Genomic DNA, 112,931 nt, shown 5'->3' with positions numbered 1-112,931 from the left:
GCGGGCGGCGCCGGCGCTCGACCCGTGGGCGTTGCTCGCGCCGTAGAGTTGACCGCGTGACGATGGTGGACAGCGGACCCGAACCACGCCTGGCCAGGCTGTGGCGCGGCGTCAGCGGCGCGCTCGCCGTCGGCTTGGTGCTGCTGGCGCTGGCGATGATCGGCGTGCAGGTCTACGCGGGAGCGCACGACCTGCCCGGACCGGGGCTCGACGTGGTGATCGGGCACGTCCTGGCGGCCACCGCCGCGGTGGTGGCACAGGTCGTCGCCGACCGCCGCCGGGGCTGGGCGGTGGCGGTGTGCGGCCTGGTGGTCGTGCTGCTGGCGGTGGCGACCCTGTGGTTCTTCTGGTGGGCGTGACCGGGCTCAGGCCAGCCAGGCGCGCCAGGTCGGCAACAAGGTGGCCAGCAGCGCCTCCGGCGCCTCGGTGTTCGGGTTGTGCATGACGCCGGACAGCACGGCGAAGTCGGCGTCGAGCCGTTCGGCCATGTCCCGCTGGCTCGCGGCCGACCACGCGTCGTCCAGGTCGCCGCACACCACCAGGCACGGTATGCCGGCCGACCGCATGACCCGGGCCAGCTTGGCGACCAGGTCCGGCTCGGTGCGCAGCGCCTCGCCCATGCCGAGCAGCCCGGCGGGTGACGAGCGCACGAACCGCTCCCGGTAGAAGTCCTTGAGCTCCTGCGGGACGTGGCGCCAGTTCGGGTTGAGCGCCAAGCGGGTCTCGTTGACCTCCTGCGACGCCTCCACGCCCTGCTCGCGCAGCACGATCTCGCCGTAGTCCAGGGCGGTGCGGCGCGCACCCGGCGGCAGCTCGGACGGGCCGGACGCCATCAGCGTCAACCCCGAGACGGGAGCGCCCGCGAGCACCGCGCCACGCGCCACCAGTCCGCCGAACGAGTGACCGAGCAGCAGCACGCGCCGGCCCTCGGCGGCGAGCTTCGCGACCAGTTCGGCTACCACCGAGCCCAGCACCTCGGGCCGGTAGTCGGCTTCGAGCAGCGGGCCGGGTGACTCGTACTGGCCGGGCAGGTCGATCGCGACGGCCTCGACGCCCGCGTCGGCGATCGGGTCGAGCAGCGGCGCGAAGTCCTCCTTGGACCCCGTGTAGCCGGGCACGAGCAGCGCGGTGGCGCCGAGGTCGCGTCCGACGGCCGGGGCGTGCAGGGCCGCGATCGGGCCGTGCCTGCCGGGCAGGTCCACGCGTTGCGCCCGGTGCGGGCTGAACTGCGAGTGCACGTCTCGCAGTCTGCCGCACCGGCCGCGCGTGCGCGTGGCGCGTTACCGCAGTGCGACGAGCGTGCCGCCGCGCTGCTCCAGCACCACGGGCCCCTCGGTGGCCATCTCGACCGGGCCGGTGTGGTCGCCGCGGTCGACCGGGACCGACGCGACCTCCTCGCCGGTGACCTGGTCGAGCACCTTCAGGCCGTCGTCGACCGGCAGCAGCAGCCGGCCCGCGAGCGTGGTGCCCGCGCCGAGCGTGCCGTTCGCGGTCCACAGGGGGTTCAGGTCGGCCAGGGACAGCGCGACCGTCTTCGAACCGGTGAACCAGTAGATGTTCGCGGTGCTGGTGAACGTCGACGCCACCCGGCCGGGCGGGTCGCCCGCGAGCTCGTCGGCGGAGACGTCGACCGGGTAGGTGCCGACCGAGGAACCGGTCTCGGAGTCGAACACCACGATCCGGCCCGGCGCGGCCAGCGCGACCCGGTTCGCGGTCACGGCGATCACCCGCGCGCCGGTCTCGCCGGTCACGGTGCTGCTGATGACCTGCGGCTCGTCGGACTTCTCCGGGTTGGGCTTGAGGATGGTGAGGCGGTCGGACGGGTCCAGCGAGGGGCAGCGCTCGATCATCGCGATCTTGCCGCCGGTGACCGCGAACGAGTGGTAGGTGCAGCCGGTGCGGGGCTGCTTGCCCGGGTTGACGATGGCGCGCAGGGTGCCGTACTCCAGCGAGCGGACCAGGTCGTCGCGGCGGTAGACCTCGACGTACGTGCCGCCGGTGGTGAGCACGTGGGAGCCCTCGTTCAGCAGGCGGGTGCCGAGCTCGGCGTCGCCGTTGCGCTGCGGGCCGCGCTTGCCGGAGGCCGTTTCGAGGGTGGTGACCTCGGAGCAGTTGGTGTCCTTGCGGTGGACGGCGAACACGCGGCCCCAGGCCGTGGAGACGGTGCACAGGGGCAGGTCGCGGGCGTAGCGCCAGCGGACGTCGCCGGTGAACGCGTCCCGGCCGACGACCTCGCCGCCGTCGCCGGTGACGATGACCGAGTCGAGGTTCACCGGAACGGGGGTCGCCCCACTGGGTGCCCGCCAGATCTCGGACAGCGTCGGCGGCATCGCGGTGACCGGCTGCAACGGCGTGATCTCGGACGGGCCGGTCTGGCTGACGGTGTTGCGGGCGTCGCTGGTGAGCCACAGCACCAGGCTCGCCACCAGCACCGCGACCACGACCAGCGCGACGCCGATGAAGTCACCCCTGGTGCGCCACGACCGTGACGGCACCGGCTCGGCGATCACGTCGTCCCGCGGCGCGCCGGACTCGGCCAGGACGTCTTCCTCGTCCACCACGACCTGCCCGTTCGACTCCGCCTGCTCCGGCTGGCCCACTGCCCGGCTCCCGATGGTCGGTGATCTATCGCGTTCGGTCTGGCGTCATGCTGCCACCACCGGGAAGAGGTCGGTGTGAGGCGGCACCACCTTCGACCGCCCACCGCCTCCCACGCCCCCGCATCGTGCTCGTTTTGGGTGATTTGACGCTCTTCGGCCAACCCGGACGGCCGCTGGTGTGCCGCTCCCGCCGCGTGCCCCAGCGGCCTGCTCCGGCAGCGCTCACGCGGCTTGCCCGCGCGGCCCGCCCCGGCGGCGCTCACGCGGCCTGCCTCAGCGGCGTATTTCTGCGGTCCGCTCCGAGGGCGGCGCTGCGGCGGCGTGTTCCTGCGGCCTGCGCCTGCCCCTGCGGCCCGCGCCCGGGGCGGTGCTCCGGCGGCTTGCCCCAGCGGCTTTCGGCGCGGCCGGCTCCGGTCACCTGCCCGCTGCCCGCGGCCTGCTCCGGCGTGTCGCTCGGCGGGGTGCCGGGGGTGGTTCGGGGCGCCTCGTTCTAACCGAGGTGCGGTAACAGTGTTTCCGTACATTTTCGGGCCATGATCACCCGATCGTGTTCGGTGGTCGGGCCGGGCAGCGCACGTGGTCGCGCTGCCCACCACGATTGTTCCCTAGTCGGCCTGGGCCGGCTCGGACGACTCGCCGCCGCCCGTGCGACGACGCCGACGCCTGCGCGGGCGCTCGCCCTCGCCGGTGGCCGGTTCGGTCGGTGCGCCGGCGGTGACCTCGGACGACGCCTCGGACGCGGTGCCGTTCTCGCCCGCTGCCACGCCACCGCGGCTGCGACGGCGCTTGCGCGGCCGGGTGCCGCCCTCCTCGCCCGAGCCCGAACCGGTGGAACCGGTGCCGGTGGCGTTGCCCGAACCCGACTCGGCGGTCTCGGCCGCGTCACCCGAGCCCGAACGGCCGCTGCGACGGCGCTTGCGCGTCTTCTTCTCGCCCTTCAGGTTCTCCTCCGGCTCGGCACCGAGGCCGGCGCGCGTGCGCAGCCCCAGCGGCAGCCGGCCGGTCGACCCGGCGGGGATGTCCAGGTCCTTGAACAGGTGGTCGGACGTCGAGTACGTCTCCACCGGCTCCGGCTTGCCCAGGTTGAGCGCGTCGCTGATCATCTTCCACCGGGGCATCTCGTCCCAGTCGACCAGCGTCACGGCCACACCCGTGCGCCCCGCCCGACCCGTGCGGCCGATGCGGTGCACGTAGGTCTTCTCGTCCTCGGGGCACTGGTAGTTGATCACGTGCGTGACGCCCTCGACGTCGATGCCGCGCGCGGCCACGTCGGTGGCCACCAGCACGTCGATCTTGCCCGAGCGGAACGCCCGCAGCGCCTGCTCGCGCGCGCCCTGCCCCAGGTCGCCGTGCACGGCCGCGGCGGCGAAGCCGCGTTCGACCAGCTCGTCGGCGACCTTCTGGGCGGTGCGCTTGGTCCGGGTGAACACCATCGACAGGCCGCGCTCACGCGCCTGCAACGCCCGAGCCAGGAGCTCCGACTTGTCCAGGGCGTGCGCCCGGTAGACGAACTGCTCGGTGCGCTCGTGGATCGCGCCCGCGTCGTTCTCCTCGGCCCGCACGTGCGTGGGCTGGTTGAGGAACGTGCGGGCCAGCGTGATGATCGGGCCGGGCATGGTCGCCGAGAACAGCATGGTCTGCCGCTCGTCGGGCACCATGCGCAGGATGCGCTCGATGTCGGGCAGGAAGCCCAGGTCGAGCATCTCGTCGGCCTCGTCCAGCACCAGGCCGCGCACCTTGCCGAGCACCAGGTGGCGCTGCTCGGCCAGGTCGAGCAACCGGCCCGGCGTGCCGACGACCACGTCGACGCCCTTGCGCAGCGCCGCGATCTGCGGCTCGTACGGCCGGCCGCCGTAGATGGCCAGCACGCGCACGTTGAGGTGCTTCGCCGCGTCGGTCAGGTCGTGGGTGACCTGGAGGCACAGCTCGCGCGTCGGCACGACGACGAGCGCCTGAGGCGTGCCGTCGCCGGGCGTGACGATGCGCTGGAGCAGCGGGATGCCGAAGCCCAGCGTCTTGCCGGTGCCGGTGCGGGCCTGCCCGATGACGTCGTCACCGGCCAGCGCCAGCGGCAGGGTCAGCTCCTGGATGGCGAAGGTGCGGTGGATGCCCGCCTCGGCCAGGGAGCGCACGATCTCCTCGCGCACGCCGAGCTCGCCGAAGGTGGGCGAATCGGGTTTGACCGGGGCGTCGGCCACGAGCGGGTGCGAGGTGTCGTCCTCGGGGACACCCGCCTCGCTGTGCTCCAAGGCCACCGGGTCGACATGGGTCTCTTCGTTCGTCGCGGTCAGGGTGATCGCCTCTCTCGTACCAGCGCGCCACGGCCTGTACGGGCCGCTCGACCGCGTCACCGCCACTGGGGCCACCGCAAGGGGCCGGGCGGGTCGCGGGAGGGCCAGCGAGGTGTGTGCGCGCACCCTCTCCTGACGGCACGGTGCCGCCGCAGTTCAGCCGACGGCACCGCTGCGAGCCCCCACTGGGCCGCGCCGCGCCGGGCGTCATCTGTCGAGTCTACCCGCCGACTAGGCCGATCGGGCTGGTTCGCGGGGTCGAGTGCGGTTTCGCGTGCCCGAGGTGTTGCCGACGACACCCGACTAGGCTCCGTTCCATGAGCGACCCGGGAGTGGATGCAGCGGTGGGTCAGGCGGTTGCGGTGGGTGATGGTGACCAGGTGGCGGAGGGTGTCGTGGACCTCCTCGGCGCCCTCGCGTACGGCGAGCTGTCGGCGTTCGACCGGCTCGCCGAGGACGCCCGGACCGCGCCCACGCTGGCCGGGCGCGCCGCCCTGTCGCAGATGGCGGCGGCCGAGATCGGCCACTACGCGCTGCTGGAGCGGTACCTGGCCGAGCGCGGCCACTCGCTGGAGGAGGCCATGCGCCCCTTCGTCGCGGGCTTCGACGGCTTCCACGCCTCCACCGCGCCGCGCACGTGGTTGGAGTCGCTGGTGAAGGCTTACGTCGGGGACGCGCTGGCGGCCGACTTCTACCGCGAGGTCGCCGAGTGGCTGGACGAGCCGACCAAGGAGCTGGTGCTCGCGGTGCTGGCCGACACGGGCCACTCGGCGTTCGCCGAGCGCGAAGTCCGGGCCGCCTGCGACGACGACCCGACGTTGCGAGACCGGCTCACGTTGTGGGGGCGCCGGCTGCTCGGCGAAGCATTGACGCAGGCCCAGTACGTGGTGGCGGAGCGGGACGGGCTCGCGGAGCTGATCGTGCGCGGCTCGGGCGACCTGGCGGGCATCGCGGCGCTGTTCCGGCGGCTCCAGCAGAGCCACACGCGACGCATGACGGCGCTCGGGCTCGGCTAGGGTTGGTGGTCGAAAGCCATCAACGCCGCACGGAGGTCAGCGTGGAGGTCAGGGTCGGGATCGCGGACAGCCCGCGGGAGCTCGTGGTGTCCAGCGGGCTCACCCCCGAAGAGGTCGAGGCGCAGGTCGCGGACGCGCTGAAGGCGGGCACCGGGCAGCTCGTGCTGGTCGACCAGAAGGGCGCCCGCTACGTGGTGCCGGCGGCGCGCATCGCGTACGTGGAGATCGGTCCGAGCGACTCCCGCCGGGTCGGGTTCGTCGCCGGCGACTGAGCGTCCACGTCGCGTTCCGCCCGGGCGGCACGAGAGCGACTTCGGGTCCGGGGTGACCGGACACGAGAAGGGGCACCCGATCGGGTGCCCCTTCCGCGTTTCCCACCCCGGTCAGCCCACTGCGAACGGCGGTGTGGAGACGCCCGCCACGCGGTAGCGCCGCCAGGGGTCGGGGTCGGTCAGCGACCCGGTCGCCGAGCCGTCCGGCGTGCGCAGCAGCGCGGTCCGCGCACCGCCCTCGACCAGCTCGGTGACCTGCTCGTTCGCGCCGACCCGGCCGTACCAGTGGTACCGGCCGTCGATGGGCTGGAAGTAGCCGCGCAGCTCGACGCGCACGGGCACCTCCCGCTCGTCGAACACCAGCACGGCCTCGCCGGTGTAGCCCTCTTCGTCGTGCTCGTGCTCCTCGCTCATCACGCCTCCTCGACGTCGACGACCCGCAACCGGGGTCCTTCGTGCAGGTCCTCCACCACGGGCAGGTCGGTGCTCAGCGGCGCGTCCGGGTCGAGCTCGACGCCCGCGGAGCGCAGCAGGCCGTCGATGGCGTGCCAGATGATCGTGGTCAGGTAGTCGCTCAGGCTCGACCGCGTCATGGACTGCCGGTCCAGCCACCAGTCGCCCGCGTTCTGGACCATGCCGACCAGGGCGTGCGCCCACGGCTCGGCGCCGCCGGAGTCCATGTCGAACGCGCGCAGGTAGTCGCCGAGCAGCCGGGCCAGGGCCGCCGCGATCAGCTCCTTGTCCTCGGTGACCACGTCCTGCTCGACCGGGCGGTCGGTGAACGACTTGCGCACCACGAACCGGTACAGGTTGGGGTGCTCCTCGATCACCGACAGGTAGGCGTCGACGATGCCCTTGATGCGACGGCGGACCGGGCCGTCGTGCTCGATGGCGGGGCCCATCTTGTCCATCAGCATCTCGGTGCCGCGCCGGCCGACGGCCAGGTACAGGTCGGACTTGTCGGCGAAGTGCCGGTAGAGCACCGGCTTGCTGACACCCGCCTCGGCGGCGATCTCGTCCATGCCCACTTCCGGGCCGTGCTTGGCCACGGCGCGGATGGTGGCCTCCACGAATTCGGCGCGCCGCGCCTCGCGGTGCCCCTTCCACCGTTCCCGGCGGGCGTCCGTTCCGCCCTTGACAGTTCGAGCCATGTGACGCACGCTACCAGAAGTAACCGTTACCTCAAGTAACAGATAACCCCACCGGGGAGGGACGACCGATGACGAAGACCTTGAAGGTCGCGGATCGCGAGAAGACCGCCGAACGTCTGCTCAACTCCTCGGCCGACAAGTTCTACGACCCCGAGGTCGACATCGACTGGTCCGCGCCCCTCGTCGACGGCCTGCGGTTCACGCCGGAGCACCGCTGCTCGCTGTACGGCACCGAGCTGTGGGAGCGGATGAGCCCGGAGCAGCGCATCGACCTGTCCCGGCACGAGGTGGCGAGCGTGGCCAGCGTCGGGCTGTGGTTCGAGATCCTGCTGATGCAGATGCTGCTCAAGGAGGTCTACCGCTCGGACCCGACGACCAAGCACGCGCAGTACGCGCTGACCGAGGTCGCCGACGAGTGCCGGCACTCCACCATGTTCGCCCGCATGGTCGAGACGATCGGCTGCCCGCCCTACGGCCCCCGCCAGTACACCTACCAGCTGGGCAAGCTGCTGCCGGTGATCGGCTACGGGCCCGCGCTGTACGGGTCGATCCTGGTCGCCGAGGAGATCCTCGACCGGTTGCAGCGCGAGACGATGGCCGACGAGACGGTGCAGCCGCTGGTGCGCATGGTCAACCGGATCCACGTGCTCGAAGAGGCCCGGCACGTCCGGTTCGCGCGCGAGGAGGTCGTGCGCGGGATGGAGAAGCTGACCAAGAAGGAGCTGCCCTACCAGCGGTGGCTGATCGCGACCACGTCCATGTTCATCACCCGGTCGCTGATCAACCCGGACGTGTACGCGGCCGTGGGGCTGGACAAGGAGCAGGCCCACAAGGCGGCGCTGGCCAACCCGCACTGGCAGGAGAGCATCCGCTGGTCGGGCGAGCGGATCATGAAGTTCCTGGACGAGGTCGGCCTGGTCGGCAAGCCCGGCATGCGTGCCTGGCGCCGGTCGTTCCTGCTCGGATGAGGGCCCGGACGGCGGCGCCGTGGGAGGCCGACCAGCGGTTCGTGACCGCCGACGGCACCGCGCTGCACGTCGTGGACACCGGGCCGCGCGACGCCGACGTCACCACCGTGCTGCTGCACGGGTGGACGTTGGACCACACGTCGTGGGACGCGGTGGCGGCCGGGCTGCCGGGGCGCGTGCTGCGGTACGACCACCGCGGTCACGGCGGCTCGGCGCCCGCGCCGGCCGGGACGGCCACCATCGCGCGGTGCGCGGACGACCTGGCCGAGCTGCTGGCGGCGCGCGTGCCGACCGGGCGGCTCGTGCTGGCCGGGCACTCGATGGGCGGCATGACGATCATGGCGTTGGCCGAGCAGCACCCCTCGCTGCTCGACCGCGTCGCCGGCGTCGTCCTGGTCGCCACCTCTTCGGGTGAGCTGGCCGGGTCGACCCTGGGGCTGCCGGGGCCGGTCGGCCGGGCGTTCGTGGCGGGGGAGAAGGCGGTCAACCGGCGGATCGCCCGGCTGCGGCGGGCCGAGCTGCTCAAGCGCACCGAGGTGGCCCGGCCGGGGCTGCGGTGGCTGCTGTTCGGCAAGCGGCCGTCGTGGCGGCACGTCGCCCTGACCGCCGCGATGGTCGGCCGGTGCCACCCGGTGAGCATGGTCGGGTTCCGCGACTCGCTGGACGAGCACGACCGGCGCAAGGCGCTGGCCGGGCTGGCGACCATCCCGACGGTCGTGCTGGCGGGCGCGGAGGACCGGCTGACACCGCTGCGCCACGCCCGCGTGCTGGCCGACGAGCTGCCGCACGCCGAGCTGGTGATCCACCTGGGTGCCGGCCACATGCTGCCCCTGGAGCGGGCGGACGAGGTCACAGCACACATCACCGCGTTGCTGTGACCACGGGTTGAGGGCCGTCGTCGGGGACGGCCCTCAACCCGGGTCCTCAGTGCTGGAGCGGGAAGCCGCCGCCGATGCCGCGCCAGGCCAGGTTCGAGATCAGGGCGATCGCGTCCTCCTTGGCGAGCTTGCGGTCGTCCGCCAGCCACGAACGGGCCGTGACCTGGGACAACCCCACCAGGCCCACGGCCAGCAGCCGGGCCCGGTGCTCGTCGAGGCCCGCGTCGGCGGTGATCGTGTCGGTGATGGCCTCCACGCTGTCGGTCGTCGCCCGCTCCACGGCGCGCGCCACCGCGGGCTCGCCGCGCAGGTCCGACTCGAACACCATCCGGAACGCCTGGCCCTCGCCGTCCACGAAGTCGTAGAACGCGGCCACCGCGGCCTTCACCCGCTGCTTGTTGTCCGTCGTGGACGCCAGCGCGCCGCGCACGCGGTTCACCAGCTCGTCCACGTGGGACTCCAGCAGGGCCAGGTACAGCTCGAGCTTGCCGGGGAAGTGCTGGTAGAGGACCGGTTTGCTGACTCCCGCGCGCTCGGCGATCTCGTCCATCGCGGCGGCGTGGTAGCCGTTGGTCACGAACACGTCCTGCGCCGCGGCCAGCAACTGGGCACGCCGAGCGGTCCGCGGGAGCCGTACACCCCGCCCCGCCGCGCCGCCGTGGTGCCCGACCGCAGTCTGGGCCGTCTCCGTCATGGTGCCTCCAGCCAACCAATCACTTCGCGGAACCGGGAAAGGGGTTGCCCTTCCGGCTCGCCGGCAACCTTACTCGCTGGTAGCAGCGTTCCGGGAAAGCTTCTCGTTTCGTAGGACGCCAGGCCAGGCATCCTGGGGTGGTGACCGAGACGCTGGAGGCGCGCCGAACCGCCATCACGCACGTGCCCCTGTCCACCGCGCCGCTACCTCCGCTGGACACAACGATCGAGCCGTGGCCTGGTGACTACGTCGAGGTCGGCGGGCACCGCGTGCACGTCCGCCGCACCCCCGGACCGGCCGCCGAGAAGGCCGTCTACGTGCACGGACTGGGCGGCTCCTCGACCAACTGGACCGACCTGGCCGCCCAGCTGCGCGAGCGCGTCGAGGGCCACGCGCTGGACCTGCCCGGGTTCGGCCGCTCCGAGCCGATCGACGGCTACGACTTCCGGATGGCCACCCACGCGCGGGTCGTCACCGAGTACGTCGAATCGCTCGGCGCGGGCCCCGTGCACCTGTTCGGCAACTCCATGGGCGGCGCGATCACGTTGATGGTCGCCTCGACCCGGCCCGACCTGGTGCGCACGCTGACCCTGGTCTCGCCTGCCGTGCCGGACCTGCGGCTGAGCCTGCGCCGGGTGTCGGACCGGCGGCTGCCGCTGGCGTTCCTGCCGGTCGTCGGCCCGCGGGTCCGCGACCAGCTGGCGCTGGTGACGCCGCGTGAGCGCACCCACCAGATGCTGCGGCTGTGCTTCGCCGACCCGGGCACGGTGCCGGCGAACCGGATCGAGCAGAGCGAGCACGAGTACACCGAGCGGTCGGCGCAGGCGTGGGCGGGCAACGCGCTCAGCGCCAGCACCATCGACCTGATCCGGTCGTGGCTGGTGCCGCGGAAGAAGTCGATGTGGCTGCTGCCGCCGAAGATCAGCGCGCCGACGCTGGTCGTGTGGGGCACGGAGGACCGGCTGGTCAGCGTGCGCAAGGCGCCGCGGGTGGCCCGGCTGATCCCGCGCGGCCGGCTGCTCGCGCTGCCGCGCACCGGGCACGTCGCGCAGATGGAACGACCCGCGTCGGTGGCCCGTGCGGTGGTGGGCATGTGGGAGGCGGTCGAGCGACACGAGTGGTGACGCGCTCGTCACCTGGAATCCGCCATCCGGGTGCGGTTGTGGCACCCTGGTTGCCGTGAACCGGACGTCGCAGGGCGCGCGTGACACGCCGCCGTCCGCCGATGACCGGCCGTCGCTGTCCGAAGACCGCTACCGCCGCGGCGCGCGCCGCACCGGCGCCGAGCCGCTGGCCGCGTCCTGGGAACCGGCCGGTCGGCGGCGCCGCAAGCGCCGCGGGGGCGTGCAGGGGCTGGTCAAGGGCTACGGCTGGCGGATCTACGCCATTCCCGTGCTGCTCGTGCTCACGGCCCTGGTCGTGCTGGACACCGCCGCGCCGTCGACCGGTTCGGGCGGCGACGCGAACACCGCCCAGCCGGGTGGCGCGACGTCCGCGCCGGCGACGTCCGCCGGCCCGCCCGAGGCGACCGAGAAGCCGCCGGCCGACATCGACCTGAAGAACTTCCCGACCGCGCAGCTGCCGGACGGGCCGAAGTTCTCCGAGCAGGGCGCGGGCACGTTCGCCGTGATCCCGGGCACGACGCCGCAGGTCGGCAGCGGCGGGACGCTCTACCGGTACCAGATCGCCATCGAGGACGGCGTGGAGCCGGCGGACTACAACGGCGACCGGGAGGCGTTCGCCCGCACGGTGGACGGCATCCTCGCCGACCCGCGCAGCTGGATCGGCACCGGCCAGGCGTCCATGCAGCGCGTCGACGGCGAGCCGGTCGACTTCGTCGTGAGCTTGACCACCACCGGGACCACGCACGCGCTGTGCGGGTTCCAGATCCAGTTCGAGTCGTCGTGCTGGCACTCGGGCACCAAGCGGGTCGTCATCAACGCCGCCCGGTGGGTGCGCGGCGCGAAGGTCTACGGCAACGACATCAGCGCCTACCGGACCTACGCGATCAACCACGAGGTCGGCCACGTGCTGCGCAACCCGCACGAGGGCTGCAAGGCCGACGGCAAGGCGGCGCCGGTGATGATGCAGCAGTCGTTCGGCGTGGCCAACGACTACGTCGCCCAGCTGAACTCGGTCGACTCGTCCAACCGGTACGCGGTGGAGGCGAACGGCCTGGTGTGCACGGCCAACCCGTTCCCGGTGGCCCCGCAGTAACCGTCGTCCCGCGCCTTGGGACGACTTCCCATCGGGGAAGACGGACGGGCAGGCTGGTGTTGTCCGTCGGTACAGGACATGTTTCGTCGAGGAGGACTCAGATGGCGCTTCCGCCGCTCGTGGAGCCCGCAGCGGAGCTGACCAAGGAAGAAGTAGCGCGCTACAGCCGCCACCTGATCATCCCGGACGTCGGGGTCGACGGGCAGAAGCGGCTGAAGAACGCGAAGGTCCTGGTCGTCGGAGCCGGCGGGCTGGGCAGCCCGGCCCTGCTCTACCTGGCGGCGGCGGGCGTCGGCACGCTGGGCGTGATCGACTTCGACATCGTCGACGAGTCGAACCTCCAGCGGCAGGTCATCCACGGCCAGTCCGACATCGGCAAGCCGAAGGCGGAGTCGGCGCGGGACTCGGTGGCCGAGATCAACCCGTTCGTGAAGGTGGTGCTGCACCAGACCCACCTGAACTCGGAGAACGCGCTCGACATCTTCCGCGACTACGACCTGATCCTGGACGGCACGGACAACTTCGCCACCCGGTACCTGGTCAACGACGCGGCCGTGCTGCTGGGCAAGCCGTACGTGTGGGGCTCGATCTTCCGGTTCGAGGGCCAGGTCAGCGTCTTCTGGGAGGACGCGCCGAACGGCCAGGGCCTCAACTACCGCGACCTCTACCCCGAGCCGCCGCCGCCCGGCATGGTGCCGTCGTGCGCCGAGGGCGGGGTGCTGGGCGTGCTGTGCGCGTCGATCGGCTCGATCATGGTGACCGAGGCGATCAAGCTGCTGACCGGCATCGGCGACCCGCTGCTCGGCCGGCTCATGGTCTACGACGCCCTGGAGATGTCCTACCGGACCATCAAGATCCGCAAGGACCCGGAGAGCCCGAAGATCACGGAGCTGATCGACTACGAGGCGTTCTGCGGCGTGGTGTCCGACGACGCCCAGCAGGCCGCGGCGGGCAACACGATCACGCCGCTGGAGCTGAAGCAGAAGCAGGACAGCGGCGAGGACTTCCTGCTGGTGGACGTCCGCGAGTCGCACGAGTACGAGATCGTGAAGATCCCGGGCTCGGTGCTGATCCCGAAGGACCGGATCCTGTCGGGCGAGGCGTTCGCCGAGCTGCCGCAGGACAAGCAGGTCGTGCTGCACTGCAAGTCGGGCGCCCGGTCCGCCGAGGCGCTGGCCGTGCTGCACCAGGCCGGGTTCAAGGACGCCGTGCACGTGGGCGGCGGCGTGCTCGCCTGGGCCCGCGAGGTCGACCCGTCGCTGCCGACCTACTGACCCGCACCTGATCGACAACGCCACGCAGGGGTCCCCGCCCAGGGGACCCCTGTTTTTTGCACCTCACACGCCCTGTTCCAGCACGTCCGCGGACGCCCCGCCCGCGAGCAGCGCCGCCGGCGGCGTGGCGAGGTCGCGCGGCGAGGACAGGTCCGGCCCGCGGTAGCGGGCGATCTCCGGCAGCGACCACCACCGCCGGCCGCTGACGTTCTCGGCCGCCAGGTCCCGGTCGGTCATCGCCCCGCGCGGCGGCGCGAACGACCGGACGCGCACCAGGAAGTAGTCGTTCACCACGCCGTCGCAGCCCGCCGCGTACCCGGCCCGACCGCCTCCTGCCGCCACACCGGCCGCGGCTCGACGTCGAAGTCGACCGCGCGGACCGAGTGGCGCAGGTTCACCGACCGCACCCGGCCGACTCTATCGAGTGAACGTGGCGTCGGGTGATCATCGACGACCGCGCCCACCGGCGTGTTCCGCGTCACGTCCAGCGCGTTCCCGCTGAGACCGCAATAATGCGGTTAGGCCGAATGCGTGGACACCACGTGTTCGAACCCCTCACGTCCACCAACCGAAGGCCCGGTGCAGGTAGCGTGCCGGCCGTGACCACTCCGGAGCCGCCACCGTCGCACGTGCGCGCCGCGTTCGGCGCGCGCGACGCCGAGCCGGAGCTGATCGACGGTGGCCCGGTCTGGCGGTGCGGTGACGCGGCCATCCGGCCCGCGGGCAAGCCGGCCGAGGCCACCTGGGTCGCCAAGACCCTCGACGCGCTCGACGTCGAGCACCTGCGCGTCGCCCGGCCGCTGCGCTCCACCGACGGCCGGTACGTCGTCGGTGGGTGGGCGGCGACCAAGTACCTGTCCGGGCGGGCCGAGCCGCGGCACGACGAGGTCGTGGACGTCGCCGTCAAGCTTCACCGGGCGACCGCCGACCTGCCCCGGCCCCGCTTCCTGGACGCCCGCACCGACCTGTTCGCCACCGCCGACCGCTGCGCGTGGGACGAGGAGAAGGCCGACCTCGACCCCGACCTGGGCGGCCGGTTGTTCGAGCAGGCCGCGGCCTACCGCAAGCCCGTCCCGCTCAAGCCCCAGGTCGTGCACGGCGACCTGTTCGGCACCGTGCTGTTCGCGGGCGACGCGGCCCCGGCGATCATCGACTTCGTCGCCTACTGGCGGCCGGCGCCGTACGGCGCGGCGGTCGTCGTGGTGGACGCGCTGTCCTGGGGTGGCGCGGATCACGGCCTGCTCCAGCGCTGGGCGCACCTGGACGAGTGGCCGCAAATCCTCCTGCGAGCGACCCTGTTCCGGCTCGCGGTCCACGCCCTGCACCCCCGTTCGAGCAGACAATCTCTCGCCGGGCTGGAGCGGACGGCGGCGCTCGTCGCCGACCTGCTGTGAACTCACCCTCACCGCGCGATCCCTGAGCTGTGAAGTTCGCGTGGACGAAACATTCCACGTGCTGCCGTTAACAGCCGCTTCCTACCGTCGGGCTCGTGACCGCCTCCGCGAGCATCGACACGCACTGCCCGTACTGCGCGTTGCAGTGCGCGATGTCCATCGACAACGGCAAGGTGTCGCCGCGCGAGTTCCCCACCAACCGCGGCGGCCTGTGCCAGAAGGGCTGGACGTCGGCCGAGCTGCTGACCTCGCCCGCCCGGCTCACCACGCCGCTGGTCCGCCGCGACGGCGAGCTGCGCGAGGCCACCTGGGACGAGGCGCTCGACCTGGTCGCCGCCAAGCTGGCGGCCCTGCGGGAGGAGCACGGCCCCGACTCGGTCGGCGTGTTCGGCGGCGGCGGGCTGACCAACGAGAAGTCCTACCTGCTCGGCAAGTTCGCCCGGGTCGCCCTGGGCACCTCGCAGATCGACTACAACGGCCGGTTCTGCATGTCCAGCGCCGCCGCCGCGGGCCTGAAGGCGTTCGGGCTGGACCGGGGCATGCCGTTCCCGGTGACCGACCTCGACCGCGCGGACGCGATCCTGCTGGTCGGCGGCAACCCGGCGGAGACCATGCCGCCGTTCGTGCAGCACCTGAAGAACGCCGAGCTGATCGTCATCGACCCCCGGCGCACGCCCACCGCCGAGCTGGCCACCCTGCACCTGCAACCCGCGCCCGGCACGGACCTCGCGCTCGCCCTGGGCCTGCTGCACACCGCCGTGGCCGACGGCTACCTGGACGAGGAGTACCTGGACCGGCGCACCACCGGCTTCGACGACGCCTGGCGGATCGCCGCGACGTGGTGGCCGGAACGGGTGGAGCGGGTCACCGGCGTGCCGGTCGCCGACCAGCGGGCCGCGGTGCGCATCCTGGCCGAGGCGCACAACGCCTACGTGCTGACCGGGCGCGGCACCGAGCAGCACGCCAGCGGCGCGGACACCGTGTCGGCGTGGATCAACCTGGCGCTGGCGCTGGGCCTGCCCGGCACCAAGTACTCCGGCTACGGCTGCCTCACCGGCCAGGGCAACGGCCAGGGCGGGCGCGAGCACGGCCAGAAGGCCGACCAGCTCCCCGGCTACCGCAAGATCGACGACCCGGCGGCCCGCGCGCACATCATGGACGTCTGGGGCGTGGACGACCTGCCCGGACCCGGCCGCTCGGCCTACGAGCTGCTCGACGCGCTGGGGCAGCCCGGCGGCCCGAAGGCGCTGCTGGTGTTCGGCAGCAACGTCATCGTCTCCGCGCCGCGCTCGCAGCACGTCGCCGACCGGCTGGGGGCGCTGGACCTGCTGGTCGTGGCCGACCTGGTGCTGTCGGAGACGGCCGCGGTCGCCGACGTCGTGCTGCCGGTCACGCAGTGGGCCGAGGAGAGCGGCACGATGACCAACCTCGAAGGCCGCATCCTGCTGCGCCAGGTGGCCGTGACGCCGCCGGAGGGCGTGCGCAGCGACTTGGACGTGCTGCGCGGCCTCGCCACCCGGTTGGGCCAACCGGCCGAGCGCTTCCCAAGTGAACCCGAAGTGGTGTTCGAAGAGCTCCGAGTCGCCTCCAAGGGAGGTGCCGCAGACTACTCGGGCGTGACGTACGAGCGCCTCCGCCGAGGGGAAGCCCTGCACTGGCCCGTCGTGGAGGACAGCACGCCCCGCACGTTTTTGGACCGCTTCGCCCACCCCGACGGCCGGGCGAGGTTCGTGCCCGTCGAGCACCGGGGGCCCGTCGAGTCGCCCGACGCCGACTTCCCGTTGCAGGCCACCACCGGCCGGGTGCTCCAGCACTACCAGTCCGGCGCGCAGACCCGGCTGGTGGCCGAGCTGAACCGGGCCGAGCCCGAGGCGTACGTGGAGGTGCACCCCGACACCGCGACCCGCGCCGGGCTGGCCCACGGCGGGATGGCGGCCGTCGTCTCGCGGCGCGGCCGGACCGTGGCGCGGGTGCGCTGCGTGCCGTCGATGCGGATCGACGTGGTGTTCCTGCCCTTCCACTACGCGGGCGAGGGCCGGGCCAACCTGCTGACCAACCCGGCGCTCGACCCGACCAGCCGGATGCCCGAGTTCAAGGTGTGCGCGGTCCGATTGGAGTCGGTATGAGGAACGTTGTCATCGTGGGCTACGGCATGGCCGGCGCCCGGCTGGCCGACGAGATCCGCCGCCGCGACCCGAAGGCGGAACGGGTGTCGGTGACGGTGCTGGGCGACGAGCAGCACCACGCCTACAACCGGGTGCTGCTGTCCAGCGTGGTGGCGGGGTCGCTGACGCCCGAGGCGGTGCGGCTGCACGACGCCGACTGGGCCGCCAAGCACCACGTCGACCTGCGGCTGGGCGGCGGGGTCACCAAGATCGACCGGACCCGCCGGGTCGTGCACGTCGGCGACACCGAGGTGCCCTACGACTCGCTGGTGCTGGCCACGGGGGCGCGCTCGTGGGTGCCGCCGACGCCCGGCCTGCTCGACGGCAACGGCGAGCTGGCGCCCGGCGCGGTGGCGTTCCGCTCCCTGGACGACTGCGCCCGGATCGTGGCGAAGGCGTCGCCCGGCACGCCGGTCGCGGTGCTCGGCGGCGGGCTGCTCGGACTGGAGGCCGCGCGCGGCCTGGCCGGTCGGGGCTGCCTGGTCACCGTCGTGCACCCGGTCGGGCACCTGATGGAGCGGCAGCTCGACGCGGGCGCGGGCCGGGTGCTCGCGGCCACGTTGCAGGGGCTGGGCATCGAGTTCCGGCTCGGGGCGCTGGCCACGAAGTACACGCCCGGCGAGGGCCTGGAGCTGGACGACGGCACGCACGTCCCCGCCGACCTGGTCGTCGTCTCGGCGGGCGTGCGCGCGGAGACGAGCCTCGCCGGCGAAGCCGGGCTCGACGTCGACCGGGGTGTCCTCGTGGACGACGCGCTGCGCACCAGCGACCCGAGGGTGCACGCCATCGGCGACTGCGCCCAGCACGTCGGCACGGTGTCCGGCCTGGTGCAGCCCGCGTGGGAGCAGGCCGCCGTGCTCGCCGACCGGCTGACCGGCGTCGCGCCCGCCGCCCGCTACGCCGGCACCACCGTCGTGACCAGGCTCAAGGCCCGTGACGTGGACCTGGCCGCGCTGGGCGACGTGCACGTGGGCGTCGACTCGCCCGACGACGAGGTGCTGTGCTTCCAGGACCCGGCGCGCGGCCGGTACGCCAAGCTCGTGCTGCGCGACGACAAGGTCACCGGCGCGATCGTGCTCGGCGCGCCGGACGCGGCGGCGGCCATCACCCAGCTCTACGACCGCGGCCTGCCCGCGCCGACCGACCGGCTGGCGCTGCTGCTGGGCCGCGCGCTGCCCGCCGAGAACGTGGCCAGCCCCGCCGACCTGCCCGCGTCCGCGGTGGTGTGCCGGTGCAACACGGTCAGCAAGGGCCAGCTGGTCAGCGCCTGGCGGGCGGGCGCGACGACGCTGTCCTCGATCGCCGAGGTCACCCGCGCGAGCACCGGCTGCGGCGGCTGCAAGGACGCGGTGTGCGGCATCGTCGACTGGCTCGCCGCCTCACAGCCCCAGTCCGCTTGATGTGCGCGGGAGTTGCCGCCGACGACACCTGTCCGAACGTCGGGGTAACGGCCCGTTCTTACGGTTCCCGCAACGGGAAAACGGTGTTCGGGAGGGTCCGATGAGCACGGTTGTGGAGACCAAGAGCGTTGCGCCCCGGGCGAAACGCGGTGGTCGGTGGATCGAGCACTGGGAGCCGGAGGACCCGTCGTTCTGGGAGACGACCGGCAAGAGGATCGCCCGCAAGAACCTGTTCTTCTCCATCCTGGCGGAGAACCTGGGCTTCACCGTGTGGAGCCTGATGAGCATCGTCGTCGTGAGCCTGGGCTCCGTCGGCTTCAGCTTCAGCGTCGGCCAGACGTTCTGGCTGCTGATCGTGCCCAACCTGGTCGGCGCGGTGCTGCGCATCCCCTACACGTTCGCGGTGCCGAGGTTCGGCGGGCGGGCGTGGACCACGCTCAGCGCGGGCCTGCTGCTGATCCCCACCACCATGCTGGCTATCGCGGTGTCGAACCCGGGCACTCCGTACTGGTTCTTCCTGCTCACGTCGGCCGCGATGGGCTTCGGCGGCGGCAACTTCTCGTCCTCCATGGCCAACATCTCGTTCTTCTACCCGGAGGGCAAGAAGGGCCTGGCGCTCGGCCTGAACGCGGCGGGCGGCAACCTCGGCGTGGCCATGGTGCAGCTCGTCGTGCCGATCGTCATCTCCCTCGGCACGGGCGTCAACCTGGCCTACGCGGCGCTGATCTGGATGCCGTTCATCATCGTCGCCTCGGCGTGCGCGTGGTTCCTCATGGACAGCCTCGCCCAGGCCAAGCCGGACGGCTCGTCCTACAAGAAGGCGATGTCGAACAAGCACACGTGGGTGATGTCGTTCCTGTACATCGGCACGTTCGGCTCGTTCATCGGCTTCTCGTTCGCGTTCCCGTCGCTGATCAAGATCAGCTTCGTGGACTACAAGAGCTTCGTCGGGCTGGCCTTCCTCGGCGCCCTCATCGGCTCGGTGAGCAGGCCGTTCGGCGGGTGGCTGGCCGACCGGTTCGGCGGCGCGCGGATCTCCATGGCCGTGTTCCTCGGCCTGGCCGTCGGCACGATCAGCCTGCTGGTCAGCATCGAGGTCCGCAGCTTCGCGCTGTTCTTCGGCTCGTTCATCGCGCTGTTCGTGCTGGCCGGCGTGGGCAACGGCTCGACCTACCGGATGATCCCGGCCATCTTCGCCGCGCAGACCGCCGACCTCCGGTCGGCCAAGCGGCAGGCCGCCGCCGTGGTCGGCATCGCGGGCGCGATCGGCGCGTTCGGCGGCGTGCTGGTGAACCTGGTGTTCAAGTTCTCGCTCGAGGGCAGCAAGACCCTCGCGCCCGCGCTCACCGCGTTCCTGGTCTTCTACGGCCTCTGCATGGCCACCACCTGGTGGTTCTACATGCGGCGACGGGTGTTCGCGCGCGTGCCGAGCCTCGCCTACGCCGGCGTGTGACGCACACAACCCTCTGAAGTGCGGCGTGAGGCCGCTTTAACGCCTGCGCAACATTCGCGACCTAGGCACGACACGGTGCCCGGTGAGCATTGACCTGGGCAGAAGAAGGGATTGGTCCCATGACGCGAACGCTGGTGGTGGTCGGTCACGGCATGGTCGGTCACCGGCTCGTGGAGGCCCTCCGCGAGAAGGACGTCACCGGCCAGTGGCGGGTCGTGGTGTTCGCCGAGGAGAACCGCCCCGCCTACGACCGGGTCGCGCTCTCCTCCTACGTGGACAGCTGGGACGCCGAGTCGCTCAGCCTCGCGCCGCACGCGGACGACGCCGTCGAGCTGCACCTCAGCGAGAAGGTGGTGCACATCGACCGCGACCGCAAGGTCGTGCGCACCTCCAGCGGCCGGGCGCAGCCCTACGACGCGCTGGTGCTGGCCACCGGCTCGGTGCCGTTCGTGCCGCCCGTGCCGGGCCGCGACCTGCCCGGGTGCCACGTCTACCGCACCATCGACGACCTCGACGGCATCCGCACCACGGTCGAGTCGGCGCGCGCCGCGGGCCGGCACGCGGGCATGGTGCTCGGCGGCGGCCTGCTCGGCCTGGAAGCGGCGAACGCGCTGCGCGGCATGGGCATCTCGCCGCACGTGGTCGAGCTCGGCCCGCGGCTGATGCCGCTCCAGGTGGACGAGGGTGGCGGCGGCCTGCTCAAGCGCCTGGTGGAGAAGCTGGACCTGACCGTGCACACGGGCACGTCCGCGTCCTCCATCGAGCAGGACGGCGAGCGGCTCATCGCCAAGCTGTCCAACGGCGTCGAGCTGGACCTGGACGTCGTGGTGTTCTCCGCGGGCATCCGGCCGCGCGACGAGCTGGCCCGCGAGTTCGGCCTGGTGGTCGGCGAGCGCGGCGGCATCATCGTCGACAAGGCGTGCCGCACCTCCGACGAGCACGTCTACGCCATCGGCGAGTGCGCCAACCTCGACGGCATGGTCTACGGCCTGGTCGCGCCCGGCTACTCCATGGCCGAGGTGGTGGCCGACCGGCTGCTCGGCGGCTCGGCCGAGTTCCCCGGCGCCGACATGTCCACCAAGCTCAAGCTCCTCGGCGTGGACGTGGCCTCGTTCGGCGACGCGCACGCCAAGCAGGAGGGCGCGCTGGAGGTCGTCGTCAACGACGCCGTGGCCGGCACGTACGCCAAGGTCGTGGTGTCCGACGACGCGAAGACCCTGCTCGGCGGCATCCTGGTCGGCGACGCGTCCAAGTACATGTCGCTGCGGCCCCTGGTCGGCCGGCCCGTGCCCGGCGACCCGGTGGCGCTGATCGGGCCGGAGGGCGGCGGCGTCGAGCTGACCCTGCCGCACGACGCCCAGGTGTGCTCGTGCCACGCGGTCACCAAGCAGCACATCGTGGACGTGGTCAACTCCGGCGAGGCCGTCGACGTGCCCGGCATCAAAGCCTGCACGAAGGCGGGCACCGGCTGCGGCTCGTGCGTGCCGATGCTGAAGAAGCTGCTGTCCGAGTGCGGCATCGAGCAGTCCCGCGCGCTGTGCGAGCACTTCGACCACTCGCGCGCCGACCTGTTCGAGATCGTCCGCTCCACCGGCATCACCACGTTCTCCGAGCTGATCTCCCGGCACGGCCGCGGCTTCGGCTGCGACATCTGCAAGCCCGCCGTCGCCTCGATCCTCGCGTCCCTGGACAACGGGCACGTGCTGGAGGGCGAGCAGGCCACCCTCCAGGACACCAACGACCGCTTCCTGGCCAACATGCAGCGCAACGGCACCTACTCGGTCGTGCCGCGCATCCCCGGCGGCGAGATCACCCCGGAGAAGCTGATCGTCATCGGCGAGGTCGCCCGCGACTTCGGCCTCTACACCAAGATCACCGGCGGGCAGCGGATCGACCTGTTCGGCGCGACCGTCGACCAGCTCCCGCAGATCTGGAAGCGCCTGGTCGACGCCGGGTTCGAGTCCGGGCACGCCTACGGCAAGGCGCTGCGCACGGTGAAGTCGTGCGTCGGCACCACGTGGTGCCGCTACGGCGTGCAGGACTCGGTGTCGCTGGCCATCGAGCTCGAACTGCGCTACCGCGGCCTGCGGTCGCCGCACAAGCTCAAGTCCGCCGTGTCCGGCTGCGCGCGCGAGTGCGCCGAGGCCCGCGGCAAGGACTTCGGCATCATCGCGACCGAGAACGGCTGGAACCTCTACGTCGGCGGCAACGGCGGCTTCACCCCGCGCCACGCCGACCTCATCGCGTCCGACGTGGACACCGAGACCCTGATCAAGCTGATCGACCGGTTCCTCATGTTCTACATCCGCACCGCGGACCGGTTGCAGCGCACCTCGACCTGGATCGAGTCGCTGGAAGGCGGGCTGGACCACCTGCGCGACGTCATCGTCCACGACAGCCTCGGCATCTGCGCCGACCTGGAGGCGGCGATGGCCAAGCACGTGGACAACTACGCCGACGAGTGGCGCGGCGTGCTGGAGGACCCGGAGAAGCTGTCCCGCTTCACCTCGTTCGTCAACGCGCCCGGCACGCCCGACCCGACCATCTCGTTCCGGGAAGAGCGCGGCCAGAAGGTGCCGGTCCTGTTGGGTGTTCCCAGTGTCAGCCAGGCGGAGGTTTCCCGATGACACCCGTGTGCGAGTTGAGCGCCCTCCGCCCCGACCAGGGCGTCGCGGCGCTGCTGCCCGACGGTTCCCAGGTGGCGCTGTTCCTGACCTCGGCGGGGACGGTGCACGCGCTGGGCAACATCGACCCGTTCAGCGGCGCGGCAGTGCTGGCGCGCGGCATCGTCGGCGACCGCGGCGGCGTGCCCGTGGTCGTGTCGCCGGTCTACAAGCAGGCGTTCGAGCTCTCCACCGGCAAGTGCCTGGACGACCCCTCGACCGGGGTGCCGGTGCACCCGGTGGTCGTGACCGACGGTGTCATCCAGGTCGGGTCACCGTGAACGCCGCCCCGCTGGCCGGGTACACGGTCGGGGTGACCGCCGCCCGGCGGGCCGACGAGCTCTCGGCTCTGCTCGAGCGCAAGGGCGCGACCGTGCTGCACGGTCCCGCCATCAGGATCGTGCCGCTGCCCGACGACGCGGAGCTGCTGGCCGCGACCAGGGCGGTGGTGGAGGAACCGGTGGACTTCGCCGTGGCGACCACCGGCATCGGCTTCCGCGGCTGGGTCGAGGCCGCGGAGGGCTGGGGGCTGGGCGCGCGCCTGCTGTCCCGGTTGTCCGGGGGACGGGTGCTGGCCAGGGGGCCGAAGGCGCGGGGCGCGGTGCGTGCCGCCGGGTTGGTGGAGGCGTGGTCGCCGGAGGGGGAGAGCAACGCCGAGTTGCTGGACCACCTGCTGCGGTCCGGTGTGTCCGGCAAGCGCGTCGCGGTGCAGCTGCACGGCGACACGCTGCCGGAGTTCACGTCGACCTTGCGCGCGGCCGGTGCCACGGTCGTGGAGGTCCCCGTCTACCGCTGGACCGGCCCGGCCGACCCCGCGCCTCTGGAACGGCTGCTGGAGGCCGTCCTGGCCGGTCAGGTGGACGCGCTGACGTTCACCAGCGCGCCCGCCGCGGCGTCCGTGCTGCGGACCGCCGAGGCCATGGGCAAGCTGCCCGAGCTGACGTCGCTGCTGCGCCGGGACGTGCTCGTGGTGGGCGTCGGCTCGATCACCGCCGGCCCGCTGGTGTCCGCCGGCGTCCCGGTCGTGCAGCCCGCCCGCGCCCGGATCGGCGCGCTGGCCCGGGAGCTGACCCTCGAACTGCCCGCGCGGGCGACCCGGCTGCGCATCGCGGCCCGGGACGTCGAGCTGCGGGGCCAGGCCGTCGTCGTCGACGGTGAGCTGCGTCCCGTCCCCCCTGCCCCGATGGCCGTGCTCCGCGTGCTGGCCGCCGCCCGCGGCCGTGTGGTGTCCCGCCGCGACCTGCTGGCGGCGCTGCCCAGCGGTGGCGAGGAGCACGCCGTCGAAACCGCCGTCGGCCGGCTGCGCTCCGCGTTGGGCGAACCGCGCATGGTCGCCACCGTCGTCAAGCGCGGCTACCGCCTGGCCATGGACCCCGCCGGAGTCGCCGTATGACCCTCGTCCTCGTCGCGCACGGCACCCGTGACCCCGCCGGGGCCGTCGTCGTGGAAGAGATCGCGTCCCTCGTCCGCGCCCGCCTCGGCGGCGTGCCCGTCCGGGTCGCCTACGCCGACGTGCGCCAACCGGACGTGACGTCGGTGCTGTTGTCGGTGTCCGGTCCCGCGGTCGTCGTGCCCGCCTTCCTGGCCGCCGGCTACCACGTCCGGGTGGACATCCCGGCCCAGGTGGAGGCGTCCGGCCACCCCGACGCGGTGATCACGGACCCGATCGGACCGGCCCTGCTGCCCGCGCTGCTGGCCCGCCTGACCGAAGCGGGCTGGACCAGGGGCGACTCGGTCGTCCTGGCGGCGGCGGGCTCCTCGGACCCGCGCGCCCTGGCCGACGTGCGCGCCACCGCCACCGCCCTGTCGCGCCGGGTGGGCCCGGTGACCATCGGCTACGCCGCCACCGCCGAACCGCGCATTGCGGACGTGGTCGCCGCCGCGTCGGGCCGCGTGGCCGTCGCCTCGTGGCTGCTGGCCCCGGGCCTGTTCCACCGCGTGGTGGCCGAGTCGGGGGCGGCCGTCGTCGCCGCCCCGATCGGCGCGCACCTGCGCGTCGTGGAAGCCGTCCTGCTGCGCTACTACGAGGCCCGCTGCTTCCAGGACGTCGCCTGACCCGAGAGTCCTACGTCCAGGACCCGAGAGTCCTACGTTCGCGACCCCTGAGTTCAACGCTCAGGGGTCGTCGGCGGGTGCGACCCAGGAATAGTTGAGCCTTCAACCAGGTTGACCCGGACACGACCGCCGCACCAGGGCGGTCACCGTCCGAGGAGGCAGCCATGCCCGCCGTCACCGCCGACACCCTCACCCTGCCCCGCCTCCCGCGCCTGCCCGAGGCCGCCACCGCGTGGCGCGAGGTGCGCCGGGTCGTGCGGGCCCAGCGGTTCCTCGAAGGCGAGGGCTTCCAGGTCCGCCGCCCCTTCCCGGGCGTCGACCTGCCGGACGCCGACCCGTTCCTGCTCCTGGACCACATGGGCGCGGTCGAGTACGGGCCCGGCGAGGCCAAGGGCGCGCCCTGGCACCCGCACCGGGGCTTCGAGACCGTCACCTACATGATCGACGGCGTCTTCGAGCACCGGGACTCCACCGGCGGCGGCGGTGTCATCACCAACGGCGGCACGCAGTGGATGACCGCCGGTTCAGGAGTGCTCCACTCCGAGCTGCCGTCGCAGGAACTGGTGGCCAAGGGCGGTCTGTTCCACGGCGTGCAGCTGTGGGTCAACCTGCCGCGGTCGGCCAAGTGGACCCCGCCCCGCTACCAGGACATCACGCCGGCCGAGACCGTCCTGCTGTCCAGCGACGACGGCGGCGCGCTGGTCCGCGTGATCGCGGGCGACGTGGCGGGCCACCGCGGCCCCGGCATGACGCACACGCCGATCACCTACCTGCACGCCACCCTCAGCCCGCACGCCCGCCTGACCGTCCCCTGGCCGGAGGAGTTCACCGCGATGGTCTACGTGCTGTCCGGTCGCGGCACGGTCGGCGCCGACCACCGGCCGCTCGACGAAGGCCACCTGGCCACCCTGGAGCGCGGCGCCGCGCTCACCCTGCAAGCCGACACGACGTGGGACGTCCTCATCCTCGGCGGTCTGCCGCTGCGCGAGCCGGTCGCGCGCTACGGGCCGTTCGTGATGAACACCCGCGCCGAGATCAGGCAAGCCATCGAGGACTTCCAAGCCGGGCGACTGGGCGTCACGCACGTCCCGCACGTCACCTCGGCGGATGAGGAGCTGTCATGACCGACGTCAGGGAACTGCTGCGCAAGGGGCGGATGTTCCGCGCCTCCGGCGACCCGAGCGGCGCGGCGCGGTACCTGGCCGAAGCCGCCGAGCACGCGCCGCGGGACCGGACCGTGCTGACCGAGCTGGCGCTGGCGCACTTCCAGTCCGCCGCCCTGGGCAAGGCCGAACGGGTCCTGACCACGCTCGTGGACCTCGACCCGTCCGACGGCTACACCCGCCTGCTGCTGGGCCGCACGCTCAGCCGGCAGAGCAGGCACGCCGACGCCCTGCCGCACCTGCGGCTGGCCGCCGCGATCACCCGTGACCCCGAGGTCGCGGCCGAGGTGGACCGCGCGCGGGCGCGGGTCACCACAACCCGGGAGGCTCCTCCGCCTTCTCCTTGACCGCGTCCTCCCAGCGGTACGTGCGCAGGTCGACCTTCCCGTCGTCGGCCACCACGCCCTCCTCGCGGAGCAGCTGCAACTGCTCGTCGGCGATGTGGGGCGCGCACGTGCCGTTGGCGCGCAGCACCCGGTGCCACGGCAGGTCGTGCCCGTCCTGGTTGAGCACCTGCCCGACCAGGCGGGGCGACGGCGCGCGGGCGATGTCGGCGACGTCACCGTAGGTCGCGACCCGGCCGCGCGGGATCCTGCGCACGACTTCGCGGACCATCTCGTGCAACTCTTCGTCCACCCCCACAGCTTTCCACGGGGGAACATCGACTCCTCTCGCGCCTCGCGTCTCGCGCCTCGCGCCTCGCCGCGAGGTCGACCTCCCGGCGACCTCGCCCGCCGTCTGCGGAGCAGCGGCAATCCAACACTGTCGGTGGTCTGTGGTTCCATCTCCGCCGTGGCGGCGAACAGGGCACCCCTCCTGGTGCGCCGGGTGCGGCAGGACGAGCCCCGGCGCGAGTGGGACGCGCCCGCACGCGCCGTGTTCGACCACCCCGGCGGCCCGCTGCGCGTCCTCGGCGGCCCCGGCACGGGCAAGACGACGTTGCTCGCCGAAGTCGTGGCGGACCGCGTGCTGCACCACGGCGTGCACCCCGAGAACATCCTGGTCCTGACCCCGAACCGCCGTGCCGCCGAAGCCATGCGCGCCCACATCACCCGGCTGCTGACCGGCGCCCGGACCGACGGCGCCCTGCCGACCACCCAGGAACCGCTGGTCCGCACGGTCCACTCCTACGCCTTCGCGGTCCTGCGCGTGCAGGCCGTCCACCGGGGCGAACCGGCCCCGCGCCTGCTGTCGGGCCCCGAGCAGGACGCCGTGGTCCGCGAACTCCTCGCCGGCGACGTGAGCATGGGCGCGCCGAAGTGGCCGGAACGCCTGCGCCCCGCCCTCTCCCTCCCCGGCTTCGCCCACGAGCTGCGCGACCTGATGCTGCGCGCCACCGAGCGCGGCCTGGCCCCGGAGGACCTGACCGAGCTGGGCCGCAAGCACGCCCGCGAGGAGTGGGTCGCGGCCGGCCTGTTCGCCACCCAGTACGAGCAGGTCAACCTGCTCGCCAGCAGCGGGCAGGGGCACGCGCCGTCCTTCGACGCCGCCGAGCTGGTCGGCAGCGCGCTGCTCGCCTTCCAGACCGAACCGGACGTCCTGGCCGCCGAACGGCGACGCGTCCGGCACCTCCTCGTGGACGACGCCCAGCACCTCGACCCGCTCCAGCACGAGCTGATCCGCGTGCTGGGCGACGCCGCCCACGAGTTCGTCCTCTCCGGCGACCCCGACCAGGCCGTCTTCTCCTTCCGCGGCGCGGACCCGAGCCTCCTCGCCGAGTCCGACGCCCCGGCGGCGGTCCTCACCACGGGTCACCGGATGACGCCGGAGATCCGCGCCGCCGTGGGCCGGCTCGCCGCGCGCCTGCCCGGCACGTCACCCACCCGCGCCGTCACCCCGGTGGACGACACGGGCAACGTCCAGGTCCGCCTGTTCGCCTCCGCCGCCCAGGAGGCGAGCTGGGTCGCCGACCAGCTCCGCCGCGCCCACCTGATCGACGAGGTCCCGTGGTCGGAGATGGCCGTCGTGGCCCGCTCGGCCACGAGGTCGCTCCCGGTCCTGCACCGCGCCCTGCTCGCCGCCGGCGTCCCGGTCGCCGTGCCGCGCGACGAGCTGCCCCTGGCCCGCCAACCGGCCGTGGTGCCGTTCCTGGCGCTGCTGCGCTGCGCGGCCGTCCCCGGCAGCCTGGACGAGGACACCGCCGCCATGCTGCTGTCCTCGCCCCTGGGCGGCGCGGACCCGCTCGCCCTGCGCCGCCTGCGCCGCGGCCTGCGCCGCCTGGAACTGGCCGCGGGCCGCGACCGCCCGAGCGGCGAGCTGCTGGTCGAGGTGATCGAGTCCGACGACCGCCTGGCCGCCCTGGAGGACGCCGAGGCGCAGCCGGCCCGCCGCGTCGCGGGCCTGCTCCGCAAGGCGCGCAAGGGCATCGCCGACGGCCTGACCGTCGAGCAGGTGCTGTGGGAGCTGTGGCAGGCCACCGGCCTGGAGCTGCGCTGGGTGGCGCAGTCCGCGCGGCACGGCACCGTCGGCGTGCAGGCCGACCGGGACCTGGACTCGATCGTCGCGCTGTTCGAGGCCGCCGCGAAGTACGTCGACCGGCTCCCCGGCTCCGGCGCCGAGGGCTTCGCCGACTACCTGGCCGCGCAGGAGATCGTCGGCGACACCCTGGCCGCCGCCGCGCCCACCGGCGAAGCCGTGTCCGTGCTCACCGCCCACGCCGCCGCCGGTCGGGAGTGGACGGTCGTGGCCGTGCCGGGCGTGCAGGAGGGCAGCTGGCCCGACCTGCGGCTGCGCGGCTCGTTGCTGGGCGTGGAGCGCATGGTCGACGTGGTCGCGGGCATGTCGACCGAGACGGTGTCCGCGGTCGCGCCGATCCTCGCCGAGGAACGCCGCCTGCTGCTCGTCGCCGCGAGCCGCGCCCGGCGGACGTTGCTGGTCAGCGCGGTGCGCGGCGAGGACGAGCAGCCGTCCCGGTTCCTGGACGAGATCGAGGAGCTGTCCACCGACGAGCCGGAACGCCCGACGTTCACCCCGGAGCGCGGCCTGGTGCTGGCCGAGCTGGTCGGCGAGCTGCGCCGGGTCGTGTGCTCCGACGACGAACCGGCCGAGCGCCGCGAACGCGCGGCCACCCAACTGGCCCGCCTCGCCGCGAACGGCGTGCCGGGCGCGCACCCGGATTCCTGGTACGGCCTGGCCGACGTCACCACCGACGATCCACTGTGGACCGAGGAGCACACCGTCAGCGTGTCGCCGTCCACGGTGGAGACGCTGGCGAAGTGCCCGCTGCGCTGGGTCGTCGAACGGCACGGCGGCCAGGACCCGGCCGAGCTGGCGTCGATCACCGGCACCCTCGTGCACGCCCTGGCGCAGGCCGCCGCGACCGGGGCGGACGAGCAGCAGCTGCGGGCGAAGCTGGACGAGGCGTGGGCCGCGGTGGACGCGGGCGCGCCCTGGTTCTCCCGGCGCGAGCGCATCCGCGTGGAGCGGATGCTCGACACGTTCCTGGAGTGGCTCGCGTCCAGCCGTTCCCAGCTGACCCAGGTCGCGGTCGAGGAGGACATCTCGGTCGAGATCCCCCGGCAGGACGGCGGGCCGAAGCTGCGCGTGCGCGGCCGGGTCGACCGGCTGGAGACCGACCGGGACGGGCGGCCGGTCGTCGTGGACGTCAAGACCGGCAAGACCCCGGTGAGCAAGAACGACGCGCAGCAGCACCCCCAGCTCGCCGTCTACCAGCTCGCGTCCGCGCTGGGCGGCTTCACGCACCTGGGCCTGGCCACCGACCCGGGCGGCGCGCGGCTGCTGTACGTGGCCAAGGAGGACAAGAAGACCGGCGCCGTCGAACGCGAGCAGGCCCCGCTGGACGAGCAGGGCGTGCGGGTGTGGCTGGAGGCCGTGCAGCTGGCCGCCGGGTCGAGCGTCGGGCCGACCTACCAGGCCACCGAGAACGCGGACTGTGACCGCTGCCCGGCCCGCACCACCTGCCCGGTGCACTCGTCCGGTCGCCAGGTCAGCCAGTAGTGCCCCGCTGACCAGCCACTACCGTTCCGCCCTGCGGGTCGCCGAAGCCCGCGCGACCCGAGCACGGAGAATGCGGGACGTGGTCGTGCCGAGCGGGGTCGAACGGGTGGCGGGTGAGCCGGTGGCTCTCGCCAGCCCGTACGAGGTCGCCGAAGCGCTCGGCCTGCCCAAACCCACCCCCGAGCAGGCCGCGGTCGTCGCCGCCCCCGCCGCGCCCGCGCTGGTCGTGGCGGGCGCGGGCGCGGGCAAGACCGAGACCATGGCCGCCCGCGTGGTCTACCTGGTCGCGAACGGCTTCGTCACGCCCGACCGGGTCCTCGGCCTGACGTTCACCCGCAAGGCGGCGCGCCAGCTGTCGGACCGGGTGCGGCTGCGGCTGCGCCGGCTCGCCGGGTCGTCCCTGCTCGACCGGCTCGACCCGAGCGGCGAGCGGCGGGCCGCGGTGCTGACCACCGAGCCGGTGATCCTCACCTACCACGCGTACGCGGGCCGGCTCGTCGGCGAGCACGGCCTGCGGCTGCCCGTGGAGCCGGGCGTGCGGCTGCTCACCGAGACCGCCGCGTGGCAGCTCGCGCACCGCGTCGTGTCGACGTGGAACGACGACCTCGACACCGACAAGGTGCCCGCCACCGTCACCGGCTACCTGCTCGCGCTCGCCGGTGAGCTGGGGGAGCACCTGGTCGAACCGGTCGCGCTGTGGCGGCACGCCGAGCGGCTGTGCGCGATCATCGAGAACGCGCCCAAGACCGCGCGGCAGCGCGACGGCCTGCCCGAGTCGCTCAAGGCCGTGGTGAACGCCCAGCGGCTGCGCGTCAACCTGCTGCCGCTGCTGGAGGCTTACCAGGCGCGCAAGCGGCGTGAGGCGGCGATGGACTTCGCCGACCAGATGTCCCTGGCCGCCCGGCTCGCGTCCGAGCACCCGGAGGTCGTGCGCGGCGAGCGCGAGCGCTACGGGGCCGTGCTGCTGGACGAGTACCAGGACACCGGTCACGCGCAACGCGTGCTGCTGCGGTCGTTGTTCGGGCGGGGCGAGCCGATGCCGGTGACGTCGGTGGGCGACCCGGCGCAGGCGATCTACGGCTGGCGCGGCGCGTCGGCGGCGAACCTGCCCCGGTTCGTGCACGACTTCCCGCCCGCGAAGAAGTACGGCCTGCTCACCAGCTTCCGCAACCCGCCGGAGGTGCTGGCCCTGGCCAACGCCGTCTCCGCGCCGCTGCGCGCGATGGGGCTGGACGTGGACGAGCTGCGCGCCCGTGACGGCGCCGGGCCCGGTGACGTGCGGGTGGCGTTGTTCGACGACGTGCGCCAAGAGCTGGAGTGGGTGGCCGACACGGTCGCCGCGCAGTGGGAGCAGCACCTGGACACCAGCGACGAGCCGCCCACCGCGGCCGTGCTGGTGCGCCGCCGTTCCGACATGGCGAACATCGCTGCGGCGCTGCGGGAACGCGGCCTGCCGGTCGAGGTCGTCGGCCTGGGCGGGCTGCTCGACGAGCCGGAGGTGCGCGACCTGACCAGCGCGTTGCGGGTGCTGGTCGACCCGTTGGCGGGCACCGCCGCCGCCCGCCTGCTCACCGGCTCGCGCTGGCGCGTCGCCGCCTACGACCTGGCCGCGCTGTGGGCCCGGGCGCGTGACCTGGCGGGCGCGCCGAGCAGGCAGGCCGTGGCGAGCGACCCGCTGGCCGTGATCGCCGACGCGCTGCCCGGCGAGCACGCCGAGCAGGCCGGGCTCGCCGACGCGCTGGACGACCCGGGTGACCCGACCGCGTACTCCGCCGAGGGGTACCGGCGGATCCGGCGGCTGGGCGCGGAGCTGTCGTCGTTGCGCCGCCGGCTCGACCAGCCGCTGCCCGAGCTGGTCGCCGACGTCGAGCGCACGTTGTTGCTGGACATCGAGGCCATGGCCCGGCCGGGCGGGGTGGGGCGGGCGCACCTGGACGCGTTCGCCGACGTGGTCAACGACTTCGCCGCGGCCAGCCCGTCGGCCACCCTGCCCGCGCTGCTGGACTACCTCTACACCGCCGAGCAGGCCGAGGACGGCCTGGAGCCCGGCGAGGTGGAGGTGGCCGAGAACCGGGTGCAGGTGCTGACCATGCACTCGGCGAAGGGCCTGGAGTGGCACATCGTCGCCGTGCCGCACGTGGTGAAGGACGTGTTCCCGGGCCGGAAGAAGTCGTCGAGCTGGCTGCGGTCGGTGGCCGAGCTGCCCGCCGACCTGCGCGGTGACGCCGAGGACCTGCCGAAGCTGCGCATCGCGCCCGACGCCAACCGCAAGGACGTCGAGGAGGCGCTGGTCCGGCACGAGGACGACTTCGACGCGCGGCGGCTGGTGGAGGAGCGGCGGCTGCTGTACGTGGCGCTGACCAGGTCCGAGCACAGCCTGCTGGTGTCGGGGCACTGGTGGGGCGAGACGGGCGACAAGCCGAAGGGCCCGTCGGCGTTCCTCACCGAGATCCGCGAGTCGGTGCTCGCCGCCGACCACCCGCCCGCCGACATCGCGCACTGGGCGCCACGCCCGGCCGAGGACGAGCCCAACCCCCTGGCGTCGCAGACGAAGACGGCCCAGTGGCCGACCGACCCGCTGGGCAAGCGCCGCGCCGCCGTGGTCGAGGGCGCCACCCTGGTCCTCTCCGCCCTCGACCAACTGGGTGAGTCGAACCCCCAGGCCCCGAGTGTCGAACCTCCAGGACCCCCGAGTTCAACGCTCGAGGTCCCCCGAACGGAGGACGACGATCCGGAGGGCTGGGCGCGCGACGTCGAAGTGCTCCTCGCCGAACGCGCCGCCGCGGCCGACCGCCGGGAACGCGTCGTCCTGCCCGACAACCTGTCGGTCAGCCAACTCGTCGAGCTCGCCGCCGACCCGGACCTGTTGGCCCGCCGGTTGCGCCGCCCCCTGCCGTTCCCGCCCAACCCGCTGGCCCGCCGCGGCACGGCGTTCCACACGTGGCTGGAACAGCGGTTCGGCGCGAGCCGCCTGTTCGACCTCGACGACCTGCCCGGCGCGGCCGACGAGGGCGCGGCCCCCGACTCCGACCTCACCCGCCTGCAGGAGGCGTTCCTGGCCGGCGCCTGGGCCGATCGCGTGCCGCACGACGTCGAGGTGCCGTTCGAGGCCGAGATCGACGGCCTGTCGGTGCGCGGCCGGATGGACGCCGTGTTCGCCGACGACGACGGCGGCTGGACCGTGGTCGACTGGAAGACCGGCGCCGTGCCCGACGAGGACCGCTTGCCCGCGCTGTCGGTGCAGCTCGCCGCCTACCGGCTGGCGTGGGCGGCGTTGACCGGGAGCCCGGTCGAGAAGGTGCGGGCGGCGTTCCACTACGTGCGCCAGGACCACACGCTGCGCCCCGCGGACCTGCTGGACGCCGACGGCCTGCGCGCGCTGATCCGCTCGATCCCGGACTAGCCGTTCACCCGCGCGTTCGCGGGCACGTCCTTCAGCACCCGGTCGTAGAGCACTTCCAGCAGCCACCGCCCGAACAGCGACGGCCCGAACTCCGTCGACCGGTCCTCCGGCGGCACCAGCAGCTCGGCCGCGCCCGCGGCGTCCACCGCGACCACGCCGATGCCGTAGTAGTCCAGCTCGATCAACGGCCACGACTGCGCGCCCTGCGGCGCGGGCAGCACCACCGAGCACGGCGCGAGGGTCATCAACGTCCCGCACGACTGCAACGCCCGGTCGACCGTCGACTCACCCACCAGCACGCCGACCAGCTCCACCGCCGGCACCGGCAACCGGTCGTGCGCGGCCGGCTCGAACCACGAGCGGAACCACGACGGGTCGGCCTGGGGCGGCCAGCCGTTCGCGCTGCGCCACTCGTGCACATCGGCACGAACCCGCACGACGGCCGACACCTGGTGACCCAGCACGGCGACGTCGGGGACGACGATGCCGCGCCAACCCAACGCCGACGCGGCAGGGTGGAGGAGCGGTTGCACTCGGGCATCCTAGGACTGGTTGCGGTTTCAATGACAGACCCTCGGCCGCGCTGGGTGTTCGACCCAGTGCCGAGAGTGATCAGGGAGTTGAGCGCCCCACGCGCAAGGCCCACAGGACCAGCGGCACCTGCAACGGCAAGCGGCCGTAGGCGATGGCCTTCGCCTTCGGCGACTTCGCGCGGTAGTCGTAGGCCATCTTGACGTTGGCCGGGAACACCGTCGCGAAGAACCCGGCCGCGAGCTTCCCGCCGACACCGCGCGTGCGCGGCACGGCCACCGCCGCCGCCAACGCGACCTCCGCGGCACCGGACAGGTACGTCCAGGTCCGGGGCTTGCCCGGCAGCGCGCGCGGCACGATCGCGTCGTACGGCTTCGGCTTGGCGAAGTGCGTGACACCCGCGGCGCCGAGCAGCCCGGCCAGCGCGAGCGCCGACCAGGAACGGGAACGAGTGGGTTCCATGGGACCACCCTGTCACGTCACCCGCCGCACGGCGTCCGCAGGGTTCTCCCGGCGCTCTCCGGCGGTCGCGCGGGGATATCCTCCCGCACCGTGACCGGTGATCCCGAAGAACCCGAGCATCCCGAGCGGGCGGCCGTGACCGCGTTCGCCGACGACTTCCTGATCGGCCTGCGCGAGTGGCTGGCCATCCCGTCGATCAGCGCCGACCCGGCCCACCACGGCGACGTGGCCGCGTCCGCGCACTGGCTGGCCGACGCGCTGCGCCGGGACGGATGGCCCGACGTGCGGGTCTGGGACGAGGGTCCGGCGCTGCCCGCCGTGTACGCCTGTTGGCCCGCCGCCGACCCCGGTGCGCCGACCGTGCTGGTCTACGGCCACCACGACGTGCAGCCGGTCGACCCGGTCGAGCAGTGGCAGCACCCGCCGTTCGAGGCGACGCTGATCGGCGAGGAGCTGTTCGGGCGGGGTGCCAGCGACGACAAGGGCCAGGTCGCGATGCACCTGCTCGGCATGCGGGCGCACCTCGCCGCGACGGGCGCGGCCCAGCCCGCGGTGACGGTGAAGCTGCTCGTGGAGGGTGAGGAGGAGTCCGGCTCGCCGCACCTGACCCGGCTGCTGGACGACCACCGCGCCGACCTCGCGTGCGACCTGGTGGTGTTCACCGACACACCGCTGTACGGGCGGGACGCGCCGACCGTGTGCACGGGTCAGCGCGGGGTGTACGGGGCGGAGGTCGTGTTCACCGGCGGCACGTCCGACGTGCACTCCGGGCGGGCCGGTGGCAGCGTGCCGAACCCGGCGACGGCGATCGCGCGGCTCGTCGCGGCGCTGCACGACGACTCCGGGCGCGTCCGGCTCCGGGACTTCTACGCCGATGTGATCGAACCCACGGAGGCCGAGCGCGCCGACTACGCCGCGTTGCCGTTCGACCAGGCGGTGTGGCTGGCGAACGCGGGCGGTGCGCAGGGCGTGGCCGGTGAGCCCGGCTGGTCGACCCTCGAACGGGTGTGGGTGCGGCCGACCGCCGAGGTCAACGGCATCCACGGCGGCTACACCGGGCCCGGGTTGAAGACGATCGTGCCGGCGCGGGCGTCGGTGAAGCTGTCGTTCCGGCTCGTGCCCGACCAGCGGCCCGAACGGGTGGCCGACGCGCTGCGCGAGTTCGTCGCGCACCACACCCCCGCCGGGCTGCACGCCGAGGTGATCGCGAGCGGTGACGGCGCGCCGCCCTATGCGGTGGACGTGTCCCACCCGGCCGTGGGCGCGGTGCGTGACGCGGTGCAGGCCGCGTTCGACCAGCCCGTCAGGTTCAGTCGGACGGGTGGCTCCGGCCCGGCGGCGTTGCTGCACGGGTGGCTCGGCGTGCCGGTCGTGTACCTGGGCGCGACGTTGCCGGATGATCGGATCCACGCGCCGAACGAGCGCGTCGTCGTGCCGCTGCTGCTCCGCGGCGCCGAGGCCGCCGCCCGGCTGTGGCGGCTACTCCCGGAGAGGTTGTCATGATCCGCCGCACCAACCCGGGGGAACCGCTGGCCGAGCGGCCCGGTCACTCGCTCGTCGGCGTGATCAGGATGCCGGACACGGTGCAGAGCCCGGTCCAGGCCATCCTCAAACGGGTGATCGGCGCGCTGACCGCGCTGATGGCCGCCGTGCTGATCGTCTACCTCGACCGCGACGGCTACCGTGACGTCAACGAGGACGGCCTGTCCTTCCTGGACGCGGTGTACTACGCGACGGTGTCGCTCTCGACCACCGGATACGGTGACATCACCCCCGCCAGCTCGTCGGCGCGGCTGGTCAACGTCCTGGTGATCACCCCCCTGCGCGTGCTGTTCCTGATCGTCCTGGTCGGCACGACCCTCGAAGTGCTGACCGAGCGTTCGCGGCAGGCGCTGCGCATCCAGAAGTGGAGGACGAAGGTGCGGGACCACGTGGTCGTCATCGGGTACGGCACGAAGGGCCGGTCCGCCGTCAGCGCCCTCATGGGCGACGGGGCGGAGCCGGGCTCGATCGTCGTGGTCGACACCACGCAGGAAGCCCTGGACGCCGCGTCCGCGATCGGTCTGGTCACCGTGCACGGTTCGGGCACCAGCAACGACGTGCTGCGCGTCGCGGGCGTGCCCCGGGCGCGGGCGGTGGTCGTGGCCGCGAACCGCGACGACACCGCCGTCCTGGTCACCCTCACGGCCCGTGAACTGGCCCCGAAGGCCCAGATCGTCGCCTCGGTCCGCGAACGCGAGAACGAGCACCTGCTGCGCCAGTCCGGCGCGGACTCGGTCGTGGTCTCCAGCGAGACCGCCGGCCGGCTGCTCGGCATGGCCACCGCCACCCCGTCCGTGGTCGACATGGTGGAGGACCTGCTGACCCCGGACGCCGGCCTGGCCATCGCCGAACGCGACGTCGAACCGTCCGAGATCGGCGGCTCACCGCGCCACCTGCCGGACATCGTGCTGGGCGTGGTCCGCGACGGCACCCTCTACCGGGTGGACGCCCCGGAAGCCGACGCCGTCGAAGCCGGCGACCGCCTCCTCTACGTCAAGAAGGTCACCCCGCCGAAGGAAGCCTGACCGCGGTCCGTCGGCGGATCACTCCGCCAGCGGAATCCGCACCTCGAACACCGCCCCGACCACCTCCGGCGCGCCTTCCCCGCCGGAACCGACCTGCGCGACCGCTTCGGGCCGCTCGATGCCCTCGGCTCGGTGATCGGCTCGGTGATCGGCTTCGTCGGCGACGGCGCTCGGCCGGTCGGGGCCGCTACCCGGGTCGGTGATCGCGTCCTGGTGCGCGGTGGCGGCACTCGGCACGTCGGTGGGCGTGACCGCGATGCCGCCCGAGGTGCACGAGAGCTCGCCGCCGTGCGCGCGCACGACACCGCGGGCGATCGGCAGGCCGAGGCCCGAGCCGCCCGAGCGTTGGTCCCTCGCCTCGTCCAGCCGCACCAGCCGGTCGAAGATGCGTTCCCGGTCCTCCGGCGGCACCCCCGGACCGTTGTCCGACACGACCAGCCGCGCGAAGCTGCCCGCCTTCGACACGCGCAGCCGCACCCGACCCGACGGCCCGGTGGCCTGCCGGGCGTTGTCGGCCAGGTTCGCCAACACCTGCGCCAACCGCTGCGGGTCGCCGGAGACGAACGCCGGCTCGCCCTCGGCGGCGATGTCGAAGTCCGGCGCGAGCAGCTGCGTCCGCCCCACCTCCGCCTCGGCCAGCGCCAGCAGGTCGACCCGTTCCCGGTGCAGTTCCAGACCGGCCTCGATGCGCGCCAACGCGAGGAGGTCGTCCACCAGCCGCCCGGCCCGCCGCGACTCCCGCACCAGCAGCAGGTTCAACCGCTCCCGCTCCTCGGCACCGGCCGTCTGCATCAGGGCTTCCGCCACGGCCTGCACGCCCGCGATGGGTGTCCTCAGCTCGTGCGCCGCGTCGGCCACGAACCGCTTCGTCCGCTCCTCCGATCCCTCCAACGAGTCCAACATGTCGTCGAACGCCGCCGCCGTCCGGCCGAGTTCGTTGTCCGCCCGCGACGGGTTGAGCCGGTAGCCCCGGTTGCCGCGCGCGATCGACCGGGCCAGCGTGGTCATCGCGTCCAACGGCGCCAACGCCCTCCGGACCACCAGCACCATCGCCCCGACCGTCACCGCCAGCGCGCCGACCCCGGTCAGCAGCAACAACCGCCGCAACCTCGCCTGCGCCGCCGTGATCACCGACGCCTCGGCGTACACGGTGATGGTCGACCCGTCGATCAACTGCCTGCTGACTTCTTTCGCCACCTCCTCGTTCGGCGCGTCCCCGAACACCGTTCCGTCCGGCATGACCAGCCGGACCTCGACACCCCGGCCTTCCAGCCGGTCCACCAGCTCCGCCCCGCGCACCCGCTGCTTGACCAGCTGCTGCGCCACCCGCACCTTCTCCAGCAACGCGGTGTCGACGTCCCGCCTGGACTGCGCCGCGAACAGCGCGTCCACCAGCAGCACGACCCCGACCAGCACGACGCCGAGCACGCCGATCGCGGACAGCGTGACCCGTCGTCGCAGCGAGACGGTCCGCAAGCTCACGTCTCGTCCGCCCTGAGCACGTACCCGAGCCCGCGCACGGTGTGCAGCAACCGCGGCCCGTGCTCCTCCAACTTCCGGCGCAGAGCGCTGACGTGCACCTCCACCAGGTTCGGGTCGTAGTCCTCGTAACCCCACACCGCCGTGAGGATCTGCGTCTTGCCCACGACCCGCCCCCGCTGCGCCGCCAGGTACCGCAGCAGCCGCAGCTCGGTGGCCGTCAACTCGATCGACACGTCACCGCGCAGCACCACCGCCGAGTCGGCGTCCACCACCAGGTCGCCGATCTGCACGGTGGACGGCGTCCGCCCCAACCGCCGCAGCACCGCGCTCACCCGGGCGACCAGCTCGGCCAGCACGAACGGCTTCACCACGTAGTCGTCCGCACCCCGATCAAGTCCCCGCAGCCGATCGGACACCCCGTCCCGGGCGGTCAACATCACCACCCCGGCCCCACAGGTCCGCCGGATGACCTCCAGGAGCGTGAAGCCGTCCCGACCGGGCAGCATCACGTCGAGGACCACCAGGTCCGGCCGGAACCGGACCAGCTCGCCTTCCAGGTCACGACCGTCCGGCCGGACCAGCACCTGGTAACCCGCATCGCGCAAGGCGGAGCTCACCGCAGCCCCGATCGCCTCGGCGTCCTCGATCACCAGCACCCTGGCAGCAGTCGACACCTCCATATTCTGCGTCGCCTCGCCTGTCGCAGCCCCCAGGCCGCGATGAGCCATGACGAATGACCGTTACTCGACGGCTCAGCTGGGGCGGCCTGCCTGCTCGCTCCCGTGTGGAACGACTCCCTCCTTTCTGTTCGGTGGTGCGTTCTCGTGTTGCTGGGCGGGCGGTATGTGGTGATCGGGCACGAGCGGTGCCGACGTGCCGCTGCCCGTGATCCGGCGTGTCGCCGGATGTGACGGCGGGCGGCAGCTGCGCGCGGGTAGATGACGAGCGTTCGTCCCCGGAAGCTCCCGAGCGGTGGAACCTGGCTGGTCGCCGGTCGGAGGGCGTGTCCCTCAGGGGTCGGGTGGGGATGTTGGTAGGGACGTGATGGTGGATGGCGGCTAAGCGGTGATCGGTGCGGGTTGATGGAGAGCGCTCGCCCAGGGAGCTCTCGACCGCCGCAGAAGCCTGCTCGTCGCCGGCCACGAGACCGCACCGGTTCACCGCCGCCGGGTTCCGGCGGCACCGGCGCCCGGCGTTGTCGGGCGGTCGGCGGGCGGTCTGCCGGAGGAGGGGCCGGTCTCCCTCGACGTGGGCGCGGACGGGAGAGACCGGCCGTCTGGAGGCCCCGGCCGCGGCCCGGCGGTGAGGGGCGTGGGCGCGGGGAGTTCGTGACGCGGGCACGAGTGGGTGGAGAAGCCGGCGCGGGCGGGCGTTCGGCTTGTCCAAAAGAAAAGTCAGATTCGGGCCGGTGGTGCCCGATCGGGACGGCCCGGTCGCGGGTCGGACCGTCTCAGGCGCGACCGACAGCTCCAAGGGCGGAGATCTCGTCGTGGGGCCCGGTGCGGCATCCGGCGACGGGCTCGGGGGCGAAGGGGGTCAGTCGGTTTCGGGGTGAGAGGCATGGGTCGAGTATCGAACAGGAGTTCGAGAGTGGGCAAGATCACGATTGGGTGATGTTTGCCGGGCCTCGGGACGCCTCGGCCCCCACGACAACCCGGCACCCCGTCTGCGACCATCCACGCTGTGGCGGTTCCGCGAAGCCCGGTCAGGTGGGCGCTGGTGCTGCTGGTCGCGGGTCTGCTGGCCGTCGCGGCAGCGGTCGCGTTGTGGTGGCCGCGCACGTCCACCGAGGTCCGGCGGACCACCGCCACCGTCGTCGAACCGGCCTCCTGCGGCGCGGCGGACGCCTACGACCGGGTCGAACTCACGGTCGGTGACCGCAAGCACACCGCCAAGCTCGACGGCTGCGGCCACCAGCGGGACGAGGTCGTGGAAGTCGTCGTCCCCGCCGACACCGACGGCGAGTTCACCGTCCAGGCCGCCGCGAGCACCCCCGTCGGCATGCCGTTCGACGTCCGGCTGACCACCTTGCTGATGTGCCTGAGCGGTCTCGCCGGCGGCCTCTACGCCTACCTGCTGACCAGGCGCTCTCAGCCCACGGCCTCCGCCGAAGCCGCGTAGGTGTTGCACGACGACGTCACGCCCGCGGTGAACCCCGTCGACGCCCACTCGGACTGGTTGTCCGGGCTGCCGTGCGCGTTCTTCTCGGGCGGCTCCTCGACGGCGTACTGGAAGTCGTCCGCCGCCTCCCGCGCCAACCCGGTCCCGATCGAGTCGGACACCGCCACCAGGAACATCCCGGCGAAGCAGTTGGCCTGCAGCTCGATCCGCCGCGACATCTCCAACCCGGCCGGCGTCTCCTCGCCCGCCGTGACGATCTTGCTGTCCGCCGCGCGCAGCATCCCGCTCAACGCCTGCACGTGGTGCCCGTACTCGTGCGCCAACGTCGCCAGGTGCGACCCCGCGCGCTCACCGCCGCCGTTGTCGCGCAGCCGCCGCGTGGGCATGTAGATGGTCCTGTTGCGACCGCAGTAGTACGCGACCGCCTCGCTCTCCGCGGGCGCCGAGCCGCACGGCCCCTCGGCCAGGTCCGGCGACGTGTCCAGCGCGGGCGGGTTGAACGGCAGGTTCGCCTGCTCCAGCACCGGCCGCCACGCCTGGTCCAGGCACAGCACCCCGGCCTTGTAGTACGCCGACAGCTCCGAGTCCGACACCCCGAACCCCGGCAACGCGCAGGCCACCACGGGCAACCGAACGGGCGCGGTGAGCAGCGGGTGGTCGGCCAGCCGGTGCACGGCCCGCGGTCGCGGCGCCTCCGTCCCGGCCGTCTGGGTGCCGGCCACGCCGGGCGCGGCCACCGGGCGGCCGTTGATCCGCCGGGACGTCTCCAACTGCGTGATGCCGCCGAGGCCCAGCACGCACAACACGATCAACGAGAACACGCCGATGAGGACGATCGGGTTGTTCCTGGGCTCCTCGGGCGTGTGCACGGTCCTCCAGTCGGGTCAGCTGACGTCCGCCGCGCTCGCCACCCAAGTGTTGCACGCGCTCGTCTCGTTGTTTTTGAACCCGTGGTTGACCCACGCGGCGTTCCGCTCGGGCGCGCCGTGGTCCCGGTTGGGGTAGATCGGGTAGTCGCCGCGGTTGCCCGCGTCGGTCAGGGCCACCGAGATCACGTCGGACGGCACCGCGCCGTGCGACAGCGGCGCCAGCGTCATCCCGCCGAAGCAGGTGGCCTGCAGCTCCTTGCGGCGGTTCAGGTCGAGGCCCTCGGGGGTGTCCCAGCCGCCCTTCTCGTACTGCGCCTGGCTGGAGGCCCGCAGGATGCCGGACAGCCACTGGACGTGGTGGCCGTACTCGTGCGCGAGCTGGCCCAGGTACTTGCCCGGGTGGTTGGGGTTCGCCGAGCCCTGCTCGTTGGCGTAGTGGTTCGGCGTCCAGTAGATCGTGCCGTCGCAGTACATGGCGGTGCGGTCCGGGCCCATGTTGCCGCACGTGTTGGTGATCTGGGACGTCACCATGACCAGCTCCACCGGCTGGTAGGGCAGGTTCGCGCGCTCGAACGACGGCTTCCACATCGCCTCGATGCACGGCAGCGCGGCGCGGAGGAACCGGTCCTGGCCCGCGGGCGAGTAGTCCATCGCGGGCAGGGGGCAGCCGTTGATGTTGAACGCGCCCAGGCCGGCGGCGTGGATCGGGTTGTCGCCCAGCGTGATGCTGGCCTTGGGGCCCGCCTTCGGCGTGCTGGTCGACGTGGACCGCCTGCTGCTGCTCTCCGTGGTGGTCGTCGCCGCGGTGGTCGTGGTGGTGGTGGGTTCGGGCGTGTACGTGTAGCTCGCGTACCCGGCGTTGCCCGAGTCGCTGGCCTCCTTCGCGCCGTTGGACGCGGCGAGGATGCCGATCGTGGCGACGCCCAGCACGAGGAAGCCGACGACCAGCACGGCCACCAGCGGGCCCTTGTTCTTCTGGCGCGGCAGCGGCGGGTAGGGCATCGGCGCCGGACCCCAGCCCTGGGGCGGTCCGGGCGGCGGCCCCCAGTTCACGGGTGGCGGCTGCGGCGCGGCCATCGGCGGCGGCATGACGGGCGGTCGGGCGGGCCAGGGCGGCGGCTGCTGGTGCGGTGCCTGCTGGTGAGGGGCCTGCTGGTGCGGCTGCTGGACGTGCGGTGCGGGCTGCTGGGGCTGGGGTCCGGTCTGGGGCTGCTGGGGCGTGGGCCACGGGCGGGTCGGCTGGGGCTGCTGGGGGTGCAGCGGGGCGGGCATCGGCGGTGGCCCAACCGGTCGTGGCGGCGGCCAGCCACCCGGCGGCGGTGGTTGCGTCATCGCTGGTCGTCCCCCATATCGCGGATGCCCGAATCAGCACAAGAGCTTAGGGGAACTCCGCTATTCTCCGCGGCCGTGTTGAAAAACTGGGGAGCGGCGGCCCTCTGCGCGGTCGCGCTGTGCACGGGCGTCGGCACAGCGTCGGCGCAACCGGGCAGCACGGCCGGACTGCCCGGGACGGTCGGCGCGGACGTGCGGCTCAAGCTGGAGCGCGACGGCAGGCTGACCGTGACCGAGGCGGTCACCGTTCCCGAGGGTCGGACCGCCACGCGGGTCGTGCCGCTGCGCGTCCCCGTGTCCGCCGAGCGCGACCGCGTGTTCCAGGTCGCGGACGTGTCGGTGGAGGGCAAGGGCACCGCCACAGCATCCGACGACGAGCTCACGATCGCACTCCAGGCGGGCACGTCGACCGTCAGGTACTCCGTGGTCGGCACGGTGGCGCAGATCGGCGACACGCTGGAGCTGCGCTGGCAGCCGGCGAGCGGCTGGGACGCCGACCTGGACTCGGTGAAGGTCTCGGTGATCACGCCGGACGCCCCGCGGTCGGTGAACTGCCTGGCCGGCGAGCCGGGCACGTCGAAGCCGTGCACGAGCGCGGACCTGGGCGACGGGCGTGGCGTGCGGGCGAACGAGATCGGCCTGGCCGCCGGTGAGCGGGTCGACGTGGCCGTGGGGCTCCAGGAGGGCACGGCGCCCGCCAACGCGCGGGTCGAGGAGACGTCGGGGTTGGCGGCGGCGTTCGCGCTGACCCCGCTGACCGGCGCGGGGCTCGGCGGACTGGTCGTGCTGCTGCTGTGCGGCGGGTTGCTGTTGTGGTACCTCCGCGGCCGGGACGCGCGGGCGTTGGCCGGTGACGTCGGGCCGGTGAACGTGCTGGTCGCGGACGGCTCCGGGCGGGTGGCGTTCGCGTCGCCGGACGGCGTGCTGCCGGGCCAGGTGGGAACCGTGGTGGACGAGCACGTGGACGTGGTCGACGTGACCGCGACGATCGTGGACCTCGCGGTGCGCAACTACGTGTGGATCGAGGAGGTCGACGGGCACGACTGGCGTTTCGTGCGGCGCAACCCGGCCGACCGGTCGTTGTCCGGGTACGAACGGGCGGTGTACGAGGCCCTGCTGCCCGACGGGGTGGACGCGGTGGCGCTGTCCGAGCTGCGGGGCAGGCGGATCGACCTCTCCCGGGTGCGGGACGAGCTGTACGCCGACGTGGTGGCGAAGAACTGGTTCGCGCGGCGGCCGGACGCGGAGCGCAACCTCTGGTGGTGGGCCGGGGTCGGGGTCGGCGTGCTGGGCGCGGCGTTGACGGTGGTGCTGGCGCTGGTCGGCGGGGCGGCGCTGTTCGGGCTGGTGGTCGTGGTCGCCGGGGTGGCGCTGGCGGTGGGCGCGCGGACCATGCCCGCTCGGACCAAGCGCGGGAGCGTCCTGCTGGAGCACGTGCGGGGGTTGCGCGGGTACCTGCACACCGCCACGCCGCAGGACATCCCGGAGTCGGACCGGGAGATGGTGTTCTCGCGGTCGCTGCCCTACGCGGTGGTGCTGGGGGAGACGGAGCGGTGGTTGGCGACGTTCGCGGGCACGCGGCCGGGGCTGTACTGGTTCGGCGAGGCGGAGCGGGGCGGTGACCTGCGGCGGTTCGCGCAGCGGTTCCCGGTGTTCCTGGGCGCGGTGGACGGCGTGCTGGCGCAGGCGGGGCACCTGCGGTCGCTGCGCGGCTGAGTTCACCCGAAAGTGATCTTGCGCGTCTCGAACAGAAGTTCGATGATGGACCCATCCCAGAACACCGGCCCGTGGGCGGCGAGCGGTGGTCCGAGGGGTTCAGGGCCGAGTCGATCCGGTGTCCACGCGCGCCGGCTCCACCGGGTGGCCGGCCTGATGAGACAGGCGGTGGTCCGGACCGGTGCAGGCGTGCGCCCGGTCCCGGATCGGCCGTCGAGCCGCTGGTCGGCCGGTCGGGAACCGGTCGGTTCGCGCTGGGCGTAGCGGGGCGCTCCGGTGGGTGGGCGACCATCGCGCCCGGTAGTGGTGTGAACCCGTAGGCTGCGTTCATGGCGCTACCCGAACTGCACAGGTTCACGCTTCCCAACGGTCTGCGGGTGGTGCTCGCACCCGACCGCAGCGCCCCGGTCGTCGGGGTGAGCGTGCACTACGACGTGGGCTTCCGCTCCGAGCCCGAGGGGCGGACGGGCTTCGCCCACCTCTTCGAGCACCTCATGTTCCAGGGCAGTGAGAGCCTGGAGAAGCTGGCCCACTTCCGGCACGTGCAGTCCTCGGGCGGCACGTTCAACGGGTCGACCCACCCCGACTACACCGACTACTACGAAGTGCTGCCGTCGGCGGCACTGGAGCGGGCGCTGTTCCTCGAGGCCGACCGCATGCGGGCGCCGAAGCTCACCGAGGAGAACCTGCGCAACCAGATCGACGTGGTGAAGGAGGAGATCAGGCTCAACGTGCTCAACCGACCGTACGGGGGGTTCCCGTGGATCCTCCTGCCACCGGTCCTGTTCCAGACCTTCCCCAACGCGCACAACGGCTACGGCGACTTCACCGACCTGGAGAACGCCACCGTGGACGACTGCGCCGCGTTCTTCGACACCTACTACGCGCCGGGCAACGCCGTGCTGACGGTGGCGGGCGACTTCGACACCGAAGGGGCGAAGGCGCTCGTCGAGAAGCACTTCGGTGACGTGCCCGCCCGTCCGGTGCCGCCCCGGCCGTCGTTCGCCGAGGCGCCGCCGAAGGGCGAGCTGCGGGCCGAGCACACCGACAAGCACGCGCCGATGCCCGCCATCGCCGTGGGCTACCGCATCCCGGACCCGGTGACCGAGGTCGAGGGCTACCTCGCCTACCTGGTCCTGGCCGGTGTGCTCACCGACGGCGACGGGTCGCGGTTGCAGCAGCGGCTGGTGCACCGGGACGCGATCGTGGTGGACGTCGGCGCGGGGTGCGGGCTGTTCGGGCCGTTGGAGGCGCGCGACCCGGACACGTTCAGCATCACCGCGATCCACCCGCCGGAGGTGACCTCCGAGCAGGTGCTCGCGGCCGTGGACGAGGAGCTGCTGCGGTTGGCCGAGGAAGGGCCGACGGAGCAGGAGCTGGCGAAGGTCACCGCCCGCTGGGTGTCGACCATGCACCGCGAGCACGACCGGCTCACCAGCCGGACGCTGGGCCTCGGGTCGGCCGAGCTGCTGTTCGGGCGGGCCGAGCTGCTGTACGAGCTGCCGGACAAGCTGGCCGGCATCACCACCGACGAGGTCGCCGCGGCGGCCAAGGCGCTGCGGCCGGACTCGCGCGCCGTCCTGACCCTCAAGCCCGCCAGTGGAGGTAACGAGTGAGCGCCCCGACCAAGCACCGCAGCGCCGAGGAGATCGGCCGTACGGAGCTAGGGCCTCGCCCGTTCCCGGAGCTGGGCGAGCAGCGGGCGGCGGCGGACCTGGACACGATCGACACGACGCTGGCCAACGGCCTGCGGGTGCTGGCCGTGCGCCGGTCGTCGGTGCCGCTGGTGGAGGTGCGGCTGCGGATCCCGTTCGGCGACCCGGCGGCGAGCAGCGTCGGCTCGACGCACGCGGCCCGCGCCGAGGTGCTGGCGAACACGATCCTCACCGGCACCGCCACCCGCAGCCGGGTGGACGTGGACACCGAGCTGGCGCTCGTCGGCGGCGAGCTGGACGCGGTGGTCGACCCGGAGCGGCTGGCGTTGTCCGGCAACGCGCTGGTGTCCGGGTTCGAGACCGTGCTGGACGTGCTGCGCGACGTGCTGACCGGCGCGACCTACCCGGCCGACGAGGTCGAGCGGGAGCGCGCGCGGCTGGTGGAGCGGATCCGGTTGGCGCGGTCGCAGCCGAACGTGATCGCGCGGGAGGCGTTGCAGCGCCACCTGTACGGCGACCACCCGTTCGCCAAGGAGATGCCCGAGGCGGAGGAGGTCGCGGCCGTCACGCGCGACGAGGTGCTGGCGCTGCACTCGTCGGCCGTGCTGCCGCGCGGGTCGGTGCTCGTCGTGGTGGGCGACGTGGCGCCGGACGCGGCGGTGCGCGCTGTCGAGGGCGCGTTGGGCGGCTGGACCGGCGAGGGCACCGCGGTGGCGTTGTCGCCGCTGACCCCCGTGCGCGGTGGTGACGTGCTGTTCGTGCACCGCCCCGGCGCGGTGCAGTCCCAGATCCGGCTCGCCGGGCGCGGGCTGGAGCGCACGGACGAGCGGTACCCGGCGTTGCAGCTGGCGAACCTGGTGTTCGGCGGGTTCTTCTCGTCGCGGCTGGTGGAGAACATCCGCGAGGACAAGGGCTACACCTACAGCGCGCGCTCGCACCCGGAGTTCACGCCGGGCGGGGCGACGCTGCTGGTGGACGCCGACACGGCCAGCGAGGTGACCGCGGCGGCGCTGCTTGAGACCCGGTACGAGCTGGGCAGGCTGGGTCTCGTGCCGCCGACGGAGTCCGAGGTGGACACCGCGCGCCGGTACGCGATCGGGTCGCTGCTGACCGCGACGTCGTCGCAGGGCGGGCTGGCGTCGTTCCTGATGAACCTCGCCGGGCTCGGCCTGGGCGTGGAGTGGTTCACCGGGCACCCGGGCCGGCTCGCGGACGTCACCGTGGAGCAGGTCACCGAGGTGGCGTTGGAGTTCTTCGCGCCGACGGCGTTCACCGGCGTGCTGGTGGGTGACGCGGAGCTGCTGACGCCGCAGCTGCGCGCGCTGGGTGGTGTGACCCTGCCGTGAGCTTCGAGTTGGTGGAGCTGCCCGCGCTGTCGAGGTTCACGGTGGACCGGCGGGAGCCGCTGCGCGGTGACGCGGAGCGGATCGCGCAGTTGTGGCCGAAGGCGCGGGTCCTCACCGTGGACGCGCGCGGTCGCACGTTGGTGGCCGACCGGGCGTCGCGCCTGGTCGACCGCCCCGCCACCGACTTCGGTGACGGCCCGCCGGACACGGCGGTGCTGCTCGGCGAGCAGGACGGCGTGGCGTACTGGGCGGTTCCGCTGACCGAGGACGAGACGGACGTCGAGGCTCCGGCCGGCCGGGCGTGGAGCCGGCCGGAGCTGACCGACGAGCCGCAGTGGCTCGACCTGCGGGCGTGCGGCGCGTTGTTGGACGACACCGGCGCGGGCTTGTTCACGTCCGCGGTGGCGTTGTTCCACTGGCACCGGTCGGCGAAGTTCTGCGCGATGTGCGGCGGGCGGACCGAGGCGATCAAGTCCGGCTGGGCGCGGGTGTGCGAGCAGTGCGGGCACGAGGAGTACCCGCGCACGGACGCCGCGGTGATCTGCCTGGTGCACGACGGCGCGGACCACGTGCTGCTCGCCCGCGGCGCGGGGTGGCCCGAGGGGCGGTACTCGGTGCTGGCCGGGTTCGTCGAGGCGGGCGAGTCGCTGGAGGCGTGCGTGGCGCGGGAGATCGAGGAGGAGGTCGGCGTCGTGGTCGGCGACATCCGCTACCTCGGCAGCCAGCCCTGGCCGTTCCCGCGGTCGTTGATGGTGGGGTTCCAGGCGGTCGCCGACCCGGCCGAGCCCCTGGTGCTCGCCGACGGCGAGATCGCGCAGGCCAAGTGGGTCAGCCGGGCCGAGGTGCGGCAGGCGCTCGCCGAGCCGGGCAGCGTGCCGGACCTGCTGCTCGCGCCGGGCGCCTCCATCGCCTACCGGATGATCCAGTCGTGGGCGGCGGCGGGCTGACCCGGCGCGGGCCGTCGGTCAGGCGGCGCGGAGCAGGTCCGGCCAGGGCAGGGTGCGCACGAAGTCCGCGTACCGGGTCCAGGTGATCTCGGGCAGCTCGGCGTGCAGCCGGCGCAGGTCGATGTCGGTGCCGACGTCGGTGAAGTAGGCGAACATGGCGGCCAGGTCCGCCGAGTGCCGCGCCACCACGTGCAGCGGTGGGCGGTGGTGCCGGATCGGGTGGCCGATGGCCGCGGTCAACGCCGCGGCCATGCCCGCCGGGGTGAGGGACTCGCCCGCCAGGTCCAGCCGCCTGCCCGCGAACCGGTCGGGTTGCTCGAAGGCGAGCACGGCGACGTCCGCGATGTCCCGCACGGCGATGAGGTGCAGCTCGCGGTCCGGCGGCAGCGGCAGGTGGAGAGTGCCCTCGCGCAGGCCCTGCAACGTCCACTCGCCGAACTTGTCGTCGACGAACGCCGCCGGCCCGAGGATCGTCCACCGCGGTCCGGCGGTGACCAGGTGTTCCTCGATGCGCTGCTTGCTGTCGAAGTGAGGGACGCCGGTGCCCCGGTCGGCGTTGGACGCCGAGGTGAACACGATGTGCTCCACGTCCCGTGCGGCGTCGACCAGCGCGATGCCGTGGCGGGTCTCGGTGTCGGTGTCGCTGCCGAACGGCGTCGTCACGGCGAACACGGCCCGGACGCCGCGCAGGGCCGTGCGCAGGGACGCGGGGTCGTCGAAGTCGCCGGGCGCCACGTCAACGCCGAGGCGGCGGAGTTCTTGTGCCGCAACGCCGTGCGGTGCGCGGGTGAGTGCTCGGACGCGGTGGCCGCGGGCCAGGAGCGCGCGGGTGACGGCTCCGCCTTGGGCGCCGGTCGCCCCGGTGACCAGGATAGGTTCCATGAGCAAAGGTTGACGCTGAAAGTGTTCTGCGGTCAAGCGAGATATTGGTAGGGTGGCCGCCATGCACAAGCCGAGCGACGCGCTGCTGGCGTGGCTGTACGCCCAGCAAGGCGTGGACGCGGTGCGGGTCGCGATGGAACGCCGGATCGAGGCGGTGGCCGGGTGCTCGCTGCTGGAGCACGAGGCGCTGTACCGGATCGACATGAACGGCCGCCTGCTGATGTCCGAGTTGTCCGACCTGCTCGCGGTCAGCCCCAGCGGCGTCACCCGACTGGTCGAACGGCTGGTGCGCCGCGGCTGGGTCGCCCGCGAGCAGCCGCCGGACAACCGCCGCGTCGTCCACGCCGTGCTGACCGACGCCGGGCGGCAGGTGCTGGCCGACACGAGCGCCCCCGCGTACCGCGACTCGGTGGCCGAGGAGTTCGCCACTGCGCTGAGTGATCGCGACATCGCGGATCTGAAGCGCATCGGGCGAAAACTGCTGGAAGCGCACGGCAAATGGGACGCCAAGCGGTTCGCCACCGACTAACGTCGGAACTTCGACACGCCCGTTCGGCGGCCGTGGTCCGAACTCGCCCGATGGGAGGTCGCCGTGCACCGCCGATTGACCGTGCGCGACCTGCGTGCCGGTAACCGCGCGCGGGTGCTGCGCGCGCTCTACTTCGACCAGCCCCGCAGCCGGCAGGAACTCGCGGGCGTCACCGGGCTCAGCCAGGCGTCGGTGAGCAACGTCGTCGCCGAGCTCATCGCGGACGGCGTCGTGGTCGAAGCCGGTCAGGTCGACTCCGACGGCGGACGGCCGCGCGTGCTGCTGAGGGTCAACCCCGCGCACGCCGCCGTGGTCGGTGTCGACGTCGGCGAGACGCACGTGCTCGTGGAGGCGTTCGACCTGACGCTGCACCGGCTGGCCGAGGCGACGTTCCCGATGGAACCGGACGTCCACTCCGTCGACGCCGTGGCGCGGCGGGTCCTCGAAGGGGTCGAGCGGTGCCTCGCCGAGAGCGGGGTGGGCGACGTGCTCGGCGTCGGCATCGGCGTGCCGGGGCAGGTCGAGCACGGCCTGGTGTACGCGCAGACCGTCGGCTGGCGCGGCGTCGCGCTGGAACGGCTGCTGCGCACCGGCACCGACCTGCCGCTGTTCCTGGACAACGGCGCGAACACGTTGGGGCAGGCCGAGGTGTGGTTCGGCGCGGGCCGCGGCACGGGTGACGCGGTGGTCGCGCTGATCGGGTCGGGCGTCGGCGCGAGCGTCATCGCGGGCGGCGTGCTCTACCGCGGGTCGTCAGGCGGTGCGGGGGAGTGGGGCCACACGACGGTCGCGCTGGACGGCCGCCCGTGCCGGTGCGGCGCGCACGGCTGCCTGGAGGCTTACATCGGAGCGTCGGCCGTCGTCGACCGGTACCGCGCGGTGAAGGCAGACGTGCCGGCCGAGCAGGAGGCGGCGCTGGCCGCGCTGGTCGCGGACGGCTCACGGGCCGCGCGGGACGTCCTCGCCGAAACCGCCCGGTACGCGGGCCTGGGCATCGCGAACCTGATCAACCTGTTCAACCCGTCCCAGGTGATCGTCGGCGGCTGGGCCGGGCTGCTGCTCGGCGCGCGCATCCTGGACGACGTGCGCACCCAAGCCTCCCGCCACGCCCTGCACCGACCGTTCGAGCAGGCGTCGATCACCCTGTGCGAGCTGGGCCCCGAGTCCGTCGCCCTGGGCGCGGCCACCCTGCCGGTCGCCGAGTTCCTCGCCGCGGGCGGCGTGCGCCACCGCACCCCCAGCCGCGTGCTGTAGCGGCGCACGCCGTGCCGCCGGTCAGGCGCTGTGCTGGAACGCCGAGTACGTGAGGTAGCCGTTGTCCCCGCCCTGGTAGTACGTGCTCGGGTCGGCGGGGGCGATCGGCAGGCCGGTGCGGAGGCGTTCCACCAGGTCCGGGTTGGCGATGAACGCGCGGCCGAAGCTGATCAGGTCCGCGCCCAGGGCCAGCCAGTGGTCGGCGGCGGAGCGGTCGGTCTGCTTCGGGCCCATCGGGACCACCGGGTTCACCACCAGGGTGCCCGGCCACGCGCGGCGCAGGCCGATCAGCACGTCCTCGTCGGCGGTCGCCTCCAGGTGCACGTAGGCGAGGTCGAAGCGGGCGAGTTCGGCCAGCAGGGCCGCGTACAGCTCGGGCACCTCGGTCTCCTCGACGCCCCAGAACGTGCCGCCGGGCGACAGCCTGATGCCGGTGCGGGCCCCGCCGACGGCGTCCACCGTCGCCGCGACGGCCTCGACGGCGAAGCGGATGCGATTGGCGATCGGGCCGCCGTAGACGTCGGTGCGCAGGTTGGCGTTGGACGACAGGAACTGCGAGATCAGGTAGCCGTTGGCGCCGTGCAGCTCCACCCCGTCGAACCCGGCGTCGACCGCGCGCCGGGCCGCCTCGCCGTACGAACGGGCGTGCTCGGGCACCTCCGCGGTGTCCAGGGCGCGGGGCACCGGCGCGGGCCGCGGGCCGTTCGGCGTGAACACGTCGCCCACGGCGGCGACGGCGGACGGTCCGACCGGCTGGAGACCGGTCGTGTCGGGGTGTGACACCCGACCGCCGTGCATGACCTGGGCGAAGATGCGACCGCCGTTGGCGTGCACGGCGTCGGTCACCGGCCGCCACGAGGCCACCTGCTCGTCGGTGTGCAGGCCCGGCGTGCCGGGGTTGGACTGCCCGATCAGGCTGGGCTGCACGCCCTCGGAGACGATCAACCCGGCCGTGGCGCGCTGGGCGTAGTAGGCCGCCATGGACGGGGTCGCGAGGCCGCCCGCCGCGGCCCGGACCCGGGTCATCGGCGCCATCACGACGCGGTTGGGCAGGTCCAGCCCACCGAGGCGGTAGCGGTCGAACAGCGTGGTCATGCCGAACTCCTCCGTACTGGTCGCGGCCCGTCGGGGGCCTGACGGGTACGCTAAAACCTCACATCAATGTGAGAGGCAAGTTCCTGCGGCCGGGGTCACAGTCGGGAGGTCGGGATGCGGATCGGCGAACTCGCCGCACGCGCCGGGGTCAGCGTCCGTTCGCTGCGGTACTACGAGGAGCAGGGGTTGCTCACCAGCACCCGCAGCGCCGGCGGGCAGCGGCACTACGCGGAGGGCGACGTCGAGCGGGTCGCGTTCGTCCAGCGCCTGTACGCGGCCGGGCTGTCCAGCCGCACCATCACCGAGCTGCTGCCGTGCGTCGACTCGCCCAGCGACGAGAACTCCGACGCCGCGATGGAGCGCATGGCCGACGAACGCGACCGGCTGTCCGCGCACATCGACGAGCTGCTGCGCACCCGTGACGCGCTCGACGCCCTGATGGCCGCGGCCCGGACCTACCGCGACGCCCGCCGGGTCTCCGCCTGACGTCCTAGGGGTCGACGCGGTCGAGCGCCGCGCCGTCCCACGTGGTCTGCGTGCACGCCACGCCGCGGCCGTTCTTCGGGCGCAGCACGTCGTAGATGTGCATGCGGGGAATCTTGTCGGACACGCCCCAGCCGCTCGGCCAGGTGATCACCCAGTCCATGTCGAGGTCCACCAGCAGGCCCAGCATGCGCGCGATCGTCGGGTCGTCCAGCCGTTCGAACGCCTCGTCGAGCAGCACGAGCCGCAGCGGCTCGAACTCGCCGCTGACCGCGTCGTAGAACGACGCCGCCGCCGCGAACAGCGTCACGTACGAGATGAGCCGCGTCTCGCCGGACGACAGCTGGCGCAACCGGCGTTCGCGCGGGTTGCCGTCCGGGCCCGTGTCGGCGACCGTGACCGTGAACTGGTGCCACGTCCGGTAGTCCAAGGCGCGGGACAGGATCTCGGCGTAGTTGCCGGTGTGCGCGTCGCGTTCGGCTTCGATGCGCTCGGTGAACACGCGGCGCAGCGTGGCGTCCTGCTCGGGGTCGCGCTCGGCGTAGGGCAGGCGGACCAGCGCCAGCGCGTCGCGCGTCTCCTCCTCCAGCGCCGCCGACGGCTTCCACGCCAGCTTCACGTGCACGCCCTGGCTGGACCGGGCCTTGCCGAGCACGTCGTTCATCCGCTTGCACAGGTCCTCTGCGACGGCGATCTGGCCGCGCAGCCACTCGGCCAGGTCGCGGATCAGGTAGTCGGCGAAGATGTTCTGGTACTGCTCGTCGAGGAAACCGCGCTGCTCGGCAAGCTTCGCGGTGACCTGCCGGGCGGCGACGGCGACCGGACGCGCGCCCTCCTCGCCGGTCACGGTGACGGTGAGCAGGCCGACGTGCTGCTCGGCGGCGATGTCGTGGCTGCCCGCCAACGACGTCTGCAACGCCTGGAGCTTGGTGATCACCGTGGCCTCGCCCGCGCCGCGCCGGTCGGACGCCATCAGGGCGGCGCGCACGGACGTGACGTCCTCGGGGACGTCGGGCAGGGCGGCGACGAGGATGCCGGGCGCCCGGACGGTGGCCTTGAAGTGCTCGGTCGCGCGGGTGAGGGCGTCCCTGGCCGCGGCGAGCTGCTCGGCCGAGGTCTCCAGCTGGGCGTTCAGCTTCGCGGCCTGCTCGCGCGCCGAGGCGACCTGCTCGCGCACGCCCTTGAGCTCGTCGCGCATCCCGCGCCGTGAACGCTCCAAAGTGGACAATTGGTCCGCGATCTCCCGCGCCTCGCCGCCGATCGCGTCGGTCAGCTCGGCCAACGTCGACGCCTGCGACGCGTAGTCCACGCACCGCGCCTCCGCGTCCGCCTCGGCCGCGACCCGGTCCTCCACCGCCGCGTGGTACCGGTGGGACGCGTCGGTCAGGTCGGCCACCGTGCTGCGGCACTGGCGGCGCAGCACGTCACCGAGCCGATCGGCCGTGCGCTGTGCCTCCGCGGCCGCCTGCTGGGCCTGCTGGAGGCCGTCCGTGGTCGCGGGCAGGCCCGCGTCGCCCGCTTGGCGCACGACTTCGGCCGCGGCGGCTTCACCGCGGGCCTGGGCGGTGGCGAGTTCGTCGCGCAGCTCCTCGGCGCGGCGGGCGGCCCGGTCGGCGGATTCCTGCGCGGCCTGGAGGCGACCGTGCCGGGCGACCAGCTCGCGGTCGGCCGGGAACCGGTCGAGGTGGTCTTCCCAGCGCTCGACCAGGCCGCGCGCGGCGGCCAGGTCGGCTTCGGCGGCGCCCAGGTCGGCGCGCAGGCCGGCCAGCTCGTCCTCCAGCTCCGCGATCCGGCGGCGGCGCGCGGCTTCGCGGGCTCCCGCGCCGATGAACTCCGCCGCGTCCTTGTGCCACGCGCCGGTGAGCACGCCCGCCTGCCAGCGGCCGTCCGGGGACACCGCGAAGGCGACGGGGTCCGCCGGGGTGAGGGAGTGCAGCGAGATCGAGGCGAGCAGGTCCGCCACGACCGCGGCCGGGACGGGGGAGTGGGGTTCGACGGCCGGGGTCAGGACGGTGGCCAGGGACGGGCCGGTGGTCGGGGGGCCCGGGATGGCCAGGACGTCGTGGGTGGGCGGGAGGGATGCGGAGGCGGTGGGGGGTGCGGCGGCGGTGGGGGTGGTGAGGGGTGCCGGGGTGGTTTCGGCGGGGCCGCTCGTTTTCAACCGAGTGGCGGTAACGGTGTTTCCGTACATGTTCGGGGCATGTTCACCCGATTGTGCGACCCAGGCGTCCAGGAGACCGGAGGCTTCCAGGGCCGCCTCGATGCCGGCACGGGCCTGGTCGTCGACGGTGGGGTGGAAGTCGACCAGGCGGTAGAACGGGGCACCGGTGGCCGGGTCGCGGTCGGGGGAGGTGAAGCGGCCCTGGTCCGGGGTGCGGGAGGTGCCCGAGCGCAGGCCGGACAGTTCCGCGTCCCGCGCGTTGATGGCCGTGATCAGGTCCGACCGGCGTCGGGCGACCGCGTGCGCCTCGTCCCGGGCGGCCGTCACCAAGGGGCTCACCCACTCCCGGGCGGCAGTGGTGAGGGAGCGGGCGGTGGTCGGGTCGACGGAGGTCGGCAGGGCGAGGGGGTTGTCCGGCCAGGCGTCGGCCAGGGGACCGGAGGCGCGCCACGTGTCGACGTCGGTTAGCCAGGTCTCGGCGACCTCGGCCAGTTCCTGCGCCTCCTGGTTGCGCAGCGCCGCCGCCTCGGTCGCCGCGTGCTGCGCGTCCCGCGCCGTCTGCCGCAACGCGTCCACCTGCCGCTGCGCCGCGTCCAGCTCGGCGGCCCGCGCGGCCAGTGCCAGGGCCAGCGCCCCGCGCTGCCGCGCCTCCGACGCGATCTCCGACGTCCGCGCCGCCACCGCTTCCAACGCCGCCTCGTCCACCGGAACGGCCGGTGGCACCCGGCGTTCGATCGGCAGCGGCTCGGCTTCGGGATCCGGCTTGGCCCGCACGGACTCCGTGCGCACCACAGCGTCCAAAGTAGACACGGCGGGCACGTCGGGGACGGTCGCGGGGGAGAGGCCGGCCACGCGCAGGTGGTGGCGCAGCGGCTCGGACAACTCCTGAGCCGACCCCAGGTCCTCGGCCAACCGCCGCAGCAGCCGCAGCACGCCGTCGACCGCGCCGTCCTCCTGCGACCGCTGCTTGTTCGCCATGTCCAACGCCGCCACGGCCGACGAGCGCTTCTCCGCCACCAGCTTCTCGCGCGTCTGCAAGTCCTGGAGGTCGCGGAACGCCGGCAGCTCCTTCAACGCGCCGATGGTCTCCTCGGCCTGCTGCTCCCCGGCCTCCAGCGACGCCAGCGAGTGCTCCGCCGACGCACGCGCCGCGAGCGTCTCCTCCAACGACGCCGACAGCCGCGCCGACGCCCGCTCCAGCTTGCGCACCCCGTCCTCGGCCGCGCCCAGCTTCTCCGCCGCCGCCCGCAACCCGCCGAACGCGTAGTCGGAGTACGTCTTCAGGAACGTCCCCAGCGCCGCGTCGGCCGACGACAGCCGCGTGATGTTCTCCCGGATCGACTCCAGGTCGTCGAACGACGTCGCCAACTGCTCGACCATCGCCTGGTCCAACGGCGGCAGCGCGTCGGACAGGATCTGCTCCAGCTGCCCTTCCAGCACCTTCAACCCCACGTCGGGGTTGCGCAGCGTCCGCTGGAGGTGCAGCAGGTCGCCGTACCGGGGCGCGGGCACGCCGTACACGGTCTCCGCGACGCGCGCCCGGAACGCCGCCTCCTCCAGCACGCAGTCCGCGCCGATCAGGTCGCGCAGCTGCGCCGGGCCCAGCGGCGTGCGGTCCGCGCCCACCAGCGCCAACGAGCGACCCACCCGCAGGGGCGTGATGAACCGCCACGAGTCGGTGATCGCCTGCGAGGTCTTGGACGCCTTCACGCCCAACCCGCAGGTCAGGTACTCGTCGTCACCGCGGGTCAGCTCCACCCACGCGTACCCGATCCGGTTGGGGCCGCCGTCGTAGTCGTCCAGCATGAGCCGCCGCAGCGACACCGTGTCGAAGCCCTTGGAACCGACCTGGCGCAGGTCGCCGTCCAGGCACAGCGGCAGCAGCAGCTCCAGCGTGCGCGACTTGCCGGACCCGTTGGTGCCCTGGAAGATCGCGCGCCCACCGGAGAAGTCGAACGTCTGCTCGGTGTACTGCCAGATGTTGACGATGCCGCCCCTGTGCAGCCGCCACCTGTTCACGCGGTCTCCTCATCGAACAACGACCAGCTGGGCACGTCCGGCACGACCACCGGCTCCACGTCACGTTCCGGGTCGCCGTCCGGCGCCGGCAACCACCGGTGCGCGGCGGCGTTGAGCAGCCACCCGTCCTCCGCCGCGACCGCCAACCCCATGCGCCGCAACAGCTCCAGCACCTCGTCCACCAACCGGTCCAGGTCCTCGGTGAACTGCTTGGACCACGCGGTCGGGTAGTCCTCGACCAGCCGCGAGCACACCTCGCGCAGCCGCGCGGGGTCCACGGCGTGCCGCCCGTCGGGCCGGGGGTCGGACTCCAGCAGCTCCGGCAGCGCCAGCAACGCGATCCGCGCCACCGTGGACGTGCCGGGGAAGTACAGGTCGGTCAGGTAGTCCTCGGGGTCGGCGGCCAGCACGCCCTCGACCCGGCACTCGGTGCGCAGGCCGAAGCACGTCTCCAGCAGCGCCGTCTCCTTGCGCTGGTTGCGCCGCAGCCACTCGGCCTGCTCGGGCGGCAGGTCCGCGTACAGCACGACGGGGTTCTCCACCAGCTTGCGCCGCACCGCGTGCTCGACCCCGCGCGGACCCGGCCGCGCGGCCAGCTCCACCAGCCGCGACGGCGAGTCGGCCTCCGCCACCGGACCGGTCAGCAACTGGCCGAGCAGGTCGGTGTCGATGGTGATCAACGCCTCGGTCTGCACGTCCACCGTGCCCTCGGTCTCGTGCAGCACGCCCAGCGACACCAGGTGCCGCAGCGCCGCCGTCAACGCCCGCCGGTCGGCCACGTCGTCCACGACGGTCAACCCGGCCTCCACCGCCGCCGCGCGGATGTCCGCGACCAGCCGCGACAGCAACGCCTGCCGCCCGACCCCGGTCAGCACCGCCATGGTCAGCGCCACGTACGCGTACCCGCGCGGTGACATGGCGAGCACACCGCGCGAGTCGTCCGCGCCCGGCCCGGCCTTGTAGAGCCGCGCGAACCGCCGTTCCACCACCAGCCGGTACCCCAGCAGCCGGGCGAACAGGTCCTGCAACGCCGCCCGGTGCCGGTAGACCAGCGTCAGCAGCTCGCCGTCGGGCCCGTCGGCGCGCAGCAGGGGCCGCCGCAGCAGGGTGCGGGCGCAGCGCACCACGTTCGCCGCGTCGATCTCGGAGAGGTCGTCGAACATCAGTCGAGCACCAACGTCGAGTCGTGCAGCGTCAACGTGCCCGCCGCCGAGCGGATGCGCGTCGAACGCCCCGCCGCGTGCTCCACCGTCACCCGCAGCCCGCGCACCGGGTCGGTCGCCGAACCGGAGTCGGCCGCCGTGTCGCGCTGCGCCATCGCCAGCGTCAGCAGCTCGCACAGCACCCCGAGCGCTTCACCGGACAACGTCGTCTCGGCCAGCCGGGGCGCGGCCGCCGCCAGCTCCGCCACCGACGCCGCCCGCCGTTCGTCGGCCTCGCGCGCCTCGGCCAGCAGCGACTGCTCGGTCATCGGGTCGTCCAGGATGCGCGACGTGCGCCCCCGCGCGCCGCGATCACCCCGGCTGCGCACGCTCACCTGCACGTCGACCACCGGCCCGTCCCGCCACGGCGTGCGCTCGTTGTCGCTGTCGTGCTCGGGCGCGGGCGACACGTGCCGGGCCGGGTGCAGCCCGAACGCCGCCGCGTACAGCTCGTGCGCCTGCTCCCGCGTGCCCGAGTCGAACCACGCGGCCAGCTTCAGCAGCTCGGCGCGGCGGCTCGGCAGCAGCCCGCCGCCGGACGTCGCCCGCTTCACGCTCGCCAGCAGCGACCCGATCGCCCGCGCGGTCGCCTCGCGCAGCGCCGTCACCTGGCTCGGCCGGCCGGGCCGGTCCACGAACCAGTCGGTCAGCTCCTGCCAGTCCTCCGGCGACCGGCCGCGCGCCCGTTCCACCTGCTCGCCCAGGTCGGCCCGGCCCAGCTGCCGCAGCAGCTCCGAGCGGGCGGAGGTGACCCGGGCCAGGGCGTCGGCGATGGCCGGGGTGTGCCGCAGCACGTCCTCCACGACCATCTGGATGTACTCGACCAGCAGGTTGCGGAACCCGGAGATCTCCTCCGGTGCCAGGTGGTGCCGCGTCACGACCTGGCCCAGGTAGGCGTAGAAGTCGCGCACGGTCGCGGCCAGCTCGGCGTGCTGGAGGAACAGCGTGGTGACCTGCTCGGCCAGCACCTCGCGGCTGCGGGGCGCGCCGCTGATCAACGCCTCCGACAGCGACCGGCCCAGCCGGTCCAGGCCGCGCTCCACGGCGGGCAGCAGCTCCCGCGACACCTCCCGCGCGCCCTCGGGCACGCGCAGCAGCTCGTCCACGTCCCGCTGCACCCGGACGGCGAGCTTGCTGACCTGGTAGCGCACGCTGCCGTGCTGGAACTCGGCGATGCTGGTGGCCACCACCTCGCGCCGGCCCTGCACCAGGTTGCCCCACTCGACCAGCTGCCGCAGCCGGTTGATCACGTTCTCGATGCGGGACTCGCCCGGCTCGACCCGGCCCTCCCGCTCGGCGCCCGCCAGCGCGCCCGCGACCTCGCCCGCGGACAGGTCGGCCAGCAGCGTGGACGTGAACAACCGCATGATCGCCAGGTACGTGCGCTGGTGATCACGGGCGTCCAGGTACGCGTAGAGCTTGAGGCGGCCGGCTGGTTCCACGGTGCGCCACCCTAATGCGGCGGTCCGACACGTGCGGGCTACCGTGCCCGTGTGAGTCTGGGGCGCGCGGTGGGGTTGGTGCTGGGCGTGGCCGCTGACGCGGTGTTCGGCGACCCCAAGAGGTATCACCCGGTAGCGGGATTCGGACGTGCGGCGGCGGCGCTGGAGCGCAAGCTGTACCACGACCACCAGGTGGGCGGCGTGGCCCACACGGCCGTCCTCGTCGGCGGCACGGTCCTGGCCGGCGTCGCGGTGGAGCGGCTCGGCAGGCGCAGCCCGGTCGTGCAGGCCCTGACCACCGCCGCGGCCACGTGGGTCGTGCTCGGCGGGTCGTCGCTGGCCGACGAGGGCACGGCGATGGGCCGGGAGCTCGACGGCGGCGACCTCGAAGCGGCGCGCAATCGTTTGCCCCACCTCTGCGGGCGGGAACCGCGCAAGCTCGACACGATGGGCCTGGCGAAGGCGACCGTCGAGTCCGTGGCGGAGAACACGTCCGACGCCGTGGTGGCCCCGTTGTTCTGGGGCGCGGTCGCGGGCGTGCCGGGCCTGCTCGGCTACCGCGCGGCGAACACCCTGGACGCCATGGTCGGCCACCGCAACGAGCGGTACCGCCGGTTCGGCTGGGCCGCGGCACGGCTGGACGACGTGGCGAACCTGGTGCCCTCGCGGCTGGCCGCGCTGCTCACGGCGGCGGGCGCGCCGGTTGTCGGCGGCTCGGCGGGCGAGGCGTGGCGGACGTGGCGGCGGGACGCGGCGGCGCACCCGAGCCCCAACGCGGGCCAGGTCGAGGCGGCGTTCGCGGGTGCCCTGGAGGTGCGGCTGGGCGGTCGCACGGTGTACGCGCACGGCGCGGAGGACCGGCCGGTCCTGGGGCACGGCCGCAACCCCGACGCCGGGCACGTGACGCGGGCGGTGGAGCTGTCGCGGGTGGTCGGCGCGTCGGCGGCGGCCGTGACCGCGGTCATCGCGCTGGCGCGGCCTCGTCTTCGGCGAGCTGTTCGGCGACGGACTTCCGCCTGACCTTCGGCGCGCCCGTGCCCGCGTCCTCGCGCAGCGCGCCGCCGGGCCGGATCTCGCGGACGGTGAAGTACAGCCAGCCGCCCAGCGCCATCGCGCCGAACGCGATCCACTGCAACGCGTAGGAGAAGAACGGTCCCGCGTCGAGCTTGGGCAGCGGCAGGGCCTCGGTCACGCCCGGCTGGCCCTCGGTGAGCTGGAAGTAGCCCGGTCGCAGGTCGAGCCCGGCGGCCCGGCCGACCACGGCCGAGTTCACCGCGTACACCTGCCGGTGCTCGTCCTCCTGGAACGCGTCCCGGTCGTCGGACTCGTTCCGGCGGACCAGTGCGACCAGCGTCACGTCCCCGGTCGGCACGGGGTCGAGGTCGGGCACCTTGATGCCGTTGACCGGCCGCACGTAACCCCGGTCCACCAGCACGACCGGCCCGTCGGCCAGCCGGAACGGCGTCAGCACCTCGAACGCGGCTTCACCCTGCACGGTCCGCAGCCGCGCCACCGCCTGCCCCTCGGGCAGGTAGCGGCCGGTGAGCGTGACGCGCCGCCACTCGACCTCGGCGTTCGGCCGGTCGAGCAGCGCGGTGACGGGCACCGGGTCGGTGCGCAGGGACGAGGTGACGGCGTTGTTCTGCGCGTCGCGCTCGGCGTCGCGGTCGAACTGCCACGGGGCGAGCAGCGTGAAGCACGCGCCCGCGAACACCCAGACGGCCAGCGTCAACGCCAGCCAGCCGGGCTGCAACAGGAACCTCAACCGCACGTGACCACGGTAAGCCCTAGGCCGTTGTGACCTGCACCCGGTCGAAGCGGGCGGTGAAACCGGGGCCCGTGGGGGCGGCTGCCATCACGCCCGCCAGCACCCGGACCTCGGGCGGGAAGTACGCCAGGCGCAGCAGGGTCGTCGGCTCGTCCTCGCCCACGCCGTACCGGACGGTCACCGCGTCGCCCTCGCGCACGGCCGCGATCGTGACCCGGCCGACGCGCCCGGCGGGCACCACGGACCAGTCCGAGAAGTCCCGCGTCACGACCGTGCTGACCTGGAACTCGTCGTCGACCAGCTCGACGCCCGCCTTGATCCAGTTCCGCTCGTCGAGCCACAGCGCGACGCCGGCCTGGTCGTACTGGGCGGCGTAGTCCGCGGTGAACGACGCGGCGACGGTGAAGTCACCGGTCAGCGGCACCCCGAGCACGTGGCCGCTGCCGCGGTCGTAGCCGTAGTGGGTGGTGCGCCAGAAGTCGGTCTCCGGGTCGCTGGTGACGGTCAGCCCGTCCCCGGTGCTCCACGAGCGCGGCTCGTTGAGCCACTGCCAGTCGTCGCGGTCGAACGCCGTGATCCCCATGTGGTCATCATCGCAGCGATCGGGCCGCGGACAACGCCCGTCGGGCGTAGCCGCGGCCGAACAGCGCGGCGTGCACGAGCAGCGGGAACAGCTGGTGCAGCGGCACCCGGTCGCGCCAGCCGGCGGCCAGCGGCGCGGCCTCGTCGTAGGCGGCGAGCACGCGGTCCAGGTGGGGGCAGCCGAACAGGGCGAGCATGGCCAGGTCGCTCTCCCGGTGGCCGCCGTGGGCGGCGGGGTCGATCAGCCACGCGCGGCCGTCGGCGGCCCAGTGCACGTTCCCGCTCCACAGGTCGCCGTGCAGGCGGGCGGGCGGCTCGTCGGGCGCCTCCACCCGCAGGTCCTCGAACGTCCGCGCCTCGGCGGCGGTCATCGCGCCCGCGTCCACCGCGAGGCGGGCGTAGTGGCCGATGCGGTGCTCGGCGAACCACTCCGCCCAGTTGTCGGATGCGACGTTGCGCATCGGCGCCAGGCCGATCGACGCGTCGACGGGACCGCCGGGTGGTGGCGCGCCGAACGCGGGCGCGCCGGCCGCGTGCAGCGCGGCGAGCCGTCGCCCGAACTCCTCGGCGGCCCGCGGCGAGGGACGGCCCGGCTCGACCGGGTCGATGGCCAGCCACTGCCCGTCCTGCCCGCGCACCCCCGGCGTCGGAGGGCCCCCGGGCACGGCCAACCACCGCAGCGACGCGGCCTCGGCTCGTGCCGCGCCCGGCTCGTCGTGCCGCTTCACGACCACGCGGTCACCGCCGGCGAGCCCGACCTCCCACACCGCGCCGCCGAGCGGCCGGACCGCGACCGCCGCCGCCCCGGTCAACTCCCGCGCCGCCTCCTCCGGTGTCACAGCCGTTCGCGCACCCACGCCAGCAGACCGGGCACGGCGGCCTCCACCATCTCCACCACGCGGTCGAAGCCCGCCTCGTCGCCGTAGTAAGGGTCGGGCACGTCCACGCCGTCCGCGTCCGGGTCGAACGAGCGCAGCAGCCGGACCCGCTCCGGGTCGCCGACCATCCGCCGCAGCGACCGCGCGTGCCCGGAGTCCAGCGCCACCAGCAGGTCCGCGTCCAGGTGGTTCTCGCCGACCTGCGCGGCGACGTGCTCGGTCGGATAACCGTTGTCGGCCAACGACTTCGCCGCGCGCGGGTCGGCCGGGTCGCCGACGTGCCAGCCCCCGGTGCCCGCGCTGGTCACCGCGACGAGGTCACCCAGCCCGGCCCGGCGCAGGTGCTCGCGGAATATGATCGCGGCCACGGGGGAACGGCAGATGTTGCCGGTGCAGATGAACGAGACGGTCAGCGCCACGGCGGGTCAGTCTGCCAGGTCGAGCGCTCCCACGACCGGCTCGTGTTGGGGGATCAGGGATGTCCGGGGTCGTCGTCGGGGTCGTCGTGCTGCTCGCCGCGGTGGCGGCCGTCGCGGTGGTGGTCGCGGTGCGCCGCCGGTCGTGGCCCGAGACGCCCGCGTTCGCCCGGCCGCGACCCGTGACGTCGCCCGGCGGGCTGGCGCCCGACCCCAACGCCGGATTCTTCACCCACCGCCGTTTCGTGTTCCGGAAAAGGCATTTCTTCGTCGGCACGGGGTGTCCGCCGGTGCTGGTCGCCGATTTTCCGTCACTGGACGTGTTGCGGCGGGAACAGCCCGTGCGCATTGCCCGGCACGGCATTCGGGTGTGGTGGTGGTTCGAGGACGAGTTCTACCGCGAGGCGGTCGGTCTGGGTGCCGACGACGTGCGAGCATGGGTGCGTGAGCGGGAGCGGAAGCGGCTGGCCCGGCAGGACCGGGCCCGGCTGCTCTCGGCGGCGGAAGAGAGTCTGCGAAAGCGTGATAACGGGTAACGATCCAGCCCGCAATTCCGACCACAAAGGTGTGGGGAATGTTTCGGGAAGGAACGTGAATGACGCGCACATGTCCGGTGCGTCGGCTTCACCGAGAGGTCGGCGACGCGTGGTGACCGAACCGTCGCTCTGCCGTGCCGGGAGGTATGAAACTCCCTCGCCCGCGCACCTGGTGCTGAGCCTCGCGCTGCTGTTCTTCGCGGTCGCCGCCTCGATGCTCTAGGCCGTCTCAGCGGCCTCTCAGGTGGGTCGCGGGACGATCACCCCGTGTCCACAGTGCAGTCGAACGAGCCGCAGTCGACCATGCCGACCATGCCGGCGCTCGCCCTCGCGCTGCCGAGGGTGGAGGACGAGATCCAGGCTTTGGCGACGTCGTCGTCGCTGCCGATCGTGAACGCCCACTCCGGCCGCATCACCGCGGCCGGGGGCAAGCGGCTGCGGTCGGTGCTGGTGCTGGCGGGCTCGCTGGCCGTGTCCGGTCGGATCACCGACAAGGCGGTCACCGCCGCCGCCTGCGTCGAGCTGCTGCACGCCGGCTCGCTCGTGCACGACGACCTGATGGACGACGCCGAGGAACGGCGCGGCGTGCGCACGGTCAACGCCGACTGGGGCACCGGCCCCGCCGTGCTGGTCGGCGACTTCATGCTGGCCCGCGCGAGCCAGGCCGCGCTGGACCGGATCTCGCCGTTCGCCGCGAGCAGGCTCGCCCAAGCCGTGACCGACCTGGTCGAGGGCCAGGTGCTGGAGGTCGTCGACCTCTACGACGCGCACCGCAGCCCGGAGAACGCGCTGCGGTCCATCGAGCTGAAGACGGGTGCGCTGTTCGAGGTCGGCTGCGTGCTGGCCGCGCACTGCGCCGACGCCGACGAGGCGACCACCGCCGCCATGGCCCGCTTCGGCGCGCTGTTCGGGCTGATGTTCCAGGTCCTGGACGACCTGCTGGACCTCGCGTCCACCTCCCAGCGGTTGGGCAAGCCGGTCGGCAACGACATCCGCCAGGGCGTCTACACGTTCCCGCTGCTGCGGGCGTTGACCGACGACCAGCGCGAACTGCTGGCCCGGCGCGGACGTGAGCTGACCGACGCCGAGCTGGCCGGGCTGCTGGCCGAGCTGCGCCGGACCAGCCTGGTCGCCGACACGATCGAGCACTGCACGGCGCTGGCGGCGCAGGCCGTGCGCGCGCTGCCGGACCTGCCCGAGTCGGAAGCGCTGGGCATCCTGCGGGAGCTGCCCGGCGCGTACCTGGACTGGGCTTGCTCCCAGATGGGGTAGAGCGCGGGCCGGCCGGCGCAGATCGCCTAGACTCGCGGCGATGACCAGCCAGGATTCCGGCCGGGCGCTGCTGCGCCACCACGGGGACGTCGACGCCGCGCCCGGACTCGTGGACTTCGCGGTGAACGTGCGGGTGCCCGCGCCGCCCGCGTGGCTGCGCGACCGGCTGGCCGCCGCCCTCGACGACCTCGGCTCCTACCCGGCCGCCGCCGCCGACGAACGCGCCCGCGCCGCCGTCGCCGCGCGGCACGGCCGCCACCCCGACGAGGTGCTGGTCCTCAACGGCGCCGCGGAGGGCTTCGCGCTGCTGCCGAACCTGCACCCGTGCCTGGCGGCGGTCGTGCACCCGTCGTTCACCGAGCCCGAGGTGGCGTTGCGGGACGCGGGCGTGCCCGTGCAGCGGGTGCAGCTGTGGCCCGAGGACGGCTACGGGCTGCGGCCCGACCTGGTGCCCGACGAGGCCGACCTGGTGGTGCTGGGCAACCCGACCAACCCGACGTCCGTGCTGCACCCCGCCGACGTCGTGGCGTCGCTGAGCCGGCCGGGCCGGGTGCTGGTGGTGGACGAGGCGTTCGCCGACACCGTGCCGGGCGAGCCGGAGTCGCTGGCGGGCCGCGCCGACCTGCCCGGCCTGCTGGTGCTGCGCAGCCTGACCAAGACGTGGGGCCTGGCCGGCCTGCGCGCGGGCTACCTGCTCGGCGCGCCGGAGCTGCTGGCGAAGCTCGCGCTGCCCCGGCCGCAGTGGCCGGTGGGCAGCCTGGTGCTGGAGGCCGTCACGGCGTGCTGCGAGCCGTCGGCCGTGGCGGAGGCCGAGGCGTTGGCGCGCGAGGCGCGGGAGCACACCGCGCACGCCGTCGAGCTGCTGGGCGACCTGGTGGTGGTGCCGCCGGACGCCCCGTTCGCGCTGCTGCGCGTGCCGGACGGCCCGCGGGTGCGGGAAGCGTTGCGGGGCAAGGGGATCGCGGTGCGGCGCGGTGACACCTTCCCCGGGCTGACCCCCGACCACCTGCGGGTCGCGGTCCGCGCGCCGGAGGAGTTCGCCCTGCTGGTGGACGCGCTGCGAGTCGTGCTGGAGGAGCTGTGACCACGCTCGGGGACGTGCTGGCCGCCCTGGAGGCCGCCTACCCGCCCGCCACCGCCGAGTCCTGGGACGCCGTCGGCCTGGTCTGCGGCGACCGCGCCGAACCGGTGTCGAGGGCGCTGTTCTGCGTCGACCCGGTCGAGTCCACAGTGGACGAGGCGCTGGAGGTGGGCGCGCAGCTGCTGGTGGCGCACCACCCGCTGATGCTGCGCGGCGTCACGGGCGTGCCCGCCGACGACCCGAAGGGCGGGCTGGTGCACCGGCTCATCCGCGCCGGCGTCGCCCTCTACACCGCCCACACCAACGCCGACGCGGCCAACCCCGGCGTCTCGGACGCCCTCGCCGAGGCCGTCGGCCTGCGCGTGACCGGCCCGCTGGTGCCCGCCGACCACGACCCCGCCACCGGCATCGGCCGGATCGGCGAGCTGGACCGCCCCGAACCGCTGCGCGACTTCGCCCGGCGCGTCGCCGACGCCCTGCCCGCCACGGCGTGGGGCGTGCGCGCGGCGGGCGACCCGGACCGGCCCGTCCGGCGGGTCGCGGTGTGCGGCGGCGCGGGCGACAGCTACCTGGCCGTCGCGGCGCGCGCGGGCGTGGACGCCTACGTCACCGCGGACCTGCGCCACCACCCGGCGGGCGAGCACCTGGCCGCCGGCGGACCGGCGCTGGTGGACGTGGCGCACTGGGCCAGTGAGTGGCCGTGGTGCGAGCAGGCGGCGCACGTCGTGCGCACCGCCCTCGGCGGTACCGTCGAAGTCCTCGTCTCGACCCGCCGGACCGACCCGTGGACCGTCGGCGTGACGAGCCGAACAGGAGCACCCCAGATGAGAGGCCCACAGTGAAAGCCGATCCCGCCGTGCAGCGCAGGCTGCTCGACCTCGCCCAGGTCGACGCCGAACTGTCGCGCGTCACCCATCGGCGCCGCACGCTGCCCGAGATCGCGGAGATCGCCGAGGCCGAGAAGCAGCTCCGCGCCAAGCAGGACGCGCTGACCACGATCGAGACGACCCTGGGCGACCTCAACCGCGAGGTCAAGCGGCAGGAGACCGAGATCGACCAGGTCCGCGCCCGCGAGGAGCGCGACCGCAAGCTGCTCCAGGGCGGCTCCGTGGGCGCCAAGCAGCTCACCGACCTGGAGCACGAGCTGGCCACCCTCGGCCGCCGCCGCGGCGCGCTGGAGGACGACCTGCTGGAGCTGATGGAACGCCGCGAGGCCGTCGAGGCCGACATCCAGCACGCCCGGGTCGCGCTGGACAAGGCGCAGGAGGCGCTGTCCGACGCGGCACGCCGCCGCGACAGCGCGCTGGCCGACCTGGAGTCGACCGAGTCCAAGCGCACCGCCGACCGCGAGCGGATGACCGGCCAGTTCCCCGCGCCGCTGCTCGCGCTCTACGACCGGGTGCGGGCGCACAAGGGCATCGGCGCGGCGCTGTTGCAGTCGCGGCGCTGCGGCGCGTGCCGCATCGAGCTGGACCGCAACGCGTTCGCGAACGTCAAGGATTCCGCGGCGGACGAGGTCGTGCAGTGCGAGGAGTGCGGCGCGATCATGGTGCGCACCGGGGAATCGGGGCTGTGAGGGTCGTCGTCGAGGCCGACGGCGGCTCGCGCGGCAACCCCGGGCCCGCCGGGTACGGCGCGGTCGTGCTCGACGGGTCGGGGGAGGTGCTGGCCGAGCGGTCGGCCGGCATCGGCGTGGCCACCAACAACGTCGCCGAGTACCAGGGGCTGATCGCCGGGCTGCGGGCGGCGGCGGAGCTCGGCGCGTCCGTCGTGGACGTGCGGATGGACTCCAAGCTCGTGGTCGAGCAGATGTCCGGCCGGTGGAAGGTCAAGCACCCGTCCATGCAGCCGCTGGTGGCGCAGGCGCGGGAGGTCGCGGCGGCGTTCGACCGGGTGGGCTACGAGTGGATCCCGCGCGAGCGCAACCAGCGCGCCGACCGGCTGGCGAACCGGGCGATGGACGAGCAGGCGGGCGTGTCGCGGGCGGGGCAGGCTCGGGCGGACAAGGCGCAGGCGGAGAAGGCCGAGCCCGCCCGGCCCGAGCCGCAGCAGGCGGACGCGGCGACCCAGTCACCGGTCTCGTGGACCGGCGCGACCGGCGAGCCGACCCGGCTGTACCTGCTGCGCCACGGCCAGACCGAGCTGTCGGTGGCCCGCCGCTACTCCGGGCGCGGCAACCCTCCGCTCACCGACGTCGGCCGCGGCCAGGCCGAGGCCGCCGCCCGCCGGCTGGCCAAGGTCGACGGCCTGACCGCCGTCGTGTCCTCGCCGCTGGGCCGCGCGCGGGAGACCGCGCGGGCCGTCGCGACCGCCACCGGGGCCGAGCTGTCGTGGGACGACGACCTGATCGAGACCGACTTCGGTGCGTGGGAGGGCCTCACGTTCACCGAGGCCGCCGAGCGCGACTCCGACGTGCACCGGCGCTGGCTCGGCGACCCGTCCGTGCCCGCGCCCGGCGGTGAGAGCTTCGACCAGGTGCACCACCGGGTGCGACGAGCCCGCAACGCGATCGTGTCCCGCTTCGGCGGCGCGAACGTCGTCGTGGTCAGCCACGTCACGCCGATCAAGTGCCTGCTGCGGATGGCCCTGGACGTCGGCCCGTCGCTGCTGTTCCGGCTGCACCTGGACCTCGCGTCGCTGTCGGTGGTCGAGTTCTACCCCGACGGCCACGCGTCCGTGCGGCTGGTCAACGACACCTCGCACCTGGGCTAGCCGGCGGGGCGCAGCCGGGTGCGCTCCCGCCGGAACCGGGCGTCCTCCAGCGCCAGCGCGAACCGGTCCACCGCGCCGCGCACCGCCTCGGCGGCTTTCGGCGCGATGGTCCCGCCCTCGATGTCCGGGTCCAGCACGAATTCGCCGCGCAGCACCGAGTCCGCGCCTTTCCCGGCGAGCAGCGGGTTCAACGCGTAGTCCATCGCGACCAGGAAACCCTGGCTGCCGCCGGTCGCCAGCGGCAGGATCACCCGGCCGCGCAACGCCTTCTTCGGCAACAGGTCGACGAGCGCCTTCACCAGCCCGCTGTAGGCCGCCCGGTAGACCGGGCTGGCCACCACGATCCCGTCCGCGCGCAGCACGGCGGCGACCGCGTCACCGATCTCGGGGTCCCGCAGGTCCTCGGTGAGCAGCGGCAACGTCGGGAGCTGCCGCACGTGCAGGGTGCGCACCTCGTACCCGGCGTCGACCAGCAGGCCCTCGACGTGCGAGACGAGGACGCCGGTGCGGGACGTCGGGGACGGGCCGCCGGAAATCACCAGAATGGACGACATGGGTCGCTGACACCTTTCACGAAAAGGCTCGGAGTGCGAGGTAAAAACTGTCAGCGACAACAGATCGCGGCGGCGGTGCGGCCGAAGTCGACGTGCCGGCGGCGGGTGAGCACCGCGATTCCTGGCATGCTTTCGAGTAGAGCAGCACGCCCACATCGCGACAAGGTTCCGCCGCCCTGGTTCCACTGCCTGGGAAGCGCGCCGGTAGGCTGGTGGTGCGGATGAGTCGGCAGGGCGGCCGCGTCGGCGGTGCGAGAGCGCCGTCGCCGAGGAAAGTCCGGACTCCACAGGGCAGGGTGGTTGTCAACGGCAACCAGGGGCGACCCTCGGGACAGTGCCACAGAGAACAGACCGCCCCGGCGCGAGCCGGGGTAAGGGTGAAACGGTGGTGTAAGAGACCACCAGCGTCCCCGGTGACGGGGACGGCTAGGTAAACCCCACCCGGAGCAAGGCCAAGAGGGTGCCCCAGGGCACCTGCGCAGGCGATCGAGGGCGGCCCGTCCGATGCCTGCGGGTAGGCCGCAAGAGCCTGTCGGCAACGGCAGGCCGAGATGGATGGCCGCCGAACGGGACCGCCGCGAGGCGCCCGGGAACAGAATCCGGCTTACATGCCGGCTCATCCGCCCCTTTTCGGCCCATTCGGGCGCACCCATTGGTCCTCGACGGCCCGTGAGGCGCATGCGCCCGCCTATACATCCCTTGCCTGCCACGGGTGTTACACGAATGAGGCCGTTCGAGTGGTTGTCGGTATCAACGCCGGCCGGCGCGCTTCCTCCCCGCAGACCACGGGCCCTGCCCCGCGGTCACCACGAGGAGGGAAACCACATGTCCACCACCACGAGGCGAGCCGGCACCTGGCTCGCCCTGACCGGTCTGCTGGGGGCGGCGGCGATCACGGGGAGCGCCGCCACCGCCACGGCCGCCGCCGCCGCCGAACTGCCGGTGTACGGGGTCCGGTCCACCGGGCTCACCCAGGACCAGGCCGCCGCCCTGCAACGCGCGTTCGGCCTGAAGGACGTCCAGCTCGCCGAGGACGGCTCGGTGGCGTTCGCCGACGAGTCGACCTACCTGCGCGTGCCCGGTCTCGACCTGGGCGCGGGCAAGCCGGACGAGGAAGGCGGCGAGACCACCCAGACGGCGCTCGACGTCGAGTCCCTGAGACGCCTGCGCGCCATCCCCGCCGAGGACGCCACCAAGCGCGCCCTCGAATCCCTGCGCGGGGCGGGTCTGCTGCCCGCCAACGCCACCCCGACGGCCGGCCAGACGACGTTCGAGGTCGTCGACGCCAACCAGAAGGCCGTCGCCACCGCGCCGCTGGACACCGCGGTGTCGTTCGCCTTCACCCTCGACGGCGTGCCGCTGGAGGGTCCGGGTGCGAAGCTGCGGATCGCGTTCGACGGCCAGGGCGCCGTCGCGGGCCTCACCCACGCCACCCGTGAGGTGGTCAAGGTCGGCAGCGTGCCCGTGCTGACGCTGGACGAGGGCCGCGAGCGGTGCGCCAAGGTGTTCGGCCAGAGCGTGCGGCCGACCGGCGTGGCCTACGTGTACGAGGCGCCGCCGCTGGCCGAGAAGGTCGAGAAGCTGGAGCCCGGGTTGCGCTGCGACGGCGTGAACTCCGACGGCGCGGCCGTGCAGTCGGTGATCGTCGGCGCGGCCGTGGACGCGCGGCTGCCGGAGCCCGGCCCGGTGGACCCGCCGCGCGAGGAGGGCGCGTTCACCCCGCAGTGGACGTGGCGGGTCGACGTCGGCAGCGAGGGCACCGGCCCGTGCTCCGGCCTGCCGTGGACGGCGAACAACCTGAGCACGTTCAACAACCGGTTCACCGCCGCGGGCGTGCCGGTGCAGTTCAGCTGGGTCAACCACAACGCCTGGGAGCGGGACTTCAAGGACCCGGTGTTCCCCGGCGGCCAGGACCACCTCTACGCCGACGACGTCGACATGACCTACTGGCAGGGTCACGGCTCGCCGAACGGCTTCTCCTTCGCCGGGTGCAGCAGCAACACCGACACGTTCCTGTCCAAGGACGAGGCGCGCTGGGGCAACAAGGACGTCGAGTGGATGAGCCTGTTCACCTGCTCGATCCTCCAGGGCACGTCGGGCGGGCAGAGCTGGGCGGCGCGCTGGGGCCAGGCGTTCCGGGGGCTGCACCAGATCAACAGCTTCGACACCGTCTCATACCACAGCGCCGTGCACGGCGGGAAGTTCGCGAACTACCTGGTGCGGACGCCGTTCCTGTGGTGGAACAAGCCGATGAAGGTCCGCGACGCGTGGGCCCAGGCGTCGATCGACACCCAGCCCGCGTCGGTGCGGTGGGCGACCATGGGCGCGATCGGCGGCGGCGGCCTGGCCAACTTCAACGACTACTTCTGGAACAAGGGCGCGGTCGGCCCGGACACGCTGCCGACCCACGGCTGGTGGCGGATCTCGGGCATGAGCTGACCCGACCCGCGTGAGCACGGGGTCCCTTCCGCACCTGGGGGTGGGAAGGGGCCCCGCGGCGCGCTTCAGGCGCGGCGGGACGGGCGGCCCGGGGGCATCCGGAACACCGGCCGGAACGCCGCGCCGCCGTTGTAGCGGCGCTCCAGCTCGGCCACGTACGCCTCGACCGCCGGGTTGACGATGTCGGCCAGGCTGCGCACGCCGGCGTCCGCCTCGTAGGCCGCCAGGTAGGTCGCCGCGGCCCGCGCCCGCTCCAGCACGTCCTGGTCGAAGTTCACCGTCCGCTGCACCCGCCGCCCGGTTTGCCGGTCCTCACCGGTAACCTGATCACTGCCCGAGACGGTCACGGAGACGGTGATTTCGTTCACCCCTCCGGATGGTTCGGGCACGGCCTCGGGCGGCTTGGTCATCAGCGAGCCTCCTCGGCGTCGTCACTCCGGCGTGCGGACCGTTCGGGTGCCCGTCGCTCGGCCGGACGGGGGAGTCGGCGCGACCGGTGTGGAGAGGGCTGGAGGTCGTGCACACAGTGCGTGACCAGGGGGTTCGCAGTCGGGTGAACTATCTCAGCAATCGGGAGAATCCGGGGACGTCGGTTCTCCACCGGCTCGCCCCCAACCATGATGTCTGTGGTCAGATTAGACGTAATCGACTGCCAGGGGAACGGTTCTTGATCTACCGACCGCTAGCCGACCGATACACCTCGTGACGAAGACGTGTTCTACTCGATAGCGCACCAACCGGACGGGCACCCCTCGGCCCGCCCGGCGAAGTCCTGCGTACTCAGGAGTACGAGATGACCGCCATGACCCTGGTAACACTCGCCCAGCAGCCGCCCGCTTTGGGCACAGGCGGGGTGCGCCAGTGGATCCTCGACAACCTGGTTCCCCTCCTCTTGCTCACCGTCGCGCTGCTGCTGCTCTGGCTCGGCGGAGGCAAGGGCGACAACGCCGGGGTCATGCGCCGCCTGGGCGGCGTCATCATCGCGTTGGCGATCATCGGTCTGGCCGTCACCACGAACGCGGGCGCCAACATCGGCCAGTGGATCGCCGGCCTGTTCACCGGCGGGTGACCCTTGCGGGTACGCACTGACGACGAGGTCTACCGGGTCGACGCCGTCTGGCTCGGCCCGCCCAAAGCAACCTTCCCCTGGCGGGCGCGGTACGTCGCCTGGGGTGTCGGCATCGTGGTCTTCCTGCTGGTCACCGCCGTCCAGCGGCAGGTCGGCTTCGGCTTCGACGTGATCAACACCGGCTGGGGCTTCGTGATCACGATCGCCCTGACCAGGTTCATCTGCTCGCGGATCAGCCACGAGCGCCCGCTGTCGTCGGTCCTGGCGATGTGGGTGCGCGAGCTGACCGCGCCGCGGGAGACCACCACGGGCCGGGGCGGCGCGGCCAGCGCCGCGCGGATCCGGGTGTCCTCCCAACGTCCCCGCAAGCGTCACAAAAAGGGGGCGAAACGCGCGAGCGCCGCCACCCGATCCCAGCACCGCAGGCAGCAAGACCGCCGTCAGAAGGAGGTGCGCGGTGTTCGGACGCCGGCGTGACCGTGACCGACGATCCGCTGCGCACGTGGCCCAGCACGCGGCTGCGGCGCGCGACGACCGCAAGGTCTACAGCAAGCGCGGCCGCCGCCTGCCGGGCGAGCAGTCCGTGCCGAGCTACACACCGTCGATCGCCGCCCGCAGCATCGACGGCCACCTGCTGCGCACCGGCCAGGAGGTCTACGCCTGGTACCGGCTCGCGCCGCAGCGCTGGTCGTTCCGGTCGGACTCGCAGCGCCAGGACCTGATCGCGGCGATCGCGGGCCAGTACGCCGAGCTGCAGGGCCGCTGGATGCACCTGCGCGTGACGAACCGGCCGTACCCGATCCGGATGTGGGCCGAGGCGCACGTGCACAACGCCGTGCGCCGGCTCCCGGACACCCCCGGCACGCTGAGCTTCGACGACTACATGGTCGGCGAGCAGCAGCAGCTGATGGGCCGGTCGATGGCCGAGAAGGAGGTCTACCTCGGCGTCCAGGTGCAGACCCGCAACATGATGGACCGCGCGGTCGAGCGCGCCGCCCCGGTGCTGCGCAGGGTCTTCCCGGACGCGGTGGACGCCGAGCTGGTCGCGATCGAGTCCGAGATCGACCACCTCGACCAGGTGATCGGCTCCGCCGGCCTCGAAGGGCGCCCGGCCACGGCCGAGGAGATGTCCTGGCTGATGCACCGGTCGTGCTCGCTGGGCCTGCCCGCGCCGCGCAACCTGCCCGCCGTGCCCGGCGCGCCGTGGGAGCCCGAGGACCTGGCGTCGTTCACCGACGCGGCCGACTTCCACCAGGAGCCCTACTCGCCGACGGTCACCGTGCGCGGTCGCACCGGGTCGAACGCGGGCATCAAGCGGCACGTCGCCGTGCTCACCGTCGGCCTGATGCACGGCTTGCAGATCCCCGAGCAGGACGACCCGTGGGTGCAGCGCTCGGACCGGCTGCCGGCCGCCGTGGAGTGGTCGGCGCGGATCTACGTCCGGCGTCCCGAAGAGGTGTCCGGCGAGCTCCAGCGGCAGATGAGCAAGGTCCGCTCGCAGGTGCGCCACTACACCGACGAGCACGAGCTGGAGCCGCCGCAGTCGTTGGCCCGGCAGGCGTCCCGGGTGCTGGAGATCGACGACGAGATGACGTCGGGCTTCACCGCGCTGGGCACGCGGGTTCGCAGCTGGTGGCGGCTCGCGGTGTCCGGGCCGACCGAGCGCGAGGCGCTGCGGCTGGCCCAGGGCCTGCTCGACCTCTACAAGCCGAAGGTGGCGATCGAGCACCCGGAGGCGCAGTACGCGATCGCGCGGGAGTTCATCCCGGGCGAGCCGCTGTCGTCGTCGGCCTACCTGCGGCGCGGCTCGGTGCTGTGGGCGGCGTCCGCCGTCCCGACCGCCACCGCCGAGGTGGGCGACCGGCGCGGCATCCTGCTGGGCGAGACGGTGACCGCGACCCGCCGGCCGGTGGCGTGGGACCCGTGGATGGCGCAGGAGCTGCGCGACTCGTCCGGCCTGACCGCGATGGTCGCCGGGCTGGGCGCGGGCAAGTCGTTCCTCGGCGGCGGCATCGTCTACAAGACGTTGCGGGCGGGCGCGCACTGGACGCTGCTCGACCCGTCCGGGCCGCTGGCGGCGCTGTGCGAGCTGCCCGAGCTCAAGCCGTACGCCCGGCCGATCAACCTGCTCAACGCGCAGGCGGGCATCCTCAACCCGTACCGGGTGGTGGCCGAGCCGCAGCTGGACCACTTCATGGACGAGGAGGACGCGGAGCGGGCGTGGCGGCGGGAACGCGCGCTGGCCGCGGCGACCCGGCGTCGGCTGGTGCTGGACGTGCTGTCCGGCCTGCTGCCCTACGAGGTGTCCCGGTTGCCGCAGACCCGGATCGTGCTGCTGCGCGCGGTCCGCACGGTCGGCGGCCGGCCCGACGCGCACCCCGGCATGGTGTTCGAGGCGTTGCGGCGCGACGCGTCGGAGCACCACGAGCACGCCGTCGTCGTCGCGGACTTCCTCGACGAGATGCGGGAGCGGATGTCGCTGCTCATCCCCGAGCAGGACCTGGACCCGTACGACGAGGCGCGGGACGACCGGCTGACCGTGCTGACCATGGCGGGGTTGAACCTGCCGAAGGACGGCGTCGGCCGCGAGCACTGGACGGACGCGGAAGCGCTCGGCGTGGAGATGCTGAACCTGGCCGCGTGGTTGACCCAGCGCTCGATCTACGAGCGGCCGAAGGACCTGCGCAAGGGCGTCTGGATCGACGAGGCGTTCTTCCTGTCCGAGGTGCCGACGGGTCGCGTGCTGATGAACCGCTTCGCCCGCGACTCCCGCAAGTGGAACGTCCGCGTGCTGCTGTCGTCGCAGATCCCGGCGGACTTCCTCAAGATCCAGGGCTTCGTGACGCTGCTCGACTCGGTGTTCGTCGGCCGGTTGGACGACGACCAGGCCCAGGCCGACGCGTTGCGGCTGCTGAAGGTCCCGGTCGGGGCGGGCTACGAGCAGGTCGTGGCCTCGCTGGGCCGCCGTCCGGGCGGCGTGCGCACCAACGTCGAACGCGACCGCGCACCGCGCCAGTTCATCTTCGGCGACGGCGCGGGCGGCGTCGAGCGGATCCGCATCGACTTCTCCGGGCCGCACCTGGAACACCTGCGCAACGCCCTCGACACCACCCCGGACGCGCTGCGCGACGGCGGCGAGTCCACCGAGGTGGAGGTCTCCTCACCCCCGCAGGACCCGTTCTCGCACGCCGAGCAGTACACCGACGAGTACGACGACGAGCTGGCCGCCGACCTGGAAGTCGGCCTGACCGACGAGCTGGTCGACTCGGCGCACGGCGAGGGAGGAAACCGCCGACCGGGCCGGGAAGGCAGCGCATGAGCGGGCTCGCGAACCACTCGCGCACCGCGTTCGGCGCTCGCCGCGCCGAGCGCCGGCCGGGCGCGCGGTCACACCTCGCGGTGCCCGGCGCGCACGCCGGTCCGCTCGCCGACGACCCGACGTTCTCCGCTCGTGCCACGCCGAGCGCCCGTGAGGTGTCCGCATGAGCACTCTCCTCCTGGTGGCGCTGGTCGCCGTCGCGCTCTACGCGCGACGGCGGTTCAGACACGCGCAAGAGCACGCCGAGGCGCACGGCCGTCCGGCGCGCGCCCGGTGGCGTGCGATGGCCGTGGTGGTGGCGATCATGGGTCTGCAGATCGTCATCGGCGCCACGCCCGCCAGCGCCGCGCCCTGCGGTGAGGCGCCCAACCCGGAGCGGCCCGGTTCGGGCATGGTCGGCGCGATCGACCCGCCGATCGGCAACGGCCTGCCGAACACGCCGTACCTCAACCACGGGTACGCGGGCATGGTCTGGCACACCTACCAGGAGAAGTGCCTGGTGCCCAACGCCACCCCGGTGCTGGACACCTGGATGGGCAACGAGCTGTTCAACGTCGGCAAGAACATCGTCGGCGCGACGAACGCCCTGCACTACACGGTCGTCGGCCAGGGCCTGCTGCAACCGCTGGACGAGGCGGTGAAGACCGGCGTCCAGAAGGTCTACGACAACGTCTACCTGCGCTGGTTCGGCCTGGTCGCGCTGATCCTGGCGGTGCTGATGTTCCGCCAGATCTGGCAGGGCGACCTGGCCTCGATCAGCAAGCGCGGGTTGTGGGCGCTGGCCGCGATGTGGCTGGCGACCTCGACCCTGGCGCTGCCGCAGTTCTACAACTTCCTCGACACCACCCTGGTCACCAAGACCTCGGAGATCCAGGCCGGGTTCATCGACGTGGACGCCGGCCAGGACACGCTGGACAAGCTGCCCTCGCAGCTGCACCACACCGTGGTCTACCAGAGCTGGCTGCGCGGCGAGTTCGGCTCGCCCGAGGCGCCGCAGGCGAACGACTTCGGGCCGCGGTTGCTGGCCGCGCAGGCGTGGACGGTGCAGGAGCTGGCCGAGCACAAGGACGGCGACCAGGCCGCGCTCGACGCCAAGAAGGCCGAGTACAAGAACATCTACGCGCAGCTGGGCCCGACCAAGGGCTACTTCAGCGGCGAGGACGGCGGTCGCACCGGCGCCGGGTTCCTGTCGCTGCTGCAAGCGGTCGCGTTCTCGTTGTTCCAGCTCTTCGCCAAGGCGGCGGTGCTGCTGGCGCAGTTGCTGCTGCGGGTGCTCACGCTGGCCGGCCCGCTGATCGGCCTGGTCGCGCTGCTGCACCACGACCTGCTGCGCAAGGTCGCCCGCGCGGCGGCCGTGACCGTGTTCAACGTGCTGGTGCTGGCCGTCCTCGCGGGCACGCACGCGCTGCTGCTCCAGGCGATCTTCAACGCCACGGGCCTGACGCTGCTCACCAAGGCGCTGCTGGGCCTGATGCTCACGCTGGTGTGCTTCATGGTCGGCAAGCCGATGCGCCGGATGTGGCAGATGGTCGAGATGTCCATCGGTTCGGCGAGCAACGCGCTGCCCATGCGCGGCGGGATCCTGTCCAGGTTGCGGAAGAAGAAGGAAGGGCCCTCGCCGCAGGACGAGTTCTGGGACACCGTGCGCGACACCGATCCGGACGGGGTCGAGGTGCCGCAGCGGGATCGGCGCAGGGTGCGGCCCGAGGCGGCCAACCCGGTGGCGGCCGCGGCGCAGCGGTTGGACCGGGCCGGGAACAGCGTCGGCGAGCTGGGCAGCGGGGTCGGTGCGGGGCGGGCGGCGTTGCCCGTCGGTGGGGCCGGTGCGCCGGCGGCGTTGCCGTCCGGGCGGTCCCGGGTGGTCGACGCGCCGCCCATCGCCGATCGGAACTACGACCGGGTGGACGACGCGGTGCTCGTGCCGTCACGGGTCAACGGGCGGGTGGTCGACGCGCCGACCTCGGTTCCGGGGCCGCGGCGCGCCGAGACGGAGGTCGTGGCGGGACGGCAGGTCCACGTGATCTACCGGCCGTCACGCGGGCTTGAGGTCAGGGACAGCTGATGCCGATCCGAACCAACCGCGGCCGGGCGGCCGTGTACCGACGCCTGTGGGGCTGGCCGTTGCGCTCGCCCCGGCACCTGGTGACGACGATCGTCGGGGTGGTCGTCGTGGTCACCACGATCAGCGTGGTCATCCCGAACGCGATCAAGCCGCGGCCGGGCGGCGGCACGGCGGGCACCACGTCCACCGCCACGACCGGCAGCGGCGGCGGCAACCAGGTCGGGGTGCTGCCCACGGTCACCTCCACCCCGCTGCCGACGAAGGCGCCGAGCCCCACGGCCGCGCCCAGCTCCGCGCCGGTCAACGCGAACGCGCAGCTGGTGGCCGACATGTGGGTCGACGCGTTCGGCGCGTTCCAACCCGGCAAGACCACGAAGGAGAAGTGGCTGTCCGGGCTCAAGCCGCACACGTCCGACGAGCTGTTCCCCCGGTTGGAGTCGGTGGAGCCCGCGAACGTGCCGGTGGTGATCGACCAGCCGGTCAAGCCGATCAAGTCGTTCACCGATTCGGCGGAGTTCGAGGCCCAGCTGGAGGACGGCAAGCTCGTCGTGACCGTGGTGAAGCTTCCCGAGGGCTGGCGCGTGCACGAGTTCGACAAGGTGGGGTGACATGCTGAAGATCGGGCTCGTGGTCGTCGCGGTGGTGGCCGTGGTCGCGGTGACCGTCACCAACGGCGTGTCGACCGTGCTCAACGAGAACACCCCGACCGAGGAAGCCGCCGGCATCCGCATGGCGAGCTGCAACGCCTCGATCGGCCCGTGGGAGGGCGGCGGCGAGGCCAAGGGCCGCGGTGACGCCGACCGCCTCAGCGACGAGCAGCGCACCACCGTCGCGAACATCATCTCGATCGGCCGCAAGCGCGAGCTGCCGCCGCTGGCGTGGCAGATCGCGATCCAGGCGGGCATGACCGAGTCGGGGCTGCGCAGCCTGGACTACGGCGACCGCGACTCGCTGGGCATCTTCCAGATGCGCCCGTCGATGGGCTGGGGCACGCCGCAGCAGGTCACCGACCCCGAGTACGCGATCAACAAGTTCTACGACGTGCTGCTGAAGCTGCCGGACTGGCAGGAGCAGCGGCCCGGCGACTCGGCGCAGGACGTGGAGCGGTCGGCGTTCCCCGACCGGTACCACAAGTGGGAGGCGATGGCGGCGTTCCTGATCGGGCAGGAGGGCGACGTCAGCGACCCGGCCGGGTGCGGCGAGAGCGTCGGCGACTACCTGCTCGCGTCCAACGCCGCGGGCACCGCGATCGAGTTCACGAAGCAGCAGCTCGGCGAGCCGTACCTGTGGGGCGGCAACGGGCCCGACGCGTGGGACTGCTCCGGCATCCTGGTCAAGGCGTTCGCGGCGGCCGGGGTGAAGATCCCGCGCGTGGCGAACGACCAGTACATGGCCGGTGGCGCGTACCTGCCGGTGCGCGAGGCCAAGGCCGGTGACCTGATCTTCTGGGCGACGAACCCGGCCAACCCGGTCACCGTCCACCACGTGGCCATGTACCTGGGCAACGACGAGTACATCCACGCGCCGCAGACCGGTGACGTGGTGAAGATCAGCAAGATCAACTGGGATTACCACGAGTTGATGCCGCTGGCCGTCCGGCCGGGCGTGTAGGGAGGCGCGACGGTGTTCAACCACGAACCCATCCAGCGGCACGCGGGTCCGCCCGCGTCGAGCACGCCGACGCGGGACTACCTCAACACCCGACCGCCGGGCACGGACCAGTCGTACGCGGTGCTGCCGCGGTCGCTGGTCGAGGCGATGCCGCTGCCGTGGCAGCAGCAGATGGCGCACCTGCTGGCCGACTTCCACCGCGCGTACGCGCACCTGAACTGGCCGGTGTACCGGGTCGTGCCGTCGCGGGTGGAGCGGCTGGTCGACCTGGACGAGGACCAGCTCGCCGAGGTCGGCGCGATCGTGGAGATCGACGTGGACGGCGAGCTGGTCTACCGGGACCGCAGCGGCGCGGTGATCACCGACCCGGAGCACCGGACGGTGCTGGTGTCGGTGCTCGACCCGATCCCGGGCGAGTTCGCCAACGCCAACCAGAACACGCCGCCGCGCGGTTTCCCCCAGCCGCCGGTGGTGCCGCAGCCCAGCTACCCGCAGTCGGGCCCGCTCCCCGTGCAGCCGCCCCCGCGGTGAACATGACATGCGCTGCGGCGCATGGAAACCTGGGTGCATGGCTTCTGACCCGAACGCTTGGTACTACTGCCTGACCCACCGGACGGTCGAGCGCGGTGTGGGCTGCCGGGGCGGGGACCGCATGGGCCCCTACCCGGACGAGGCCACGGCGCAGCGCGCGCTGGAGCTGGCGCGCGAGCGGACGAAAGCCGAGGACAAGGCCGATAAGGAGTGGGGCAAGGGCTGAGGCCGGCTTAGGGTGCACCCCATGGTGATCCGCACCGACCGAGCGGACCTGGACTTCGGCGGCATCCGGACCGAGTTCGGCCTGCCCGACGAGTTCCCGGCCGCCGCGCTGGCCGAGGCGCAGGCGGCGGTGTCGCGCGACGTGGGCCTGGCGGGCCGCGAGGACGCGACGGACCTGCCGTTCGTCACGATCGACCCGCCCGGCGCGAAGGACCTGGACCAGGCGCTGCTGGTGCAGCGGGTCGGGTCGGGGTTCCGGGTGCACTACGCGATCGCCGACCTGGGCGCGTTCGTGGTGCCCGGCGGCGCGCTGGACGCCGAGGTGCGCAAGCGCGGCCAGACGCTGTACCTGCCCGACGGCAACGTGCCGCTGCACCCGCCGGTGCTGTCGGAGGGCGCGGCGAGCCTGCTGCCGGGGCAGACGCGGCCGTCGGTGCTGTGGACGTTCGAGTGCGGGCCGGACGGCGAGCCGACCGAGGTCCGGGTGCGGCGGGCCGTGGTGCGCTCGACCGCGCAGTTCGACTACGAGACCGTGCAGGCGCAGTTCGACGCGGGCACGCCGCACCCGTCGATCGAGGCGCTGCCCGACTTCGGCCGGTTGCGGCGGGAGCGCGCGGTCGAGCGCGGCGCGGTCGAGCTCCAGCTGCCGGAGCAGGAGATCGTGCCCAACGGTGACGGCGACTGGAAGCTCGCGGTCCGGCCGCGGGCCGACGTCGACGCCTGGAACGCGGAGATCTCCCTGCTCACCGGCATGTCGGCGGCCAAGCTCATGCTGGCGGCGAAGGTCGGTGTGCTGCGCACGCTGCCCGACGCGGACGACGGCGCGGTGGACGCGTTGCGGCGGTCCGCGCACGCGCTGGGCGTGCCGTGGCCGGCGGGCGTGACGCCGTCGCGGCTGCTCGCGGGCCTGGACCCGAGCCGCCCGGAGGCGTTGGCGCTGTTCGTCGACGCGACCCGGCTGCTGCGCGGCGCGGGCTACACCGCGTTCAACGGCGAGGTGCCCGCGGTGTCCACGCACGCCGGCCTGGCCTCGCCCTACACGCACGTGACCGCGCCGCTGCGCCGGCTGGTGGACCGCTTCGCCACCGAGGTGTGCCTGGCCGTGACGGCGGGGCAGGACGTGCCGGCGTGGCTGACCGAGGCGTTGCCGCTGCTGCCGGGCCTGATGGGCGGGTCGGACGCCCTGGCGGGCAAGGTCGACCGGGCGTGCCTGGACCAGGTCGAGGCGTGGGTGCTGGCCGACCGGGTCGGGCAGGAGTTCGAGGCGGTCGTGCTGCGGGCCGACGCCAACGGCGCGGACGTCTTCGTCACCCAGCCGCCCGTGATGGGCCGCTGCACGGGGGAGGGCCTGCCGGAGGGCGAGCGGATCGCGGTGCGCCTGGTGCAGGCCGATCCCGAGCGGCGCAAGGTCGTCTTCGAACGGCTGTGACGCCGGGGTCGCCTCACGCGTCCAGCGTGATCGCGTGCTTGGCCCGCTCGACCGACTCCTCGGCGGGCGGACCGGCCGGGTTCTCGGTGGCGAGCGCCTGGTTGAGCGCGACGAACGGCCGCAGCCGGCGCTCGTAGGTCTCGAACGCCGCGGCGTGGTCGTCACCTGCCCGGCCCAGCTCGTCCGCCAGCACGTACGCGCCGACCAGCGCGAGGCTGGTGCCCTGGCCGGACAGGGCCGAGGCGCAGTAGCCCGCGTCCCCGACCAGCGCGACCCGGCCGGTCGTCCAGCGGTCCATGTGGATCTGCGCCATCGAGTCGAAGTAGAAGTCGGGCGCGTCGGCCATCTCCCGCAACAGGGTGGGCACCTGCCAACCCACGCCCGCCAGGCGTTCGGCCGTCATCCGCTTCTGCTGCGCGACGTCGCGGTGGTCGTAGGCCACCGGCTCGGACGTGAAGCCGAGGGTGACGCGCAGCTCGGCGTTGTCGCGCACCGGGTAGACCGCGCCTCCCGCGCCGGAGGCCGCGTCCTGGAACCACACCTGCCAGTTGTCGAGGTCGAGGAAGTTCGGCGTCGGGAAGATCGCCAGGTACTGGCCGAGGTGCGTGGCGAACCGCTCCTCCGGCCCGAACGCGAGCCGCCGCACGGTCGAGTGCGCGCCGTCCGCGCCGATCACGAAGTCGAACGTGCGGAAGCCGCCGCGCGCCAGCTCCACCTCGACGCCGTGCTCCTCCTGCCGCAGCGCGGTGATCCGGTCGTCGAAGACGTGCTCGACCCGGCCGGCGGTGACGTCGTGCAGCATCGCGACCAGGTCCTCGCGCAGCAGCTCGACGTCCTCGCCGTCCAACCGGCCGCTGCTCAGCACGCGCTCCTCGGACCGGAACAGCTCGTTGCCCTCGCCGTCCAGCACGGACATCCCGCGCATCCGGGTGCGCGCGGCCCGCACCCGCTCGCCGAGCCCCATCCGGTCCACGACGTCGAGCGCGACGCCGCGGATGTCGACGGCCTGGCCGCCCTCGCGCGGGCCGGGCGCGCGTTCCACCACCGTCACCGAGAAGCCGTGGTGCCGCAGCCAGTGGGCCAGGGCCGAGCCGGCGACGCCGGCGCCCGAGATCAGCACGTTCCGCATGGTGTTCTCCCTCTGAAGACGCTGTACGTGTACGTTGACCACAGTGCAGCAGTACAGGGAAAACAGCCAAAACTGACCTGGTACAGATGCGGATCTGTACCAGCACAGGAGGTGGGTGTGCCGACCGGACCGCGCTACCTGGGCATCGTCGACGACCTGCGGCGGCGCATCGAGCGGGGCGAGCTGCCACCGGGTGCGAAGGTGCCCTCCACCCGCCGGATCGCCGCCGAGTGGGGCGTCGCGATGGCCACCGCGGCCAAGGCGCTCGCCACCCTGGCCCAGGAGGGCCTGGTCCGCGCCGAACCGCGCTCGGGCACGGTGGTCGCCGACCGCCGCACGCCCCGCCCGGCGCACGTCACCCGGCCGTCCCGTCCCGTCCGGCAGCCCGAGCTGACCCGGGAACGGGTGGTGCGCGCGGCCATCGCCATCGCGGACGCCGAAGGGCTCGGCGCGCTGTCCATGCGCGGCGTCGCGGCCCGGCTCGGGGTCGCGCCGATGTCGCCCTACCGGCACGTGGCGGGCAAGGACGAGCTGGTCGTGCTGATGGCCGACACGGCGTTCGGCGAGCGCGGGTACCCGGCGCGCCCGCCGGAGGGCTGGCGCGCCCGGTGGGAGCTGTGCGCCCGCACGCTGTGGTCGCTGTACCGGCGGCACCCGTGGCTGGCCCAGCTCAGCCCGATCACCCGGCCGCTCCCGCTGCCGAACCTGGCCGTGCACGCGGAGTGGGCGCTGGCCGCGCTGGACGGCTTCGGGTTGAGCGCCGCCGAGCTGTGCGACCTGCACGTGATGTTCTTCAGCTACGTGCACGGCATCGCCGTCCACCTGGAACGCGAGCAGCAGGCGCTGGGCGCGTCCGGGCTGTCGGAGGACGAGTGGATGGACACCCAGGCGTCGGCGATGGGCGCGATCACCGGTTCGGGGCGTTATCCCACGTTCGCGCGGATGCTGGGCGAGCTGTCCGAGGAGGGCTACGACCTGGACCTGGACGAGCTGTTCGAGCTGGGGTTGCGCTCGTTGCTGGACGGGCTCGCGCTGCGGCTCGACCGGCGGCCGGATGTGATGTGATGGCGGGGTGACTGATATTCGTGAGCTCACCGTCGGGGTCCTGGGTGGTACCGGTGCGCAGGGCAAGGGCCTGGCGCTGCGGTGGGCCAAGGCGGGCTTGAAGGTCGTCATCGGCTCCCGCAACGCCGAACGCGCCGAGGCCGCGGCCGAGGAGGTCCGCGCCCAGACCGGGGTCGGGCACGTCAGCGGCGCGGACAACGAGGGCTGCGCCGAGCAGGCGGACGTGGTGCTGATCGCCGTGCCGTGGGACGGGCACGCCGACACCGTGGCGTCGCTGCGCGAGCCGCTGCGCGGCAAGGTCGTGATCGACTGCGTGAACCCGCTCGGCTTCGACAAGCAGGGCCCGTTCGCGCTGCCCGTGCCGGAGGGCAGCGCCGCCCAGCAGGCCGCCGCGCTCCTGCCGGACTCCCGCGTCACGGCCGCGTTCCACCACGTGTCCGCGGTGAGCCTGGCCGACCTGTCGATCGAGGCGGTCGAGAACGACGTGCTGGTGCTCGGTGACGACCGCGAGGCCACCGACCTGGTGCGGGCGCTGGCCGAGGCGATCCCGGGCTTCCGCGGCGTCTACGGCGGCCGGCTGCGCAACGCGCACCAGGTGGAGGCGTTCACCGCGAACCTGATCGCGATCAACCGCCGGTACAAGGCGCACGCCGGCCTGAAGATCACCGACATCTGATGCTGCCGGTCGACGACCTCGGCGAGCCGGTCCCGCTGCCCGGCCCGCCCAGGCGCGTGGTCAGCCTGGTGCCGTCGCTCACCGAAGCCCTGGTCACCGAGGCCGTCGACCCGGCCGTGCTGATCGGCGCCACGGACTACTGCACGCACCCGCCGGACCTGGACGTGACCCGGGTGGGTGGTTCCAAGTACCCGGACGTGGACCGCGTGCTGGCGCTGCGACCGGACCTCGTGCTGGCCAACAGCGAGGAGAACCGCCCGGAGGACGTCGAACGCCTGCGCGCCGACGGCATCCCGGTGTGGGTCACCGCCGCACCCGCCACCGTGCCCGCCGCCCTGGGTTCGCTGCGCCGCCTGCTCGGCACGGCGTGGGACGTGGAACCGGGCTGGCTGGTCGAGGCCGAACGGCTGTGGCGCGACGTGACGCCACCGTGGACCCGGGCGGTGATCCCGGTGTGGCGCAAGCCGTGGGTGGTCCTGGGCCGCGACACGTTCGCGGGCGACGTCCTGCTGCGCCTGGGCGTGGTGAACGCCTTCGCCACCCACCCGGACCGCTACCCCCGCCCCGAGCTGCCCGCCCTGCAGGACGCCGACCTGGTCGTCCTGCCGGACGAGCCGTACCTGTTCACCCCGGACGACGGCCCCCAGTTCTTCCCGACCCTGCGCCCGGTCCACGTCTCCGGCCGCCACCTGACCTGGTACGGCCCCTCCCTGGTCCAAGCCCGCACCGCCCTGCGAGCCGCGCTCAACCCGTGAGGAACCGCTCGGCCACCACCTGACCGCGGAACGCCTGCCCGGTCGGCGTGAAGCCGCAGCGCAGGTAGAACCCCTCCGGCCCGCCGACCCCCGGCACCCACAGCACGGTCACGCGGTCCCAGCCCCGCCCGGCTGCCTCGGCGCAGAACGCCTCGACGGCGAACCGCCCGTAACCGCGGCCCTGCCTGCCTGCTGCGACGGCCAGCCGCCAGATACCGCACCGGAAGTAGTCGACCGGGTTGGCCGGGTCGAACGCGCCCATGATGAACCCGACCAGGTGGTCACCGTCGAGCACCAGGCGTGGCCACGCGATGTCCGGTCGGGCGTGGGCTTCCGCCAGGGACGCCGCCACGGGCGCGACGAAGTCCTCCTGCCCCGGCTCCACCTCCAGCGCGCACGCGTCACGGACGTTGTCCGGCGTCACCTTCGTCAGTCGCATTCACAGGAGTCTGGTCATGGCGGGCCCGGCGCGTCCAAGCGCCGGTGGGCCGGATCACCTGAACCGGTCGGTGGCGGCCAGCAGGGCGCGCAGGACGCCCGGTTCGTCGAACGCGTGACCGCCGTCCGGCACGATCACCAGCTCCGACCCCGGCCACGCCCGGTGCAGGTCCCAGGCGGTCGTGGCCGGGGTGGCCAGGTCGTAGCGGCCCTGGACGATCACGCCCGGGATGCCCGCCAGCTTGCCCGCGTCACGCAGCAGCTGACCCTCCTCGAGCCACCCGGCGTGGCGGAAGTAGTGGTTCTCGATCCGGGCGAACGCCAGCGCGTACCGGGGTTGCGCGAACGCCTCCACCAGCTCCGGCCGCGGCAGGAGGGTGACGGTCGAGCCCTCCCACACGCTCCACGCCACGGCGGCCGGTTCGTGCACCGCCGGGTCCGGGTCGTTCAGCAGCCGGTGGTAGGTCTCGATCACGTCCGCACCCGCGGGCACGCGCGAGGCCACGCGCTCCCACAGCTCCGGGAACAACATCCCCGCGCCGCCGCCGTAGTACCAGTCGAGTTCCTTGCGCCGCAACGTGAAGATGCCCCGCAGCACGAGCTCGGTGACGCGTTCCGGGTGCGTCTCGGCGTAGGCCAGCGCCAACGTCGACCCCCACGACCCGCCGAACACCTGCCACCGGTCCACGCCCAGGTGGTCGCGCACCTTCTCCAGGTCCGCCACGAGGTGCCAGGTGGTGTTGGCGGACAGGTCCGCGCCCGGCTCGGACGCGTGCGGGACGGACCGCCCGCAGCCCCGCTGGTCGACCAGCACGATCCGGTACGCGGCCGGGTCGAACAGCCTGCGGTGCACGGGCGCGCAGCCGCCGCCGGGGCCGCCGTGCAGGAACACCACGGGCTTGCCGTAGGGGTTGCCGCACACCTCCCAGTAGACGCGGTTGCCGTCGCCGACGTCGAGCAGGCCCTGGTCGTACGGTTCGATCTCGGGGTACATGCGGACCACTCTGCCCGACGACCGGGACGAGTGGATCAACGGCGGGTGCGGTGGTCCCGCCCGCGTCGACCGGGCAGCACGGGCACCCCGTCGGTGACGAGCATGAAGCGCTCCAACCCCGGCACGCACACGTTGAGCACGGCCAGGTGCTCGGTGACGTGCCGCGGCCGGCAGTAGGCCCGGTACCCGGCCCGGTCCAGGTGGCGCAGCAGGGTGTCGAGGTGGTCCGACGGGGTGGCGGGCGCGTCGGTGTCGGCGAACGCGACGGGCCGGACCGCGCCGGCGGCGGTCAGGTCGGCCAGGTAGCAGCGGTGCAGCGCCGGGTAGTCGGTGGTGCGCGGGACGCGCCCGGCGCGCGGGTCGGTCTCGTGGGTGGCGATGCTGTGGATCTGGATCAGCTCGGTCAACGCGCGTTCGGCCGCGTACCGGGCCGACAGCGACGCCCCGCACCCGCGCACGCGCGCGGGTCGGCCCGCCGGCGCGGGGGTGTGCGCCCAGTAGGCGGGCACGCCGAGGTCGGTGGTCATGTCCACCAGGTGCACGGGCCGGCCGAGCAGGTCCGCGGCACGCCGGTGCAGCGCGGCGAGGTCGTCGGGCAGGGTCGCGGGGCGGACGACGCGCAGCGGCGCGGGCCGGCGGGCCAGGAACCGCGAGATCAGCAGCAGCGACATCGCGTCGCGCTCGATGATCTCGTTGATCGCGTGGACGGCGGCCTCGACGGGCGTGGTACCCGCGGCCCAGCCGCTGTTGAGCGAGTAGCGGCGGGCGGCCGCGTAGTCGTAGGTGTCGCCGAGGGCGGCCCGCGCGTCGGCGTGGTCGTTCGCGACGTGGTCGGGCGAGGACAGGAACACCGGCAGCGGGCGTTCGGCGTCGTCGAGCAGGTCCCGGTAGGTCAGGCAGGCCAGCGGCCGGTCGGGTCCGGCGGCGAGCAGCGCGAGCGCGGCGTCGTCGGCCAGGCCGGCGGCGGCCTCGTGCGCGCCGACCACGTGGACGTGGTGCGGGGGCAGGGTCCGGCTGAGGTGGTGCTCCAGCGCCTCGAACACCGCGCCGACCCGCGCCGCCTCGGTGGGGCCCTTGCCGGAGCCGTCACCGCCGAGGACGGGCCGGTCGTCGCGCCGCAGGACGCACCGCCACGCGCCGGGGTCGTCGGCGGGCACGGGCGTCAGGTGGGCGGTCAGCCCGAGTTCGGCGACCGCGGCGCACCCGTGCGACCAGGCCCGGCCCAGGTCCACCGCCCGTTCACCGGACTGCGCGTGCCCGGCCCCGGTGCCGAACAGGACTTGCGACATGGCTGTTCCTCCGACGACGAGGGCGACGACAGCGGCAGTGGCAGCGGCCGGTGCGCGGGTGGGGGGCACCTCACCAAGACCCCCACCCGCCGGCCGGGTGGGGACTACCGCGGGACCTGCGGCGTCTCGTCCTCGAACTCGGCCAGCTCCTGCTGCTCCTCGTTCGTCAGGGACACCCGGTCCTCGTCGTCATCGCTGAACACATCGGTGAAACCCATGGCGGATCTCCGTTCGTGGTGGCCTGGGGAGCACGGGCCGCTCCCACCCCGCGCAGGGCTACCCGTGAACCGCCCGGACCGACGACTTCGACCCCATCGGGCGACAACCGCCCCCCCGTGCTTCACCGGAACGAGAACGCCGCGCCGACCCGAGTGGGCCGGCGCGGCGCCGCACGATCGATTCGGTCAGTGGAAGGTGTGCTCCGGGCCGGGGAACTGGTGGCCCTTCACCTCGGCCGCGAACTTCTCCGCCGCCGACTTCATCACGCCCGCCACGTCGGCGTACCGCTTCACGAACCGCGGCGCGCGCCCGCGGCGCAGGCCCATCATGTCCTGCCAGACCAGCACCTGCGCGTCGGTGTCCGGACCGGCGCCGATGCCGACGGTCGGGATCGCCAGGTCGTGCGTGATCTGCTTGGCGACCTCGCTGGTCACCATCTCCAGCACCACGGCGAACGCGCCCGCGGCCTCGACGGCGTGCGCGTCCTCGACCACCGAGTCGAAGGCGTCGTTGCGCCCCTGCACCCGGTAGCCGCCGAGCTGGTGCTCGCTCTGCGGGGTGAACCCGATGTGCGCCATGACCGGGATGCCCGCCCGCACGATGGCCTCGATGTGCGGTGCGAAGTGCTTCCCGCCTTCGAGCTTCACCGCGTGCGCGCGGCCTTCCTTCATGAACCGCACGGCCGTCGCCACGGCCTGCTCGACCGACACCTGGTAGGAGCCGAACGGCAGGTCGGCCACGACCAGCGACCGCTTCACCGACCGCGTCACGCCCCGGACCAGCGGGATCAGCTCGTCCACGGTCACCGGCAGCGACGTGTCGTAGCCGTAGACGTTGTTGGACGCGGAGTCGCCGACCAGCAGCACCGGGATGCCGGCCTCGTCGAACAGCTCGGCGGTGTACATGTCGTAGGCGGTGAGCATGGGCCACGGCTCGCCGCGTTCCTTCATCTCCCGCAGGTGGTGGATGCGCACCTTCTTGCCGGTGGGGGCGCTGCCCGCCCCGTTCCCGTAGGGCGCGGTTACCTCTGACGAGGTCATCGTCGACCGTCCTTCCCTCGGGGCCTGCTCCGTCGCGGGTCCCCGGGCCTTGTTGCACGGTTACCCGCCCAGCGTGACACCGACCCGGGGGTAGTGGCGCGGAGTGCGAGTAGCTTCACACGGCATGGCTTGCCGCATCACGGAACTGGTCCTGGACTGCACCGATCCGGAAGAGCTCGCGCGGTTCTGGTGCGAGGTGCTCGGCTTCCGGGTGCTGAGCCGCGACGACGACGGCGGCGTCGAGATCGGCCGCGAGGGCGAGTTCCCCACGATCGTGCTGAACGCCGCCGCCGAGCCGAAGGCGCAGGAGCTGCGGCTGCACGTCGACGTCAACGCGACCGACCGCGACCAGGAGGCCGAGCTGGCCCGCCTGCTCGCCCTCGGCGCGCGGCACGCCGACGTCGGCCAGGGCGACGACGTGAGCTGGTACGTCCTGCAAGATCCGGAGGGCAACGAGTTCTGCCTGCTCAGGAGCCGCGTAGCGCCGTGAGCACGGCCAGCGCCACGGCGTCGGGGCGGTCCACCGGCACCATGTGGCGGCTGCCCGGCACCAGCACGGTGCGCCCGGTCGGGCTCATCGCGGCCAGCGCCCGGTGCGCGGCGCTCTCCCGCCGGCCGGGCGTGAGCACGGTCAGCGGCACGTCGGGCAGCGGCCGGAACGCCCGCAGCCGCTCCACCGCGCCCACCTGCGCCGGGTACGACGCCAGCTCGTCCAGCACGGCCCGCGTCACCGACGGCCGCCCGTACACCGACCGCAGCGCCGCCGGTGACGCCGGGTCGCGCCGCCCGAGCGTCGACCCGCGCACGGCCCACCGGCGCAGCCGCAGCCCCTGAGCGGCCACGACGGGGTCCAGCCCGGTCCGCAGCACCCACCGCGCCGCGGCCGCGGCCAGGTCGGACGGCCGGCCCGCGCCGGGCACCTCCGGGTCCGGGTCGACCAGCACCAGCCCGCGCACCCGCTCCGGCCGCAGCCGGGCCCACGCCTCGACGTGCAGCGACGCCATCGAGTGCCCCACCAGCACCGCCGCCGGCCGCCCGGCCAGCACCGCGTCCAGCACGGCGACCTCGCGGGCCAGCGTCGCGGGCGCCGTCGCGGGCTCGGACCACCCGGTGCCCGGCCGGTCGAACACCAGCACGTGCGCGTCGGGCAGCAACGCCACCACCGCGTCCCAGTCGAACCACGCGCCGCCCAGCGCCGAGCTGAGCACCACCGCGGGTCCGTCGACACGCCCGGACGCGCGCACGTGCACCCGACCGGCGAGTGAGGCGATCATGGTGGGCAACCCGAGTCCCCTTGGAGCGTGTCGTGGCGGTGGCCAGGTGGAAGTGGCGGACGGCGGGGGTGGTCGCCACGGTGGTCCAGGCGGCGGCCGTGGCGTCGCTGCTGTTGTTCCTGATCGACGAGGGGTCCGACCTCGCCGAGGGCATTTTCGCGGTCTCCTACCTCCTCGGCCTACCCGTCGAGGCGAACCTGTTCATCGCCCTGGTGCTGGTCGTGCTCGGCGCGGCGCTGCGCAGGCGCAAGCGGTCGGCCCTGTGGACGTTGCTGCTGTTCGAGGTGCTCAACCTGGCGTCGGTGCTGCTCTACCTGGTCCTGTACTGGGTCGACCCGGCGCCGTTCCTGGGCAGCGACGAGCTCGCCGACCCGGTCGGGGTGGCGGTCGAGGTGAGCGGGTTCGTCATCGTCTCGGCCGCCCTCATCGCTCTGCTGCTGGTGATCCGGGACGCGTTCCCGGCGAAGCTGGCGCCGGGCGCGTGGCGGCAGGCGCTGGTGGTCTTCGGCACCGGGATCGTGGCGTTGTGCCTGGTGGGCTGGGGTCTGGCCGAGGTGTTCCCGGGCCACCTGCACGGCACGTGGCCGAAGCTGGTGTGGGCGGCGAACCAGGTCACCGGCGAGGTGCTGCCCCAGCGGCGGGGTGGCCAGGGCCCGGAGTGGCTGAGCGTGCTGCTCGGGTTCGGCGGCATGCTGGTCGTGATCGGCGCGCTGTACGTGTTCTTCCGCGGCGAGCGCTCCAGCCGGGTGCTGGACGACGCCGACGAGCTGGCCGTGCGGCGGCTGCTGGCCGCGCACGGCGAGCCGGACTCGCTGGGCTACTTCGCCACCCGCCGCGACAAGAGCGTGGTGTTCGCCCCGAACGGCCGGGCCGCGCTCACCTACCGGGTGCTCGCCGGCACGGCGCTGGCCAGCGGCGACCCCATCGGTGACGAGGAGGCGTGGCCGCAGGCGGTGCAGGCGTGGCTGGCCGAGGCTCGGCGGTACGGCTGGCTGCCGGGCGTGCTGGGCGCGAGCGAGCGCGGCGCGCACGTGTACGCGGCGGCGGGGCTGAAGGCGCTGGAGATCGGCGACGAGGCCGTGCTGGACGTGCGCGAGTTCACCCTGACCGGCCCGGAGCGCAAGGCCGTGCGGCAGGCGGTGAGCCGGGTGGAGCGCGCCGGGTACACCGCCCGCGTGCGGCGGCACGCCGAGATCCCGGCCGACGAGCTGGCCTCGATCCTCGACCTGGCGCAGCGGTGGCGGGGCGCGGCGACCGAGCGCGGCTTCTCGATGGCGCTGGGCAGGCTGGGCGACCCGACCGACGGCCGGTGCGTGATGGTCGAGGTCTACGACGAGCACGGCGAGCTGCGCGGCCTGCTGTCGTTCGTGCCGTGGGGCAGGCGCGGGCTGTCGCTGGACCTGATGCGCCGCGACCGCGCCGCGGAGAACGGCCTGAACGAGTTCATGGTGGCCGAGTTGGTGGCCGCCGCCGCGCGGCTGGGCGTGCAGCGGGTGTCGTTGAACTTCGCCATGTTCCGGGCGGTGTTCGAGGAGGGCGCGCGGATCGGCGCGGGCCCGGTGCTGCGCACGTGGCGGGCGGTGCTCGGGTTCGTGTCCCGGTTCCTCCAGCTGGAGTCGCTGTACCGGTCCAACGCCAAGTACGGCCCGGAGTGGCTGCCCCGCTACCTGTGCTTCACCCGGACCCGCCACCTGCCCCGGGTGAGCGTCGCGGCCGGTGTCGCCGAGGGGTTCGTGCCGAGCCTGCGGTCGCTGTTCAAGCGCGGTTCGTCGCGTGCGCTGCGCTACGAGACGGCCGGCACGAGCTTCGCCGCCGCCGTGGCCGAGATCGACGCGATCAAGGTCGAACCCCGACGGCTCCGCCGCCCGGAGCAGGTGCGGGTGCGCATCGCCAAGCTGGACCGGCTGCGCGCCGACGGCATCGACCCGTACCCGGTGAACTACCCGCGCGACCACACGCTGGCGCAGGCCCGGGAGCGGTTCGGGGAGACCGTGTCGGTCACCGGCCGGGTCGTGGCGCTGCGCGAGCTCGGCGGCCTGTGCTTCGCCCGGGTCCGCGACTTCACCGGCGAGCTCCAGCTCATGCTGGACGCCGCGCGGGTGGACCTGACCGCGTGGAAGGCGGGCGTGGACCTCGGCGACCACGTGGGCGTGCGCGGCGAGGTGGTCCGGTCCAGGCGGGGCGAGCTGTCGGTGCTCGCCGACTCGTGGACGGTGACCGCGAAGTGCCTGCACCCGCTGCCGGACCGGCGCAAGGGCATGTCCGACCCGGAGGCCCGGGTCCGCCGGCGGTACCTGGACCTGGTGGTGAACGACGACTCGGCGCGGATGCTGCGGCTGCGCAGCGACGTGGTGCGCGGCATCCGCGACTTCCTGCACGACCGCGGCTTCCTCGAAGTCGAGACGCCGATGCTCCAGGCCGTGCACGGCGGCGCGAACGCCCGGCCGTTCGTCACCCACATCAACGCCTACGACATGCGCATGTACCTGCGCATCGCGCCCGAGCTGTACCTGAAGCGGCTGTGCGTGGCGGGCGTCGACCGGGTGTTCGAGCTGAACCGCAACTTCCGCAACGAGGGCGCGGACGCTTCCCACAACCCCGAGTTCACCATGCTGGAGGTCTACCAGTCCTACGCCGACTACACGACGATGCTGCACCTCGTGCGGGAACTCGTGCAGCACGCCGCCGTGGCCGCGCACGGCCGCCCGGTCGCCGTCCGCGACGGCCTGGAGGTCGACATCTCGGGGGAGTGGCCGGTCGTCCCGGTGCACACGGCCGTGTCCGCCGCGCTGGGCGCGACCGTGACCCCCGACACGCCGCCGGCGGAGCTGCGGTCGTTGCTGGCGGGGCACGGCATCGAGCTGAACGACGACGCCGACCACGGCGCGCTGGTGCAGGAGGCTTACGACGAGCTGGTGGAGCCGAACACCGTCGAACCCACCTTCTACACCGACTTCCCGACCTCGGTGTCACCGCTGACCCGGCAGCACCGCGCCGATCCCCGCCTGGCCGAGCGCTGGGACCTGGTGGCGTTCGGGGCGGAGATCGGCACGGCCTACTCGGAGCTGACCGACCCGCTGGAGCAGCGCCGCCGGCTGGAGGCGCAGTCGTTGCAGGCGGCCAGCGGCGACGTCGAGGCGATGGAGCTGGACGAGGACTTCCTCGACGCCTTGGAGCACGGCATGCCGCCCACCGGCGGGCTCGGCGTGGGCGTGGACCGGGTGCTGATGATGCTCACCGGCACGTCGATCCGGCAGACCGTGCTGTTCCCGTTCGTCAGGCCCGTGTCGTGAGCAGGCCGGCCCGCGCCCGGACGGCGGCGGTGGCGGCGTCGAACCCGGCCGGGTCGGAGATGGTGGTGTTGCCCTCGTACGTGACGCCGTCCGGCACGGCGTCGCTGCCGACCGGGTCGGCGTCGAAGAAGTTGCCGCGGTAGGCGACGTGCCGCAGCGGCGGGTGGACGAGCAGGACGGCGGTGTTGTCGGCGCGGGTGACCACGTTCCCCTCGACCTCCACCCAGGTGGCCCCGTAGTCGGTGTAGAGGCCGAAGTTGTACGGCGTGCGCGTGTCCTCGATGACGTTCCCGCTGATCACGGCCCCGTTGGCGGGTGAGTCGCCCTGCGGGCCGGACAGGTAGACGCCGCCGCCGTCGGCCAGCACGCCCATGGTCGCGGTGACCAGGTTGTGCGTGATGCGGGTGCCGCCGCGCGACGGTCCGGCGACGATCCCGTTGTGCGGCACGTCGTGCACGTGGTTGTGCGTGATCACGCCGTCCTCGGTGTCCAGGAACGCGATGCCGGCCGAGCCGGAGTGGTCCAGCCCGACGTGCCCGACGAGGTTGTCCTCGACCAGCGCCTTGCTCGTGCCGGTGACGGCGATGGCGGACGCGGCGAGGGTGTCGAAGTCGCAGCCGCGCACGACGAGGTCCGCGCCACCGGTCGCGCCGAGCGCGGTGGCGCCCAGCCGGGTGAACCGGCAGCCCTCGAACCGCACGCCGGTCGTCCCGTCCAGCCGCACGGCGGCGGGGATCTGCGCCGGCTCCTCGGGCACGGTCAGCCACGCGCCCTCGGCCACGTCGACCCGCCCGATCGCGCCGCCGTCGTGGTAGCCGTTGGCGTGGTAGTGCAGGAACCCCCGGTCGCTGACGGGGCGCAGCCACGTGGTGTCGGCGAACGTCAGGCCCCGGAACGCCACGTCCCGGGTGCCGGTGGCCCGCACCAGCACCTCCAGCACGGGGGCGACGACGTGCGGTTCGCCCTCGTCCGGGCGGGGGAGGTAGTGCAGGACGTGCCGCTCCCGGTCCAGGGCGAACGTGCCGGGGGTCAGGAACGCCGGGTCGTTCTCGACCCGGGTCGGCGCGGGCAGGCCGGTCGAGCGGTGGCCGTCCCACTCGGAGTCGTAGACCTCACGGGCCCAGTCGAACGCGGGCTGCGCCATCGTGATCACGCCGTCCGGGCCGGCGGACGCGACGGCCGTGCGCGCTTCGCTCCACGGGTAGACGCCCCGGTGCACGAACTCGACGCCCGCCGGGCTCCGCCAGTCCAGCGCGGTGTCCGTGGCGTAACCGGTCTCGGTGCGGCGCACGGTGCCGGGCAGGCCGGCCACGCCGGCGCGTTCGACCCGCCGCCCGTTCACCACGAGGTGCCGCGTGACGAGGTCGCCGACTTCGGCCCGCCACCCGCCGTCCGGGTCCCGCTGCCCGGTGATTTCCCGGCCGCCGCTGATCACGGCTTCCTCCCGGGCGTCGGTGCCGAAGCCGAACGCCTGGTAGACGACGTGGGAATCGTCCTCGGTCAGCTCGAACGGCTCGGTGAGGACGTGCGTGCCCGCCCGGAGGTGCACGGTGACGTGGCCGGCCGCCGCACGGGCCGCGCGTCGGGCGTGCTCCAGTGTGCGGAACGGGCGGTCGGCGGTGCCCGCGGCGGAGTCGTCCCCGGCCGGGGAGACGTGGAAGTCGGTCATGAACAGCCCCCAAGGTGTTTATGGCGTAAACCACAACAGGTATACCATGGAGGCGTGATGGGGAAAGCGGGCGATCCCGACCGCTCGGTCGAGCTGCTGTGGGACGGGCGGCCGGGGCTGAGCCTGGAGGCGGTCGTGGGTGCCGCGGTCGAGGTGGCCGACGCCGAGAGTCTGGCCGGGCTGTCGATGCGCAAGGTCGCCGAACGGCTCGGCTTCACCACCATGTCCCTGTACCGGCACGTGCCCGGCCGGGAGCACCTGGTCGACCTGATGCGCGACGCCGTGCTCGGCGACCCGCCGCCGTTGACGGGCGGTGGGTGGCGCGCGGAGCTGGAGGCGTTCGCCCGGTACGCCTGGGAGCTGCGGAAACGTCACCCGTGGCTGGCCGAGGCGCGGGGTCGGCACGTGCCGGGACCCAACGCGCTGGCCCACTACGAGCACGCGCTGGGCATCGTCGCGGGCACCGGCCTCCCGCCGGCCGAGGTGGTCGCGGCGGTGGCGCTGCTCGGCCGGTTCGTGGACGCCGAGGCGTCCGCGCTGGTCGAGGCGGCACGGGTGGAGCGCGGCACCGGCGTGAGCGACGAGCAGTGGTGGGGCGAGCGGGGCGCGCTGTTCGCCCGCTTCGACCGCTACCCGGTGCTGACCCGGCTCTGGGAGGCGGGCGGCTTCGACCAGCCGGTCGACCCGTTCGAGTTCGGCCTGTCGCGGCTGCTGGACAGCATCGACCTGCTCATCCAGAAGCGTGATGTAAAGCGTGATGAAACATGCAAGGTGTGTGGCACTCCGGTGGTGCAACCCGCCTCCGGCCGGCCTCGCGCGTACTGCTCGCGGGCGTGCCAGCAACGCGCCTACCGCACCCGCCGGTCGACGTGAGCCGCCCACCCGGGCGGGGTGGGCGGCTCACCTCCGTCACACCTGCACGGTCGGCAGCACCACGAGCTGCCGCAGGTTCACGTTCTTCGGCCGGCTGGTGGCGAACCCGACCACGTCACCGATGTCCGCCGGGTTCAGGGGCGGCATCTCCTCCCGCCACTGCGCCAGGTGCGCCGACACGTCCGGGTTGTCGATGTGGCTCGCCAGCTCGCTGTGCACGAGACCGGGCTCGACGTTCGTCACCCGCACGCCCTGCGGCCCCAGCTCCGTGCGCAGGTTCGCCGACAGGTGCGTGACGGCGGCCTTGGTCGCGGTGTAGACCGCGTAGTTCGGGAACGTCAGGTGCGCGCCGATGGACGAGATGTTCACCAGGTCGGCGGTGCCGGTCGCGCCCGCCTCGACCAGGTCGGCGGTGAACGCCTTGGTCACGTTCAGCAGGCCCTTGAGGTTGGTGTCGATCATCCGGTGCCACTCGTCGTCCCGGCCGTCGGTGATCGGGTTGGCGAGCATCACGCCCGCGTTGTTCACCACCAGGTCGACCCGCCCGAAGGCGGTGTGGACGGTCTCCACCGCCTCGGTGAGGTCGCCGGTCACGTCGGCGGCGACGGCGAGCGCCTGCCCGCCCTCGGCGGCGATCTTCTCGGCCAGCTCGGTGAGCCGGTCCGCGCGGCGGGCCAGCAGCGCGACCTTCGCCCCGGACCGGGCGAGGACGAGCGCGATCTCGGCCCCGATGCCGCTCGCGGCACCGGTGACAACGGCAGTGCGGTTGTTCAGGTCGTAGGTCATGGCAACAACACTGACCCCGGTCGGGGCGCGGACATGAGGTGCTGCTCCACCTGTGGGACGGCGCACCCTAGGTCTGGCAGTACCCAGGCTCAGCGGGTGCGGCGCGGCCATACTGGGTGGGTGAACCACGACCTCGGCGAATTCCTCCGCAGCCGCCGGGCTCGCGTGCGCCCGGACGACGTCGGCCTGCCCGGTGGAGGTCGGCGCCGCGTCCCGGGCCTGCGCCGCGAGGAGCTGGCGATGCTGGCGGGCGTCAGCGTGGACTACTACATGCGACTGGAGCAGGGCCGCACGCCCGCCGTCTCGGACGCGGTGCTCGACGCCGTGGCCCGCGTGCTGCGCCTGGACGAGACCGAACGCGCCCACCTGCGCAACCTCGTCCGCCCCGCGCCGGTCAAGCGCCCCGCGCCGCAACGCGTCCGACCGGGTCTGCTCCGGTTGCTGGACATGATGGACGACGTGCCCGCCTTCGCGATGGGCCGGCGCGCCGACATCCTGGCCTACAACCCGCTCGCCGACGCCCTGTACGGCTTCGGCGAGCTGCCGCCGGAGGAGCGCAACTGCGCCAGGCAGACGTTCCTGTGGCCCGAGGCCCGCACCTTCTACCGCGACTGGCCCTCCGTCGCCGCCGACATGGTGGCGTTCCTCAGGCTCGACGCGGGCCGGTACCCGGACGACGCGCGACTGGCCGCGCTGGTGGGGGAGCTGTCGGTGAAGGACGAGACGTTCCGCAAGCTGTGGGCGCAGCACAAGGTGCTGGAGAAGACCCACGGCATCAAGCTCATCCACCACCAGGTGGTCGGCGACCTGGACCTCGACTACGAGACCCTGCGACCGTCCGGCGACCCGGACGTGGTGCTGGCCGTCTACACCGCTCGCGTGGGCTCACCCACCGAGGAACGCCTCAAGCTCCTCGCGAGCTGGTCCGCAGTGCCTTCAGGAACGCCTTCAGAGCAGCAGGCTTGACCTCCAGCACTGGCCCCTCGGCGTTCTTCGAGTCCCGCACGGCGTCCAAGCTCGCTCGCACCTCGACGCACTCACCGCCGCTGTTGCCGCTGTAGCTGCTCTTCCGCCAAGTCATGCCTCAACGCTATCAAGCATGTCCGTCACCGAAACCGCCTCCAGTTCCTGGAAAACGGCTTCGTAGTGGGAAATCCGACTCTCCTCGTCCACCAGCAGTCCGTCGGTCAACGTCTCCACGTACACGGTCTTGAGCCGGTCGCCGCTCGGCGTTAGGATCGAGAACGGGAAGTAGAGCGCGCTCGTCAGGCCGACTTCGTCCGGGATGACCCGGATCGTCACGTGCGGCAACGCCGACAGCTCCTTGAGCCGCCTCAACTGCTCGAACCGGATTTCCGGCGACCCGACCGGCGCGCGCAACACGGCTTGCGTGATCACCATGGTGAACTCCGGCGGGTTCGGGCCGGTCATCCGAGCCTGTCGGGCCATCCGGGCCTGGACCAGCCGGTCGACCTCGTCGGGACGCAGCGCCGAGTTGGTCCGGATCACCGCCCGCGCGTAGGACTCGGTCTGCACCAACCCGTGCAGCAGGTCCGGTCGGTAGGACTCGATCTTCCGCGCGGTCTCCTCGGTGTTGAAGAACTTCCGCAGCCGATCCGGGATCGCCGCGCCCCACGGCGTCTTCGGCCTGCGCCGCCGAGCTTCCTCGCCCAGGTGCAGGAGGTCGGCCCGCTCCTCACCCTCGACCCCGAACAGGTCGAGCAGGGCGGCCAGTTCCAGCGGCGGCACCGATGTGTCACCGCGCAGGATCGTGCCCACCTTCGACACCGAGCAGCCCAAGGTCCGCATGATGTCCGCCCGGTCCCTGCCGCTGCGCCGCATGAGTTCCTTCAGGCGTTCGGCGAGCCGTGCGCGGTAGTCGATCGGGCTCTGACCGCTGGTGGTCATGGGTCTCCTCGCTTGATCACCGCCAGTCTGCCCGAGCCCGCGCGGCCTTTACGTCACCCGGTCAGGCGACTATCCAACCTAACCGCTCAGGTTTAACGTCTCGCTTATGACTGGTGAAGAGCGTGAGTTGGTGGCGGAGGAGGCTCCGCGCCTGTTCGCCGTGGTGGAGCGGGTTCCGGAGCTGCACGTGGCGGCGTGGGGGCTGGAGTTCGAGGACGGCGCGCAGGTCGTGTCGGAGGACGGCAGCCTGCGGATGAGCCTGCAAGGTCCGGAGAGCTGCCTGCACCTGTTCAAGGGCTCGGAGCTGCTCTGGATCTGACCCGACAATAAAACTTGTCAAGACAGAACAAGTTGTCATAGGCTGGTCGCACACCGACGAACGGGAGCCGGCCATGTCCTTCCAGGCGTACCTCGACACCATCGAGCGCAAGACCGGCAAGACGCCGGCCGAGCTGCTGACCGAAGCGGGCGCGCGGGGGTACGACGCGACCACCAAGGCGGGAGTCGTCCTCCAGTGGCTGAAGGACGACTACGGCCTGGGTCGAGGTCACGGCATGGCGCTCTACCACGTGCTCAAGAACGGCACCGCGATCAGCGACAAGCACCTCGGCACCACCGGCGCGCACCGGGACGACTCCACGACCCTGCGCGTGGACGGCCTCGCCAACCGCTGACCCGACCCCGATCAACGAGGAAGGCCCGCGTTGCGACTCAATCCCGGCGAGGTCCAGGCCACGGGGTGGCGCGTCGAAGCGCTGTCCGACGTCGCCCGACGACTGCGCGAGGCGGCGGGCGACGTCACCGGACGCCCCGTCATCGTCGCGATCGACGGACGCGGCGGTGCCGGCAAGTCCACCCTCGTCGAACGGCTGCGGAAGGCCGTCCCCGGTTCCGGGGTCGTGCACACCGACGACATCGCCTGGCACCACGCGTTCTTCGACTGGGTGGACCTCGTGGTCGACAACGTCCTGCGGCCCCTGCACCGGGGCGAGGCGGTGGAGTTCCGACCGCCGGCCTGGGTCGAGCGCGGCAGGCCCGGCGCGATCCGCGTCGCCGCCGGGGTCGGCGTCGTGTGGGTCGAGGGCACCGGCATCCTCCGCGAGGAGCTGTCCCCGTGGATCGACGCCTCGATGTGGGTGCAGGGCGACCTGGACGAGCAGGAACGCCGCATGACGGCCCGCGACGGCGATTCCCCCGCCCGCAGGCAGCTCCTCGCCGACTGGCTGGCCGAGGAGGTGCCGCTGCTGCTCCGCGAACAGCCGTGGCGGAGGGCGACGGTGGTCGTGGCCGGCACGACCGTGCTCGACCACGACCCGGACGCCGAGATCGTCACCGCCGCGCCGGTGGCACCCTGAGCCCCGCGACCCGGGGCTAGGAGCAGCGCGTGCCCTCCGGCGGCAGCTTCAGCTCGACCAGGTAGGTGTGCCCGGCCTCGTCCACGCACTCGTTGCCGTGGAAGTAGACGGTGTGCTGGTTGCCCTCGAACGTCAGCAGCCCGCCACCGAGCTCCTTGGCCAGGCTGACCCCGGCCTCGTACGGCGTGGCCGGGTCGCCGGTGGTCGAGATGACCAGCACCGGGGGCAGGCCGGACACCGGCTTGTGCTCCTGCACGCTCGGCGGCACGGGCCAGAACGCGCACGCGTCCAGCGCCGCGCCCGGCGGCTGGCCGTCGTCCAGGAACGGCGCGGCCGCCTTGTACCGCCGCGCCACGTCGTTCAGCACGTTCTTGTCCGTCACGCGCGGCTCGTCCACGCACTTCACCGCCACGAACGCGTCGGTGATCGTGGAGTACCGGCCCTCCTTGTCCCGGTCGAAGTAGTTGTCGGCCAGCAGCATCAGCACGTCACCGCGGTTGTTCTTCAGCTCGGTCAACCCGGTGTTGAGCGGTGCCCACAGCTCCTCCGAGTACATGGCCTGGATGGCGCCGGTGATCGCGTCGTTGTACGACAGCTTCCGCTCGCCGACCGCCACCGGCCGCTGCACCAGCGGCAGCGTCAGGTCGCGGAACGCCTGGTTCGCCTTCGCCGGGTCGGTGCCCAGCGCGCAGTCCTGGCGCTTGGCGCACCACGCGGCGAACGCGTCGAACGCCTTCTGGAACCCCGCGCCCTGCGCGATCAGCGACTCGACCTGGTTCTGCGTCGGGTCCACCGCGCCGTCGAGCACGAGCGCCCGCACGTTGCCCGGGAACGCCTGCGCGTAGGCCGCGCCGATGTGCGTGCCGTACGAGTAGCCCAGGTAGGTCAACTTCTCGTCGCCGAGCGCGGACCGCATGACGTCCAGGTCGCGCACGACGTCCCGGGTGCCCACGTTGGCCAGCACGTCGACCCCGGTCGCCGAGGCGCACTTGTCGGCGTACGCCTTGTTCTCCGCCTCGGTCTGCGCCAGGCCCGCCGGGGACGTGTCGATGTCGTTGTCCAGCCGGTCGGCGTCCCGCTCGGCGTCGGTCAGGCACTTGACCTGCGGTTCGCTCGCCCCGATGCCGCGCGGGTCGAACCCGATCAGGTCGAACCGCTCACCCACCGGTGTCGACTTGACCTGCGTGCCCATGCCCGCCGCCGCGGCCATGCCGGACGCGCCCGGACCACCCGGGTTGATGATGAGCGACCCGATCCGGTCGCCGCTCGCGGCCTGCCTGAGCAGCCCGATCCTGATGGTCCGACCGTCGGGCCGGCTGTAGTCGAGGGGCACTTCGAGCCGGGCGCACTCGATCGACTTCTTGTTCTTGAACAGCGTCGTCGTGGTCCCGGTCGTGGCGTAGGGCGCGCAGTCCTCCCAGCCGAGCTGCTGGCCGTAGAACCGCTCCAGCCCGGCGGGCACCGCCCCGGCCGGCCCTCTCCGCTCCAGCGCCGTCCCGGCGGTGGGCGACCCGGACAGCACGCTCGTGCACGAGGCGAGGATCGGCAGGACGAGGAACAGCATCATCGGACGGCGCACGTCCTCGATCGTAGGTGTGACTCGTGGGACACAACGGCCGCCAAGGTCGCTCCGGGTGAGCGAGAATGCCCCCATGCCACAGCTCCGACTCGCCCTCGCCCAGGTCAACGCCTGTGTCGGCGACCTGGCGGGCAACACCGAACTCGTCGTCGAGTGGTCCCGCAAGGCCGTGGAGGCGGGCGCCCACCTCGCGGTCTTCCCCGAGATGGCGCTGACCGGCTACCCGGTCGAGGACCTGGCGCTGCGCGTGTCGTTCGCGGAGGCGTCCAAGGAGGCGCTGACCGCGCTGGCGTCCCGCCTGGACGACGAGGGCTGCGGTGAGCTGGCCGTGTTCGTCGGCTACCTCGACCGCGACGAACGCGGCATGCGCAACGCCGCCGCCGTGCTCTTCCGGGGCCGGGTCGTCGCCCGCCAGCACAAGCACCACCTGCCGAACTACGGCGTGTTCGACGAGCGCCGCTACTTCACCCCCGGCGACGCGCTGGACGTCGTGCGCGTGCACGGCGTCGAGGTCGGCATGGTGATCTGCGAGGACCTGTGGCAGGACGGCGGGCCGATCGCCGCGCTCGGCGAGGCGGGCGTGGACCTGGTGGTCTCGCCGAACGCGTCGCCGTACGAGCGCAAGAAGGACGACGCCCGGCTGCCGCTGGTCGCGCGGCGCGCGGTCGAGGCGGGCGCGCCGCTGGCGTACGTGAACCTGATCGGCGGCCAGGACGAGCTGGTGTTCGACGGCGACACGATGGTGGTCGGCGCGGACGGGTCGCTGATCACGCGCGCGCCGCAGTTCGTGGAGCACCTGGTCGTGCTGGACCTCGACCTGCCCGGCGGCGCGCCGCGCACCGAGGGCGCGTACGGCGGGTTCACCGTCAACCGCCGCACCCTGACCCACGACCCGCTGCCGGCCTACGAGCCGCTGCCCGTGCCGCAGTCCGCCGAGCCGCTGTCCGACGAGGCGGAGGTGTGGCACGCGCTCGTCACCGGCCTGCGCGACTACGTGCACAAGAACGGCTTCCGGTCGGTCGTGCTCGGGTTGTCGGGCGGCATCGACTCGGCGGTGGTGGCCGCGCTGTCGGTGGACGCCCTGGGCCCGGACCACGTCTACGGCGTGTCGATGCCGTCGGTGTACTCGTCGGACCACTCCAAGTCCGACGCCTACGACCTGGCCCAGCGCACCGGCTGCCACTACTCGGAGCAGCCGATCGCGGACATGGTCCGCGTGTTCGTCGACCAGCTCGGGCTGACCGGGCTCGCCGAGGAGAACGTCCAGGCGCGCTGCCGCGGCGTCACGCTGATGGGGCTGTCGAACCAGCACGGCCACCTGGTGTTGGCCACCGGCAACAAGACCGAGCTGGCCGTGGGCTACTCGACCATCTACGGCGACGCGGTCGGCGGGTTCGCGCCGATCAAGGACGTGCTCAAGACGCTGGTGTGGGACCTGGCGCGGTGGCGCAACGCCGAGGCCGAGAAGCTGGGCGAGCTGCCGCCGATCCCGGAGAACTCGATCACCAAGCCGCCGTCGGCCGAGCTGCGCCCCGGCCAGGTCGACACCGACTCGCTGCCCGACTACGAGCTGCTGGACTCGGTGCTGGACGACTACGTGGAGGGCGACAAGGGCTACCGCGACCTGATCGCGATGGGCTTCACGCACGAGCTGGTCGACAAGGTGCTGCGCATGGTCGACAAGGCCGAGTACAAGCGCCGCCAGTACCCGCCCGGCACCAAGATCACGTTCAAGGCTTTCGGCCGCGACCGCAGGCTGCCCATCACCAGCGGCTGGCGCGAGGGCTGAGCACGCTCGTCAGGCGGTGGCCGTCGTCCCGGTGGGCGCGGCCGCCGTCCGGGTGCGCGGCTTGCGGTTCGCGCCGACCCCGCCCGCGACGGCCATCGCCCCGAACACGATCAGCACCACGGCGAGCAGCCAGACCAGCGCGATCAGGCTCGCCACCGGCCAGACCAGCACCACGACCCCGCCGAGCGCGGTGATCGCGCCGGAGAACACGGCCCACCCGCTCCTGCCGAACCCGTGGAACACCTCGGCCACCCCGCCGACAACCCAGGTCACGCCGAGCAGCAGCGCCAGCACCGCGATCGTCTGGAACGGCGCGCGCAGGCACAGGATGCCCGCGACGAGCGCCAGCAGCCCGGCCACCGCCATCAGCCAGCGCTGCCGCCCCGGCTCGCCCCCGGTGAACGAGCCGACCAGCCAGAAGACGCCGGTGATCAGCATCTCCAGGCCGAACAGCACGGCCGCCGTCACCAGCGTGAGCCCCGGCCACAGCAGCACGGCCACGCCGATCGCCAGGGTGATCACCCCGAACGTGATCCACAACGTTCGCCCGCGGCCGGCCTCCGCGTCGCCGCGCCCGGCCTGACCAGCGGTGTTCGCATCGGGATGTGTCATGCGGCCATGGTCCGTCGGCCCACCCGCCCGCGCAGGGCCGGTTCACTCGTCCGAGTGGTTCTCGCCGGGGTCAGGCCGCCGGCCCGGAACCGGCGCGCGGCAGCAGCAGCGACACCACCGCGCCGATGCCGCAGATCACCGCCGTGATCCAGAAGATCTCGTGGTACTCGGTCAGCAACGCCGCCGTCAGCGCCTCCCGGTAGGCCGCCGCCTTCTCGGCGAACTCCTCCGGCGACACGCCGAACGGCAGCGGCGTGTCCAGGTCCGCCGTCAGCTCCCGGAACCGGTGCAGCCCCCAGGCCGACAACCCGGCCACCCCGACCAGCATCCCGGTCATCCGCGCCACCACCACCGCGGCCGACGCGACACCGTGCTGGTCGGCCGGCACGACCCGCAGCACCGCCGCCGACACCGGCGCGATCACCAGGCCCAACCCGAACCCGGCCACCGCCAGGTCCCGCCCCACCACGAACGACGTCACCGAAGCGGGCCACTGCGCGATCAGCGCGTAGGCCGCGCCCGCGATCACCAGCCCCGCGAACGACACCCACCGGTCACCCGACCGGGTGCGCGCCGCCACCCAGCCGCCGACGAGCGCGCCCACCGGCAACGCGATCAGGAACCGCGCCAGCATCGCCGCCGCGGCGCCCGAGTCGCGCCCCAGCACGGTCTGCGCGAACAGCTCCACGTCCACCAACGTCACCATCAGCGCCGCACCGGTCGCCAACGACACGCCCAGCGACGCCAGGAACGGCCCCATCGCCACCCCGGCCGGGTCGAGCAGCCGCACCGGCGACCGCCGCTCCCACAGCACGAACCCGGCGAACACCACCACCGACGCGCCCAGCGCCGGCCACCCCCACGACGGCAGCACCGACCGCGACGGATCGGGGTTGTAGAGAGCCACCACCAGCAACGACAGCGCCAGCGCCAGCAGCCCGCCGCCGACGAAGTCGATCCGCACCGACGACCGGGCCGACCGCGGCACGGTCAGCTGCACGACCACCATCGCCACCGCCGCCAGCGGCAGGTTCACCCAGAACACCCACCGCCAGCTCTGCGGCTCCACCGACTCGAAGAACGACCAGGCGTTGAACAACGACGCCAGCCCGACGCCGTACAGCGTGCCCAGCACGCTGCCCAACTCCTGCGCCGCGCCCACCACGCCCAACGCCGACGCGCGCCGTTCCGCCGCCCACAGGTCCGCGACCAGCGCCATCGTCACCGGCAGCAGCGCGCCACCGGCCAGGCCCTGCACCACCCGCCCGGCCACCAGCAGCGGCAGGTCGCCCGCCAGCGCGGTCACCGCCGAGCCCACCGCGAACCCGACCAGGCACAGGTGCAGCACCAGCCGCCGCCCGAACCGGTCCGACAGCTGCCCCAGCAGCGGCATCCCGGCCACGTAGCCGAGCAGGTACCCGGTCACCACGGGCGTGGCGCGTTCCAGGTGGTTCACCGGGATGCCCAGGTCGCGCACCATGTCCACGAGCACGCCGACGACCACGTACGCGTCCAGCGCGCCCAGCAGCACCGCCGCCGCGCCCGCCCCGATCGCCAGCCGCCGCGCCTTGACCCCGCTCATCGCCGAACCGTCCACGGCAGCGCTCACGCGGGCGGCGAAACGGTGACGGGCTTGTTGAAGTCGGACAGCTCGATCGTCACCTTCGCCCCGCTCGGCAGGGTGAACAGCGCCTTCTGCAGCCGCTCGTCCTTCAGCGAGAACTGCGAGGCCACGTCGGCGTCGATGCCCGGCACCAGCCCGGCGACCACGTCCCGCGGCACGGTCGCCTCGACCACCGCGACACCGCCGTCGTCCGACACGGTCTTGGCGTCCCGCGCGTCGGCCAGCACCCTGGCCACGCCCTTGTCCGGGTCCAGGATCGCGGTCGGGTCGTACACCTGGCCCGCCAGCGCCGCGGGCAGCTTGGTGAACCCGCCGGTCGGGCCCTTGAAGTACAGGTCCTGCTCGACCAGCACGTACTCGACCTCGATGAGCTGGCCGAACTGCTCGACCTTCGCCCGGCCCTGCGACTGGCCCTCGGCGTTCAGGTCGCCCTCGGCGTCCTTCACCGTCACGCCCGGCAGCTCGCCGTCCACCTTGATGGTGAAGTGCGTGCTGGTCACCGACTTCATCCCGGCGGACGCCTTGGCCAGCAGGCCCGGCCCGTCGGGCAGCGAACCGCCGCCACCGCCGGACGACGTGCAGCCCGCCACGAGTGCGAGCACGAGCGACCCGATCAGGGCGCGACGAGAGAGCATGGGGTGCATCGTAGATCCAGTCACCCGACAGCACGGCCGAACGCCACGGCAAGCCCGTGACCTGGGCGTTGTCCTCGGCGAGGCGAACGGCCCAGCACGTTCCGCCGAGTCGGCAACGCGCCGCCGGCCGCCCTTACCTAGGCTTCGTGTCATGAACCGCCAGCAGGAGTTCGTGCTCCGCACCCTCGAGGAACGCGACATCCGGTTCGTCCGGCTCTGGTTCACCGACGTCCTGGGATTCCTCAAGTCGGTGGCGATCGCACCCGCGGAGCTCGAAGGCGCCTTCAGCGAGGGCATCGGCTTCGACGGCTCGGCCATCGAGGGCTTCGCCCGCGTGTACGAGTCGGACATGGTGGCCAAGCCGGACCCGTCGACGTTCCAGGTGCTGCCGTGGCAGACGCCGGACAAGAGCCACTACTCGGCGCGGATGTTCTGCGACATCGCCATGCCGGACGGTTCGCCGTCGTGGGCCGACCCGAGGCACGTGCTGCGCCGCGCCCTGGCCAAGGCCAGCGAAGCGGGCTTCACCTGCTACGTGCACCCCGAGATGGAGTTCTTCCTGCTCAAGGGCCTGCCGGACGACGGGAGCGAGCCCGTCCCGGCCGACAACGGCGGTTTCTTCGACCAGACCAGCCACGAGACCGCGACCCACTTCCGCCGCCACGCCATCGAGGCGCTGGAGGCGATGGGCATCTCGGTCGAGTTCAGCCACCACGAGGGCGCGCCCGGCCAGCAGGAGATCGACCTGCGCTACGCCGACGCGCTGACCATGGCCGACAACGTGATGACGTTCCGGTACGTGATCAAGGAGGTCGCGATCACGCAGGGCGTGCGCGCCTCGTTCATGCCGAAGCCGTTCACCGACCAGCCCGGCAGCGGCATGCACACGCACGTCAGCCTGTTCGAGGGCGACCGCAACGCGTTCTACGACGCCGAGGACCCGTACCAGCTGTCCGACACCGGCAAGATGTTCGTCGCCGGCCTGTTGAAGCACGCCCGTGAGATCTCCGGTGTGACCAACCAGTGGGTGAACTCCTACAAGCGCCTGATCGTGGGCGGCGAAGCGCCGACGGCGGTGTGCTGGGGCCACGCGAACCGGTCCGCGCTGGTGCGCGTGCCGATGTACTCGCCGGGCAAGTCGTCGTCGCGCCGGGTGGAGATCCGCTCGCTCGACTCCGCCTGCAACCCGTACCTGGCGTACGCGGTGATCCTGGCAGCCGGGCTCAAGGGCATCGAGAAGGGCTACGAGCTGCCGCCGCCCGCCGAGGACGACGTGTGGTCGTTGACCGACCGCGAGCGGCGCGCCGCCGGCTACGACAACCTGCCGCAGAACCTCGGCGAGGCGTTGACCGAGATGGAGAACTCCGAACTGCTGCCCGAAGCGCTGGGCGAGCACGTGTACGACTTCTTCCTGCGCAACAAGCGGGCCGAGTGGGACGGGTACCGCCGCAGCGTGACGCCGTACGAGCTGCGCAACCTGTTGCCCGTCCTGTGAGGGAGACGCCCGTGCGGGTGGTGCACACCGGGCACTCGGAGAAGCTAGGTTTGCAGACCGTGACCGAGGTGCCCGCGCGTTCGGAATCCCGTCCCACGTTCATCGCCTGCACGGTGGCGACCGCCGCCGAACTGCCCGCGGTGAAGGTGCTGTCCAGCTCGTTCCTGGCCAACCACCCGCAGGCCAGGTTCCTGGCGCTGGTGGTCGACGCCCTGCCGGAGCACTCCGGCCCGGGCCTGGTCACCCCCGCCGACCTGGGCATGAGCCGGGAGGAGCTGGCGGAGCTGGCGACCGGCTGCACCGCCGCGCAGCTGTGCGGCGCGCTGCGGCCCAAGCTGCTGGAGCAGCTGCTGGGCCAGGGCGTGCCGGTGCTGTACCTGGACCCGTGGGTGCAGGTGCTGACCCCGCTGACCGACGTGGTCGAGTCCGCCGTCCGCCGCGGTCCGCTCGTGCTGCTGCCCAGGGCGCTGCGCCCGCTGCCGGACGACGGCCTGCGCCCCACGCCCACCGAGCTGCTCGAAACAGGCGTGTTCGACCCGGGTTTCCTGCTGGTCGCACCGGGCGCCGAGCCGTTCCTGCGCTCGCTGGCCGACCAGCTGCGCCGCACCCCGGACGCCACCAAGGCCGTCCTCGACATGGCGCCGGCCCTGGTCAACCTGCACGTGCTGCGTGACGCCACGGTCGGCCTGTCGGTGTGGAACGCCGCCCAGCGCGACCTGCACCGCCGCCCCGACGGCACGCTGACCACGCTCGGCGAACCGATCCGCACGGTCCACTTCGCGGGCTTCGACCCCCACCGCCCGTGGCTGCTGTCCGCCGACTTCACCGACCGTCCCCGCGTCCTGCTCTCCGAACACCCGCTGCTGGCCGAACTGTGCACGACCTACCGGGCGGAACTGGTCCGCAAGGGCCACTCACCCCAACGGGTCCGCTACGGCTTCGGTCAACTCCCCGACGGCACCCAGATCCCGGACGCGCTCCGCACGGCCTACCGCGACGCCGCCCGCTCCCACCCGGGCTCCGCCTTCAGCCCCGAAGGCTGGACCCCCACACCGGCCACCGAACCCGACGCCGCCCCGGAACCGGCCGCGGACCCGTCCCAACCGACACCCGCGCCGGGACAGGCCAAGCCGAGCACCACCGACACCCCCAGCGCCGACTCCACCCGCGCCACCACCCCCCGGATCAACGGCTCTCGTGTCCCCAGCACCGAGACCGCCGAGCCCGCCGCCCTCCCCGAGCAGTCCAGCGCCGAGCCGTCCTCCGCCGAGCCGTCCCCGGTCGAGCAGCCCAGCGTCGAGCCCGGCCCTTCACCCGCGCCAATCCCCGCCGCGTCCGGCCAGACTGAGCCGGCCTCCGGTGCCGCCGCCACTGCCGAGCCGACCTCCGCCGCGACTGGCCTCGGTACCACCGAGCCCGCCGCCACCGGGCCCGATTCCGCCACTGCCGAGCCGGCCTCCGCTCCCGCGGTGCCCGCCACCGCCGAGACCGGCCTCGATACCACCGAGTCCGATTCCGCCGCGCCCCACCAGGCCGAGCCGACCTCCGGTGCTGCCGCGACCGCCGAGCCGGCCGCCGTCTCCGCGGTGCCCGCCACCGCCGCGACTGCGCCCGGTACCGCCGCGCCCGCCGTCACCGCCGGGCCCACGGCCACCGGGCCCTCGCCCGCCGCGACCGAGTCCGATTCCGCCGCGCCCACCCCAGCCCCGGCCGTACCCTCTCCCGCGTCAGCGCAGGCCCAGCCGGTAGGCGCGCAGCCCGCGCCCCCCGCGCCCGCCCGCCCCGCCGCGTCCCCGGCCCGCACCACCCCACCCCCCGCCTTCGGCCCCGACGGCGGAGCGGGGTTCGTGGCCTGGGCCAGCGAACCGGCACCCGACCTCCCCGGCAGCACGCGCTGGGCCGCCGCCCTCTGGCGCTCCGACCCCGCCCTCCGCACCCAGTTCCCCGACCCGTTCGGCGCGGACGCCCCGGCGTTCCGCGACTGGTGCGCGAGCGTCGGCGTCGCGGCGGGCCGGTTGCCGGTCGAGGCCGTGCCCCGCCCCCGCGCCGAAGCCACCGTCCTGCACGACCAGCTCGGCGTCTCCGTCCTCGGCACCGGCCCGATCGCCGACCTCGTCCACGCCGCCGCACGCGCGTCCGGCCTCCCCACCTCCACCACCGCCGGCTACCCGGTCGTCATCCGCGTCGGAGGCACCACCGAACGGGTCCCCGACAGCCGCTTCGTGGTCGACTACCTCCTCGACGACGAGCAGCCGACCGACGCCGCCGAGCTGTGGGTCCCCTCCGAGACGACCCGCGCCACCCTCGAACGCCAGGGCGGCCCGACCGTCCGCGTCCTCCCGCTGCCCGTCCCCCGAGCCGAAGACCAGCCCCGCGAGTCACACGAAAGCGTGATCTTCGGTGCCCTCGCCGACCACGCCGTCGACCGCGCGGGCAACGTGCTGGGCGCGGTCTCCGCGTTCCTCTCCGCCTTCCCCGACCGCAACGACGTGACGCTGCGCATCGAGGTCACCCACGCCGACGCGCACCCCGAGGCCGCCGAGCGCCTGCGCCTGGCCACCGCCGCCGACCCGCGCATCGAGCTGGTCGACACCCTCGGCCCCGTCGACTGCCTCGTCCACCTGCACCGCGGCGGCGCGTGCGACCGGATCGCGCACACCCTCGCCGGGCACGCCGCCCGCGCCACACCGATCCTGACCTCCGACCACGGCGCGGTCGCCGAGCTGTTCGACAAGGCCGCAGCGATCTTCGTGCCGTGCCGCCAGGGCGTCGAACCCGACGTCCAAGCCGCCGCCAAGCTCATGCGCGCCCTCGCCGACGACCTGCCCACGGCCGTCGCGATCGGCATCAAGGGTCGCGACCACCTCCGCGCCACCCGCGACGTCGCCAAGATCGGCGAAGTCCTCCGCGAACGCGTCGAGCACGCCTACCGCGGCTGGCGCGCCCGCCGCGCCAAGCCCGCGCCGACCGTCGACCCGCTCAAGGCGCTGCACTCGGCCAAGCACGCCCTGCTGCGCCAACCCGACGTCGGCACGGCCAGCCGCACGCCCATGGCACCGCAACTGCGCAAGGTCGTCCTGCGCGTCCTCGACCACTACGACAACCACATGCGCGACGTGCTCACGTCCCTGGTCGACGGGGTCGAGCGCACGGTCTCCGAGCTGGTCCGCCGCCAGGACGACATCTCCACCGGCGTCGGCCTCGGCGAGCTGGAGGTGCTGCGCGCCGAGCTGGAGCAGCACGCCGAGCACCAAGGCCACCTCGCCGACCAGCTCGTCGGCATCGACGACGGCGTCGTCCGGGTCCGCGCCGACATGGCCGGCCAGGGACGACGGCTGCGCGAGATCGAGGACGCCGTCGTCGGCGAAGCCGCCAAGCGCGCCAAGCAGGGTGACGCCCTGGCCCAGCGCATCGACAAGCTCGCCGTCGCCCTCGAACGCACCCTCGACCGGATCGACTCGCTCGAGGCCAAGGTCGTGGACGCGTTCCGCGAGCGCGACGCCAGGCTCGACGCCGGGCTGCGCGCCGCCAACCAGTCCCAGCAGACCGCCGACGCCCTGCGCCGCGTCGTGGTGCGCGAGCACGAGCGGCACAGCGAGGTCGTGCCGCGCAGTTCCCTCGTGCTGACCGACGTGGGCCTGCTGCGCCTGCCGTCGGACGACGCGCTCATGCTCCCGATGCTGTCGAGCAACGGGGTGTGGGAGACCGACCTGTCGGAGCTGATCGACTCGGTGGTCGAGCCGGACGGCATCTTCCTCGACGTCGGCGCCTACGTCGGGTACCAGACCGTGCGGATGCTCAGCCGGTTCGGCACGGGCGGCGCGGTGGTCGCGGTCGAGCCGTGCCCGTCCGCGCGGGCGCTGCTGCGGCACAACGTCGACGTGAACCTGCCCGAACGGGTGGCGCAGCAGCTCGTCCTGGTCGACGCCGCCGCGTGGGAGAGCACCGGCGAGCTGGCCACCCAACCGTCGTTGACCGGCGGGGTGTCGGTCGCACCGCTGCCGGAGGGCGCGGGGGAGGACGTGCCCCGCGTGCGTGCCGCCAGGCTCGACAAGGAGCTGGAGGCCGTGCCGTCGTTGCAGGGCCGGAAGCTGTCCGTCGTCCGGGTGGACGCCCCCGGCCGCGGTCACCGCGCGTTGGCCGGACTCGTGCGCCTGCTCCGCCGGGATCGCCCGCACGTGTTCCTGGAGTTCTCCGCCTCGGCGACGGAGGGTTTCGGCGACGATCCGGTCACGGTCCTGAAGGAGTTCCGCATCTGGGGCTACGACCTGGTGCCGGTGGCGACCCGCGAGCCCGCCACGCCGGAGCAGATCGTGACCGCGATGGAGGGCATGCGGACCATCTCCCTGTGGCTGTGCCCGCGTCCCGTCGCGCCCAAGGGCCCCGGCCCGCAGGTCGCCGTACCACGTCGGCAGGCCGCTGACCAGGCGATTTGACACCGGCGAAGGTCATGAGTAACTTTTACCGAGTCGCCAGCAAGAACCTCGGAACGAGCGGTTGACACCGCGAATCGGGCCGAGTAGACTACTGCGGCGTCAAGCTCCCAGAAACGAATAAGCAGCACAGCGTGCTGCCTCCGCTCTGGAAACTGATACAAATTGAATGCGAAGCGAGTTTGTCGCGGAGCCGAGAAGCCGAAACCGGCCGATTTGACACCGCGAAAACGAACGAGCTAAGCTTCAGCCAGAACGAAACACAAAGCCCCGGAATGAACCGCGGTAAGACGCGGGACAAGATGGTGAGCGCGTGTTCTTTGAGAACTCAACAGCGTGCCGAATAGCCAGTAAATTTATGAACCTCGTCAAGAGGTTTCCTTTGAGATTGTTACTGGACAACTGACA

At 73.1% G+C, this 112,931-nt stretch carries 101 protein-coding genes and 1 other RNA gene (1 of these 102 running past the window's edge); 63 read left to right on the top strand and 39 right to left on the bottom strand.

Annotation, left to right across the window (positions count from 1 at the left end; all coding sequences use genetic code 11):
* On the top strand, positions 1-46 hold the end of the coding sequence (locus ACIQMJ_RS00510; protein ID WP_499758886.1) for a RecB family exonuclease. It extends 794 nt beyond the left edge of the window; the window shows 46 of its 840 coding nt (coding positions 795-840); its start codon lies beyond the left edge, outside the window; it ends in the stop codon at positions 44-46.
* Between the two features lie 10 nt (positions 47-56).
* A complete protein-coding gene (locus tag ACIQMJ_RS00505; RefSeq protein WP_499758885.1) occupies positions 57-359 on the top strand; it encodes a hypothetical protein in 303 nt (100 codons plus the stop codon).
* Between the two features lie 6 nt (positions 360-365).
* Here the strand turns inward: ACIQMJ_RS00505 and ACIQMJ_RS00500 are convergent, their stop codons facing one another.
* The 3 genes from ACIQMJ_RS00500 to ACIQMJ_RS00490 all read right to left on the bottom strand — a co-directional run bounded on the left by ACIQMJ_RS00500 (position 366) and on the right by ACIQMJ_RS00490 (position 4,855).
* Positions 366-1,238 carry an alpha/beta fold hydrolase gene (locus tag ACIQMJ_RS00500; protein ID WP_499758884.1) on the bottom strand — a complete coding sequence of 291 codons (873 nt, stop codon included), beginning with the start codon at positions 1,236-1,238 and terminating at the stop codon, positions 366-368.
* Positions 1,239-1,280: 42 nt separating this feature from the next.
* The gene (locus tag ACIQMJ_RS00495) at positions 1,281-2,600 is read right to left on the bottom strand and encodes an Rv3212 family protein (protein WP_499758883.1); all 1,320 of its coding nucleotides are present in this window, start codon (positions 2,598-2,600) and stop codon (positions 1,281-1,283) included.
* 605 nt (positions 2,601-3,205) lie between these two features.
* Positions 3,206-4,855, bottom strand: coding sequence for a DEAD/DEAH box helicase (locus tag ACIQMJ_RS00490; protein WP_499758882.1), 1,650 nt, complete (start codon positions 4,853-4,855; stop codon positions 3,206-3,208).
* 353 nt (positions 4,856-5,208) lie between these two features.
* Here ACIQMJ_RS00490 and ACIQMJ_RS00485 point away from each other — a divergent pair, with 353 nt between their 5' ends.
* Together ACIQMJ_RS00485 and ACIQMJ_RS00480 are read left to right on the top strand one after the other, a co-directional pair.
* A complete protein-coding gene (locus ACIQMJ_RS00485) occupies positions 5,209-5,907 on the top strand; it encodes a ferritin-like fold-containing protein (RefSeq protein ID WP_499758881.1) in 699 nt (232 codons plus the stop codon).
* Positions 5,908-5,948: 41 nt separating this feature from the next.
* Complete coding sequence (locus ACIQMJ_RS00480; protein WP_141979054.1) at positions 5,949-6,179, top strand: DUF3107 domain-containing protein; 231 nt, start codon at positions 5,949-5,951, stop codon at positions 6,177-6,179.
* Between the two features lie 111 nt (positions 6,180-6,290).
* On the opposite strand, the gene ACIQMJ_RS00475 is transcribed toward ACIQMJ_RS00480, so the two are convergent.
* On the bottom strand, positions 6,291-6,593 hold the full coding sequence (locus tag ACIQMJ_RS00475; protein WP_499758880.1) for a DUF4873 domain-containing protein: 303 nt from the start codon (positions 6,591-6,593) through the stop codon (positions 6,291-6,293).
* Positions 6,593-7,330 carry a TetR/AcrR family transcriptional regulator gene (locus ACIQMJ_RS00470; protein WP_499758879.1) on the bottom strand — a complete coding sequence of 246 codons (738 nt, stop codon included), beginning with the start codon at positions 7,328-7,330 and terminating at the stop codon, positions 6,593-6,595. The genes ACIQMJ_RS00475 and ACIQMJ_RS00470 overlap by 1 nt, the downstream gene beginning before the upstream one ends.
* Positions 7,331-7,398: 68 nt before the next feature.
* On the opposite strand from ACIQMJ_RS00470, the gene ACIQMJ_RS00465 reads away from it, so the two are divergent.
* Positions 7,399-8,298, top strand: coding sequence for an AurF N-oxygenase family protein (locus ACIQMJ_RS00465; RefSeq protein ID WP_499758878.1), 900 nt, complete (start codon positions 7,399-7,401; stop codon positions 8,296-8,298).
* Entirely contained in the window at positions 8,295-9,176 is an 882-nt protein-coding gene (locus ACIQMJ_RS00460) for an alpha/beta fold hydrolase (protein ID WP_499758877.1), read from the top strand. The genes ACIQMJ_RS00465 and ACIQMJ_RS00460 overlap by 4 nt, the downstream gene beginning before the upstream one ends.
* A gap of 46 nt (positions 9,177-9,222) precedes the next feature.
* Here the strand turns inward: ACIQMJ_RS00460 and ACIQMJ_RS00455 are convergent, their stop codons facing one another.
* Positions 9,223-9,870, bottom strand: coding sequence for a TetR/AcrR family transcriptional regulator (locus tag ACIQMJ_RS00455; protein WP_499758876.1), 648 nt, complete (start codon positions 9,868-9,870; stop codon positions 9,223-9,225).
* 140 nt (positions 9,871-10,010) lie between these two features.
* Between ACIQMJ_RS00455 and ACIQMJ_RS00450 the strand changes: the two genes are divergently transcribed.
* From ACIQMJ_RS00450 to moeZ, 3 genes are all read left to right on the top strand, one after another.
* Positions 10,011-10,994: an alpha/beta fold hydrolase gene (locus ACIQMJ_RS00450; protein WP_499758875.1), complete on the top strand. Its 984-nt coding sequence runs from the start codon at positions 10,011-10,013 to the stop codon at positions 10,992-10,994.
* A gap of 55 nt (positions 10,995-11,049) precedes the next feature.
* A complete protein-coding gene (locus ACIQMJ_RS00445; RefSeq protein ID WP_499758874.1) occupies positions 11,050-12,087 on the top strand; it encodes a DUF3152 domain-containing protein in 1,038 nt (345 codons plus the stop codon).
* Between the two features lie 101 nt (positions 12,088-12,188).
* A complete protein-coding gene (moeZ, locus tag ACIQMJ_RS00440; RefSeq protein ID WP_499758873.1) occupies positions 12,189-13,361 on the top strand; it encodes an adenylyltransferase/sulfurtransferase MoeZ in 1,173 nt (390 codons plus the stop codon).
* Between the two features lie 63 nt (positions 13,362-13,424).
* Here moeZ and ACIQMJ_RS00435 read toward each other — a convergent pair whose 3' ends face one another.
* On the bottom strand, positions 13,425-13,655 hold the full coding sequence (locus ACIQMJ_RS00435; RefSeq protein WP_499758872.1) for an NUDIX hydrolase: 231 nt from the start codon (positions 13,653-13,655) through the stop codon (positions 13,425-13,427).
* 305 nt (positions 13,656-13,960) lie between these two features.
* On the opposite strand from ACIQMJ_RS00435, the gene ACIQMJ_RS00430 reads away from it, so the two are divergent.
* The 10 genes from ACIQMJ_RS00430 to ACIQMJ_RS00385 all read left to right on the top strand — a co-directional run bounded on the left by ACIQMJ_RS00430 (position 13,961) and on the right by ACIQMJ_RS00385 (position 26,001).
* Complete coding sequence (locus ACIQMJ_RS00430) at positions 13,961-14,755, top strand: TIGR02569 family protein (RefSeq protein WP_499758871.1); 795 nt, start codon at positions 13,961-13,963, stop codon at positions 14,753-14,755.
* Between the two features lie 152 nt (positions 14,756-14,907).
* Complete coding sequence (locus tag ACIQMJ_RS00425) at positions 14,908-16,881, top strand: molybdopterin oxidoreductase family protein (RefSeq protein WP_499760220.1); 1,974 nt, start codon at positions 14,908-14,910, stop codon at positions 16,879-16,881.
* Positions 16,878-18,320: an FAD-dependent oxidoreductase gene (locus ACIQMJ_RS00420; protein WP_499758870.1), complete on the top strand. Its 1,443-nt coding sequence runs from the start codon at positions 16,878-16,880 to the stop codon at positions 18,318-18,320. Before ACIQMJ_RS00425 ends, ACIQMJ_RS00420 begins: the two co-directional genes overlap by 4 nt.
* A gap of 100 nt (positions 18,321-18,420) precedes the next feature.
* Complete coding sequence (locus ACIQMJ_RS00415; protein WP_499758869.1) at positions 18,421-19,773, top strand: MFS transporter; 1,353 nt, start codon at positions 18,421-18,423, stop codon at positions 19,771-19,773.
* Between the two features lie 119 nt (positions 19,774-19,892).
* A complete protein-coding gene (gene nirB, locus ACIQMJ_RS00410; RefSeq protein ID WP_499758868.1) occupies positions 19,893-22,400 on the top strand; it encodes a nitrite reductase large subunit NirB in 2,508 nt (835 codons plus the stop codon).
* On the top strand, positions 22,397-22,717 hold the full coding sequence (gene nirD / locus ACIQMJ_RS00405; protein ID WP_387483042.1) for a nitrite reductase small subunit NirD: 321 nt from the start codon (positions 22,397-22,399) through the stop codon (positions 22,715-22,717). The genes nirB and nirD overlap by 4 nt, the downstream gene beginning before the upstream one ends.
* The gene (locus ACIQMJ_RS00400; protein ID WP_499758867.1) at positions 22,714-23,829 is read left to right on the top strand and encodes a uroporphyrinogen-III synthase; all 1,116 of its coding nucleotides are present in this window, start codon (positions 22,714-22,716) and stop codon (positions 23,827-23,829) included. The genes nirD and ACIQMJ_RS00400 overlap by 4 nt, the downstream gene beginning before the upstream one ends.
* A complete protein-coding gene (locus ACIQMJ_RS00395) occupies positions 23,826-24,491 on the top strand; it encodes a sirohydrochlorin chelatase (protein ID WP_499758866.1) in 666 nt (221 codons plus the stop codon). The genes ACIQMJ_RS00400 and ACIQMJ_RS00395 overlap by 4 nt, the downstream gene beginning before the upstream one ends.
* 164 nt (positions 24,492-24,655) lie before the next feature.
* Positions 24,656-25,615, top strand: coding sequence for a pirin family protein (locus tag ACIQMJ_RS00390; RefSeq protein ID WP_499758865.1), 960 nt, complete (start codon positions 24,656-24,658; stop codon positions 25,613-25,615).
* Positions 25,612-26,001 carry a tetratricopeptide repeat protein gene (locus tag ACIQMJ_RS00385; protein ID WP_499758864.1) on the top strand — a complete coding sequence of 130 codons (390 nt, stop codon included), beginning with the start codon at positions 25,612-25,614 and terminating at the stop codon, positions 25,999-26,001. Before ACIQMJ_RS00390 ends, ACIQMJ_RS00385 begins: the two co-directional genes overlap by 4 nt.
* On the opposite strand, the gene ACIQMJ_RS00380 is transcribed toward ACIQMJ_RS00385, so the two are convergent.
* A complete protein-coding gene (locus ACIQMJ_RS00380) occupies positions 25,964-26,290 on the bottom strand; it encodes an MGMT family protein (RefSeq protein ID WP_499758863.1) in 327 nt (108 codons plus the stop codon). The two genes, ACIQMJ_RS00385 and ACIQMJ_RS00380, sit on opposite strands and share 38 nt — an antisense overlap.
* A 156-nt stretch (positions 26,291-26,446) precedes the next feature.
* Between ACIQMJ_RS00380 and ACIQMJ_RS00375 the strand changes: the two genes are divergently transcribed.
* On the top strand, positions 26,447-29,611 hold the full coding sequence (locus ACIQMJ_RS00375) for an ATP-dependent helicase (protein ID WP_499758862.1): 3,165 nt from the start codon (positions 26,447-26,449) through the stop codon (positions 29,609-29,611).
* 70 nt (positions 29,612-29,681) lie between these two features.
* On the top strand, positions 29,682-33,014 hold the full coding sequence (locus ACIQMJ_RS00370) for an ATP-dependent helicase (protein ID WP_499758861.1): 3,333 nt from the start codon (positions 29,682-29,684) through the stop codon (positions 33,012-33,014).
* Here the strand turns inward: ACIQMJ_RS00370 and ACIQMJ_RS00365 are convergent.
* The gene (locus tag ACIQMJ_RS00365) at positions 33,011-33,547 is read right to left on the bottom strand and encodes a hypothetical protein (RefSeq protein ID WP_499758860.1); all 537 of its coding nucleotides are present in this window, start codon (positions 33,545-33,547) and stop codon (positions 33,011-33,013) included. The two genes, ACIQMJ_RS00370 and ACIQMJ_RS00365, sit on opposite strands and share 4 nt — an antisense overlap.
* 79 nt (positions 33,548-33,626) lie before the next feature.
* Positions 33,627-34,007, bottom strand: coding sequence for a DoxX family protein (locus tag ACIQMJ_RS00360; RefSeq protein WP_499758859.1), 381 nt, complete (start codon positions 34,005-34,007; stop codon positions 33,627-33,629).
* Positions 34,008-34,097: 90 nt separating this feature from the next.
* Here ACIQMJ_RS00360 and ACIQMJ_RS00355 point away from each other — a divergent pair, with 90 nt between their 5' ends.
* Together ACIQMJ_RS00355 and ACIQMJ_RS00350 are read left to right on the top strand one after the other, a co-directional pair.
* Positions 34,098-35,510: a M20/M25/M40 family metallo-hydrolase gene (locus ACIQMJ_RS00355; RefSeq protein ID WP_499758858.1), complete on the top strand. Its 1,413-nt coding sequence runs from the start codon at positions 34,098-34,100 to the stop codon at positions 35,508-35,510.
* Complete coding sequence (locus tag ACIQMJ_RS00350; RefSeq protein WP_499758857.1) at positions 35,507-36,574, top strand: potassium channel family protein; 1,068 nt, start codon at positions 35,507-35,509, stop codon at positions 36,572-36,574. Before ACIQMJ_RS00355 ends, ACIQMJ_RS00350 begins: the two co-directional genes overlap by 4 nt.
* A gap of 18 nt (positions 36,575-36,592) precedes the next feature.
* Here ACIQMJ_RS00350 and ACIQMJ_RS00345 read toward each other — a convergent pair whose 3' ends face one another.
* Both ACIQMJ_RS00345 and ACIQMJ_RS00340 read right to left on the bottom strand, forming a co-directional pair.
* Positions 36,593-38,056, bottom strand: coding sequence for a sensor histidine kinase (locus tag ACIQMJ_RS00345; protein ID WP_499758856.1), 1,464 nt, complete (start codon positions 38,054-38,056; stop codon positions 36,593-36,595).
* Positions 38,053-38,736: a response regulator transcription factor gene (locus ACIQMJ_RS00340; RefSeq protein ID WP_499758855.1), complete on the bottom strand. Its 684-nt coding sequence runs from the start codon at positions 38,734-38,736 to the stop codon at positions 38,053-38,055. Before ACIQMJ_RS00340 ends, ACIQMJ_RS00345 begins: the two co-directional genes overlap by 4 nt.
* Positions 38,737-39,739: 1,003 nt before the next feature.
* Here ACIQMJ_RS00340 and ACIQMJ_RS00335 point away from each other — a divergent pair.
* On the top strand, positions 39,740-40,177 hold the full coding sequence (locus ACIQMJ_RS00335) for a hypothetical protein (protein ID WP_499758854.1): 438 nt from the start codon (positions 39,740-39,742) through the stop codon (positions 40,175-40,177).
* Here ACIQMJ_RS00335 and ACIQMJ_RS00330 read toward each other — a convergent pair.
* Both ACIQMJ_RS00330 and ACIQMJ_RS00325 read right to left on the bottom strand, forming a co-directional pair.
* Positions 40,147-41,046 carry a neutral zinc metallopeptidase gene (locus tag ACIQMJ_RS00330; RefSeq protein ID WP_499758853.1) on the bottom strand — a complete coding sequence of 300 codons (900 nt, stop codon included), beginning with the start codon at positions 41,044-41,046 and terminating at the stop codon, positions 40,147-40,149. The two genes, ACIQMJ_RS00335 and ACIQMJ_RS00330, sit on opposite strands and share 31 nt — an antisense overlap.
* 15 nt (positions 41,047-41,061) lie before the next feature.
* Positions 41,062-42,318 (bottom strand): neutral zinc metallopeptidase, encoded by a 1,257-nt coding sequence (locus ACIQMJ_RS00325; RefSeq protein ID WP_499758852.1) that lies wholly within the window; start codon positions 42,316-42,318, stop codon positions 41,062-41,064.
* A 135-nt stretch (positions 42,319-42,453) separates the two neighbouring features.
* Between ACIQMJ_RS00325 and ACIQMJ_RS00320 the strand changes: the two genes are divergently transcribed.
* The 4 genes from ACIQMJ_RS00320 to nudC all read left to right on the top strand — a co-directional run bounded on the left by ACIQMJ_RS00320 (position 42,454) and on the right by nudC (position 48,042).
* Positions 42,454-44,094 (top strand): DUF2207 domain-containing protein, encoded by a 1,641-nt coding sequence (locus ACIQMJ_RS00320; RefSeq protein ID WP_499758851.1) that lies wholly within the window; start codon positions 42,454-42,456, stop codon positions 44,092-44,094.
* A 329-nt stretch (positions 44,095-44,423) separates the two neighbouring features.
* A complete protein-coding gene (locus ACIQMJ_RS00315) occupies positions 44,424-45,710 on the top strand; it encodes a M16 family metallopeptidase (protein ID WP_499758850.1) in 1,287 nt (428 codons plus the stop codon).
* Positions 45,707-47,095, top strand: a complete 1,389-nt coding sequence (locus ACIQMJ_RS00310; RefSeq protein ID WP_499758849.1) for a M16 family metallopeptidase — start codon at positions 45,707-45,709, stop codon at positions 47,093-47,095. The genes ACIQMJ_RS00315 and ACIQMJ_RS00310 overlap by 4 nt, the downstream gene beginning before the upstream one ends.
* Entirely contained in the window at positions 47,092-48,042 is a 951-nt protein-coding gene (nudC, locus tag ACIQMJ_RS00305; RefSeq protein ID WP_499758848.1) for an NAD(+) diphosphatase, read from the top strand. Before ACIQMJ_RS00310 ends, nudC begins: the two co-directional genes overlap by 4 nt.
* Before the next feature lie 18 nt (positions 48,043-48,060).
* On the opposite strand, the gene ACIQMJ_RS00300 is transcribed toward nudC, so the two are convergent.
* On the bottom strand, positions 48,061-48,924 hold the full coding sequence (locus ACIQMJ_RS00300; protein WP_499758847.1) for an NmrA/HSCARG family protein: 864 nt from the start codon (positions 48,922-48,924) through the stop codon (positions 48,061-48,063).
* 61 nt (positions 48,925-48,985) lie between these two features.
* Here ACIQMJ_RS00300 and ACIQMJ_RS00295 point away from each other — a divergent pair, with 61 nt between their 5' ends.
* Positions 48,986-49,453, top strand: coding sequence for a MarR family winged helix-turn-helix transcriptional regulator (locus tag ACIQMJ_RS00295; RefSeq protein ID WP_499758846.1), 468 nt, complete (start codon positions 48,986-48,988; stop codon positions 49,451-49,453).
* 63 nt (positions 49,454-49,516) lie between these two features.
* On the top strand, positions 49,517-50,707 hold the full coding sequence (locus ACIQMJ_RS00290; RefSeq protein WP_499758845.1) for an ROK family transcriptional regulator: 1,191 nt from the start codon (positions 49,517-49,519) through the stop codon (positions 50,705-50,707).
* Between the two features lie 21 nt (positions 50,708-50,728).
* Here the strand turns inward: ACIQMJ_RS00290 and ACIQMJ_RS00285 are convergent, their stop codons facing one another.
* A complete protein-coding gene (locus ACIQMJ_RS00285) occupies positions 50,729-51,802 on the bottom strand; it encodes an alkene reductase (RefSeq protein WP_499758844.1) in 1,074 nt (357 codons plus the stop codon).
* A 114-nt stretch (positions 51,803-51,916) separates the two neighbouring features.
* Between ACIQMJ_RS00285 and ACIQMJ_RS00280 the strand changes: the two genes are divergently transcribed.
* Positions 51,917-52,288: a MerR family transcriptional regulator gene (locus ACIQMJ_RS00280; RefSeq protein WP_499758843.1), complete on the top strand. Its 372-nt coding sequence runs from the start codon at positions 51,917-51,919 to the stop codon at positions 52,286-52,288.
* A 4-nt stretch (positions 52,289-52,292) separates the two neighbouring features.
* Here ACIQMJ_RS00280 and ACIQMJ_RS00275 read toward each other — a convergent pair whose 3' ends face one another.
* The 3 genes from ACIQMJ_RS00275 to ACIQMJ_RS00265 are packed head-to-tail and all read right to left on the bottom strand — an operon-like array spanning position 52,293 to position 59,109.
* The gene (locus ACIQMJ_RS00275) at positions 52,293-56,465 is read right to left on the bottom strand and encodes an SbcC/MukB-like Walker B domain-containing protein (protein WP_499758842.1); all 4,173 of its coding nucleotides are present in this window, start codon (positions 56,463-56,465) and stop codon (positions 52,293-52,295) included.
* Complete coding sequence (locus ACIQMJ_RS00270) at positions 56,462-57,628, bottom strand: TIGR02678 family protein (RefSeq protein ID WP_499758841.1); 1,167 nt, start codon at positions 57,626-57,628, stop codon at positions 56,462-56,464. The genes ACIQMJ_RS00275 and ACIQMJ_RS00270 overlap by 4 nt, the downstream gene beginning before the upstream one ends.
* A complete protein-coding gene (locus ACIQMJ_RS00265; protein ID WP_499758840.1) occupies positions 57,628-59,109 on the bottom strand; it encodes a DUF2397 domain-containing protein in 1,482 nt (493 codons plus the stop codon). The genes ACIQMJ_RS00270 and ACIQMJ_RS00265 overlap by 1 nt, the downstream gene beginning before the upstream one ends.
* A 51-nt stretch (positions 59,110-59,160) precedes the next feature.
* Between ACIQMJ_RS00265 and ACIQMJ_RS00260 the strand changes: the two genes are divergently transcribed.
* Positions 59,161-60,129 carry a cobalamin biosynthesis protein gene (locus ACIQMJ_RS00260; RefSeq protein WP_499758839.1) on the top strand — a complete coding sequence of 323 codons (969 nt, stop codon included), beginning with the start codon at positions 59,161-59,163 and terminating at the stop codon, positions 60,127-60,129.
* On the opposite strand, the gene ACIQMJ_RS00255 is transcribed toward ACIQMJ_RS00260, so the two are convergent.
* Genes ACIQMJ_RS00255 through ACIQMJ_RS00240 form a run of 4 tightly spaced genes read right to left on the bottom strand, consistent with a single transcriptional unit; the run spans position 60,071 to position 62,750 of the window.
* Positions 60,071-60,880, bottom strand: a complete 810-nt coding sequence (locus ACIQMJ_RS00255; RefSeq protein ID WP_499758838.1) for an SURF1 family cytochrome oxidase biogenesis protein — start codon at positions 60,878-60,880, stop codon at positions 60,071-60,073. The two genes, ACIQMJ_RS00260 and ACIQMJ_RS00255, sit on opposite strands and share 59 nt — an antisense overlap.
* Positions 60,881-60,896: 16 nt before the next feature.
* On the bottom strand, positions 60,897-61,460 hold the full coding sequence (locus ACIQMJ_RS00250) for a DUF1349 domain-containing protein (protein ID WP_499758837.1): 564 nt from the start codon (positions 61,458-61,460) through the stop codon (positions 60,897-60,899).
* Positions 61,461-61,467: 7 nt separating this feature from the next.
* On the bottom strand, positions 61,468-62,298 hold the full coding sequence (locus tag ACIQMJ_RS00245) for a fructosamine kinase family protein (protein WP_499758836.1): 831 nt from the start codon (positions 62,296-62,298) through the stop codon (positions 61,468-61,470).
* Positions 62,295-62,750: a low molecular weight protein-tyrosine-phosphatase gene (locus tag ACIQMJ_RS00240; RefSeq protein ID WP_499760219.1), complete on the bottom strand. Its 456-nt coding sequence runs from the start codon at positions 62,748-62,750 to the stop codon at positions 62,295-62,297. The genes ACIQMJ_RS00245 and ACIQMJ_RS00240 overlap by 4 nt, the downstream gene beginning before the upstream one ends.
* A gap of 65 nt (positions 62,751-62,815) precedes the next feature.
* On the opposite strand from ACIQMJ_RS00240, the gene ACIQMJ_RS00235 reads away from it, so the two are divergent.
* The 6 genes from ACIQMJ_RS00235 (at position 62,816) to ACIQMJ_RS00210 (ending at position 68,354) form a co-directional block, all read left to right on the top strand.
* Positions 62,816-63,289 (top strand): hypothetical protein, encoded by a 474-nt coding sequence (locus ACIQMJ_RS00235; RefSeq protein ID WP_499758835.1) that lies wholly within the window; start codon positions 62,816-62,818, stop codon positions 63,287-63,289.
* Between the two features lie 267 nt (positions 63,290-63,556).
* Complete coding sequence (locus ACIQMJ_RS00230; protein WP_499758834.1) at positions 63,557-64,561, top strand: polyprenyl synthetase family protein; 1,005 nt, start codon at positions 63,557-63,559, stop codon at positions 64,559-64,561.
* A gap of 40 nt (positions 64,562-64,601) precedes the next feature.
* Entirely contained in the window at positions 64,602-65,645 is a 1,044-nt protein-coding gene (gene cobC / locus ACIQMJ_RS00225) for an Rv2231c family histidinol phosphate aminotransferase CobC (protein WP_499758833.1), read from the top strand.
* Positions 65,642-66,484 carry a Nif3-like dinuclear metal center hexameric protein gene (locus ACIQMJ_RS00220; RefSeq protein ID WP_499758832.1) on the top strand — a complete coding sequence of 281 codons (843 nt, stop codon included), beginning with the start codon at positions 65,642-65,644 and terminating at the stop codon, positions 66,482-66,484. Before cobC ends, ACIQMJ_RS00220 begins: the two co-directional genes overlap by 4 nt.
* Positions 66,481-67,218, top strand: a complete 738-nt coding sequence (locus ACIQMJ_RS00215) for a zinc ribbon domain-containing protein (protein ID WP_499758831.1) — start codon at positions 66,481-66,483, stop codon at positions 67,216-67,218. The genes ACIQMJ_RS00220 and ACIQMJ_RS00215 overlap by 4 nt, the downstream gene beginning before the upstream one ends.
* Positions 67,215-68,354 carry a bifunctional RNase H/acid phosphatase gene (locus ACIQMJ_RS00210; RefSeq protein ID WP_499758830.1) on the top strand — a complete coding sequence of 380 codons (1,140 nt, stop codon included), beginning with the start codon at positions 67,215-67,217 and terminating at the stop codon, positions 68,352-68,354. Before ACIQMJ_RS00215 ends, ACIQMJ_RS00210 begins: the two co-directional genes overlap by 4 nt.
* On the opposite strand, the gene ACIQMJ_RS00205 is transcribed toward ACIQMJ_RS00210, so the two are convergent.
* Positions 68,351-68,908, bottom strand: a complete 558-nt coding sequence (locus ACIQMJ_RS00205; RefSeq protein WP_499758829.1) for an NAD(P)H-dependent oxidoreductase — start codon at positions 68,906-68,908, stop codon at positions 68,351-68,353. The two genes, ACIQMJ_RS00210 and ACIQMJ_RS00205, sit on opposite strands and share 4 nt — an antisense overlap.
* A 222-nt stretch (positions 68,909-69,130) precedes the next feature.
* On the opposite strand from ACIQMJ_RS00205, the gene rnpB reads away from it, so the two are divergent.
* Positions 69,131-69,531, top strand: an RNA gene (gene rnpB, locus ACIQMJ_RS00200) — RNase P RNA component class A.
* 202 nt (positions 69,532-69,733) lie between these two features.
* Positions 69,734-71,347: a DUF6345 domain-containing protein gene (locus tag ACIQMJ_RS00195; RefSeq protein WP_499758828.1), complete on the top strand. Its 1,614-nt coding sequence runs from the start codon at positions 69,734-69,736 to the stop codon at positions 71,345-71,347.
* 65 nt (positions 71,348-71,412) lie between these two features.
* Here the strand turns inward: ACIQMJ_RS00195 and ACIQMJ_RS00190 are convergent, their stop codons facing one another.
* The gene (locus ACIQMJ_RS00190; RefSeq protein WP_499758827.1) at positions 71,413-71,757 is read right to left on the bottom strand and encodes a ParB family protein; all 345 of its coding nucleotides are present in this window, start codon (positions 71,755-71,757) and stop codon (positions 71,413-71,415) included.
* A gap of 383 nt (positions 71,758-72,140) precedes the next feature.
* Between ACIQMJ_RS00190 and ACIQMJ_RS00185 the strand changes: the two genes are divergently transcribed.
* Genes ACIQMJ_RS00185 through ACIQMJ_RS00140 form a run of 10 tightly spaced genes read left to right on the top strand, consistent with a single transcriptional unit; the run spans position 72,141 to position 81,593 of the window.
* Positions 72,141-72,416 (top strand): hypothetical protein, encoded by a 276-nt coding sequence (locus tag ACIQMJ_RS00185; RefSeq protein WP_170185127.1) that lies wholly within the window; start codon positions 72,141-72,143, stop codon positions 72,414-72,416.
* Between the two features lie 3 nt (positions 72,417-72,419).
* Entirely contained in the window at positions 72,420-72,893 is a 474-nt protein-coding gene (locus ACIQMJ_RS00180; RefSeq protein WP_499758826.1) for a hypothetical protein, read from the top strand.
* A 25-nt stretch (positions 72,894-72,918) separates the two neighbouring features.
* Positions 72,919-75,735: an ATP-binding protein gene (locus tag ACIQMJ_RS00175; RefSeq protein ID WP_499758825.1), complete on the top strand. Its 2,817-nt coding sequence runs from the start codon at positions 72,919-72,921 to the stop codon at positions 75,733-75,735.
* On the top strand, positions 75,732-75,902 hold the full coding sequence (locus tag ACIQMJ_RS00170) for a hypothetical protein (protein WP_499758824.1): 171 nt from the start codon (positions 75,732-75,734) through the stop codon (positions 75,900-75,902). Before ACIQMJ_RS00175 ends, ACIQMJ_RS00170 begins: the two co-directional genes overlap by 4 nt.
* Positions 75,899-77,797 (top strand): hypothetical protein, encoded by a 1,899-nt coding sequence (locus ACIQMJ_RS00165; protein ID WP_499758823.1) that lies wholly within the window; start codon positions 75,899-75,901, stop codon positions 77,795-77,797. Before ACIQMJ_RS00170 ends, ACIQMJ_RS00165 begins: the two co-directional genes overlap by 4 nt.
* Positions 77,797-78,405, top strand: a complete 609-nt coding sequence (locus ACIQMJ_RS00160) for a hypothetical protein (protein ID WP_499758822.1) — start codon at positions 77,797-77,799, stop codon at positions 78,403-78,405. Before ACIQMJ_RS00165 ends, ACIQMJ_RS00160 begins: the two co-directional genes overlap by 1 nt.
* A 1-nt stretch (position 78,406) precedes the next feature.
* Entirely contained in the window at positions 78,407-79,408 is a 1,002-nt protein-coding gene (locus ACIQMJ_RS00155; protein ID WP_499758821.1) for a C40 family peptidase, read from the top strand.
* Positions 79,409-79,420: 12 nt separating this feature from the next.
* Positions 79,421-79,939 (top strand): hypothetical protein, encoded by a 519-nt coding sequence (locus tag ACIQMJ_RS00150; protein WP_499758820.1) that lies wholly within the window; start codon positions 79,421-79,423, stop codon positions 79,937-79,939.
* Positions 79,940-79,976: 37 nt separating this feature from the next.
* Entirely contained in the window at positions 79,977-80,165 is a 189-nt protein-coding gene (locus ACIQMJ_RS00145; protein WP_387482949.1) for a hypothetical protein, read from the top strand.
* Positions 80,166-80,186: 21 nt separating this feature from the next.
* Positions 80,187-81,593, top strand: a complete 1,407-nt coding sequence (locus tag ACIQMJ_RS00140; protein ID WP_499758819.1) for an RNB domain-containing ribonuclease — start codon at positions 80,187-80,189, stop codon at positions 81,591-81,593.
* Positions 81,594-81,606: 13 nt separating this feature from the next.
* Here the strand turns inward: ACIQMJ_RS00140 and ACIQMJ_RS00135 are convergent, their stop codons facing one another.
* Complete coding sequence (locus tag ACIQMJ_RS00135) at positions 81,607-82,722, bottom strand: FAD-dependent monooxygenase (RefSeq protein WP_499758818.1); 1,116 nt, start codon at positions 82,720-82,722, stop codon at positions 81,607-81,609.
* A gap of 117 nt (positions 82,723-82,839) precedes the next feature.
* On the opposite strand from ACIQMJ_RS00135, the gene ACIQMJ_RS00130 reads away from it, so the two are divergent.
* The 3 genes from ACIQMJ_RS00130 to ACIQMJ_RS00120 are packed head-to-tail and all read left to right on the top strand — an operon-like array spanning position 82,840 to position 85,218.
* Positions 82,840-83,787, top strand: coding sequence for a TetR/AcrR family transcriptional regulator (locus ACIQMJ_RS00130; protein WP_499758817.1), 948 nt, complete (start codon positions 82,840-82,842; stop codon positions 83,785-83,787).
* Between the two features lie 7 nt (positions 83,788-83,794).
* Positions 83,795-84,463 (top strand): NADPH-dependent F420 reductase, encoded by a 669-nt coding sequence (gene npdG, locus ACIQMJ_RS00125; RefSeq protein WP_499758816.1) that lies wholly within the window; start codon positions 83,795-83,797, stop codon positions 84,461-84,463.
* Positions 84,463-85,218, top strand: a complete 756-nt coding sequence (locus ACIQMJ_RS00120; RefSeq protein WP_499758815.1) for a helical backbone metal receptor — start codon at positions 84,463-84,465, stop codon at positions 85,216-85,218. Before npdG ends, ACIQMJ_RS00120 begins: the two co-directional genes overlap by 1 nt.
* Here ACIQMJ_RS00120 and ACIQMJ_RS00115 read toward each other — a convergent pair.
* The 4 genes from ACIQMJ_RS00115 to panB form a co-directional block, all read right to left on the bottom strand.
* Entirely contained in the window at positions 85,208-85,657 is a 450-nt protein-coding gene (locus ACIQMJ_RS00115) for a GNAT family N-acetyltransferase (protein WP_499758814.1), read from the bottom strand. The genes ACIQMJ_RS00120 and ACIQMJ_RS00115 overlap by 11 nt on opposite strands.
* Before the next feature lie 54 nt (positions 85,658-85,711).
* On the bottom strand, positions 85,712-86,650 hold the full coding sequence (pip, locus tag ACIQMJ_RS00110) for a prolyl aminopeptidase (protein ID WP_499758813.1): 939 nt from the start codon (positions 86,648-86,650) through the stop codon (positions 85,712-85,714).
* Positions 86,651-86,685: 35 nt separating this feature from the next.
* Positions 86,686-87,939, bottom strand: coding sequence for a YcaO-like family protein (locus tag ACIQMJ_RS00105; protein WP_499758812.1), 1,254 nt, complete (start codon positions 87,937-87,939; stop codon positions 86,686-86,688).
* Between the two features lie 404 nt (positions 87,940-88,343).
* Complete coding sequence (gene panB / locus ACIQMJ_RS00100) at positions 88,344-89,198, bottom strand: 3-methyl-2-oxobutanoate hydroxymethyltransferase (protein ID WP_499758811.1); 855 nt, start codon at positions 89,196-89,198, stop codon at positions 88,344-88,346.
* Positions 89,199-89,322: 124 nt separating this feature from the next.
* Here panB and ACIQMJ_RS00095 point away from each other — a divergent pair, with 124 nt between their 5' ends.
* On the top strand, positions 89,323-89,688 hold the full coding sequence (locus tag ACIQMJ_RS00095; RefSeq protein WP_499758810.1) for a VOC family protein: 366 nt from the start codon (positions 89,323-89,325) through the stop codon (positions 89,686-89,688).
* On the opposite strand, the gene ACIQMJ_RS00090 is transcribed toward ACIQMJ_RS00095, so the two are convergent.
* Positions 89,666-90,472 (bottom strand): alpha/beta fold hydrolase, encoded by an 807-nt coding sequence (locus ACIQMJ_RS00090; RefSeq protein WP_499758809.1) that lies wholly within the window; start codon positions 90,470-90,472, stop codon positions 89,666-89,668. The genes ACIQMJ_RS00095 and ACIQMJ_RS00090 overlap by 23 nt on opposite strands.
* Before the next feature lie 32 nt (positions 90,473-90,504).
* Between ACIQMJ_RS00090 and lysX the strand changes: the two genes are divergently transcribed.
* Entirely contained in the window at positions 90,505-93,765 is a 3,261-nt protein-coding gene (lysX, locus tag ACIQMJ_RS00085) for a bifunctional lysylphosphatidylglycerol synthetase/lysine--tRNA ligase LysX (RefSeq protein WP_499758808.1), read from the top strand.
* On the opposite strand, the gene ACIQMJ_RS00080 is transcribed toward lysX, so the two are convergent.
* Entirely contained in the window at positions 93,749-95,434 is a 1,686-nt protein-coding gene (locus ACIQMJ_RS00080; protein WP_499758807.1) for a right-handed parallel beta-helix repeat-containing protein, read from the bottom strand. The two genes, lysX and ACIQMJ_RS00080, sit on opposite strands and share 17 nt — an antisense overlap.
* A gap of 57 nt (positions 95,435-95,491) precedes the next feature.
* On the opposite strand from ACIQMJ_RS00080, the gene ACIQMJ_RS00075 reads away from it, so the two are divergent.
* Positions 95,492-96,307, top strand: coding sequence for a TetR/AcrR family transcriptional regulator C-terminal domain-containing protein (locus ACIQMJ_RS00075; RefSeq protein WP_499760218.1), 816 nt, complete (start codon positions 95,492-95,494; stop codon positions 96,305-96,307).
* A 36-nt stretch (positions 96,308-96,343) separates the two neighbouring features.
* On the opposite strand, the gene ACIQMJ_RS00070 is transcribed toward ACIQMJ_RS00075, so the two are convergent.
* Complete coding sequence (locus ACIQMJ_RS00070; protein ID WP_499758806.1) at positions 96,344-97,093, bottom strand: SDR family oxidoreductase; 750 nt, start codon at positions 97,091-97,093, stop codon at positions 96,344-96,346.
* Positions 97,094-97,213: 120 nt separating this feature from the next.
* Here ACIQMJ_RS00070 and ACIQMJ_RS00065 point away from each other — a divergent pair, with 120 nt between their 5' ends.
* A complete protein-coding gene (locus tag ACIQMJ_RS00065) occupies positions 97,214-98,059 on the top strand; it encodes a helix-turn-helix transcriptional regulator (protein ID WP_499758805.1) in 846 nt (281 codons plus the stop codon).
* Here ACIQMJ_RS00065 and ACIQMJ_RS00060 read toward each other — a convergent pair.
* Together ACIQMJ_RS00060 and ACIQMJ_RS00055 are read right to left on the bottom strand one after the other, a co-directional pair.
* On the bottom strand, positions 97,998-98,174 hold the full coding sequence (locus tag ACIQMJ_RS00060) for a DUF397 domain-containing protein (RefSeq protein WP_499758804.1): 177 nt from the start codon (positions 98,172-98,174) through the stop codon (positions 97,998-98,000). The genes ACIQMJ_RS00065 and ACIQMJ_RS00060 overlap by 62 nt on opposite strands.
* Entirely contained in the window at positions 98,171-99,001 is an 831-nt protein-coding gene (locus tag ACIQMJ_RS00055; protein ID WP_499758803.1) for a helix-turn-helix domain-containing protein, read from the bottom strand. The genes ACIQMJ_RS00060 and ACIQMJ_RS00055 overlap by 4 nt, the downstream gene beginning before the upstream one ends.
* A 106-nt stretch (positions 99,002-99,107) precedes the next feature.
* On the opposite strand from ACIQMJ_RS00055, the gene ACIQMJ_RS00050 reads away from it, so the two are divergent.
* The 3 genes from ACIQMJ_RS00050 to ACIQMJ_RS00040 all read left to right on the top strand — a co-directional run bounded on the left by ACIQMJ_RS00050 (position 99,108) and on the right by ACIQMJ_RS00040 (position 100,356).
* Positions 99,108-99,320 carry a hypothetical protein gene (locus ACIQMJ_RS00050; RefSeq protein ID WP_141978980.1) on the top strand — a complete coding sequence of 71 codons (213 nt, stop codon included), beginning with the start codon at positions 99,108-99,110 and terminating at the stop codon, positions 99,318-99,320.
* Between the two features lie 73 nt (positions 99,321-99,393).
* Positions 99,394-99,675, top strand: coding sequence for a DUF4287 domain-containing protein (locus ACIQMJ_RS00045; RefSeq protein WP_499758802.1), 282 nt, complete (start codon positions 99,394-99,396; stop codon positions 99,673-99,675).
* 30 nt (positions 99,676-99,705) lie between these two features.
* Positions 99,706-100,356, top strand: coding sequence for a hypothetical protein (locus ACIQMJ_RS00040; protein ID WP_499758801.1), 651 nt, complete (start codon positions 99,706-99,708; stop codon positions 100,354-100,356).
* Between the two features lie 16 nt (positions 100,357-100,372).
* Here ACIQMJ_RS00040 and ACIQMJ_RS00035 read toward each other — a convergent pair whose 3' ends face one another.
* The gene (locus tag ACIQMJ_RS00035; RefSeq protein WP_499760217.1) at positions 100,373-101,923 is read right to left on the bottom strand and encodes an alpha/beta hydrolase; all 1,551 of its coding nucleotides are present in this window, start codon (positions 101,921-101,923) and stop codon (positions 100,373-100,375) included.
* Between the two features lie 85 nt (positions 101,924-102,008).
* Between ACIQMJ_RS00035 and ACIQMJ_RS00030 the strand changes: the two genes are divergently transcribed.
* Positions 102,009-103,724 carry an NAD+ synthase gene (locus ACIQMJ_RS00030; RefSeq protein WP_499758800.1) on the top strand — a complete coding sequence of 572 codons (1,716 nt, stop codon included), beginning with the start codon at positions 102,009-102,011 and terminating at the stop codon, positions 103,722-103,724.
* Between the two features lie 9 nt (positions 103,725-103,733).
* Here the strand turns inward: ACIQMJ_RS00030 and ACIQMJ_RS00025 are convergent, their stop codons facing one another.
* From ACIQMJ_RS00025 to ACIQMJ_RS00015, 3 genes are all read right to left on the bottom strand, one after another.
* Entirely contained in the window at positions 103,734-104,336 is a 603-nt protein-coding gene (locus ACIQMJ_RS00025; protein WP_499758799.1) for an HdeD family acid-resistance protein, read from the bottom strand.
* A gap of 70 nt (positions 104,337-104,406) precedes the next feature.
* A complete protein-coding gene (locus ACIQMJ_RS00020) occupies positions 104,407-105,918 on the bottom strand; it encodes an MFS transporter (protein WP_499758798.1) in 1,512 nt (503 codons plus the stop codon).
* Positions 105,919-105,941: 23 nt separating this feature from the next.
* On the bottom strand, positions 105,942-106,595 hold the full coding sequence (locus tag ACIQMJ_RS00015) for an LppX_LprAFG lipoprotein (RefSeq protein WP_499758797.1): 654 nt from the start codon (positions 106,593-106,595) through the stop codon (positions 105,942-105,944).
* Between the two features lie 151 nt (positions 106,596-106,746).
* Here ACIQMJ_RS00015 and ACIQMJ_RS00010 point away from each other — a divergent pair, with 151 nt between their 5' ends.
* Positions 106,747-108,090, top strand: a complete 1,344-nt coding sequence (locus ACIQMJ_RS00010) for a glutamine synthetase family protein (protein WP_499758796.1) — start codon at positions 106,747-106,749, stop codon at positions 108,088-108,090.
* 11 nt (positions 108,091-108,101) lie between these two features.
* Positions 108,102-112,526 (top strand): FkbM family methyltransferase, encoded by a 4,425-nt coding sequence (locus tag ACIQMJ_RS00005; RefSeq protein WP_499758795.1) that lies wholly within the window; start codon positions 108,102-108,104, stop codon positions 112,524-112,526.
* Positions 112,527-112,931: the final 405 nt, after the last annotated feature.

Origin of the sequence: Actinosynnema sp. NPDC091369 (assembly GCF_044757065.1) — a bacterium.
Classification (GTDB): domain Bacteria; phylum Actinomycetota; class Actinomycetes; order Mycobacteriales; family Pseudonocardiaceae; genus Actinosynnema.
The sequence above is the reverse complement of the archived record's forward strand: the minus strand, read 5'-3'. Positions and strand labels throughout refer to the sequence as shown.

What these genes read in the sequence shown, in the direction of transcription:
- ACIQMJ_RS00270 (WP_499758841.1), bottom strand. Translation starts at nt 57,628, where the DNA reads ATGTTCGACGACCTCTCCGAGATCGACGCGGCGAACGTGGTGCGCTGC.
- ACIQMJ_RS00135 (WP_499758818.1), bottom strand. Translation starts at nt 82,722, where the DNA reads ATGCGGAACGTGCTGATCTCGGGCGCCGGCGTCGCCGGCTCGGCCCTG.
- ACIQMJ_RS00120 (WP_499758815.1), top strand. Translation starts at nt 84,463, where the DNA reads ATGCTGCCGGTCGACGACCTCGGCGAGCCGGTCCCGCTGCCCGGCCCG.
- ACIQMJ_RS00475 (WP_499758880.1), bottom strand. Translation starts at nt 6,593, where the DNA reads ATGAGCGAGGAGCACGAGCACGACGAAGAGGGCTACACCGGCGAGGCC.
- ACIQMJ_RS00025 (WP_499758799.1), bottom strand. Translation starts at nt 104,336, where the DNA reads ATGACACATCCCGATGCGAACACCGCTGGTCAGGCCGGGCGCGGCGAC.
- ACIQMJ_RS00020 (WP_499758798.1), bottom strand. Translation starts at nt 105,918, where the DNA reads ATGAGCGGGGTCAAGGCGCGGCGGCTGGCGATCGGGGCGGGCGCGGCG.
- ACIQMJ_RS00455 (WP_499758876.1), bottom strand. Translation starts at nt 9,870, where the DNA reads ATGACGGAGACGGCCCAGACTGCGGTCGGGCACCACGGCGGCGCGGCG.
- ACIQMJ_RS00285 (WP_499758844.1), bottom strand. Translation starts at nt 51,802, where the DNA reads ATGACCACGCTGTTCGACCGCTACCGCCTCGGTGGGCTGGACCTGCCC.
- panB (WP_499758811.1), bottom strand. Translation starts at nt 89,198, where the DNA reads ATGACCTCGTCAGAGGTAACCGCGCCCTACGGGAACGGGGCGGGCAGC.
- ACIQMJ_RS00470 (WP_499758879.1), bottom strand. Translation starts at nt 7,330, where the DNA reads ATGGCTCGAACTGTCAAGGGCGGAACGGACGCCCGCCGGGAACGGTGG.
- ACIQMJ_RS00370 (WP_499758861.1), top strand. Translation starts at nt 29,682, where the DNA reads ATGCGGGACGTGGTCGTGCCGAGCGGGGTCGAACGGGTGGCGGGTGAG.
- ACIQMJ_RS00300 (WP_499758847.1), bottom strand. Translation starts at nt 48,924, where the DNA reads ATGGAACCTATCCTGGTCACCGGGGCGACCGGCGCCCAAGGCGGAGCC.
- ACIQMJ_RS00160 (WP_499758822.1), top strand. Translation starts at nt 77,797, where the DNA reads ATGCCGATCCGAACCAACCGCGGCCGGGCGGCCGTGTACCGACGCCTG.
- nirB (WP_499758868.1), top strand. Translation starts at nt 19,893, where the DNA reads ATGACGCGAACGCTGGTGGTGGTCGGTCACGGCATGGTCGGTCACCGG.
- ACIQMJ_RS00350 (WP_499758857.1), top strand. Translation starts at nt 35,507, where the DNA reads ATGATCCGCCGCACCAACCCGGGGGAACCGCTGGCCGAGCGGCCCGGT.
- ACIQMJ_RS00035 (WP_499760217.1), bottom strand. Translation starts at nt 101,923, where the DNA reads ATGATGCTGTTCCTCGTCCTGCCGATCCTCGCCTCGTGCACGAGCGTG.
- ACIQMJ_RS00420 (WP_499758870.1), top strand. Translation starts at nt 16,878, where the DNA reads ATGAGGAACGTTGTCATCGTGGGCTACGGCATGGCCGGCGCCCGGCTG.
- ACIQMJ_RS00385 (WP_499758864.1), top strand. Translation starts at nt 25,612, where the DNA reads ATGACCGACGTCAGGGAACTGCTGCGCAAGGGGCGGATGTTCCGCGCC.
- ACIQMJ_RS00195 (WP_499758828.1), top strand. Translation starts at nt 69,734, where the DNA reads ATGTCCACCACCACGAGGCGAGCCGGCACCTGGCTCGCCCTGACCGGT.
- ACIQMJ_RS00070 (WP_499758806.1), bottom strand. Translation starts at nt 97,093, where the DNA reads ATGACCTACGACCTGAACAACCGCACTGCCGTTGTCACCGGTGCCGCG.
- ACIQMJ_RS00170 (WP_499758824.1), top strand. Translation starts at nt 75,732, where the DNA reads ATGAGCGGGCTCGCGAACCACTCGCGCACCGCGTTCGGCGCTCGCCGC.
- ACIQMJ_RS00060 (WP_499758804.1), bottom strand. Translation starts at nt 98,174, where the DNA reads ATGACTTGGCGGAAGAGCAGCTACAGCGGCAACAGCGGCGGTGAGTGC.
- ACIQMJ_RS00190 (WP_499758827.1), bottom strand. Translation starts at nt 71,757, where the DNA reads ATGACCAAGCCGCCCGAGGCCGTGCCCGAACCATCCGGAGGGGTGAAC.
- ACIQMJ_RS00360 (WP_499758859.1), bottom strand. Translation starts at nt 34,007, where the DNA reads ATGGAACCCACTCGTTCCCGTTCCTGGTCGGCGCTCGCGCTGGCCGGG.
- ACIQMJ_RS00235 (WP_499758835.1), top strand. Translation starts at nt 62,816, where the DNA reads ATGTCCGGGGTCGTCGTCGGGGTCGTCGTGCTGCTCGCCGCGGTGGCG.
- ACIQMJ_RS00250 (WP_499758837.1), bottom strand. Translation starts at nt 61,460, where the DNA reads ATGGGGATCACGGCGTTCGACCGCGACGACTGGCAGTGGCTCAACGAG.
- ACIQMJ_RS00390 (WP_499758865.1), top strand. Translation starts at nt 24,656, where the DNA reads ATGCCCGCCGTCACCGCCGACACCCTCACCCTGCCCCGCCTCCCGCGC.
- ACIQMJ_RS00155 (WP_499758821.1), top strand. Translation starts at nt 78,407, where the DNA reads ATGCTGAAGATCGGGCTCGTGGTCGTCGCGGTGGTGGCCGTGGTCGCG.
- ACIQMJ_RS00165 (WP_499758823.1), top strand. Translation starts at nt 75,899, where the DNA reads ATGAGCACTCTCCTCCTGGTGGCGCTGGTCGCCGTCGCGCTCTACGCG.
- ACIQMJ_RS00415 (WP_499758869.1), top strand. Translation starts at nt 18,421, where the DNA reads ATGAGCACGGTTGTGGAGACCAAGAGCGTTGCGCCCCGGGCGAAACGC.
- ACIQMJ_RS00205 (WP_499758829.1), bottom strand. Translation starts at nt 68,908, where the DNA reads ATGTCGTCCATTCTGGTGATTTCCGGCGGCCCGTCCCCGACGTCCCGC.
- ACIQMJ_RS00140 (WP_499758819.1), top strand. Translation starts at nt 80,187, where the DNA reads ATGGTGATCCGCACCGACCGAGCGGACCTGGACTTCGGCGGCATCCGG.
- ACIQMJ_RS00485 (WP_499758881.1), top strand. Translation starts at nt 5,209, where the DNA reads ATGAGCGACCCGGGAGTGGATGCAGCGGTGGGTCAGGCGGTTGCGGTG.
- ACIQMJ_RS00425 (WP_499760220.1), top strand. Translation starts at nt 14,908, where the DNA reads ATGTCCATCGACAACGGCAAGGTGTCGCCGCGCGAGTTCCCCACCAAC.
- ACIQMJ_RS00075 (WP_499760218.1), top strand. Translation starts at nt 95,492, where the DNA reads ATGGGGAAAGCGGGCGATCCCGACCGCTCGGTCGAGCTGCTGTGGGAC.
- ACIQMJ_RS00325 (WP_499758852.1), bottom strand. Translation starts at nt 42,318, where the DNA reads ATGCCCGCCCCGCTGCACCCCCAGCAGCCCCAGCCGACCCGCCCGTGG.
- ACIQMJ_RS00460 (WP_499758877.1), top strand. Translation starts at nt 8,295, where the DNA reads ATGAGGGCCCGGACGGCGGCGCCGTGGGAGGCCGACCAGCGGTTCGTG.
- ACIQMJ_RS00030 (WP_499758800.1), top strand. Translation starts at nt 102,009, where the DNA reads ATGCCACAGCTCCGACTCGCCCTCGCCCAGGTCAACGCCTGTGTCGGC.
- ACIQMJ_RS00465 (WP_499758878.1), top strand. Translation starts at nt 7,399, where the DNA reads ATGACGAAGACCTTGAAGGTCGCGGATCGCGAGAAGACCGCCGAACGT.
- ACIQMJ_RS00080 (WP_499758807.1), bottom strand. Translation starts at nt 95,434, where the DNA reads ATGACCGACTTCCACGTCTCCCCGGCCGGGGACGACTCCGCCGCGGGC.
- ACIQMJ_RS00295 (WP_499758846.1), top strand. Translation starts at nt 48,986, where the DNA reads ATGCACAAGCCGAGCGACGCGCTGCTGGCGTGGCTGTACGCCCAGCAA.
- ACIQMJ_RS00145 (WP_387482949.1), top strand. Translation starts at nt 79,977, where the DNA reads ATGGCTTCTGACCCGAACGCTTGGTACTACTGCCTGACCCACCGGACG.
- pip (WP_499758813.1), bottom strand. Translation starts at nt 86,650, where the DNA reads ATGTACCCCGAGATCGAACCGTACGACCAGGGCCTGCTCGACGTCGGC.
- ACIQMJ_RS00015 (WP_499758797.1), bottom strand. Translation starts at nt 106,595, where the DNA reads ATGCTCTCTCGTCGCGCCCTGATCGGGTCGCTCGTGCTCGCACTCGTG.
- nirD (WP_387483042.1), top strand. Translation starts at nt 22,397, where the DNA reads ATGACACCCGTGTGCGAGTTGAGCGCCCTCCGCCCCGACCAGGGCGTC.
- ACIQMJ_RS00115 (WP_499758814.1), bottom strand. Translation starts at nt 85,657, where the DNA reads ATGCGACTGACGAAGGTGACGCCGGACAACGTCCGTGACGCGTGCGCG.
- ACIQMJ_RS00185 (WP_170185127.1), top strand. Translation starts at nt 72,141, where the DNA reads ATGACCGCCATGACCCTGGTAACACTCGCCCAGCAGCCGCCCGCTTTG.
- ACIQMJ_RS00055 (WP_499758803.1), bottom strand. Translation starts at nt 99,001, where the DNA reads ATGACCACCAGCGGTCAGAGCCCGATCGACTACCGCGCACGGCTCGCC.
- ACIQMJ_RS00045 (WP_499758802.1), top strand. Translation starts at nt 99,394, where the DNA reads ATGTCCTTCCAGGCGTACCTCGACACCATCGAGCGCAAGACCGGCAAG.
- ACIQMJ_RS00095 (WP_499758810.1), top strand. Translation starts at nt 89,323, where the DNA reads ATGGCTTGCCGCATCACGGAACTGGTCCTGGACTGCACCGATCCGGAA.
- cobC (WP_499758833.1), top strand. Translation starts at nt 64,602, where the DNA reads ATGACCAGCCAGGATTCCGGCCGGGCGCTGCTGCGCCACCACGGGGAC.
- ACIQMJ_RS00395 (WP_499758866.1), top strand. Translation starts at nt 23,826, where the DNA reads ATGACCCTCGTCCTCGTCGCGCACGGCACCCGTGACCCCGCCGGGGCC.
- ACIQMJ_RS00105 (WP_499758812.1), bottom strand. Translation starts at nt 87,939, where the DNA reads ATGTCGCAAGTCCTGTTCGGCACCGGGGCCGGGCACGCGCAGTCCGGT.
- ACIQMJ_RS00315 (WP_499758850.1), top strand. Translation starts at nt 44,424, where the DNA reads ATGGCGCTACCCGAACTGCACAGGTTCACGCTTCCCAACGGTCTGCGG.
- ACIQMJ_RS00050 (WP_141978980.1), top strand. Translation starts at nt 99,108, where the DNA reads ATGACTGGTGAAGAGCGTGAGTTGGTGGCGGAGGAGGCTCCGCGCCTG.
- ACIQMJ_RS00010 (WP_499758796.1), top strand. Translation starts at nt 106,747, where the DNA reads ATGAACCGCCAGCAGGAGTTCGTGCTCCGCACCCTCGAGGAACGCGAC.
- ACIQMJ_RS00280 (WP_499758843.1), top strand. Translation starts at nt 51,917, where the DNA reads ATGCGGATCGGCGAACTCGCCGCACGCGCCGGGGTCAGCGTCCGTTCG.
- moeZ (WP_499758873.1), top strand. Translation starts at nt 12,189, where the DNA reads ATGGCGCTTCCGCCGCTCGTGGAGCCCGCAGCGGAGCTGACCAAGGAA.
- ACIQMJ_RS00340 (WP_499758855.1), bottom strand. Translation starts at nt 38,736, where the DNA reads ATGGAGGTGTCGACTGCTGCCAGGGTGCTGGTGATCGAGGACGCCGAG.
- ACIQMJ_RS00090 (WP_499758809.1), bottom strand. Translation starts at nt 90,472, where the DNA reads ATGATCGCCTCACTCGCCGGTCGGGTGCACGTGCGCGCGTCCGGGCGT.